The following is a 115,343-nucleotide window of genomic DNA, read 5'->3' as shown; positions in this document are numbered from 1 at the left end:
GGCAGATCGACAGGAACACCCACGGTCAGCAGCGGTGCCGCGACCATGAATATGATCAGCAACACCAACATGACGTCCACAAACGGGGTCACGTTGATCTCGGCCATGGGCTGAGCGCGCCCGCGACGCCGTCCGCGCCTGCGCCCGTTACCACCCGAAGATTGCTGAACTGCCGCGCCCATGGTCAGCTGTCCAACTGACGCGACAGAATAGTGGCGAACTCATCGGCAAAAGCCTCATACCCTCCAACGATCCGATCACTATCCGCGCTGAGCTTGTTGTAGAAAATAACCGCCGGGATCGCGGCCAATAGACCCAGACCCGTCGCCAACAGCGCTTCGGCGATACCTGGGGCGACAACGGCCAGATTGGTGTTCTGCTGCTCAGCGATCTCGATAAAGGCATTCATGATGCCCCAGACGGTACCGAACAGGCCAATAAACGGCGCGGTTGATCCCACCGTGGCCAAAATGGGCAACCCTTTCTGCAAGGTCTCCGCCTCTTTTGCGATGGCAACATCCATCGATCGGTCGATCCGCGCAGTTGCACCGGCGATCAGCCCACCATCATTTCGGTGTGACCTTCGCCATTCGATCATACCTGCGGCAAAGATCTTTTCAGAACTGCCGTCCGGTTGTGTTCCGATCTGCTCAAACAGCTCATCCAATGGGTTGCCCGACCAAAAGCTTTCGTCGAACACCTGCGCCTCACGACGCGCGGCCCGATAGTTGATCAGCTTTTGGATGATAATGCCCCAGGACCAGATCGATGCGCCGATCAGCATCAACATCACCAATTTGACGATAAAGGTCGCGCGGGCATACAGCCCCCACATGGAGAAATCGATCTCCTGCGCCAGCGCCAGCGTTTCAGCTTCCATGAACCTGCTCTTTGTTTTTGCCTGACGGCCGTTTGCTTGGCCTTGTTTTGCCAAACGCTAACGCAGTTGGGGTTGAAAAGCCAATAGAACCACCCTTCGTCCGCAAATTGTTACATCAATGCGCGAATCTCTGCCGGAAGGCGGATCGGCTTGCCATCCTTGTTGATGCACACGGCCGTGACCGAAGCGCGAAAAATCTCGGTTTCCCCCCGCCGAACCAGCTGCGCCATCGTCAGGCGCACGCCGGAAATCTCAGTCACTTCGGTTTCAACAATCAACTCGTCATCAAACTTGGCAGGCGAAAGGTAATCGGCCTCAACCCGCCGCACGACCCAAACAATACCTTCCTCACGCATTGCGTTCTGATCATTGCCCAGATTGCGCACCCAATCTGATCGGGCACGCTCAATGTACCGCAGGTAATTCGCGTGATAGACGACACCGCCCATGTCAGTGTCTTCATAGTAAACGCGAACCGGGTACACGTGTTTCATTGTGGCAGCTCCAGCCGGGCAAACAGCCTGAGCGCATGAGACGCATCCAGGGCCGCCCCGGGCAGGACCGGATCATAGGCGGCCCGGATCAATGCAGCAATGTCAGGGCGCAGGATCGTTGCCTCGCCTGCGACAGCCAGCGGTGATTGCGTGCGAAACGCAGTATCGGACCAAAGCAAGACAGTCTGCACCACCTGGCTAAGGGCAAGCGTTTCCGCCGGAACCTCGGACAACTCCTTATCCATTCGCAGAAATACAAAGGCTGCGCGAATTGTGCCGTCTTCCTCAAACCGGAATATGCGATACTGATTGGCATCCGCAGCCACCAGGCGTTCCACCAACGGCCCAAGGTCCGGGATCAGTCGATCAAGATCCGGCACTTCCAGCAATTCCTGCCAGTCCCGAAAAAAGAAGACCATGCAGTTGGCACCAAGTTCTGGATCGGTTTCTGCCATCTGATGCCCAGCCAAAGTGACAACGGCCTCAAACGCACCTTTCACCGTGGCTAGCGTCTCGTCTTCAACACCAAACACGATTGGCACAATCGGCCGCCCCCAGCGGGCAAACAGAAACTCACCGCTTTCGCGCGTGAACAGCGCCTCGATCTCTTCCGGTGTCACACCCAACCCTTCATCTTTTCAAAAATACTCTCGCCGAAGGCTTAGAATCTCTGCGCCCGGGCTTCAACCAAACAGATCGCTCTGCCGCTTAGGTGCAGCCATACCCAAATGGGTCCACGCCTTTTGCGCCAACATCCGTCCACGCGGGGTGCGTTGAATCAATCCCTGCTGCAACAGAAAGGGTTCGATAACTTCTTCCAGCGAGTCGCGGCTTTCAGACAAGGCCGCCGACATCGTCTCGATCCCAACGGGACCGCCACCATAGTTTTCAGCGATCAGCTTCAGATACCGACGGTCCGCGCCATCCAGTCCCAAATGATCCACGCCCAGCCGTGTCAAGGCTCCGTCCGCCAGTTCGCGCGTGATCCGCCCATCGCCTTCAACGATGGCAAAGTCCACAACCCGCCGCAGCAACCGCCCCGCAATCCGAGGGGTGCCACGAGACCTGCGCGCAATCTCTCGTGCGCCATCGTCATCTGCAGGCGCGCCCAGCTTCCGCGCGTTGCGCGTGACGATCTCATGCAATTCATCGACTGTGTAAAACTGCAATCGCGTCGGGATGCCGAAACGGTCGCGCAAAGGGGTTGTCAGCAAACCCATTCGCGTCGTGGCCCCCACCAGCGTGAACGGCTGCAACTCGATCCGCACGGTTCTCGCCGCAGGTCCTTCGCCGATCACCAGATCCAGCTCGAAATCCTCCATCGCGGGATACAGCACCTCTTCCACCGCCGGGTTCAAACGGTGGATTTCATCGATGAACAGCACATCGCGTGCTTCCAGATTGGTCAGGATCGCCGCCAGATCACCCGCCTTGGCCAGGACCGGGCCAGAGGTCATACGAAAGTTGACACCCAATTCACGCGCCATGATCTGCGCCAGAGTCGTCTTCCCCAATCCCGGCGGGCCATGGAACAAGGTATGATCCATCGCCTCGCCCCGTTGCTTGGCGGATTGAATAAAGATACGCAGGTTGGCCCGCGCCTCGGCCTGACCGATGAATTCGTTCAGCCCCTGTGGGCGCAAGGCGCGGTCGTTGTCCTCGGGCAGAGGGTCCGGGCGCAGGGTGGGATCAGCGTCTACCATTCACTTACCCTTTCGGAGCTAACAGTCTAAGCGCCGCGCGGATCAATTCGGCCTCGCCCGCTTCGGGCTGGCTTGCCGCTGCTTCAGCCACAGCCGCTGCTGCGTCGGAGGGACCATACCCAAGATTTGCCAAAGCCGACAACGCCCCGGCAGACGCCGCAGCAGCCCCCGATGGCGGTTTAGACGACCGCTTGGGCGCGGGCGCAGGTTCGGCCAATTCGACAACTTCAAGCGCTGGCCCATCCAGCGCCTCGGCAACCGTGCCGCCCATGGCCATGACACCCGGCGCCTTGTCTTTGAGGTCCAGCACAATCCTCTGCGCCGTTTTAGGCCCAACACCCTTGGCCGCTTTGACCGCACCCCAATCACCCAGGGCAATGGCGCGGCTTACACCATCCGGCCCCAAAGCGCTGAGGATGGCCAAAGACACCTTTGCGCCAACGCCCTGAACCGAGCACAAAAGGCGATGCCATTCCTTTTCGACCAAGGACAGAAATCCATAAAGCTGCATCAGATCTTCGCGCACGACCATGTCGGTATAGATCGAGACTGCCTCGCCCACGCCTGGCAACGCCGCCATGGTCCGGTCAGAACAATAGACGATATAGCCAACACCCCGAACATCGATCAGAACGTGATCTGCTGCGCGATAATCCAGCCGCCCTGTCAGTTTGCCAATCATGCCCGAACCTCTTTCACACCCGCCTGCTGCGTCTTTCCGTAATAAGCGTGACAGATCGCAATCGCCAGCGCATCAGCAGCATCGGCTCCTTTTGGCAGACAGCCCGGCAACTGTAGCTTGACCATGTGGAGCACCTGTTCTTTCTCGGCGTGACCCACACCCACGACGGTCTTCTTGACCCGATTGGGAGCGTATTCGCCAACTGGCAATCCAGCCTGCGCCAATGTCAGCAACGCAACGCCCCGCGCCTGACCCAGTTTGAGCGTCCCCGCCCCATCCTTGTTCACAAATGTTTGTTCGATCGCAGCCTGGTCCGGTTGATGATCGGCGATCACCTCAACAATCTGGTTGTGCAGCGACAGCAGACGCTCACCCAGATCATCCCCATCTGACTTGCACAATCCATTGGCAATATGGCTCAGACGGCTGCCATTTGATTCGATGACGCCCCACCCCAGGGTCCTAAGCCCCGGATCAATGCCCAGAATTCGCATGTTGTGCCTCGGCCTGCTCGGGTTTTGTGATCTTTTTTCAACGCCTAGCACGAAGCGTGAACATTTTCCAAGCGAATTGACCTGAAGTCTGAAAGCGACACCTGTATCTCAGTCGCGACCCCAAAGCAGATTTACGACGTCGAAAAGGTCTGAAAACGTCACCTTTGTTAACGCAAATTTACCAATAAATTAAGGGGGTTTCAGCATTTCAGAGCATTGCAAAAAATGCATAGGACACATGCAAAAACTGTACTTGTGCACACGAATTGGCAGCACTAGATGCCGCTCAGATCGCAAGATTGAAAATTGAACACAAACCAGAAGGAAACAGGATATGGCTGCACTGGACACTACCCGCATCGCCACCACTGGCTCGTTCGGCCTCGTTGGCCGTATCGGCGCATATTTCGTATCGGCCGTGAACGCCGCAATCGAATGGAATGACGCCCGCGTAACCCGCAACGCGCTGATCGTTCTGAGCGACCGCGAGCTGGAAGACATCGGCCTGTGCCGTGGCGACATTGACGCCATCGCCGAAGGCCGTCGGTGATCCCGACCACCACTTACACGCTCCTGGCTTTTTCGTCATGAGGGCAGAAAGAAACACCGCGCGCCCGGACGGCACGCGGTGTTTTTTTGATTAGAGCATAGAATTCAGAAGAGAAGCTTGTTCATTTGCTGGGACAGCGCCTGTGACACCGGATCGATCTGCATCACCCAAGCCCCTGCCTGTTCGACTTTGGTGCCTTCGCTCAGGCTGTCGATTCTGTATTGATATCCCGTCGGCCCAAGGTGAGACAAAAGAAACGCTTTGAACACAAAGAACGCAACAAGCGTGAATAGCAGGACCCGCACTGGCACGGCAGAACTGACCCGTTGCGGCTTCATGACCACCAGACCATCCTTGCGCATCGTTGCGCGATAGCCCCGGCTCATCTTCTGATGCTTCTTGTTCAGGCGATTAACGCGCTGATTGAACTCCAGTTGTTTACCCGTCATGGCAGCCTCCAAAAACCGCCCCCCTCGACTTTGATCAGAAAACGGTAATTAGAGATTGCGACAAAAGCGTGGCAAAATTCCACAAAACTCCTGCAAATGGCCTAATTCGCGCCCTGTTTGCTTAAAATTAGGGTCGTCCATTCACCAATCTCACCCCTGTGCGTAAGATTGAACTCGTTTTGAGAATAAACGGAAACCACATCATCTGCCTGCTCGTTAAGGATTCCCGACAATATCGCATACCCTCCGGGGCGCAGATTCGCGGAGATTTCAGGCGATAGCGCCACCAGCGGACCCTTCAGAATATTGGCAAAGATCAGATCATACGGGGCGTGTGCTTTGAGGTCAGGATGATCGAAGCCAGCGGCCTCGACGCATTTCACCGCACCTGACATACCGTTTGCCTTCAGGTTCGCCTCGGCCACGTCAACGGCGACTTCGTCGATATCGCTGGCGATGATGTCACCATCCCAGACCCGAGCGGCGGCCATGGCCAAAACAGCCGTACCACAGCCAATATCCGCCACTTTCGATGCAGTAAATCCTTCGTCCAACAAGCAATCCAGTGCTTTCAAGCAGCCCAATGTTGTGCCGTGATGCCCGGTGCCAAAGGCCATTGCAGCCTCGATCAGCAACGGAATGCGGCCTTCGGGCATCTTGTCGGCATCATGGCTGCCGTAGACAAAGAACCGACCTGCTTCGACGGGCGCAAGCTCGCGGCGCACATGTGCGACCCAGTCGGTTTCAGGCAGCTCAGACACGACAAAGGGCTTCGCCTCGAACGCAGCCGCAAGGACCGCCAGCGCGGTTTCGTCCGGGGCTTCAGTGAAATAACCGCCCACTTCCCACAGGCCCGAACCATCCTCGACCTCGAACACACCAACACCGGTGGGTTCCGGCTCCAAACGCTCCATGGCTTCGCCCAGACCTTCGGCGGCCTTCTTACCTGTCAGCGTAGTCAGCGCGGTGAATGTGGGCATCTGGGCCTCCTGTCTCAGTTGGCACAGCGCCTAGGACGCCGCGCCGAGAAGGTCAAGCCGCCCAGCCTATTCCGCAGGTGCCGGAGCGTATTTGGTCAGGGTTGTCTCATTGCCCGGTTCGGGATGGCGCGGGATCAACAGCGACAACAGAAGTGAAACAATCGCCATAGCCGCCGCCAAACCAAACACTGCGCCCGGCGAAACCACCCACAAAAGCCCCAGCAAAGCAGGCAGGAACACAGCGGCGATGTGGTTGATCGTGAAAGCCACGGCCGCTGTCGGAGCAATGTCCGCAGGGTCCGCGATTTTCTGAAAATAGGTTTTCAGCGCCAGCGCCAGTGCGAAGAGCACATGGTCGATCACATAAAGGATCGCCGCCAGCAGCACCCCCCAGCCGAACCAGTAGATACCGCCATAAGCCGCAAACACGATAGCCAGCCCGGCATATTCGAAGATCAGGGTCCGCCGCTCGCCAAACTTTGCCACAGCTTTCCCCAGCAAAGGCGCGGCCATCATGTTGATCATCAGGTTGATCAGGTAAAGGCTGGTCAGTTCATGCACTTTGAAACCGAACTTTTCGACCATCATGAACCCGGCAAACACAATAAAAATCTGCCGCCGTGCGCCGGCCATGAATTGTAACGCGTAGTAGAGCCAGTACCGGCGACGCAGGATCAGCTTTTTGGTCTGCGGTGTTGGGGCATCAAACTGAGGATAGGCGATCAGGCTGAACAGGGCCAACAAGACCGTCACGCCGCCTGCAGCCATGAAAACGAAGTTGTAGGACAGATCAAAGCGCTCCCAGGTCAGAACGATCAACCCGTAGACCACCGCCGTTGCTGCCGAGCCCATCGCAACCAGCCATCCCAGAATTTGCGGCGCGCGATCCTTGGGCAGCCATTGCAGCTGCAGCGACTGATTTACCGTTTCATAGTAGTGAAACCCGATCGAGCTGAACAGGGTCACAAACAACAACCCACCCAAGCTGGGGAACCAGGCTGTTACAGCGGTTGCCACCCCAAGCATCATCAGCGAAATCATCGCCAGAACCTGCTCGCGGATGAAAATGATGACGGCGATCACGCCAATCGCCAGAAAGCCCGGAATTTCACGTACCGTATGCAGCAGGCCAATATCGGCCCCATCAAAATTCGCCACCTCAATGACGAAATTGTTCAGCAAAGCACTCCACGCGTTAAACGCGATGGGCATGGTCATGGCCATCACAAACAAGAGCGTGACAGGACGACGCCAGAACGGAAGGCTCTGCGCCTCGTTGAGGGGCATGGGATTTAGCATATTGGTCCTCTACGCCCATTTCGTCGTCTTGGCGAGAGGGAAGCCGTTGGCGCACAGCCGCCCTGCGCTGATGCAGAGGTCAGTAAAAGCTCTGCGGGTCGATATCGACAGTCAGGCGGATGTCACCTTTCAGACGCAAAGGCGCGATCCAGCGGGCAATCGCGTCCTGAATAGGGGCCCCTTTTGGGGCTTTGACCAGAAGGCGCACACGGTGCCGTCCGCGAATACGCGCAATCGGCGCTGGTGCAGGGCCAAAAACTTGCCCCCCCACATCGCGCACAGGGGTATCATTGCGGGCCATCGCGTTGCCGATATCGAAGACCGGGCCGACCTCCGGCCCCGACAACACAATTCCGGCCATGCGCCCATAAGGGGGAACCCCCGCCGCCTGCCGCCCAGCGGCTTCGGCTTTCCAGAAACCTTCCTCATCACCGGACAGGATCGCCCGGATCACGGGGTGTTCTGGTTGGAACGTCTGCAACAACGCCTGCCCCGGCTTATCCGCCCTGCCAGCACGCCCGGCAACCTGCCGCATCAATTGAAACGTTCGTTCTGCTGCGCGCAGATCGGCACCGTGCAGTGACAGGTCCGCATCAATAACGCCGACCAAGGTGAGTTTGGGGAAGTTATGCCCCTTGGCGACCAACTGAGTGCCGATGATGATGTCCGCATCTCCTGCGGCAATCTCTTCGATCTTGGCTTTCAGCGCACGGGCCGAGCCGAAAAGATCGGAACTCAGCATCGCAATCTTGGCATCCGGAAAGGTCGCTTCGGCCTCTTCTGCCAGCCGCTCGATCCCCGGCCCAACCGGGGCCAGTTTGCCTTCTACGCCGCAGGACGGACAGATTTCGGGCATCGGCTTGGTCTCACCGCATTGGTGGCACATCAGGCGTTTCAGAAACCGATGTTCAACCATGCGCGCGTCACAATAGTCGCAGGCGATCTGTTCACCGCAAGCCCGGCACAGAGTTACCGGCGCATATCCACGACGGTTTATAAACAGCAGCGATTGTTCACCCTTTTCAACCCGCTGCCGCACCGCCTGCCGCAGGGACGGAGAAATCCATGTTCCGGGCTGCATCTGCTCAGCGCGCATATCAATGGGCTTCATCTCAGGCAGAACCGCCGCGCCGAAGCGCGAAGTCAGGTCGATCCGGTCATACTTTCCTGCTTCAGCGTTTGCCCAGCTTTCCAGCGACGGCGTCGCACTGGCCAGAATCACCCGCGCGCCGCAAATGGCCGAACGCAAAACTGCCATATCCCGCGCGCTGTAGTGCACGCCGTCTTCCTGTTTGTAAGAGGTGTCGTGTTCCTCATCGACCACCACAAGCCCCAAATCGCGGAACGGCAAAAACAATGCAGATCGTGCACCTACAACCAGCTGTGCATCCCCCTGCCCAACCATCCGCCAGACCCGGCGGCGTTCCGTCATTGTCGCGCCCGAGTGCCATTCGGCCGGTCGCGCACCGAACCGCGCCTCGACACGGGTCAGGAATTCAGCGGTCAGCGCAATTTCCGGCAGCAAGACCAAAGCCTGGCGTCCCATCCGCAAGGCTTCGGCGACGGCTTCCAGATACACTTCGGTCTTGCCCGAACCCGTGACACCTTTCAGGAGTGTTGTGCCATAGTCGCCTGTCTGCTGCCCGGCCCGCAATCGCGCCACAGCCGCCGCCTGATCTTCGGTCAGGTCTTTACCCGGCAGGTTCGGATCAAGATGCGGGTACGGCAGATCGCGCGGGCTGTCCTCTTCCCGGACAGCACCTTGTTTGACCAACCCTTTGACAACAGAGGAGGTTACACCTGCCTGCTCGGCCAGTTCCTTCAATGTAAAGGCGAGGCCACCATAGTCTCGCAAAACCTCCAGCACACGGGATCGCGCATCGGTCATCCTGTCCGGTTCGCCACTGCCAAGGCGATACACTTTGCGCATTGACGGAGGGTCCCCCAGCCCCGGCGCACGGGTTGCCAAACGCAGCATCGCTGGCATCGGTGTCAGCGTGTAGTCGGCGACCTTGCCCAGAAACACCTGCATCTCTTCGCGCATCGGTGCAACCTCAAGTACCCGGATCACGGACCGAGCCTTGCTCAGATCAAACCCGCCCTGCCCAGGGCCCCAGACCACGCCAAGAACCTTGCGTGGCCCCAAAGGCACTTCGACAAACGCACCTAGAAAACACCCGCCTTCGGGCGCTTTGTAATCCAACGTCCGGTCCAGCGGCTGCGTTGTCAGCACCGCAATCAGCTCTCCTTGGTCGAAAAATCCGTTAGCGCTCACAGCATATCCTTAGCAGGGGGTTCCAGCATGGCTCACTTTGAGGTAAAGCCATCCGCGACCAAGGCCAACCCATCAAAGGACTGCCCTCATGAAATTCTTCGTAGACACCGCCGAGATCGACGCCATCGCCGAACTGAACGATCTTGGCATGGTGGACGGCGTAACCACCAACCCTTCGCTGATCCTAAAGTCGGGTCGCGACATTCTGGAAGTAACCAAAGAGATCTGTGATCTGGTCGACGGTCCGGTTTCGGCCGAGGTTGTCGCCACCGAAGCTGAGGACATGATCGCCGAAGGCCGCAAGCTGGCCAAGATCGCGCCGAACATCGCAGTGAAAGTGCCGCTGACATGGGCGGGCCTGAAAACCTGCAAAACGCTCAGCGACGAAGGTCAGATGGTCAACGTGACGCTTTGTTTCTCGACCAATCAGGCCATCCTTGCTGCCAAAGCAGGTGCAACTTTCATCTCGCCTTTCATTGGTCGCCTCGACGACATCAACCTCGACGGCATGGATCTGATTGCCGACATCCGCCAAGTCTATGACAATTACGGGTTCGAGACTGAAATCCTGGCCGCCTCGATCCGCACCGTGAACCATGTGACCGACAGCGCCCGCATTGGTGCTGATGTCATCACTGCTCCGCCAGCCGTGATCAAAAAGCTCGCTGACCACCCGTTGACCGACAAAGGTCTGGAAACCTTCCTGGCCGATTGGGCCAAGACAGGTCAGAAAATCCTCTGACCTTTTGCAAGACCGCGCGGTGCTTTCAGGCACCGCGCCCGGCCCAACGACCCTTTGCTTGATCTGTGATCAGGCATGTCGGGCGAGAGCCCCTTCGCCACAGCACTCAAGGAAATCCACCTTTGCGTGCATTTTTCCCAAGGCAAAACCGGTCTGGCATGTTATAAGCCGCTCAACAAAAAAAGACCGGACGGGACATGAGCAGCAACCCCAAACTCGAGGATAACCTCCGCGCGGCGATTCTGGCCGAGCCTGACGTCGTGTTGGATGACAAGGATCTGATGCAGGCGCTGGTCAGTGCCAATGAACGCGCACGCGGCGACAATGTAATCGATTTGCGCGGCATCGCCATGCAACGGCTCGAAGCGCGGCTGGACCGGTTGGAAGACACCCATCGGTCTGTGATAGCAGCAGCCTACGAGAATCTGGCGGGCACAAACCAAGTGCATCGCGCAATTCTGCGTCTGTTGGAGCCGGTCGAATTCGAAGATTTCCTGCGCGCGCTTGGCGCGGACGTTGCCGATATTTTGCGTGTTGATCACATCACTTTGGTTCTGGAAACAACCGTGGTTCAGGACGATCCAGCAGTTGATACGTTGGGGGGCGTTCTAACCATTGCCGAACCCGGCTTTATCGACCAGTACCTGACCATTGATCGCGGCGGACCGGCCCGCGACGTCACACTGCGCGAGGTGCATCATCCCAACCGCCGCATTTTTGGCGCGCTTGCAGATCAATTGCGGTCCGAAGCCTGCCTGAAGCTTGACCTCGGCCCCGGTCGTTTGCCGGGAATGATTGTCATGGGTGCGCGGGATCCGCGGCATTTCACGCCGCAGCTTGGCACCGACCTTTTAAGCTTTTTTGCTGGCGTGTTCGAACGCTCGATGCGCCACTGGCTGTCGTGAGCCTGATCTCACCCGCCTGCCGCGATGCGCTGCAGCATTGGCTGGACAGCTTAGGTGCGCTGGCGGGTAGATCGCAGAACACGCAAACCGCCTATCGCGGGGATGTGACGGATTTTCTGTCCTTTATGACGCTGCACCACGCTGAACGGCAGGGGTTGAAAGCGCTGGAACGGATCACTGTGTCAGATATGCGTGCCTGGATGGCGGACCAACGCAGTGCAGACGTAAGCGCACGATCACTGGCGCGCAAACTCTCAGCCGTCAAAAGCTTTTACCGCTGGCTGGCCGAACGTGAAGGCTTTGAACCCACTGCTGTCTTGTCCACACGCGCACCAAAATTCACCAAGAAACTGCCCCGCCCCCTGGCCGAAGACGCCGCCCGCGCCATGATCGACACGGTCGAGTTGCAATCCAGTTCGGATTGGGTCGCCGCGCGGGATGTGGCCGTGGTCACGTTGCTCTATGGGTGCGGACTGCGCATATCCGAGGCGCTGTCATTGACTGGTGCAGACGTACCTTTACCCGCCACCTTGCGCATCGTTGGCAAGGGCGACAAAGAGAGGGTCGTACCGGTTCTTCCTGCTGCCCGTGAAGCCGTCGACCGGTACGTGCAACTCTGCCCTCACCCGAAGGCACAGGGCGCACCATTGTTCCGCGGTGTCCGCGGCGGGGCGTTGAATCCACGTGCGATACAGGGCGTTATGGCCAAAGCGCGGATGCAACTGGGCCTGCCTGCAACCGCAACACCCCACGCCATGCGGCACAGTTTCGCCACGCACCTTCTGTCGGCCGGAGGCGACTTGCGCGCCATTCAGGAGCTCCTGGGACATGCGTCGCTTTCAACCACCCAAGCCTATACTGCCGTGGACACGGCGCGGTTGATGGAGGTCTACAACCGTGCGCACCCCAAGGCCTGACACACACATCCATCAAAATCGCACGGCTTTTGGTTTGCATCTCAGGCGTGCATCAGTCATGACGCGTGCATGACACTCAGATTCAAAGCTCTTTCCGTCCATCTCTTCACTGCTACCGGCGCTGTTTTTGCCATGCTCGCCATGCTGGCCGCCGTCGAAGAGAAATGGAGCCTGATGTATCTTTGGCTGGTTGTTTCTTTTGTCGTGGACGGAATCGATGGCCCTCTGGCGCGTCATTACCACGTCAAAAAGAACGCCCCGGAATTTGATGGTGTTCTGCTGGATCTGATCATCGATTACCTGACCTATGTGTTCATACCGGCCTTTGCCCTGTTCAAGTCCGGGCTGATGGACGGCTGGACGGGATGGTTTGCGATCATCGTCATAACTTTTGCCAGCGCGATGTATTTTGCGGACACCCGGATGAAGACCAAGGACAATTCCTTTTCCGGTTTTCCGGGATGCTGGAACATGTTCGTTATCGTGATCTTCGCGCTCGAACCGAATTTCTGGATTATTCTGCTGCTGGTCACACTGCTGTCGCTGGCGATGTTCCTGCCGCTCAAGTTTGTCCATCCCGTACGTACCGAGCGTTGGCGCAGCCTGACCCTGCCTATGGCTCTGGCATGGACGTTCTTTGCCGGTTGGGCGGCCTGGGTCGATTTTCACCCTGAAAGCTGGGCGCATTGGGGGCTGGTGATCACCAGCCTATACCTGACATTTGCAGGCATCGCGCAGCAAATCATACCGCAGCGCCGCGCCTGACGCAGCGCTGCCGACAGTCGAGCTACATGACGTCCTGCACCTCGAACTCGGTGCCGTTATGGGTAAAGACATCACCCTCTTGCAGGCCCACCATGGCCAAGTAAATCGGGCTTTGTGTTGAAATGCCCATATACGTTTTTCCATCCACCTCGAACCGGGTGGTCGAGACGCAAACGACAAATCTGCGATTGTTGAATTTGATCACTGCGCCGGGTTGAACTGTGTCAGTCAGACCGAAATCGGTGTTTTCAATCACGTCGATCTTGGCGTGGTGTGCATGCACAGGGGCGTCAAACGCAGCCGCCAAGTCAGCGTTTTCGCGTGAGGCGGCAAGGTCATCCTTGTCGTGACCTTCCCGATCATCCAGTTGAGCGTCCTTCAAAAACGCATCGTAATGCGCCTGCGCCGTTGCAAGCTCTTGCGCTTCAAGTGACATCAACCTGTCAATAATGGCCTTCTTTCGGGCGGCGCGATCTTGATCCGTGGTCATGCAATGCGGTCCTTCAAATTCAACAACATATATATGGTGTGCCCGCCGCAGACGGATTGCAACCGAATTTCACAGGTCAGATCAAAAGCCCGGCGGCGCTCTCATGGCGCAACAGGGCCACTTTGGTCTCGACCCCGCCGGCGCCGGAGAAGCCACCAAGACCATTTGCTGAGAGCACCCTGTGGCAGGGAATGATCACCGGAATGGGGTTTGCACCGCAAGCCTGCCCTACGGGTTGCGCGGGCTGCCCAAGCTCTTTGGCGATATCTCCGTAAGTACGCGTTTCGCCCAGAGGAATCGCATACATCAGATCGCAGACCTGTCGCTGGAAGTCAGACCCTGCGACGCGGTAAGGAAGGTCAAACCGGTCCAGATGCCCGGCGTCATACGCTTTCAATTGCGCGGCGGCTTCACGCAACAAATCCGTCGGCTCTCCCACATCCTGGCCATCCCAGACCAGGCGCGTGAGGGCTCCGTCTGTTTCTTCGACACCCAGACATCCAAATTGGGTTTCTACGGCAATCATCGGCATAGGCGCAGCGTTTCAGATCACCAAAGCTGTTGCAAGCAGGGAAAGAAAAACCCCCAGCCGATGGGCTGGGGGTAAGTGTTAACCAAGCGCGTCGTTACAGCGGCTGCACACACCCGGATGCGTGTGGCGTCCGACGTCTGGCAAGATTTTCCAGCAGCGCTGACACTTGTCGCCTTCGGCTTTTTCAAAGACCACCGCAACGCCTTCGATTTCAGGCACGCGGAACGCCTCGGCAGGGGCAGGATCACCCGAAACCGCCAATCCGGAAGTGATGCACAGATCATCTACGTCAAAGGTTGCCAGCAGGTCACGGGTCTCCTGATCTTCGACATGCACGATCGGCGCGGCTTCGAGGCTCGATCCGATGACCTTGTCCTGACGCTGAACTTCCAGCGCAGCGGTCACCGCGCGGCGAACGCGACGCGCTTTGGCTACGGCCTCTTCCAACTCGGCGTGACGCCAGTCGGCAGGTGTGTCCGGGAAATCCACCAGATGGACCGAGCTGTCATCGCCCGGGAAGCGTTCCAGCCACACCTCTTCCATGGTGAACACCAGAACCGGAGCCAACCAGGTTGTCAGGCGGTGGAACAGAATGTCCAGAACAGTGCGCGACGCACGACGGCGCAGGCTGTCGCCATCGCAGTACAGCGCATCCTTGCGGACGTCGAAGTAGAAAGACGACAGATCAACTGTGGCGAACGTGAACACGGCGCTGAACACGCCCTGAAAGTCGAAGGACGCGTAGCCCTTGCGCACCTGCTCATCCAGTTCGGCCAGACGGCTGAGTACCCAGCGTTCCAGACGCGGCATATCCTCGGGCGCGACCCGATCCGCTTCGGTGAAATCAGCCAGTGAGCCCAGCATGAACCGCATGGTATTGCGCAGGCGACGATAGCTGTCGGCCGTGCCTTTCAGGATCTCAGGCCCGATCCGCTGGTCGGCGGTATAGTCGGTCTGCGCCACCCACAGACGCAGGATATCGGCGCCGTATTGCTTGACGACTTCTTCCGGCACAATCGTGTTGCCCAGCGATTTGGACATTTTGTTGCCTTTGGCGTCCAGCGTGAATCCGTGGGTGACAACGTTCCGATAAGGCGCGCGGCCCTTGGTGCCGCAGGCCTGCAGCATGGACGAATGGAACCACCCGCGGTGCTGGTCGGTGCCTTCCATGTAGACGTCTGCGATGCCGTCCTCGGTCCCGTCCTCGCGGTCACGCAGAACGAAGGCGTGGGTCGAGCCCGAGTCGAACCACACGTCCAGCACGTCGAACACCTGATCGTAGTCGTCCGGGTTGGCGATGCCGTCGAGGATCCTTTCTTTGAAGCCGTCGGTGTACCAGACGTCTGCACCGTCTTTCTCGAACGCAGCCTTGATGCGCGCGTTGAGGCCTGCGTTGCGCAGCAGGTAATCCGCGTCGGTGGGTAAGGCCCCCTTCTTGGTAAAGCAGGTCAGCGGTACACCCCAGGCGCGCTGGCGGGACAGAACCCAGTCCGGGCGGGCTTCGATCATCGAATAGAGGCGGTTGCGTCCGGTCTGCGGCGTCCATTTCACCAGTTCGTCGATGGATCGCAGGGCGCGTTCGCGGATCGTGTCGCCCATCTCGCCCATGCCGTCGTCCAGCTTGCGGTCGACGGATGCAAACCACTGCGGCGTGTTACGATAGATGATCGGTGCCTTCGAGCGCCATGAATGCGGATAGCTGTGCTTGATCTTGCCACGCGCCAGCAGCCCGCCGACCTCGACCAGCTTATCGATGACGGCTTTGTTCGCGTCGCCCTCGCCGCCCTTACGGGACAGGATGTATTTGCCGCCAAAGAACGGCAGATCAGCGCGGAAGCTACCGTCGTCCATCACGTTATAAGTGATGACCTGCTCGAGCATCCCCAAGTCACGATACAGCTCGAATTCTTCCATCCCGTGCGACGGCGCGCAGTGAACGAAGCCGGTCCCTTCGGTGTCGGTCACGAACTCAGCAGCGCGGAAATCGCGGATGTCGTCCCATTCGCCATTGCCGCCTTCGGCTCCGGCCAGCGGGTGGGTCAGCCCCGTGATCACACTTGGGTCAACATCCCTGACACGGGTCCATTGATCATCATTAAGTCGAGCACGACCCAAAACGTCTGCGGCAAGATTATCCGCCAGCAAAAACTTGTCGCCCACATTGGCCCAGCATTCATCCGGTGTGCCAGTAACTTCGTACAGACCGTAGGAAATGTCTTTGCCGTAAACGACAGCTTTGTTCGACGGCATGGTCCATGGAGTCGTCGTCCATATGACAACGTAAGCGCCAACCAAATCCCGATTTTCCAGCTGTTGGCCATCTCCGCCAATTGGGTCGACAACCTTGAACTTCACCCAGATGGTGAAGCTTTCCTTGTCGTGATACTCGACCTCGGCCTCGGCCAGAGCGGTTTTTTCGATGGGTGACCACATCACGGGTTTCGAGCCCTGATAAAGCGTGCCGTTCATCAGAAACTTCATGAACTCATCCGCGATCACAGCCTCGGCGTGATAGTCCATGGTGATGTAGGGATCGGGCCAGTTGCCGGTGATGCCCAGGCGCTTGAACTCTTCGCGCTGGATATCGATCCAGCCCTCGGCGAACTTGCGGCATTCCTGACGGAAATCGACGATGTTCACCTCGTCCTTGTTCTTGCCCTTCTTGCGGTATTGTTCTTCGATCTTCCATTCGATCGGCAGGCCGTGGCAGTCCCAGCCGGGCACGTAACGCGCGTCAAAACCCATCATCTGATGGCTGCGCACGATCATGTCCTTGATGGTCTTATTCAGCGCGTGGCCGATATGCAGGTGGCCGTTCGCGTAAGGAGGGCCATCGTGCAGGGTAAAGGGTGTGCGGCCTTGTTTCTCGCGCAGGCGGTCATAGACGCCGATGGTTTCCCAGCGCTCCAGCCATGCGGGTTCGCGCTTGGGCAGGCCAGCGCGCATGGGGAAGTCGGTTTTGGGCAGGTTCAGCGTGTCTTTGTAATCAGGTGTCTGGATCGTGTCGGCGCACATTGGGGGCGTCCTTTGGATGATCTGGTCGTACTAGGATCGAAGCGGTCGGTGCGAGTTCTCAAACACCTTTGCCCGGCGTCTCAGAGGGTCAGAGCGCCGGGGATATAATTCGAATAATGATGGCCAAACGGTCATGCATGGCGGGCTTATAAGACGCCCGCGCCTAATGGTCCAGAGGTTCTGCCCCATGCGGCGAATGGCGCAGTTTGGCCCAGCGGTTCAGCCATGCCAGACCAGCCAGCGCAAGGCCAAGCGCCAGCAGCGAGAAGACCCGGATCAACCCGCCCAGTCCTGCGATGTCGATCAGAAAGACCTTGGCCACAGCCAACCCGATTACCAGCAGCCCGGCCTTGCGCATCAGGTCGGACCCGCGCGCCAGCGACTGATAGAACAGCGCAGCCCCCATCAACAGCAGGGCCATGGTATAGGTATAAAGCTCGGGCTGGGTGACGCCACTGCCGACATGCATTCCTTTGGCCCCCTTCCAGAAATGACGGATCGTCAGGGCCAGCCAAAACGCGGCGAGCGCTCCGGCAAAGCCATAACAGACCAGCCGCAATTTCAAGTGCATCGACCGAATACGACGTGCGGAAAACCCGATGACCACGGCAGGCAACAAGTAGGCCACGGCAAGTGTGTTCAAAACGGGCGGGCCCAAAACCGGATCGGAGAACTGGTTTGCCAATGGGTTTTGCTCGGCCAACGACTCGACAAGCCGGAACACGCCATGTGCGGCGAAAAATGCCGCGAGCAGATAGCGAACAAAATTCAGTTTTCCGCCCAGCTCGAACCGCTGCACCTGAGCAAAGGCCAGCAGCAGCCAGATAACCGCCAACAACCCCAGCCCCCAGTGGCTGCTATAGGCACCACCTTCGCCAAACCCTTCAAGCCAGCGCAACAACAACAGGGACAGCAGTATCCCCACCGTCGCCCAGGCAGCGCTCTCCAGCAACAACGACGCCACAGGGCGCTGCAAAGGGCGCAACATCCACCAGCCGACGACAAAGCCAATCGTGGCCGCACCGTATACCAATGTCATCTCGGGCACCGGAGCCGTGTTTGCCCAGTCCAGCCCCGGATCAAGCACCAGTCGAACGGTGACGGTGAAGACACCGGCCCATATGAACCAGCTCATCGGGGGCAAAGCGAACCTGCGGTCCAGAGCCGCCGCCACCACGACGCTTGCCACCAGCGCCACCGTCAGCGCCGCCGCGCTGAGCACGATGACGCAGGCAAAGACCAGACAAGACAGCGCAGACAAAGTGGCCAGCGCAGCACGCATCCGATCCTCTCCGTCGACACGGGCAAAACGTTCCGCAAGAACCACCATAAGGACGGCCAGCGCCACAGCGTGTAATGCCCAGGGGTATGCGCCAATTACAGAAGCTGGATGCCAGCCGACCTCCAGCCCGATCGCCATTGCCGGGGCAAACAGAGCGGCCCCTCCGGCCCAGATCGCGCGAAACTGACTTGCCTGTGCAGACCGCCATGCCATCAGGATTGAGATCAAAGCTCCCAACGCGACCAACACCGTGACGACCATTGGATAGTCGGCCTCAACCGTTTCCGCATAAGTGACAGCAAAGTCACGAAGAACCGCGCCCTGATCAAGCCCATGCGACAAGACATAGAATACAAGCCCAACCGCCGGCAGGACGGTCAAATCCTGAAGCGCGGGCGCATCCTTGGCCCAAAGCAACAGGGCCAGCACAAGGACGGTCAACAAGGTGACACCCAGCCAGAACTCTGCCGCCGAATCCGCCCAATGCCAGGACAAGATCGCCGAACTGACTGCAACGGCGCCTGCCGCCAGTCTGGTTGGAAAGTCAGGCCAAGGGTGGGACTTTGGATGGCGGATCATTTGAGAGATCATGGGGCCCGCGTGATCCGGCCATATGCGACGCGCGGGAATAGCCATCACCAAAACCGCCAGTATCAAAGCAGCGACCAGATAACTCGGTTCTGTGTTCGGCGCGCCTGCCACCAGCAGCAGGTTCGCCGAATAGGCCCCAAACACGGTCAGAACAGACACCCACGCCCAACGCCGAACCGTGTCGATACCAAGCCCCAAAACGGCAACCAGCAGGAAATAGGCATAAAGCCACGAAGGATCCTCGGACGAACCACCGACCATGAAGGGGGCCGCGAATGCTCCGACCAATCCGACCGCCGCCAACAAGGGGCCATGAAACCAACCCAGTACAAGACCAATCAGAGCGACGGCAACCATCCCTGCCAGCGCCGCTTCGGCACCAATCAGGTTGTACAATTGGCGCGCGGCCAGAATTGCCCCGAAAAGGGTAACAAGCCCGGCCCCGGAAAAGACGGAAGGCAAATAGGCTGTGGACGCATCCTCATCATCTCCGAACTTCCGGCGCAGAACTTCACCCGCAACGATCAGAAGTGCCCCGAACCCAAGTGCCGCGAATACGCGGGCCGCCGGAGGCAGCAATCCGTTTTCAACACCGTATTGCACAAGGAAAATCCCGGCCAACGCCAGCGACAAGGCTGAGACCACATAGAACCAGTTTTCGCGTAACCAAGCGCCCAGCTCGGTAAACCGGTCAGAATTGAATACGACGGCAGGAGAAGGCACCTCCGCCTCTTCAACAGGAGTATCTTCTTTCTGCCGTTTCGGCGCGGCCCACGGGCCGGGTCTGCGCGCTTCTTTTGCAACGTCTGTCTGTAGATCAGGCTCCTTTACCTCGTGGGTTTCAGAACCCACGTTGTCACCTGCCGAGAGATTCGAAATCCGCGCCTCCAGCTCTGCCACTCGGCGGCGCAATCGGGTTTGTCCGACCATCAGCGCGACCAGCGTGACCGGGATTGCCAGAACAATCAGGCCGACAAGAACAAGTAGCGATTCCAAAGCAATCTCCGATCTAAGTCTCGCGGCAAGGCTATCTTGGGGCGATGGCCAATAACAGTCAGGAAAGCTGCAGACCTTCCTAAAACACAGAAATCGCCGGGCGCGCGATCATCAACCACAGGATGACCAACACCGCAAGAAAGGCAGGCACGCCACACGCGAACCAAAACCGAAACAAACGGTAATAGTCTTGCGGCAAAGACGACCCCTGCTCTGCCGCTGTTCTGGCATAATCCCGCATTCGAAGTTGCACCCAAATCACCGGCAACCAGAAAAGACCGGTCAGCACGTAAAGCACCAGGGACAATGCAATCCATCCTTCGCTTAACGACCACCCAATACGCCAAGCTAACAGAGTGCCAGTAATGGGTTGCAGGATGACTGCTGTTGTCGTGAACAAAAGGTCGGCCAGCGCGACGATACCCGCAGTATGCGCGATGATTTTCGGATCATTGCTGCGATGTGCCATGAGCATGAAAAAGGCAATCCCTGCTCCGGTCCCCAGCAGGACACAGGCGCCAATGACGTGCAACCAGCGCAGGATCAGATCAGGGTCCGTCATCGACTTGCCAACATGGGCAACGCGACAAGGGATAAGACCATCGCGGGCAGGATTTTCACCAGTGGGCCCAACGGGTCGGTCCACAATTCCGGTGAAGTGATTGTGGCGGCACCCATGTAGATAACGGCCACGCCAAACTGAGCCAAACAGGCCCGCACAGCCCATTTACGCCACAAGATGGCCAACCCCAGCACGACGTCGACCAGAGACCAGAAAACGACGGCGACCATGGCTGCAGGCGCTGACCAACCGGCTCCTGTCAGTACGCCCGAGGCTTTGGACAGGCCCGACAACCCGAACAGGCCCGACAGAACCCAAAACAGGCTGAGCGTTGCAACAACCATCGGCATCAACAGCGTCATTCGTGCAGTAAGGCGGTGTTCCCGGGCACAGGGAAGCGATGCGTAGATGTCGGGCAAAGGTGAAAACCCGCGCCCCGAGGCAGCCCTGTAAGGCGCGGGATCTCCGATCACGCCGTCCGCCATGACCGTCATCGCCGTGCTGCGTAGAGGTGATCGCCAGCCAAACCAGGCCAAACCATCGGCTAACGCCGCAACGGCTTTGGTCATAACCGGCGGTAAACTTACTGAGAAACGCGCCGCAGGAAACCCTAGCCATTGCCGGGTGTGGCGCACCACGTCCGACAGGCTGTGCGGGCTGTCCTCGACAAGGTCAAACGTGCCTTGCGGCAAATCCCCCGCAATAGCATCGACGACCGTGGCGCAAAGGTCAGGCATCCCCACGCACTGCACTGGCGTATTGGGATAGGCCAAGGGTTGAACCCAAGGCACAGCGGCCAACATGCGCAGCAGTGCTGTGCCGCCAAAATCCGTCTGTCCGATAACAAGCCCGGGCTTCAGCACCCAAAGCGGAACGCCCGACGCACGCAGAGCCTGATCTCCGGCCGCTTTGGTGCGCAGGAAATGCGTGCTTGCCGCAGGTTCCGCGCCGATGGCGGAAATCTGGACAATACTGATCTTCTGTTCCGCGCAAGCGTTGGCCAGGGCCGCGATCGCTGTGTGGTGCACGGTTTCCAGATTGTCTTCGGCATTATCCTGCAATGCACCGGCGCAATTCACGACGACATCGACGTTTTCTAACAGATCCGGCCAGTCTTGCGTGTGAAGAAGATCGCGCATGTCAGCCTGCTTGAGCGGAACACCCGGCAAGATCCGTGCCCCTTGCACAAGGTCGCGTACCGCGCCTTGAACCGAGGCACCTTCGGCTTGTAACGCACGCGTGACTGCCGCGCCAATGAAGCCGTAAGCGCCCAGAACCAATACACGTTGGTCAGACAATTTGAGACGTGGCATCGGTTTTCGCACCCGTTTTTTGCCACTCTACCCAAGCGCGGAATATTGGCCAGCCGCCACAGCCGCGCTGCGACAATTAAGGATGGAACAGAGACCCGACCAGATACGCGATCAGCGCAGCCAACCCTCCGATCAGCAGCGTTTCTATCCCTGATCGCCACCATGGGGACAGAGACCAACGACTTTTTAGCGCACCGATCGCAAAAAAGACTCCCATGGTCATCCAGGCCGACATCGCAAATGCGTTCGGAACCGAAGCCAGAAAGGGCAGCAAGGGGATCATACCTGCCACCAGGAAGGCAAAGAATGTGGCCAGCGCCGCCTTCAACGGATGCGGGTCAACACTGCCCAAGCCATACTCTCCTTCGATCATCAGGTTGATCCAGTTTTCGTGGCTCGAGGTGATCTCGGCCGTTGCTTCGGTCAAAACGTCGCCCGACAACCCCTTTTGCGCAAGGATCTCGCGCACCTCTTCCCGCTCGCCATCCGGATACAAAGCTATGTGGCGTTCCTCGACCGCACGGATGCGCCGAATGTTGTCCAGTTCCGCCTTGGTGCCCGAGTAATTGCCCGCAGCCATGGAAAACCCGTCAGCCAGCACATTCGCCAAACCCAACGCAACGATCACAAACGGGGAAAGCCCTGCCCCCGCGACCCCTGCCACGATGGCAAAGGTGGTAACAGAACCGTCGATGCCGCCATAGACAACATCGCGCAACACACCACGACCAGGCGGTGCATTGATCCGTTCGGCGATTTCCTGCGGGCTGTGACCGTGATCCGTCATGGCTGGCTCCTCCGACACTCCTAGTGTGACGAAGGGTGGGCTATGACGCTTTGCTTTGGATCAACCCTTGGAAAACAGGCCCTGCAAGGCGCGTTTGATGATACCGCGCGTTGACGGTTTGTGCCGTTCAGAGAATGGCAGCGGGCGACACACCTCCATCGCGGCCACTCCCACACGTGCGCTGAGCGCCCCGTTGACCAACCCCTCTCCGAACCGGCGAGACAGTTTGCTGAGAACGGATCCGCCCAGAACAGGCTCCAGCAGATCGTCGCCGACGGCCACCGCGCCTGTGGCGACCAGATGTACAAACACGGCACGGGTCAAACGCCAACTGCCTAGCGTACCGGCCCGACCGCCGTAGATTTCCGCGATCCGGCGGATCATCCGAAGCGACGCGGCCAGCGCTGTCACAACATCTGCCAAGGCCAATGGGACTAAGGCGGTTACGGTTGCGACCTGCCGGGCCGCAGCCTCAACTTCTCGGCTGGCCGCTTCGTCTAGCGGAGCCAGCAGCTCATCTTCGGCAAGGCTCAGCAACGCCGAGGCATCAAATTGATCCCCCATACGCTCTGCCAGTCGGTCGCGGCCCCAGCGGGTCTCTTCCCGGCCTTTGTAAAAGGTGATCAGACGATTGGTAACAACACGGGCCTGTGCCAGATCGGCATCCGCCAAGGCCGTATCCGCCGCGCGGCGCATTCCGTCGACCCGCGACAATCGCCCCAAAGCCGCCAATTCGCGGATCGCAATGATCAATCCAACCAGCACCAATGCCGACAGCAGGCCAACTACGACCCACCCCAGAACTGGCGTCCGCGCCACTAGTGAAGTTGCAAAATCCCAAGCTGCAACAGAGATTGCCGCGCCGATGACGGCCAAGGCCAGCCCCCAAAACCAACGCGCCAAGGCGGATGGTTTTCGGGCGGCGAGCCTCGCAGCGCTCTGCATCGCTTGCCCTTGAGGCTGCGCCACATCTGGCACCGGAGGGGCCTGCGCAACATCAGCGGCGGGCTCATCCGCTTCAAGATCGATCAGAACCGGGCCTTTAGCCATGGGTCATACCTTTGCTGCGCCAGACAAACCTAATGTCCGGCAGGTTTTCGTCATTTTCCGCGCCATTGCTGCGCGCTGCTTCGGCAAAGCCGTTGCGCTCGTAAAATTTACAAGCGCCTGTGTTGGCCTGAAACGCATACAAGCTAAGCCGGGTTTGGCGAGATTTCGCGTGGTCCAGCAGTTGCCGCCCGATCCCTCGCCCTCGTTCATGTGCATCCAGATAAAGCGAGTGGATTTCGGTACCGTTGAGCGCCAGAAACCCGACCACGCCCACGTCACTTTCCGCAACAGTCACCCAATCCTGATCGATCATTTTACCGCAAAAGGCGATGGTTTCAGCGCAACTGTGCAGATTTGGCATCCAGTCGTTTTCCAAGGTGAAACCGTGCAGGATTGTCCCGATGGTACCAGCATCTGTGGTACGGGCAGGGCGTAAGGTAACAGTCACAACCTGTCTCCGATCAGAAACTGAGCTGCGCGATCCAAGCGGATATGCGGCGGTCCATCGCCTGGTTTCAGGGTCAGATGCGCGGGTGCAAATGCCATGAACCCATAATCCTCATCCAACCAACTGTCCGCCCCATTTCGGGCCGGACCCAAAAGATGCGCTGGGTCTTCAGGCAATTCGCCGGGATAGAACGCAGCCTGTTTCCCGCTGTCCAACAGAGTGCCCCTCACACATGGCAATTCCACCCCATTGTGACGGCGCATCTCTTCTGTCGTAGCGCGCAACGAAGCCAACGACAGAGCTGCCGTTTGCGCCCCTGCGAAATTCGCCCGGTCTCGTGCCTCGCGTGTCAACGCTTCGATGATCGCCGTCATGCGGGGATGTTGTGTGTGGTGCAAATGGTCGGCTTTAGTCGCCGCAAACAGGATGCGTTCGACCCGCTTGCCCAACAGCAACTGGCTGAGCCACGCGTTCCTGCCCGGACGAAAAGCCGACAGGATATCGGCCATCGCGCGGCGCATATCCTCAACCGCCTGCGGGCCTTTGTGGATCGCGCCCAGCGCGTCGACCAAAACCACCTGCCGGTCGATGCGCGAAAAGTGGTCGCGAAAAAAGGGTTTCACCACTTGAGACTTATAAGCCTCAAATCGCCGCTCCATCTCACGCTGAAGAGTTTTACGGCGTGATGGTCCGGACAGAACCAAAGGCGCAAAGGTCAGCACCGGTGAGCCCGCCAGATCACCCGGCAACAAGAAACGCCCCGGGGTGCAGTCATAAAAACCAGCTTCACGCGCCTGATTGAGATAAGCCGTGAACGATGACGCCAGAGCTTGCGCTGTCGGCTCGTCATGCGCACCAGACGGGTCTGTGGCCTTGACCTGCGCCAGATACTCGGCTGCCTCGGCACGGGTCTCGATGCGAGTCAGTGTTTCTTGCGACCAATCTTCGTAAGATTTGTCCAGCAAAGCCAGATCCAGCAGCCACTCACCGGGATAGTCCACGATGTCCAAATGCACTGTTCGCGGCCCCTGCAACCCGGCAAGTAACCCTGCGGGGCGCGCCTTGAACGACAAACGCAATTCGGACACAGCGCGGGTGCTGTCGGGCCAATTTGGCGTGGGGCCGGTCAGAGCGGACAGGTGGGTTTCATAGTCGAACCGGGGCACCGTATCGTCCGGCTGCGGTTGCAAATAGGCGGCGTTGATCCGCCCTTCTTGCTGCGCGGTCAGGCCGGTCATGCGGCCCCGATCCAACAGGTTTGCCACCAGCGAGGTGATGAAAACCGTCTTGCCCGATCGCGCCAGCCCGGTGACACCCAGACGGATGACCGGCTCGAAAAACGTCTCGGACACGGTATCGCCGATGGTTTCGACGCCACGCACAAGACTGTCTGCCAGTGATGAGATGACCAAACTGTCGCCCCGCAATTATCGTTTTACCCAAGATAGGTAGAGGGTGCGGCACATACCAGCGCTTTCGCCCCCTTGCCCGTTCCGGCCTCGCGCGCTACCAGCGGCGCATGCCCAGATATGCGTTAAAAGTCGAATACCAAGGGGAACCGTTTGCCGGATGGCAGCGGCAAAAGGATCAGCCGTCCGTTCAGGGGGCCATTGAAGAGGCTCTGTCGCGTATTCAGCCGGGTGCGCATACAATCGCCGCCGCAGGTCGCACCGATGCCGGGGTTCACGCGCTTGGTCAGGTTGCCCATTGCGACATGGCCAAGGACTGGGACCCGTTTCGCCTGTCCGAGGCGCTGAACTATCACCTCAAACCGCAGCCTGTGGCGATTGTGAAGGCCGCTCGGGTCGATGAGGATTGGCATGCACGCTTTTCAGCGGTTGAACGGCAATATCTGTTCCGCATCCTGATGCGCCGCGCCCCGGCAACGCATGACCGGGGGCAGGTCTGGCAGATCAACCATCAGTTGGATGTTGATGCGATACAGGACGGGGCAAACATGCTGCTGGGACGGCATGATTTCACCACGTTCCGGTCTTCGATCTGTCAAGCGGCGAGCCCTGTTAAAACTCTGGATGAGCTGCGGGTCGAGCAGGTTCCGGGTTTTTCCGGCCCCGAGATCCATTTCCACGTGCGCGCCCGATCTTTCCTGCACAACCAGGTCCGCAGTTTCGTGGGCACTTTGGAACGTGTCGGCGCCGGTGCCTGGACGCCCGAGGATGTGCGCGACGCATTGAACGCTGCTGACCGTGCGGCTTGTGGGCCGGTCTGCCCGCCGCAGGGGCTGTATCTGGCGCGGGTCGGTTACCCTAAACCGGTTTTCGACTAAATCGCGCGCATCAGCAGACCACCGGCAATCACTGCAATGACAAGCCCCGCGACCAGTTCGATGGTTGGGGCCAGCACGGACGCAAAGCGTGTGGCCGAGGCTGAAGCCAACAACCCACCGCGCAGGCCGAAAGATGTCCAGCCGACCAGCGTTGTGACTGTAGCCGTGCCCAGCGCCATAGCAAAAGCCCCGGCGACACCAACCATTGCGATGCCCATCTGCCAGGTCAGGATCAGCACGAACAAAGCACCCGTACAGGGCCGCGCGGCAATACCAGCGATCAGGATCATAGCCTCGCGCAGTGTGCCCACATTTGCGACCTCTTCCGCCGTTGGTCCATGCCGATGGCCACAATCCGAGCAGACATCGTCATCATGGTGATGGTGATGCGCATGATCGTGGTGGTCATGATGATGGTCGTGATCGTGTTGGTGCGCGTTGGCGTGGTGATCGTGAGCATGGTCATGATCATGCGCCGGTTGGCTTTTTTGCCGCCGCGCAAAACTGCGCAAAGCACGGAACACCAGCCACAACCCGATCAAAGCAATCGCGCCATAGCTTATGGGGGCCATGACCTGCTCGGTCGCGCCGACAAGGCTTTGGCGGGACATCTGAAACACCAATACCCCGGCATAGACCAGAACGATGGCCGTTACGGCCTGTCCCAGGCTGGACAGCACGCTGATCGCTGACAGCCGCCAGAAAGCCACGCGCCGACCCAGCCCGTACCCGCCGATCAGAACCTTACCGTGACCCGGGCCGATGGCATGAAAGAAGCCATAGGCAAAACATACGGTCAGCAGCGTGGCAACGGCCTGCGGCTGCTCGGCGCGTGCGGCGCGCAGCGAGCGGGCGATCTGGTTCTGAAACTCGCGTTGCTCACCCGCCGCCCAGGCTGCAAGAGAGTCAAACCCGCCACTGCCCCAGAACCAAAGCAGCAGTCCACAGGCAAGGGCAACCGGAACTATCAGGTAGCGGGACATGAAATGCGAATCTCGGTGGCAAAGTTCTCTCCGACCAGAGGAATGTCGTTTTCCTCAAGGTCGTAATCTGCATCCAGCGTTAACAGAAACGCCTGCATCTGGGCCAATTGACCGTCAATATCCGGATCGAAACGTTCCATCTGGCAGGTAGCGGGGCCTGTGACGATGACAGGGCGTGTCACTTCGTAGGCTGTGTAATAGGTCTCATCGAACGCCTTCGCCGACAAGGCGCTGGCGGGCACTGAACCCCCTTCGACCGCGCGCAGATGCGTTGTGACGATGCGGCCATCTTCGGTTGTGGCATGAGGAGACATCGGGCCCGAAAGGTCAACTTGCACTCCTCCGGCCGTAACAACCAGATCGCCGTTATACCCTTCGATCCATTGCGCATCGAACCCGGTAAGGATCGCTTCTTCGCCTTCGGTCAGCGCGCCATCACCGTCCTGATCCAGCCGCATGTCTTCCAGTTGCAGTAAGGAAAACAGCTCATCATAGGCCCAGGTCACTCGGACATGAGTCAAGTTACCACTTTCATCCACGATGAACTCAAGCCCAGTGTCGATAAAGACGTGCGGGTGAGCCAAGGCCGGGATAGGCAGGCAACAGGTTATAGCGGCAAGCATCCAACGCATGATTGCAAGATAGGTCTGCCGATCTGCGGCGGCAACGGCTTTTACAGTCAGGATGCAAAAACCGGCCGAGTGTCAGCCGGGCGGGAACAAAACCAGTGTTTGCAATGCGGTTCCAACCGGACCTTGCGTGTCATACAACACCGACTGTGACATCCCGATACCTGACGGCTGCCAATGCGAGACAGAGTCTGAGGCCAACCAATCGGAAACCGGCTCTCGATGGATGTTCACTGTCAGGTCGGTATTCATGAATCCCATTTCCGAGGTTGGCGCGTTCCATGAGATGCCATTGCCGCAATCTGCCAACGGACACAGGGCCTGAATGGGCGATTGTACCTCACCCTGCAAAAGTCGCGGTGTCCGCATCCAAACCGTTTTGGGTCCGGCCCCCTGCCTGCCGCCTTTCGGGTACCGAATATCGCTGTAATGGGCAAAACCGGGCAACTCGTGGCGAATCTCGCCAATTGGAAACGGGCCGTCGACGGCATCCTCGATCCGAGGGGCGGTGCTTTCGACATTTGCAACCGATCCAAGATCGCGACGCACCAGATGCATGGTCGAGGCCGTTGCACATAGCGCGTCGTTCAAATCGTGAACCGTAACGCGCGTGGTCGCCAACGTCTTGGTGTGGCGCGTTGTTTCTGCCGCAACCCGCAAACCGGCCAGCGGTAAAGGGCGTAACAGGTCGACGGTCAGACGGGTCAGCATCTTTTCCGGGCCGACTTCGGTTTCCGCCGCCCGCACGATCAGACCACTCACAGGCCCCGCATGGCAGTGATCAGCAGACCACGGGCCACGTGCGGGATCGTTGCCGACAAATGCCCCGTTTTCTCGTTGACTAAAATAGGCTTTGTCGGCGAAATCGAGCGCTGCTGCCATAGGCCCCCTCAGATCTTTTCCTGCGTGTATTTCTTTAGCTCGGCCCGCGCCACCTGACGGCGATGCACCGCATCTGGCCCATCGGCCAATCGCAGGGTCCGCACATGGGTCCAGGCCGTCGCAAGTGGTGTATCCTGACTGATGCCCTGCGCACCGAACATCTGCACTGCTTCGTCGATCACCTTCAGCGCAACTTGTGGTGCGACGACCTTGATCTGGCTGATCCAAGGAGCGGCTGCCCGCGCGTCGCCCTGATCCATGTACCAAGCGGCTTTCAGGCACAGCAGCCGGGCCATTTCGATCTCCATCCGGCATTCGGCAATGATGTCGTAATTGGCCCCAAGCTGCGCCAGTTTCTTGCCAAACGCCTCGCGTTGCAGCGATCGTTTGCACATCTGCTCCAGCGCACTTTCGGCCTGCCCGATGGCGCGCATACAGTGGTGGATGCGGCCCGGCCCAAGGCGACCTTGCGCAATCTCGAACCCGCGCCCTTCGCCCAGCAGGATGTTTTCGGCCGGAACGCGAACGTTGGTGAACCGGATATGCATGTGGCCGTGAGGTGCATCATCGTGGCCATAGACCTGCATGGGGCGCAGAACTTCGATCCCTTCTGCATCCGCAGGCACCACAATCATCGACTGACGCTTGTGTTTGGGTTGTTCATCGCCGCCGGTTTTGACCATGACGATATAAACCTTGCATCGCGGGTCGCCCGCGCCCGAAGACCACCATTTTTCACCATTTAGGACATAGTCATCCCCGTCCCGAACACAGGACATCGACACATTGGTTGCGTCAGAAGAGGCCACGTCAGGTTCGGTCATCAGATAGGCAGATCGGATTTCACCTTCGAGCAGTGGTTTCAGCCATTTTTCCTTCATCTTCGCGGAACCGTAGCGCTCGAAAACTTCCATGTTGCCGGTATCCGGGGCCGAGCAGTTGAACACTTCGGCCCCAAGCGGGGTCTTGCCCATTTCTTCGGCGAAATAGGCGTATTCCACGGTGGTCAGGCCAAACCCCTTGTCGCTGTCGGTCAGCCAGAAATTCCACAGCCCCGCTGCCTTGGCCTTGGCCTTCAGCCCTTCAAGAATTTCGGCTTGGCGCTGTGTGTACTGCCAGCGGTCGCCCTTGTCGATTTCCGCGTGGTATTCTTCCTCCAGCGGCATGATCTCATCCCGGATCATTTCCGAAACACGTTCCAGAAGAACGCGGTTTTCCTCGCGCAGGGTAAATGACATGTTCACGGAAACATCCTCCTCAGGCGTCGGAACCGGGCTATACTTTTGCTGCAAGGATGGCTTAACTGCCCCGAGCCTGTCCACCACAGTGACGGGACGTCACCACACCAAATTCTACGCAGGAGCCGCGCATGGCGTTGTTGATCGAAACCGGGTTGTCCGATTGGATAGGCGATGAAGAAATTGCTGCCAAATTGAAGGCCACAGCGCCTGATGCAGATATCCGCACGCCCCAAACGCTTGGCAACCCGGAAGACATCACGATGCTGGCGCTGGTCGGCATGCAAAGCGACCACCCCGCGCGACTGCCCAACTTGAAACTGGTTCAGAAGTTGGGGGCTGGCGTGGAAACCATTGTCAGCCATCCAGACCTTCCGGCCCATGTCCGCATCGCGCGCCTGAAACCGGATGCCCCTGCACAAGGCATCGCCGAGTGGTTTGTGGCTTACATCCTGCGCCAACAACGGCATATGGCGTTCCATGAGGCCGCCCAATCCCTGGCGGAGTGGTCGCCGCGAGAGCCGATCTTTACACCAGACACAGTCGTAGGTGTTCTGGGTCTGGGCCATATCGGTGCCCGCACCGCCCTGATGCTGCGGGCCATCGGATTTCAGGTCATGGGTTGGAGCCGTACAGCCAAATCCATAGAAGGTGTGACCTGTCTGCATGGGCAAGACACCCTGCCTGACCTTTTGGGGCAATGCGACCATGTATGTGCGATTTTGCCGTCGACACCTCAAACGGTTGGTTTGTTCGACGCAAAAACACTGGCCACGATGAAACCCGGTAGCCAGTTGCTGAACGCCGGGCGCGGGGATCTGATTGACGAAGCCGCCCTGATCGAAGCGCTGGATAAAGGCACACCGGGTCATGCCGTGCTGGACGTTACATCAGTGGAACCACTGCCGCAGGACAGCCCGTTATGGGCCCATCCCGGCGTGACGATCACACCGCACGTCTCGGGCTGGCATCTGGGTGACGCGCTTTCAGATGTTGCCGAGAACTTTAAACGGCTCAACTCTGGCGCGCCCTTGCTGCATGAGGTGGATCGGGCTCAGGGCTATTGAGGCCCGTACCGCAGATCAGGGCGTGAGAATCCAGTTGCCATTGCCGTCATCGCACCGGCGGGTTCTGATCTCGCGGCTCTGATCCCCACCTTCCGGCTGAATTATGTGTTGAAGGCTGACGCAGTTGCCCTGCACATTTTGCACCCGGATCGTGCCTTTCGATCCGGTATCGTCGTTTTTCCAGGCCCGCTCCTGACCAACAGATGGCGTACCGCTGGTCAGCATCGTGTTCGCGGTTGCGTTGACCACTTCGAAATCCGCAGGCGACAAGCCCATCTCTGCAATGATTCGCGACAGTGGCTTGGCGTCTGCCAAACTGGTCATCAAAAGAAAACCACAAGCGGCGATTGCGGGCAAAAACTGGGCTTTCATAGCGGCCTCACAGAACTGAAATCATTTGTGTCCAAGGATATACCGCTGCCGCTGCCGGGCCAAGCCCCTGACGTCGACCTTCAAATTATCCCGAACAAACCTATCGCGCCGGTGGACCTATCTGCGCCCGGTCTTTGCGTTCATAGTGCCGTATAAACGACCCCGAGGCTCATGATGACCAACCCAACCTATTTTGCCCCGACCGGGGGCCATCCCGGTCAGGACCAACTGTTGACTGACCGCGCTATGTTCACGGACGCTTATGCGGTCATCCCCAAAGGCACGATGCGCGACATCGTCACCAGTTCCCTACCTTTCTGGGAAGGCACGCGCCTGTGGGTTCTGTCGCGTCCGCTTAGTGGATTCGCCGAGACATTCTCGCAATACATCATGGAGGTACAACCCGGCGGTGGCAGCGACCAGCCTGAAACCGAAGCGCAGGCCCAGGCCGTTCTCTTTGTGGTCGAGGGGGCTGTCACCTTAACCCTGAATGCCGAAAAACATGTATTGGAAACAGGGGGTTATGCCTATATTCCACCAGGAAGCGACTGGACATTGCACAACACGGGTGACGCAGTCGCCCGGTTCCATTGGGTCCGCAAAGCCTATCAGTCGGTGCCCGGGCTGCCTTTGCCCGATCCGATCATAACCAACGAGCGAGACGTGACACCAGTGGAAATGCCGGGAACACAGGGCCGCTGGTCGACCACGCGGTTTGCCGACCCTCAGGACCTGCGCCATGACATGCATGTGAACATCGTCAATTTCGAACCCGGCGGGGTCATCCCGTTTGCCGAGACCCATGTGATGGAGCACGGGCTTTATGTGCTGGAAGGCAAAGCTGTCTATCGCCTCAATCAGGACTGGGTCGAGGTCGAAGCGGGCGATTACATGTGGTTACGCGCCTTCTGCCCGCAAGCCTGTTATGCGGGTGGTCCGGGGCGGTTCCGGTATCTGCTGTATAAGGACGTCAATCGGCACATGCCCTTGTCTTTGCCCTAAGGTAAACAGGTGGCTCGCAAAGGTGTGCCGTGAATTTGTGGCTTCGGGGCTTCACACGCGCGCCGGAATTTGCTGAAATCCAAGCAAATTCTGATTTTAAGCATTGGAGATTGTTCCATGAAACTGCGCCCTGCCCTGCTGGCCATTGCCGCACTCGCCGCATCTGCGACCCTTTTCACCTCGCCCCTTTCCGCCAAGGAAGAGACCAAATCCGTACTTGTCATGAGCCGCACCTGGGCAGTGACGCAAGTCTCGGACACGCCGGTTGTGTACCGCGCCACGCGTGACAACAACAACCTCAACCCGTTTGGCCCCCCGCCACGTTTGCGCACGCTTCAGGCCATCGCCGCAATTCAGCAGGCAACCGGGTGCAAACCGATCGTGGCCAGCATGTATCAGAACATATCGGGCCAGTTCTTCTCGCAGGTCAGCTGCAACTGACAGTACGTCAGTTAAGGCATTGAGGTCGCCTGAACGGCCTGCCATAGCTTGCGCATGAAACTCGCGATTAACGGATTCGGCCGTATCGGCCGTACGATCCTGCGGCAGGTTCTGGCCCTGCCGCAGGGGTCGGATATCGAGCTGGTGCTGATCAATGACATCGCACCGCTGGAAACCTGCGCCTACCTGTTCAAATACGACAGCACGTTCGGCCCCTACCCTGGCGATGTGTCCGAAGGGGATGCCGCGCTGATTGTGGATGGGCGGACGATTCCGATGACCCACAGTGCCGATCTGACCCGCGTTGATTTGTCGGGTGTTGACGTGATGCTGGACTGCACGGGCATTGCCCGCAGCTCTGACGTTGCGCGTCGCGGTCTTACCGCGGGCGCGGGCAAGGTGCTGATATCTGGCCCTTCGCCTGCAGCGGATGTGACCATTGTTCTGGGCGCAAACGAGGATCAACTGGGCAGCGCGAGGATCGTGTCCAACGCCTCGTGCACCACCAACGGGTTGGCACCGCTGGTCAAGATGATCGACGACATCGCAGGCATTGCCTCTGGTCATATGACAACCATTCACTGCTATACCAATAGCCAACCGATGGTGGACGCGCCGCGCGGCGACCTTGCCCGTTCGCGGGCCGGTGCGCTGTCAATGGTCCCCACGACGTCAAGCGCCATGCATCTGATCGATGTGGTTCTGCCGCATCTGGCCGGACGCGTTTCCGGCGCGGCGGTTCGTGTGCCGACGGCCAGTGTTTCCGCCGTGGACCTAATCGTGACACTTGAGCGGGGCCTCAGCATAAGTGCTTTTGACCAAGCGCTGAAAGAGGCTGTTTCTGCCTCGCCCGTGCTTGGCTGGACAGATATGCCGCTGGTCTCGTCTGACCTGCGCGCCCGCCCGGAATCATTGGTCATCGCCGGGCCGGAAACCCGCATGGTTGGGGAAAATCAGGTTCGGATTTTTGGCTGGTACGACAATGAATGGGGCTTTTCAGCCCGGATGCTGGACGTCGCCCGCCTTATGGCGACGGAGTAGCCGGATCGCGGCCCTGACGGATGGCACGTGATCCGGCGGGGAACAGGTTACTTATGTCCAGGCAAGCTGCCTGCACCATGCCCGGACATTCCACCCGATACTTCTTCGGTGGCTTCGTCAGTCAATTCTTCCGGCAGGATGAGGTTGAGCACGATCGCAATAACTGCTGCTGGCAGAAGTCCACTTTTCATCAGGATACCCAGCGTGTCCGGCAAGTGCTGAACCGCGTCTGGTTCAAGCTGTAAACCGAATCCGATGGAAAGCGAGATCGCAAAAATCACCATGTTGCGCCTGTTCCAGTCTACATCTGACAGCATCGAAATACCCGCAGCCACAACCATCCCGAACATGACGATGACGCCCCCGCCCAACACCTCAATTGGAATGGTCCGGATGATTGCACCGACCTTGGGAACCAACCCGCACAGGATCAGGAACAAGGCACCAATGGTTACGACATGGCGGCTCATCACGCCTGTCATCGCGATCAAACCGACATTCTGACTGAAGGATGTGTTGGGCAAGCCACCAAAGACACCGGCCAGTGCCGAACCGAAACCGTCAGCATAGGTCGCACCGGCTATCTCTTCATCCGTTGCCTCACGTCCTGCACCACCCTTGGTCACACCCGAAACGTCGCCTACGGTTTCGATGGCCGAGACAAAGGCCATGAGGCAGAAACCGATCACGGCGGCAAATGAGAATTCAAACCCGTATTTGAACGGAACAGGCAGTGCAAACGCCGAAGCGCGACCCCAGCTTGTACCAATCGCTTCAAAGGTCACCATCCCGACCATCAATGCATAAAGGTATCCAACCGCCAGACCAATCAGGACAGCTGAAACTGAAAGCATGCCCCTGGCGAAGAATTTCAACGCAAGCGTTACAACAACAACGACCATCGCTGCTGACCAGTTCAGCATTGACCCGTATTCTGGCGTACCGATTGCCGGAACTCCTCCGGCAGCGTACTGGATACCAACTTTGACCAACGCCAGACCGATCATCGTGACTACAAGACCGGTCACAAGTGGTGGCAAAGCGAAACGTATCTTCCCGATGACAGCCCCCAGACAGGCATGGAACACACCACCGATGATCACACCCCCGAACAAAGCTGCCAACCCGTCGACCCCTTTACCCGCCACAAGTGGGATCATAATTGGCAGAAAGGCGAAACTTGTCCCCTGAACAATCGGCAACGCAGCCCCAACCGGACCCAGAGTGACCGTCTGCAACAACGTTGCCACGCCAGCGAACAGCATCGACATCTGGATCAAGTACAAAAGCTCTGGGAAATCGGGCGAGTTCGAACCAAACCCAAACCCAGCCGCACCTGCGACAATGATTGCAGGTGTCACGTTTGAGACGAACATCGCCAGAACGTGCTGAATACCCAGTGGAATCGCCTTGTGCAGCGCGGGTGTGAAATTCGGATCCCGAAGTTGTTCGGGTGTTCCAATTGAAGTTTCGGCCATGGGCACTGTCCTCTCAGTCAGAGTTCACGGGGGTATTGCCGCTTATCCCGCGGCTTCATTGGGTTTCGGCACCACCTCATAGGGTGTGTCGAACCAGTGTTCTTCCAGATTTGAGCCGGTGCCGATCCTGTCCACCACCGCAAACAGACCCGGGCCACGCAGAGGTGTCAGAACGCCATGCCACGTTCCGCGGTGGTAATTCACCATCTGGCCCGGCTTGGTTATGAACGCGCGCGGGACGCCCGGTTCCCCGACATTGTCGGTCGCGACGATCACCAGAAAAGGCTGATGCGTCATGGGAATGAAAGCCTGACTGCCGTCAGGATGGCGCTCGACCATCTCAAGCGTGTAGGGCAGTGAACGGGGGTTGGCATTGAACAGGCTCAGCCCAGCCCGGCCATCAGAAAAATCCAACTGCGCGCGGTCATGAAACCGCCCGCATTGTTCCTGGTTGATGATCTTGTCGGGCGGCCCAGACGCCTCGATCAAATCTCCAAATGGGGCAAATGCGTCTGCCGAGATTATTTCTGTCACGATCTGCCGGGTCATGCGGGCAATACATCCCGCAACCGGAACTCGGCGATCCGTTCAACCTGACGGCAGGCTTCGGCAAATTCCGTCGTGCGATCCTGTTCAATACGTCGCTGGAAGGCTTCGAGGATCGACGCTTTGTTATGGTCCCGTACCGCAATTATGAAGGGGAACCCGAAGGTCTGCGTGTAGCGCTGGTTCAGATCAGTAAACGTCTCGCGCTCGGCATCGGTCAGCGCGTCCAACCCGGCCGAGGCTTGCTCTGACGTGCTTTCCTGTGTCAGCCGTTTGGCCTGCGCCAGCTTACCCGCCAAATCCGGATGTGCGGTCAGAACGCCCAAACGCTCGTCTTCTGAAGCCGAACGGAACATGCGCGTCAACGCGTTGTGCAGCCCACCAGCAGTGTCATGTGCCGGGCCCAGCTCCAGATCAAAGGCGCGTTCAGCAATCCAGGCCGAATGCTCAAAAATACCGCCAAATGCCTCGACAAACGCGGTGCGGTCCATCTGTGACGGACGCACGCGATGCACCGGCGGATGGGTGGTTGCCCAGTGTTGCGCGATTTGCAATCGCGTTGTGAACCAGACATCGGCAAATCCCCGTGCATAGTCCAAGAACCGTTTCAGCGCCATCACACGCCCCGGTCGGCCAATCAGGCGGCAATGCAAACCGATCGAGAGCATCTTGGGAACGCCCGCCTCACCCTCAGCGTACAGTGCGTCAAAACTGTCTTTCAGGTACGCGAAGAACTGATCACCCGAATTGAACCCCTGCGGGGTGGCAAAACGCATGTCGTTGCAATCCAGCGTGTAAGGCACGATCAACTGATCCCGCCCTCCGGTCTGCATCCAATAGGGAAGGTCGTCCGCATAGGTGTCTGCAACATAGGCAAACCCGCCCTCTTCCGCGACCAGACGCACTGTGTTTTCGGAACAGCGCCCCGTGTACCAGCCGCGCGGGCGTTCACCGACAACTTCTGTGTGCAGACGTATGGCCTCGGCTATTTGTGCACGTTCTTCGTCTGGGGTCATATCTTTGTGTTCGACCCATTTGAGGCCGTGGCTGGCAATTTCCCAACCAGCGGATTTCATCGCCGCCACTTGATCGGGCGAACGCGCCAGAGATGTGGCCACGCCATAAACCGTGATCGGAAGATCCTTCATCAGCCGATGCAAACGCCAGAAACCGGCGCGCGCGCCGTATTCATAGATCGATTCCATATTCCAATGCCGCTGACCCGGCCATTGCGCGGCCCCCACGATCTCGGACAAAAACGCCTCGGACGCGTCATCGCCGTGCAGCACGCAGTTTTCGCCGCCTTCCTCATAATTCAGCACGATCTGCACAGCCAACTTGGCCCCGCCCGGCCACTTCGCCTGCGGAGGGTGTGCTCCGTATCCGATCATGTCCCGGGGGTAACGCGGCGGCTGCATGGTATGGTCCATTTCTATTTCTGTTTCCAACAGACTTACCCCAGAACACAGCCTTTGATTATCAAATCAATCCGAACGCTGTTTCCGGTTCTTTCGGCATTTCAACTGTTTCGAACTTTGCGCCAGACTGTCAAAAATCAAAAGGCACATGATAGGAGAGACCGGTGGCAGGCTATTTGACAACCCATGTTCTGGATACCGCACGTGGCTGCCCTGCTGAGGGGCTGAAAATCGCGCTTTACCGCGTTTCCGGCAACTCTCATCGCAAACTAGTTGAGATGGTAACCAACGCGGATGGCCGAACCGACAGCCCAATATTGCCGCAGGACGCGTTTAAAACAGGCACTTACGAACTGATTTTCTTTGCAGGCGACTACCTGCGTGCAACAGGTCAGGACGGAGACGATCCCTTGTTTCTGGATCAGGTACCCATCCGGTTCGGCATGTCCGATGCAGAGGCGCATTACCATGTCCCGCTTCTGCTTTCGCCCTACGGCTATTCGACCTATCGCGGAAGCTGACTGAGAGCCGGGGGGCTTAAGCGGGTAGCTCGGCACTGCGGACGATTTTTCCGATCCGTTCGATCATGAAATCCATGAACAAACGCGCCTTCGGGTCTTGATGTCGCCGGTGCGTGTAAAGACATGCCATCTGCACGGGAACCGGTGGTGTTGCGGTTGCAACCGGAACAAGACGCCCGGATTTGAGGTGTTCGGCGACCTCAAAAACGGGTTTCATTGCAATCCCTTGCCCTGACAAAGCCCAATCCGTCAACACGTCTCCGTCATCACATTCAAACCGACCCGACACCGCAAAACGTTTCGGTCCCTCGGGGGTTTCCAGCATCCATTGAAACTCAGCCGCCCCCGGAAAGCGCAGGTTCAGGCATTCATGTTTGTCGGCGACCAGATCAGCCCCGCTTGATGGCATTCCGCGCCGCAACACATAGTCGGGGGCGGCACAAAGCACCCGCTGACAGTCTGCGATCTTACGGATGCGCAGGGTGCTGTCTTCGGGTTGGCCGATAAAGAACGCCAGATCCAGCCCTTCGGTTGTCAGGTCGACAGACCGGTCCGTCAGGCGCAAGCGCACGTCTACTTCTGGGTACGCAGCCAGAAAATCAGGAACATGCGGTGCCAGCAGACGGCGACCCACCCCCAGCGGCGCCGCCGCAAACAATGATCCACGTGGGGCTTCGGTCAGATGGGTCACCTTAGCCTCGGCATCATCCACCGCATCCAGAACCGCGACAGCTCCGGGATAAAACGCTTTGCCTTGCTCGGTCGGAGACAGATTGCGGGTCGTGCGCTGAAAAAGGCGTACGCCTAAGTGATCCTCAAGCTGAGAAATCCGCGCTGAAGTCACAGCCGGAGAAATTCGCAGGTCTCGCCCCGCGGCGGACATGCTGCCCAGATCGTAGACCCTGACAAAGGTGCGGATGTTATCGAGATAGGACATCTTTTCGTTTTTTTTGATACAGTTTGACAATATACGGGAATACCGAAGAAAAGCCTGTTTGCCTAGTGTGGTGGCAACCAATCGGAGACCTCTGAAATGTACGACTTTGCCGTGTTCTGGGACTGGATGGCGTTTGCCGTGCGCTGGTTGCACGTTATCACCGCCATGGCCTGGATCGGATCCTCATTTTACTTCATCGCGCTCGACCTGGGTCTGAACCGCAACATTCCGGGTCCGGCGGATGGCGAGGAATGGCAGGTGCATGGCGGCGGCTTCTACCATATCCAAAAGTATCTGGTGGCCCCCGAACGGATGCCGGATCACCTGACCTGGTTCAAATGGGAAAGTTATTCGACATGGCTCAGCGGTGCCGCGCTGCTGATGATCGTTTATTGGGTCGGTGGAGAGCTGTATCTGATCGATGTGGAAAAGGCTGATCTGGCCCTTTGGCAAGGCATTCTGATCTCGGCCGCCTCGCTGACGGTTGGATGGCTTGTCTATGATTTTCTGTGCAAATCAGGGCTTGGGGAACGCCCCACTTTGCTGATGGTTTTGCTGTTCGTTTTGTTAGTGGCCATGGGTTGGGGGTACAACCAGATCTTCACCGGGCGTGCGATGATGCTTCATCTGGGCGCGTTCACTGCCACGATCATGACGGCAAACGTGTTCTTCATCATCATGCCCAATCAACGCATTGTGGTGGATGATCTGAAAAACGGGCGCACACCGGATCCGAAATACGGCAAGATCGCCAAGCTGCGCTCAACCCACAACAACTACCTGACATTGCCCGTCCTGTTCCTGATGCTGTCCAACCATTACCCGCTGGCTTTTGCGACGGAATACAACTGGATCATCGCAGCGCTGGTTTTCCTGATGGGCGTGACCATCCGGCACTATTTCAACACCCGCCATGCCCGCGCCGGTAATCCCACCTGGACGTGGCTGGCCACCGCACTGCTGTTCATTGCCATCATGTGGCTATCGACAGCCCCCATGTACCAGCCGCTGGAAGAGGCAGAGGCACAGCCGCTAACACCTTATGAACAGAAATTTGCTGATGCGGACGGGTTCGAAGACGCCCATGACATTGTTCTTGGGCGTTGTTCAATGTGTCACGCGCGCGAGCCGGTCTGGGAGGGCATTCTTTGGGCCCCGAAAGGTGTGCTATTGGAAACCGAGGCCGATATTGCCCGAAACGCGCAGCAAATCTATCTGCAGGCTGGTGTGACGCATGCGATGCCTCCGGCAAACGTAACCTATATGGAACCTGAAGACCGCCAAGCCATCATCAGATGGGTGCGCAACGCCGGACTGTAGCACAAACGCAATTTACCCTAAATTTTCGCGTCAGGCGCATAATCTCTTTCCCAGATCGCATTCAGATGCTCTAACCTGAATGCAAAGGACCGTGGCAAACGCGGTGTATGATATTTGGAACTGGGACATTTGGGGCAATTCATGCAAGGGAGCAAGCCGCAAGGCCGTCTGAGGCGCTGGCTGAGTGTCGCTGTTGTGGCGTTGGCTCCAAACGTGTCACTGGCATTGGAAACCTCTCTGACCGCACCGGGTGCGTCCAAAGAACTGGTGGAGCGCCTGAAAGAGACGTCATCCGTCACCACCGCCGAAGAGCGCGGCCTGGATACCCCGCTTGAAATCCTGTCCGCCGCATTGTCGGATTACCGCACGATTGTGCAGATCCTGTATGACGAGGGGTATTTCAGCCCGGTAGTCAGCATCAAACTGGACGGCCAGGAAGCCGCGGAAATGAGTTCGCTGACCGTTCCGGCAAAGATCGACCGGGCGGTGATTAACGTTGAAACCGGGCCCAGCTTTAAATTCGGCACCGCCACTGTACAGCCGTTGGCGCCTGACACCGTTCTGCCGGAAGAGTTCGCAACCGGCAAACTGGCAACAACCGGCGCTATTCAACAGGCCACTTCAGCTGGCGTGCAAGGGTGGCGGGATGCAGGCCATGCCAAGGCTGGGGTCGCGGGGCAGAAAGTCATCGCACGGCATTCTCAGGCGCAGTTGGACGCTCAGGTCACGCTGGAACCGGGGCGCAGGCTGACATTCGGTAAAATGTTCATCCAGGGCGACACGGATGTGCGCCACAGATCCATCGAAAAGATCGCTGGGTTTCCAAGTGGAGAGGTGTATTCGCCTGAAAAGATTCAAAAGGTCGGAACACGTCTGCGCCGCACCGGCACGTTCAACGTCGTTTCACTGCAAGAGCGTGAGACACCAAATCCAGATGGCACGTTAGACTTTGATGCAACTTTCGAAGACCTGCCCAAACGTCGCATAACCTTTGGTGTTGAGCTTGCCTCGCGCGATGGTGTTGACGTGACAGCGACCTGGGCCCATCGCAATATGTTCAAACGTGCCGAGCGCTTACGCTTTGAAGCCGCGATACGCAACATCGGCGGGGCCGAGAACATCGACGGCCGGATCGGCTTGCGCCTGGATCAACCGGATCGCCTCGGCCCGGACGACAACACATTCTGGAGCGCGCTACTGGAACGGCGCAACACTGAAAACTACAACGTGTCGGTTGCGTCGCTGGCCTACGGTGCGCGTCGCACCTTCTCGGACAACCTCTATGCCGAAGCCTCTGCCGGTTTTCAGTGGTCGGATGCTGATGATGCGTATGGAAGCGGTCGCAAGTTCAGGTATTTCATCGTGCCGTTCCGCTCGGAATGGGACGAACGCGACAGTAAAGTCAGCGCCACACGGGGCTTTTATCTTGATTCACAAGTCATGCCCTTTGTTGGTATTTCCGGTACCGACACGGGCATCCGCCTGTTTTTTGATGGTCGGGCTTATACCAGCTTGGGGACAGGGGGTCGGATCGTTTTGGCCGGGCGCGCGCAGCTGGGTTCCGTAATTGGTCCCCCTGCCGATGGCGTCACGCCTGACTTCCTTTTCTTCTCGGGCGGTGCGGGAACCGTTCGCGGGCAACCCTATGAAAGCCTTGGCATTCCGGTTGGAACCGGCATCGCAGGCGGCAAGTCGTTTATCGGCTTGTCAGGTGAAATTCGCGGCAAGGTCACCGATAGCCTGTCACTGGTCGGGTTTTATGACTACGGTGTTGTCGATACGTCTTCGTTCATTGGCAGTGGTGCGGAAGATCACGCTGGAGCTGGGATTGGTGTAAGATACGATCTGGGCGGATTTGGACCTTTACGATTTGATCTCGCCTATCCGGTGAGTGGTCCCACCGGCGACGGCCTGCAGTTTTACATCGGGATCGGACAGGCGTTTTGAGACGGTTTCTTTCATACCCTCTGCTGATCGGCACTCTGCTGCTTGCTCCAACGGCTGGGCAAGCGCAGGAGGACGAAGGCGGCAGCATGATCGAGCGGTTCCTGCAGGATACGCTGTCAGGTGACGATCAGAACGTGACCGTTACGGGCCTTCAAGGCGCGCTGAGCTCACGGGCCACCATCGCCGAGATTACGGTTGCCGACGATGAAGGGATCTGGCTGACCATTAAGGATGCAGTGCTGGACTGGAACCGCCTGGCGCTGATCCGTGGCCGGTTTTCTGTCAACGCCCTGACCGCACAGGAAATTGACATCGCCCGCACCCCGGGCACCACCACCAAAGATACGCCGCCCCCCGCAGCTGAAACGCAAGCCTTTCAACTGCCCGAACTTCCTGTTTCCATCGAAATCGGTGAAATCAGCATCAGCGAACTGTCTTTGGGCGAGCCACTGATCGGCGTTGCGGCAGAGTTGGCAGTGAACGGAAACCTGTCACTGGCGGATGGCACGCTGGATACAAATCTCGACATCACACGCCTGGACCGCGCCGGGGATGAAATCAAGCTGAGCGCTGGGTTTCAGAACTCTGACAGTCAAATCGATCTTGATCTTCAGGTGACCGAGGCGGCGGGCGGCCTGATATCAACGGCTCTTAAAATCCCGGATAGCCCACCCATTGGGCTGACCGCAAAAGGGTCCGGGCCGGTGAGCGATTTCACGGCGGATATTGGCCTCAGCAGTGATGGCCAACCACGCGTGACCGGGCAGGTGCGCCTGCGTTCGGCCCCGACCGCAGCGGCAAGCGCCGACGAGGGCATCGCCTTTACAGCCGATCTCGGTGGGGATCTGACGCCCTTTGTAGCCGAAAACATGGATACGTTCTTTGGCACCAAGACACAGTTGTTTGTGGACGGGCGAACCGAAGCAGATGGCGCGCTGACCATCAGTGATCTTGAGCTGACCTCTCAAGCGCTGAACCTCAAGGGTGAGCTGCAACTGGCCGCCGGTGGGCAACTGCAACTGGCCGCCTTGCAAGGGCGGATCACACCGCCGGACGGGCAAAACGTGGTATTGCCGGTTTCGGGCGGCGACACGTCCATCGAAGCGGCACAGATTTCGGCTTTGTTTGACGAGAAAAACGGCAATCTGTGGGACCTGAGCCTCACCGCCAACGGAATAAAGACGCCACAGATCGATTTGCAACGTGCGCAAATCTCGGGGCAGGGAACGCTGGAACAAGGGACGGCCCTGCAACTGGATGGCGATCTTCAGGCTGCTCTGGACGGGATCGACCTGGCTGACGATGCGCTGAACGCAGCCGTGGGCGAGCGCGTCACGCTGGATGGTGTGTTCGCCTATGGCAGTGATCAAACGGTCAATCTGTCCGGCGTGGAGCTGGTTGGTTCTGATTACGAACTGGGGCTGGACGCGGTGATCAGCGGCCTGTCCACAGGTCTGGCCGTAGATGGCACGGCCACGTTGCAGGCGACGGACTTGTCGCGGTTTTCGGATCTGGCAAAGATGGATCTTGGGGGCCAGGTGTCTGCACGGCTTGTGGGGCAAGGCTCTCCGCTGGAAGGCAGCTTTGACGGCAAGCTAGAGGTCGAAGGAAATGACCTGTCCACCGGACGCGACGACATCGACCCGGTCATTCGCGGCAACACCACAATCACTGTAGACGTCAAGCGGGGTGCAGATGGCGTAACGATCCGGGATTTCACACTGATCGGGGACACCCTGCGTGCACAGGCTGACGGCACAGTTACCACGCCCGGTGGCAATCTGACCATCGACGGGCAGGCCACGGTCAATGCTCAGGACCTCTCTATCTTCTCGGGCCTTGCAAATCGCGAGCTTGGCGGTGCCTTACAAGCACAGCTCAACGGTAAGGGCGCGGTTCAGACGCTGGAATTCGATGGGACCGCCAGCGTGACGAGCCGGGACATCAAAACCGGCATGTCTGAAATCGACCCCCTGGTTTCGGGTCGGACCGAGATCACCTTTGACGGTGCGCTCAGCCAGGATCAAATCGTGATCCGCGACGCCAAGGTGAACGGAACCGCCGTTACGGCACAAGCGGCAGCCACAATCGACGATCCGACAAGTGCGCTGGCTGTGGATGGCGAAGCCAGCCTGAACATCCCCGATCTGTCTCTGTTCTCGGGCCTTGCCAAACGCGACCTTGCCGGGTCAATCAAAACCGATGTTTCGGGCAAAGGTGCGTTAGGAAGCAAAAGCTTTGATGTGAAAGGCAAACTGGATGCGAACGACATCCAGACTGGAATCGACGCTGTCGACAAACTGATCCAAGGGCGCACCACCCTGACCGTGGACGCGCAAAATGGCGATGAAGGGCTTGATATCCGCGGTTTCCGGTTGAAGGGAACCGCCCTGTCGGCTGAGGCGTCTGGGAAACTCGATCGGGATGCCGGGGGGTTGAGCTTTACTGCTGCGCTGGACGACTTGGGCCGACTGTCTGACACTCTGACAGGGCCATTGAAACTGGATGGAAACGTCGCGCCCACAAGCACAGGCTTTGAAGGCACAGCCAATCTGCAAGGACCGGACAGCTCTTATGCCAAAGTCGCGGGCTCAGTGGATACGAACGGCTCAGCCGACTTGGACTTCGACGCAAAATTCAACCGCATTGAGCGGTTCGTCCCTGATTTCCCGGGCACCATCGCAGCGACGGGCAATGCAAAGCGGGACAATGGGCTTTGGACCATCGACGCCAAAGCAGAAGGGCCTGCCGACATCACCAGCACTGTTGCAGGAACCTTCGATGAAACCAGCACTGAAGCCGATCTTAAGGCGCAAGGCGGCGTCAACCTTGGGATAGCAAATATCTTTATTACACCCAACAAGATCGACGGGTCGGCACGTTTCAATCTGGCCCTGAAAGGGGCACCTGCACTGGCGTCGCTCAGCGGATCTGTCACGACCTCTGGCACATCTCTTGCCATTCCCGGTGCAGGCCAAACGATCACCGGTATCAGCGGCCAGATCGATCTGGCGCAAAGTCGTGCAACCATCAACCTCAGTGGTGGAGTGCGCGCCGGCGGCGGCTTTACCGTTACCGGACCTGTTGACCTTACACCGCCTTTCAACGCACAGATTACGACAGCGTTGAACAGCCTCGTGCTGACGGATCAGCTGCTCTATGAGACTACCTTGAATGGCCAGATCGCAATGACCGGGGCGCTGGCCGGAGACAGTTCGATTGCCGGGCAAATCACATTCGATGAAACCAATATCAATCTCGCGGCCGCTTCCGGCGCGGTCGGGGCGGCACCGATCCCCGAGATTGAACATGTCAATGAAAGCCGCCCGGCCTTTGTCACCCGAGAACGCGCGGGGCTGGTTGTTACAGAAGAGGCCAGCCAAAGCAATTCCAGAATTGCGCTGGACATCAGCCTGCTGGCCCCCAAGGCCGTGTTCGTCCGAGGACGGGGCGTAAACGCAGAGTTGGGTGGCCGGATCTTCATCGGCGGCACCACCACTGCCGTTGTTCCGTCCGGCCAGATCGAACTAATCCGAGGCAATTTCGACATTCTGGGCCGCCGGTTGGCCCTGACGAAAGGCATCGTTACCCTCCAAGGCGACCTGACGCCTTATATCGAGTTTGAGTCTTCGGCCAGTACGTCGGACGGAACTGCCACAATCGAAATTGCGGGGCCTTTGGATTCGCCCGAGGTCAACGTGTTCTCTGACCCCGAACGCCCGGCCGAAGAAGCGCTTGCGATGCTGCTGTTCGGGAATCGGTTCTCGGAGATTTCACCATTCCTGATTGCGCAGATGGCCGCCTCGCTGGCCCAACTCAGCGGCGCGGGTGGTGATGTCACCAAGGGGCTGCGGGAATCCACCGGCGTGGATACAATCGACGTCGGCGCTTCGGAAAGTGGCGCGGGCCGGTTGGGGGCTGGCGCCTATCTGGGTGAAAACCTGTACACCGACTTCACGGTCAATACGGAAGGCGATACCGAGGTGAACCTGAACCTGGATGTGACAGACAATTTCACGGTCAAGGGCACGGTTGATGGCCGCGGCGAAACTGGCATCGGGGTGTTTTTCGAACGCGACTATTAAAGCGTCATTTGCGGCGAATACCAATCGGCTGCCCAATCTGGGGCGTGGGTGGCAAAGACGCGTGATCCGACACCATCCGTGCCAACCGAGTGACCGCCCAATCCGGATAGGGTTCGGACCGACCTGTTCTGTGGCTGACATTCATGAACAGCACTTCTTGCGTGGCGCATACAGTCTGGTCGGGGGCCGAGATCATTTGACCGAAATAGTGCCCCCGTTTGTGATCTGCATCCAACAATCGAAACTGGAAATAGATCGTCATGTCGTCGGTCACTTCGCGCAGAAACTGCATGTGGGATTGCAGGACGTACGGCCCCTGCCCCAACGCCTGGACCTGAGGCTCGCCAAGGCCAAGATGATCGACAAGCAACCGTTCAAAAGCCATATCGAACGCGACGCCGTAATAGCCCACGTTCATATGCCCGTTGTAGTCGATCCAGTCTGGATGCAGCGCAAACTCGTGAATTTCAACAGGCGCATCGTACGGACCATCATGGCCACCTAAGGGCTGTGTTTCCTGTAGCATGGCAATAGTCCTCACTCGTCCGGATCTTCAAAGATCGCAACGGCGCGGATGAACCCGGCCGACGCACCTTTGATCTTGAAGGGAAAACAGGAAATCTCAAACCCTGTCGGTGGAAGCGTTTCCAGATTGGTCAGCTTTTCCATGTGGCAATACCCGATCTCCATCGAGGCACGGTGCCCTTCCCAGATGATCGAGGGGTCTTTGGTCTCCGCATATTCCTGCGCGGTCAGCGGAAAGGGCGCATCCCAACTCCAGGCATCTGTTCCGGTCACCCGCACCCCGCGTTCTGTCAGGTACAAAGTCGCCTCACGGCCCATACCGCACCCCTTCATCAGATAGTCGGGTTGACCGTACTGCGTCCCTGCCGAGGTGTTGACCACCACGATATCCAACGGGTTCAGCGTATGACCGATCCGCTTCAGCTCGGCTTCTACGTCTGCTGCGGTGACCACATAGCCATCCTCGAAATGACGGAAATCCAGTTTAACACCGGGGTTCATGCACCATTCCAAAGGAACCTCATCAATGGTGATAGCCCGCTCGCCTTTGTTCATTGTGGAATGGTGGTGGTAGGGCGCGTCCAGGTGGGTGCCGTTGTGGGTCGCGATTTGCAAACGTTCCAGCGCCCAGCCCTCGCCACCCGGCAGGTCTTCTTTGGCAAGACCGGGAAAAAAGGACATGACCTGCTCGGCAGTTTGGTCATGGGTCAGGTATTCGATCTCGGGCAGCATGATCGGCGGGTCCGATACAATGCCGGTTTCCAGCGGGACGGACAGGTCCACAAAACGCCGCGCCATAGCATTCTCCGTTTGTGATCGTTGGCACAGGGTTGGCCGCGCGTAAGCTGCTGTCAAGACGCGAAAAAGGCGGTCCATTAAGACCGCCAATTCGAAAGAGTGACTGGCGCAGAGGTTATTCCGCTGCGATGGCGTCTTCGATCTTTTCGACCTTTATCGCCGAGAACTTGAACTCGGGGATCTTGCCATAGGGGTCGATGGCCGAATTGGTCAGCATGTTCGCAGCCGCCTCGACATAGGCAAACGGGATGAACACCATGTCTTCGGCGATCGCCCGGTCGGCACGCACCATGATCTCGATGGAACCGCGACGGGTGGTCAAGCGGATCATCTCGCCCGGTTCGATCCCCATCAGCTTGAGCGTGCGCGGGTTCATCGAGCAGTTCGCTTCCGGCTCTACGGCATCCAGAACAGTGGCGCGGCGGGTCATTGAACCTGTGTGCCAATGCTCCAACTGGCGACCTGTTGTGGCGATCATCGGGTACTCTTCATCCGGGGCCTCATCCGGTGGGATGATGCTGGCCGGAGTAAACTTGGCCTTGCCGTCGGCCCGCGGGAAGCCGTCGCCGAACACGATGGACTGGCCCGGGTCGGTCTCGCTGAGCGACGGGTAAGTGATCGTCTCGGTTTCCAGACGTTCCCACGTGATGTTGTCCAGCGACTCCATGGTCAGCTTCATCTCGGCAAAGACCTGAGATACATCGGTGTACTCCCAGTTCAGACCGATGCGCTGCGCCAACTCAACCGTAATTGCCCAATCCTCGCGCGCCTCACCCGGAGGTGCCACGGCCGGGCGTACACGCTGTACCTGGCGGTTGGTGTTCGACACCGTGCCGTTCTTTTCATAGAGCGCCGAGGCAGGCAGGATGATGTCGGCATAGTTCGCCGTTTCAGTCAGGAAAATGTCCTGCACGATCATCAGATCCAGCTTGGCCAAAGCATCACGGGCGTGGTTTACATCCGGGTCGGACATGGCCGGGTTTTCGCCCAGAATGTACATACCCTTGATGTTGCGCGCATAGATCTGATCAATGATCTCGGTAACGGTCAGGCCCTTCTCGTTCGAGAAATCGTCCGAACCCCAGACATCGGTGAACTGAGCCCGGATGTTTTCATCCGTGACGGTCTTGTAGTCCGGCAGGAACATCGGGATCAGACCCGCATCCGAGGCACCTTGAACGTTGTTCTGGCCACGCAGAGGGTGCAGACCCGCGCCGGGTTTACCGACGTTTCCTGTCATCAGCGCCAGGCTGATCAGGCAGCGCGAGTTGTCGGTGCCGTGGATATGCTGGCTGACGCCCATGCCCCAGAAGATCAGACCGGCCTTGGCCTGCGCAAATGTGCGGGCCACGCGGCGCAACTGATCTGGTTCGATGCCACAGATCGGTGCCATCGCCTCGGGCGTGAACTGGCGCAGATGTTCTTTCTCGGCCTCCCAGTTCTCGGTCCAGCGGTGGATGTACTGGCTGTCGTAGAGTTCCTCTTCGACAATCACGTTCATGATCGCGTTGAGCATCGAGACATCAGCACCCGGGCGGAATTGCAGCATCTCATCCGCGAATTTGCGCATCCCGACGCCGCGCGGATCCATCACAATCAGTTTGCCGCCGCGTTTGGTGAATTGCTTGAAGTAGGTCGCAGCAACGGGGTGGTTTTCAATCGGGTTGGCCCCGATGATGATTGCCACATCCGCGTTTTCGATCTCGTTGAAGGTCGCGGTCACAGCGCCCGATCCCACGTTCTCGATCAACGCTGCAACGGACGACGCGTGGCACAAACGGGTGCAGTGGTCGACGTTGTTGTGCTTGAATCCCTGACGGATGAACTTCTGGAACAGATAGGCTTCTTCGTTGGTACACTTGGCCGAGCCAAAACCCGCAACGCTGCGCGGGTCTTCGTCGCGCAAGGCTTTTAGCTTGGTGGCGGCCAGATCCATCGCCTCTTCCCACGTTGCTTCGCGGAAATGAGTCGACAGGTCCGAAGGATCGACGTTCAGACCCTTTTCAGGGGCATCTTCGCGCCGGATCAACGGCTTGGTCAGGCGGTGCGGGTGGTGGATGTAGTCAAAGCCAAAGCGGCCTTTGACACACAGACGGCCTTCGTTAGCGGGGCCGTTGATGCCCTCGACATATTTGACCTTGCCGTCTTTGACCTTCAGCGAGACTTTACAGCCCACACCGCAGAACGGGCAGACGCTTTCGGTCTCGGAATCGTAGTCCTTGCTGTCGCCCAGTTGCTGATCATCCAGCACGGTGGCGGGCATCAGCGCACCGGTCGGGCAAGCCTGAACACATTCACCACAGGCCACGCAAGTTGATGCGCCCATTGGGTCGTTCTGGTCGAACACCACCTGCGCGGTGTGGCCGCGACCAGCCATGCCGATCACGTCATTCACCTGCACGTCACGGCAGGCACGGACGCAAAGGTTGCAGTTGATGCAGGCGTCCAGATTGACACGCATCGCAACGTGGCTGTCATCCAGCAGAGGGATTTTCTCGGCCTCTTTTGCAGGAAATCGGCTGTCGCTGACATCGTTCAGCTTGGCCATGTCCCAGAAATGGCTTGAGGCATCATGCGGTTGCTCGGGCTGGTCGGCCACCAGCAGTTCCAGGACCATGGCACGAGATTTCTCGGCGCGGTCGGTGTCGGTCTTAACGACCATCCCTTCGGCCGCCGGACGAATGCATGAGGCGACCAGAGTGCGCTCGCCTTCGACTTCGACCATGCACGCGCGGCAGTTGCCGTCTGGTTTGTAGCCGGGTGCCGGTTTGTGGCACAGGTGGGGGATCACCAGTCCACGGCCATTGGCCGCTTCCCAGATCGTGGTGCCCTCGGGCACAGTGACGTCATCGCCGTTCAGGTTGAAGGTGACGGTCTTGGTTGGGCTTGCGTCAAGCATGGCTCTGTCTCCCTCAGATTTCGTCAGCGAAATGTTTCATGACCAGGCGGATCGGGTTTGGGGCCGCCTGCCCCAGACCGCAGATCGAGGCATCACCCATGACCTGACACAGATCTTCCAACAGTTCGGTATCCCATTTATCGGCCTGCATCAGCTTCACCGCTTTTTCGCAGCCTGCGCGGCAAGGCGTACACTGACCGCAGCTTTCATCTTCGAAGAACCGCAGCATGTTCAGCGCAGCGTCGCGAGCGGTGTCCTGATTTGACAGAACCACAACCGCAGCGGAGCCGATGAAGGTGCCCAGTGGTTGCAAAGTGTCAAAGTCGAGCGGGACGTCGTCGATGCTGGAAGGGAGAAGACCTGACGACGGCCCGCCCGGTTGATACGCCTTGAACACATGGCCTTCGGCCATGCCGCCGGCGGCATCAATCACATCAAGAATGGTCGATCCTGCGGGCAGCAGGTACACACCAGGCTTTGCCACCCGGCCCGAGACCGAATAGCTTCGTAGGCCGGTGCGGCCATTCTTTTCGGTGCTGTTTAGGCATTCCGGCCCTTCACGGCACACTTTGGTGACCCAATACAGTGTTTCGACATTGTGCACCAAGGTCGGGCGGTTAAAGACACCAACTTGCGCCACGAACGGAGGACGGTGACGCGGCAGGCCCTTCTTGCCTTCAATCGACTCGATCATCGCGGATTCCTCACCGCAGATGTAAGCACCAGCACCCCGGCGCAGGTCGATGTAACCTTTGTCGACAATACCCGCCTGTTCCAAGGCAGCAATTTCACGGCGCAGAATCTCCAGCACTGCCGGATATTCATCGCGCATGTAGATAAAGCAGGTTTCAGCCTCCACCGCCCATGCGGCGATCAACATGCCCTCAAGGAAGACATGCGGAGTGCGTTCCAGATAGTAACGGTCCTTGAACGTGCCCGGCTCGCCCTCATCTCCGTTTACGGCCAGATAGCGTGGACCTTCGTTCATGCGAACAAAGCCCCATTTCTTACCCGACGGGAAACCGGCGCCACCCAGACCACGCAGGCCCGAGGACAGCACGTCTTCTTGCACCTTTTCCCAATCACCGCCGTCGCGCAGCTCTTTTAGCTTGGCGTAACCGCCATTGGCTTCATAGGCGGCGAAGGCTTCATAATCGGGCAGATGGGCGTGGGTGTCGCCCGCTGCAATCGCAGCCTGTACCTTTTCGGGTGTCGCATGATCGATATGGTTGTGACCGATCTCCAACACCGGAGCGGTATCACAACGGCCCATGCACGGCGCACGAACAACGCGGACCTCAGCCGGATCCAAGCCGTCTTCCAGAGCTTTCTGCAGCTGCTGGGCACCAGCCATTTCACAAGACAGGGAATCACAGACCCGGATCGTCAGCGCGGGCGGAGGCGTCTCGTCCTCTTTCACCACATCGAAATGAGCATAGAAGGTGGCGGTCTCATAGATCTCAGCCTGTCCGACACGCATCTCAACAGCCAGCGCAGCGATGTGATCGGCGCTGATATGGCCGTGTGCGTCCTGAATCAAATGCAGAAATTCGATCAACAGGTCACGGCGGCGCGGGCGGTCACCCAACAGGCGATGAATTTCAGCCTGCGCCTCATCCGTGAATTGACGGCCTTTAGGCGTGTGCCGCCCCTTGCCTTTACCTGACTTCCAGACGCCCTTGGGTGCGCCTGATGGCTTGGTATCTAATGGTGCCATGATGCCCTCCGATTGAGGCTCCGTGTCTCATCAGAATAGCATATCGTCAAATCTCTTGTCGCTATCGCACGATAACGACAGCTTATCACCGCAAAGACGTCACCACAGCACGTAAAGCCTGAACCGTCGGCAGTTCCGGATCACGGTTGAGGGTCGCCAGACAAATCGGTTTGCTGACAATGGGATCGACCAAGGGCAGCACCTTGGTCCCCCTCAAATCGCCCAGCGCGCGCACCAGAACGCGGGGGACAACGGTGGCCGCCAGCCCCTCACGCGCCATCACCATCGAGGCCGTGAACCCGCTGGTTTCGGCCACAACGTCTGGATGAAGTCCCTGTTCGGCGAATATCCGGTCCAGAATTCTCCGGTTCTGCATCTGCGGCTCCAGCAGGCTGAGCGGGAATTCTGCCACCTGCGCCCAAGGGATCGGGCCGGTCTCGTCGGTCATATGTGACGGAATCAGCAGGACATAGGTTTCTTCGTACAGAGGCTGCACCTGCCGCAGATCGGTGCCGATACTGTCGCCATAGGTGATGCCTGCATCCAGACTGCCCTCGTCCAGGCGGTGCTGAATTGCCGTAGCGGACATGGTCTCGATCCGCGTTACGATGCGAGGATGCGCGTCGCGCAGCCGTTTGATCAGGCGACCGGTGAAGGCGATCGCGGTGGGGATCACGCCAAGGATCAGCGTACCGGTGATCTCACCTTTGGCGGCCAGCACCTGCTGTTCCAGCGCTTTGGTATCATCAAGAATACGCCGCGCCCGCTGGACGATCATCTCGCCCTCTTCGGTTAGGCCCTGAAACCGGTTGGCGCGACGGACGATTGAGACGCCCAGCCGGTCCTCAAGGTTGCGGATACGCATCGAGAAGGCAGGCTGCGAAATCCCGCATTCCTCGGCCGCTTTGGCAAAGTGGCGATGCCGCGCCAAGGCGCTGAGGAGTTGGAGGTCGCGGATTTCGATCATTTAGGATATTCTCGAACGGCATGCTAAGAAATTACTCTAGCGAGGTTTTCAATGCGTAGAAACGCGTGATCTGACTAGAATCTCTGCCCAATACGAGTACGCAAGCAAAACACGAGCAGGCAAACTCCCCGAGATGGTATCTGAATGTCAGAGAAGCGGGACAAAACCGACATTCAGGCGTCGTGAAGAATCCAAGCTAGGCGACCTAATTCAAGTAGCGTCATTAAACGACGTGAAGAGGGTTGGTCTCACAAATGAAAAAATACGAAGGAAGCTGCCACTGCGGAGCTATTGCATTCGCCTTCGTGTGCCCTGAGGTGAAACGCATCATGCGATGCGACTGCTCTTTGTGCGCACGCAAAGGGATCGCGATGACAACAACTACAATTGCGCCCAACGATATTGAGATTTGTGATCCAGAAGGTGTCCTCGCGACTTACCAGTTTGGCACAATGACAGCGCGACATCACTTTTGCAGCCGTTGTGGCATCCACGCATTTGTCGAGACACGACTGAACCCTGGGCACTATCGCGTAAACCTCGGTTGCGTCGATGAACTTGATGCCATGAGATTGCCTGAGGAACTGTACGACGGGAATTCGCTCTGAGCCGAAAGAGCGCATGCTATGTGGCTTAGGGCTCAAAGCGGTCATGGCTCGGGTGCTCGCGCAATGACATCCCAGAATTGAAGCAAAGAAGGTGCCGCGGCTTAAGTGTTAAACAAAAAATGCATCACATCGCCATCCTTGACGATGTAGCCCTTGCCCTCGGCCCGCATCTTTCCCGCTTCTTTGGCACCTTGCTCACCATTGGCGGCGATGTAGTCGTCAAAGGCGATGGTCTCGGCGCGGATGAAACCCTTTTCGAAATCACCATGGATGACACCAGCCGCTTGTGGCGCGGCGGTGCCGGTGCGGATGGTCCAAGCGCGGGCCTCTTTCGGGCCGACGGTGAAATAGGTTTCCAGCTTCAGCAGGTCGTAGCCCGCGCGGATCAGGCGGTCGAGGCCGGGTTCTTCCAACCCCATTTCCTCAAGGAACATCTGGGCTTCGTCTTCTTCCAACAGGCTGATCTCTTCTTCGATCTTGGCGCTGATGATGACGTGAGAATTACCCTGCGCGGCAGCCATCTCGGCCACTTTCGCTGAATACTCGTTGCCCTCAGCCGCCTCTTCCTCGGATACATTGCAGACATAAAGCACCGGTTTGGTGGTCAGCAGTTGCAGCATCTTCCATGCCTTGGCGTCTTCGTCGCTCACTTCGACCAATCGCGCAGGCTTGCCGTTTTCCAGCATAGCCTGTGCCTCGGCCAACAGGCGATCCTGCTGCTGTGCTTCTTTGTCATTGCCCTTCAGCTTGCGCACCAGATTGGCGCGGCGCTTTTCGATGCTTTCCAGATCGGCCAGCATCAGCTCTGTCTCGATGGTGTCGGCGTCCGCAACGGGATCGACGCGGCCATCCACGTGGGTCACGTCGCCGTCTTCGAAACAGCGCAGCACATGTGCAATGGCGTCGGTTTCACGAATGTTGGCCAGAAACTGGTTACCCAGACCCTCACCCTTTGAGGCACCTTTGACCAGGCCGGCAATATCCACGAACGTCATCCGCGTTGGAATAATCTGTTTCGACGCAGCAATCGCGGCCAGCTTGTCCAGACGGTCATCCGGCACGGCCACGTCGCCCACGTTTGGCTCGATGGTGCAAAACGGGAAGTTCGCCGCCTGCGCGGCTGCGGTTTTGGTCAACGCGTTGAACAGGGTCGATTTGCCCACATTCGGCAGACCCACGATTCCCATTTTAAAGCCCATCACGGCCTCCTGCATAGAATACGAACGCAGCTTCTATGCAGGTCAGCCTCAATGCGCAAGCCATTGCTGGACTTGCCACGGCTGAGTCCAAATCGTCACATCACAAAAACGTTCCAAAAACGTGTTCTTGGCTGAATTGAAAAAATGCCCCTACGATAACCAACTAGCATTGAACGACGAGAATTCACTGGCAAAATAAAATGAAACAGCTTTTACTTGCGACCGCGTTGACAGTTTCCACATATGCGACAGCCCAAGCCCAACAAGTCATATTTGGCGCTGGATATGCAGACTTCTCTGACAATGCATCCGAGGACCAAGCGCTTTTCTCCCTTGAATACCACCATAAGCCGTTTCACGAGGCGACCCGGTTCAGCGTGGGTTGGGGAACGGCATTGTCTCTACATGAGAATGGCGATTTTCACATCGGCCTGGGGGTGGTCGGACTGTATGCGCTGAACGAACGCTGGTTTGTGGAAGGCAGCGTCATGCCAGGGTATTTTAACCCAAGTATTGATCTGAACGACTTGGGGGGTGACTTTCAGATCCGCAGTCTCCTTGGCCTGGGCTATGCACTGGACAACGGAAACAGTGTGTCGTTCGCGATCACACATAAATCCAACGCCAGCACAAACGACGATAACCCTGGCGTAAACGCGGTGCTGCTGCGCTATCATCTTGGCTTCTGATCTATTCCTGCCATGGCGGGATTGATTTTCGGGCAAACTTTCTGCACACGGGTCCAAACCCGAGTGCAAGGACATCCGATGACCCGTATCGACGCAAAGTTTGCCGCCCTGAAAGCCGAAGGAAAGAAGGCTTTTGTTGCCTATGTCATGGCCGGAGACCCCGACTATGATACTTCACTTGAAGTGGTCAAAGGTCTGCCGGGCGCAGGCGTTGACGTCATCGAACTGGGCCTGCCGTTTACCGACCCGATGGCCGATGGGCCGACAATTCAGGCAGCGGGTCAACGCGCTTTGGATGGCGGCATGACGTTGCAACGCACATTGGATCTGGCCCGCACATTCCGGGAAATGGACGATACGACTCCGATTGTCCTGATGGGGTATTACAACCCAATTTACAGCCGGGGTGTAGACGCATTTCTGGCCGATGCAAAAGAAGCCGGGATTGACGGTTTGATCGTTGTGGACCTGCCGCCGGAAGAAGACGAAGAACTGTGCCTGCCCGCTCAGGCGGCGGGTCTGAATTTCATCCGTCTGGCAACTCCGACCACTGACGACAAGCGTCTGCCGCGCGTTCTGCAGAACACATCCGGTTTCGTGTATTACGTCTCGATCACCGGGATCACCGGCGCGGCCGAAGCTCAGGCAACGGATGTTGGCCCCGAAGTCGCTCGCATCAAAGCCGCGACAGATTTGCCGGTGATCGTGGGTTTTGGCATCAACACGCCCGAGAAGTCCCGCAATATCGCATCAGTGTCCGACGGTGCCGTTGTCGGATCGGCGATCGTGAGCCAGATCGGCGCAGGCAAACCGGTAGCCGAAGTGCTGGATTTTGTTAAATCTCTGTCAGATGGGGCGCATAGCGTCTGATTTAAAGAGCGCATTACAACAACCAAAAAACCGCCGTAGAAAGCTCTGCGGCGGTTTTTTTGACGGCCGGTCACGTGGTCAATCCATTGCAGGCTTTGGAAGGGATTGGTAAGGAAAATTAACCAGAAAAGCCGGAGGTCCTCAGCCATGCCCGTGATTACCAATATCGAAGACCTCAGGCGCATATATGAACGTCGTGTACCACGGATGTTCTATGACTACGCCGAAAGCGGCAGTTGGACGGAACAGACGTTTCGCGAAAACAGCAGCGATTTTGAAGAAATCCGTCTGCGCCAACGGGTAGCGGTTGATATGTCCGGGCGTTCGACAGCCTCGCAGATGATTGGCGAGGATGTTTCGATGCCGGTCGCACTGGCTCCGGTCGGGCTGACAGGGATGCAACACGCGGATGGCGAAATGAAAGCGGCCAAAGCGGCCGAGGAATTCGGCGTACCTTTCACCCTGTCCACCATGTCGATCAACTCGATCGAGGACGTGGCAGAACACACCAACAAGCCATTCTGGTTCCAGCTTTATACGATGAAGGATACGGATTACGTCAATCGACTGATCCAGCGCGCCAAAGACGCCAAATGTTCAGCGCTGGTAATCACTCTGGATCTGCAAATTCTTGGGCAACGCCACAAGGACCTGAAAAATGGCCTTTCTGCCCCTCCGAAACTGACGGCAAAAACCATCGCCAACCTGATGACCAAATGGACTTGGGGTGTCCAAATGCTGCGCGCGCAAAGACGCGAATTCGGCAACATCGTAGGGCATGTAGAAGGCATCTCAGACGCTTCGTCGTTAGGTGCCTGGACCGCCGAGCAGTTCGATCCCAGCCTGGATTGGGCCAAAGTCGAAAAACTGATGGAACAATGGGGCGGCAAGGTCATCCTGAAAGGGATACTGGATGCCGAAGACGCCAAGATCGCTGCCAAGCTAGGCGCAGACGCCATTGTTGTGTCCAACCACGGGGGGCGTCAACTGGACGGTGCCCTGAGTTCGATCCGCATGCTACCTGAAATCATGGATGCTGTCGGTGGAGATATCGAAGTGCATTTGGACAGCGGCATCAGATCCGGGCAGGACGTTTTAAAGGCATTGGCCTTGGGCGCGAAAGGCACCTACATTGGGCGCGCTTTTGTGTATGGTCTTGGGGCCATGGGGCAAAAGGGCGTAACCACAGCGCTGGAAGTAATCCAAAAAGAACTGGACACCACAATGGCACTTTGCGGTGAGCGTAAAGTGACCGATCTTGGCCGCCATAACCTTCTTGTGCCCGAAGATTTTGGCGGTCGCTGGCAAGACTGAACCGGTTGTTAATGGGGGGCTCTGCCCCCGGTCGCCCGATGGGCGCCTCCCCCGAGATATTAATAGCTAGATGAACAGAGGATCCTTGCTTCATCTGGCTATAAATACCTCGGAGCGCGAGGCAGAGCCTCGCAAAAAGGAAAACGGCTAAAAACCTCTTTCCAAACTCAATGAATCAAGCTAAGGACGCGGCTTCACGCGGGCATACAGCCTTGGAGGATGCCCGCCCTAACATTGGAGAATTATCATGGCTGGAGAGATTCCTGATCTCGTAGCTCTGGAACGGATGGGGACAGGCAAGGGCGCCGCTCGTCAGGCACGCCGCGAAGGCATGGTTCCGGGCATTGTTTTTGGTGGCGATAAAGAGCCGCTGCCGATTCAGATTCCGTTCAACGAGTTGTTCAAGCGCCTGAAAGCGGGCCGCTTCAAATCGACACTGTGGAACCTGAAAGTTGACGGCCACGAAGACGTCCGCGTCATCTGCCGCGATGTCCAGCGTGACATCGTCAAAGACCTGCCGACCCACCTGGACCTGATGCGCCTGCGTCGGACCACCAAGATCGCGCTGTTTATCCCCGTTGAGTTCATCAACGAAGACGAAGCGCCCGGCATCAAGAAGGGCGGCGTTCTGACAGTTGTCCGTCCGGAAGTCGAACTGGTCTGCACCGCAGGTGATATCCCTGAGAAGATCACCGTTGATGTGACCGGTCTGAACATCAACGACGTTGTCACCATTTCGTCGGTTGACCTGCCCGCAGGCACCAAACCTACCATCGACCGTGACTTCGTGATTGCTAACATTTCGGCACCAACAGGTCTGTCCACAAGCGACGACGAAGAAGGTGAAGAAGTGGCAGCTGACGAGGTTGAAATCGTCGGTCAGGATGCGGAAGAAGAATAAGCTCGAACTTAAAGAGTTCGGATTTTGGAAACGGGGCCCTGTCGGGCCCCGTTTTCTTTTGCCGCTCGGGCTGGAAACAGGTGGCATTCCGTGCCATCAACCACCTGCTTCGCACAAGGATGAGATTATGAAACTGTTTGTCGGATTGGGGAACCCGGGGTCGAAATACGCCCGCAACCGGCACAATATTGGCTTCATGGCCGTGGAACGGATCGCCGAGGATCACGGCTTTGGCCCATGGAAATCCAAATTCCAGGCCGAAATCGCCGAGGGGCGCTTGGGCGATGAAAAAGTTCTGCTGATCAAACCGCAGACCTTCATGAACCGGTCGGGTCAGTCGGTAGGAGAAGCGATGCGGTTCTACAAACTGGGTTCAACCGATGTGACCATCTTTCACGACGAGCTGGACCTCGCCCCCGGCAAAGTCCGCGTGAAAGCGGGTGGCGGCCATGCCGGGCATAATGGCCTGCGCTCGATCCATGATCATATCAGCCCGGCTTATGACCGCGTGCGGTTGGGGATCGGGCATCCGGGGCGGAAAGAGATGGTCTCGCCCTATGTTCTGGGCGATTTTTCCAAGGCAGATGCCGACTGGCTGGATGATGTTCTGCGCGGGGTTTCAGATGGCGCGGCATATTTGGTAAACGGAGATGGTGGCAAATTCATGAATGCGGTCGCGCTGCGCACTGCTCCACCGCGATCTTCAAAGACCCCTGCCCCGAAGAGCCAGGCAAAGCCTGATACACCACTAGAACCAGTGGTTGATGACCGCTCTGCCATGCAGAAGCTGTTGGACAAATTCAAATAGCAGGTCCAAAACCTTCCGTTACGTAGCCATTGCAGAATGAAAGCGGCCGCGATCCAATACCGTGGACCAAGGGAGGCTAAGGGATGAGAACCTTCTTGAAATGGGTGCTGCGCATCGGTGTAGCGCTGACTTTGGCAGCTGTTGCCGTAGGGTTGTGGAAACGTGAAGAGCTGCAGCGCCTGATGGCTGTGAACTCGCTGTTTTCCGAAGAAAAGATCGTTCACAATTTTTCGCATATGGACGCGGCTTTTTTAACTGTTGATCTGCCCAGTGGCGACGCTCCGGCATGGGAGCTGCCTTATGGCGACGGGTTTGATTTGCCGGACGGCACCGACGCCTGGATCGATGAACGCTCTGTCACCTCGTTGCTGGTGATGCAGGACGGCGATATCCGGTTCGAGGAATACTATCTGGGCACCGGACCGGATGACCGCAGGATCTCGTGGTCGGTGGCCAAGAGTTATTTGTCAGCTCTGTTTGGGATTTTACTGGATGAGGGCGCAATCGAGTCGCTTGATGACCCGGTGATAAAATACGCGCCAAAACTCAAGGGCAGCGCGTATGAAGGCGCGACAATCCGCAATGTGTTGAACATGGCCAGCGGGGTCACCTTTGACGAGGATTATCTGGACCCGAATTCCGACATCAACAGGATGGGGCGCGTCATAGCCTTAGGTGGTGAGCTGGACGATTTCGCGGCATCCTTGCAGGACAGCTTCGCGACGCCGGGCGAAACCTGGCAATACGTCTCAATCGACACACACGTCCTGGGTATGGTGATACGCGGCGCGACCGGGCAGAGCGTTGCAGATCTGCTGACTGAAAAAATCATTCAACCCTTGGGCCTGGAACGCGACGGATACTACGTTACCGACGGTACCGGTGTTGCTTTTGTTTTGGGCGGCCTGAACTTCACCACGCGTGACTTTGCACGGTTCGGGCAAATGATCCTGCAAGACGGCGAAGTGAATGGGCAGCAACTGGTCCCCGCCGAATGGATATTCGAGGCCACGCAACCCAGCGCCCCGACGGCACAGGGCAAAATCGGGTATGGCTATCAATGGTGGATACCCCGCGGCGCACATGAGGGAGAGTTTCTGGCCCGTGGCGTTTACGGTCAGTATATCTATTTCAATCAGCCCCGCGGTGTTCTTATCGTCTCAACCGGTGCAGACCGTCTGTTCCGTGAACCCGGCGTAAATGATCAGAATATCGAAATGTTCCGAAAGATCGCAGAAAGCCTGTAAGGTAGCCTCATGCAAAAGCAAGACAGTATCAATGTGCTGGGTGGTGTCCTCGCCCCCTGCTCAAGAGATCCCCTAACCGGCTTTTTCCGGGACGGCGCTTGTAACACCTGCCCTGAAGATCAGGGCAGCCATACCGTTTGCGCGGTGATGACAGCCGAGTTTCTGGCCTTCTCGAAATATGTCGGAAATGATCTGAGCACTGCGCGGCCCGAATTCGACTTTCCCGGTCTCAAGCCCGGTGACAGCTGGTGCCTTTGCGCCAGTCGCTTTCTACAAGCCCATGACGAAGGATGTGCGCCTCAGGTCCATCTTGAGGCCACGCATCAACGCGCGTTAGAGATCGTGCCCCTTGAAGTTTTGCGACAGCACAAAGCGGAAAAGTGAAAGCCTCAGAAGAGCCATGTCTGATCCACTCAGAATGGTTCAGAAGGACATTTGCCAGAGCAGGTTAACGCTGTAGTTCTCGAACCCGCTTTCACCAATGCCGTCATAAAACACGTTAGCCGCAAGCAAACTGTTATTCTCTAGTCGGTAGTCAAAGCCCAAATCCGCACGGGCACGGGCCGTATCGCCAATCGGTGTCACGCCGGGGACAGTGCCGGTGCCCGAGGTTGTACTCCAGATCCCTGACAATCCACCGGTTAGCTCCATGGCACCACGCGACACCTGGATAGGGTGACTGAAATCCATACCCAACCGCGCCGTAGTGAGGCTGAAGTCCTGCTGTGGAATGAGGTTCCCCAAACTGTCAGTGTACGCCTTCTGATCATCGCTGGCATAGCTGACATCCAGCAATGGCATCAAAGTCAGGGCTCCTCGCTTGATTTCGCCAGTGACGCGCGATTGCACCAACCAGCGATCGCTGTCGAAACTATCAGTATAGGTCCCAAGTGGAGAGATGTCGTTGTCAGCCTGTCCATACAGAGCGCGCCCTTCAAAAAACACCGGCTGGCTGGGCAACTTGGCGACCACGTAAGGGCCAATCAGCCACCCCGTGCCGTCAACGCTGGCCGGACCGTTTTCTGTTTCGGCATAGTCGAGTTGCAGCATAGCGCCGATCAGAAGGTTCGAATTGACCTGACGATGCGCGCCCAGAACAGCCAACGCATAAGAGCTGTCGAAATTGTCCTGTGAACTCCAGTTGCCGGTCAGATTGAACCAGACAGGGTTGGATGGATCTGAGGCAAAGTTCAGATAACCCGAACCTTGCGTCACCGAGGTGTCCAACACGCCAGAACCCGAACGCTGCAAGAACCGGGTCAATCCCGGTTGGTTGGTCGCAAGGCTAGTGGCCCGCGCATTCTGAAAAGCCTGTATCAGACGCTGCGTATTTGTCACCGCCTGTACAGTCGTCACAGTGTTGGAGGCCAGGTTCAGATTGCCCGCCGCATCAGTAAATACACCGGCCGGAATGAACAGCTCGATAGTACCGTTGTTCTGCGGTGTCAGCGTTGCAACATAGTTGGTGCCGGACCCAGTTAGAGTGGCTGTAGCGTTTGTCACCGACAGGTCACCCACCGTGAAATCAGTACTGGGTTCGCTGAGTGTGATCGTCGCTTGAAACGTACCATTTCCTGTGGCCGTCAATGCTCCGATTGTGGCCGTTGGCTGGGTTGTATCCACCAGTGTTCGCGTGTTGATAACTTGAGTGGTCGTGACGCCAGATAATGCGATCTCATAGCGATACAGTGGGCCGCCAACGGTTTCCTGAGCTGTGAAAACCACGCCAAGAAACCCATCCGCCGCATAGGTGGAATCTGCACCATTCTGACTGATGATGGTTGCGTTAAGGTATCCCAACGCCGCCAATCCGCCGGGTGTGACCGCGCTTGCAGGCAATGTTCCAGAATTGAAATAAAAAGATCCTCCCGGAACTTCCCCGGAACCACTCAAAGACATAAACGCCGTTTCGCTCGCTTGGAGGTTGCTAAAAAAAATCTGCCCACCATTCGGGGTCGTTACGGTCTGGGATGGAAAGGAAGGGCCCCCAAATGCAAGACCTTCTTTAGCGTTTGCAGCAATAAGCGCCGAAACCAGGAAAACCAGGCTCAACAACCTTACTATCGCGACCCTTACCATACTACCTCCTACAACACCGCATGGGCGCCGAACACAGGGGCGCTCAGGTTCGACAAGCAACCCACGCGTGTTGTCACTGGTCCAAACATCGCAGAGACATCCCCTAAAACCGGCCCCCATAAACCAGTTTACAAAACGTTAAATCAATTCTGAGAAGTTGTATAGAATGCGAGATTGCTCAACTGAGCGCCAACAACGGCGGATTTGTCTTGCGTTTTTTGCGGTTTGGTTATGCTACACTAAGGAACCACTAGCTTTTCAAGGTTTTTAGCGCAGAACTGGCGCGCAAAAGCAGATGGCAGAGCAGGTGATTTGAAGAAACGGAACCCGCGCAAAATCAACAAAAATGCAACAGTTCACGCGACTGCTTGAGACTGTTGTTAGCCAAGAAACACAATGCTTCTTGGCCAAAGAGTAAGCCTAAAGCTCTGCGATTCATCGGCTCTGACCACTCAACTGATTGGCGAGTACTTGAAAATACAAGCTTCAAAGTGAAAACCGGGGCACAGCGCCCAGGTTTTACTTCAATCGGCCGTTCGACCTTCGGTGTCTGACATGTCGAAATTCAGATATTTCGCCACGGTCTGAACGTCTTTGTCGCCGCGCCCGCACATGTTCATGCAGATCAGGTGATCCTTGGGTAGATCCGGCGCAATCTTCATCACATGAGCCAGCGCGTGAGACGGCTCCAGCGCGGGGATGATGCCTTCGGTCGCACAACACAGTTGGAACGCCTCAAGCGCCTCTTTATCGGTGATCGAGACATAGTTGGCGCGGCCAATGTCGTTCAGCCAGGAATGCTCGGGCCCAATGCCCGGGTAATCCAGACCAGCCGAGATCGAATAGCCCTCAAGAATCTGACCGTCATCATCCTGCAACAGATAAGTACGGTTGCCGTGCAGAACGCCCGGACGGCCTCCGGTCAGTGAGGCGCAATGCTCCATCTTCTCATTCACGCCTTTGCCACCGGCCTCGACGCCGATGATGTTGACGTCTTTGTCGTCGAGGAACGGGTAGAACAAGCCCATCGCATTCGACCCACCGCCGATGGCAGCGATGATCGTATCGGGCAGACGGCCTTCGGCATTCATCATTTGCTCTTTCGCTTCCTTGCCGATGATCGACTGGAAGTCACGCACCATCGCCGGGTACGGGTGCGGACCGGCCACGGTGCCGATGCAGTAGAACGTGTCGCGCACATTGGTCACCCAATCGCGCAGCGCGTCGTTCATCGCGTCTTTCAGCGTCCCACGGCCAGACGTGACCGGGATCACTTCGGCACCCAACAGGCGCATGCGGAATACGTTCGGGGCCTGACGCTGAACGTCATGCGCACCCATGTAGACGATGCATTTCAGGCCGAACTTGGCGCAGACGGTGGCGGTGGCCACGCCATGCTGCCCTGCCCCGGTTTCAGCAATGATCCGGGTCTTGCCCATACGCCGCGCCAGAATGATCTGGCCCAGCACGTTGTTGATCTTGTGCGCGCCGGTATGGTTCAGTTCATCACGTTTCAGGTAAATCTTTGCACCGCCCAAATGCTCGGTCAGGCGTTCAGCGAAATACAGCGGTGAGGGGCGGCCCACATAGTTGGCCCATAGATCGTCCATCTCAGCCCAGAAGGTGGGGTCATCCTTGGCTTTGTTATATTCCTCTTCCAGCGACAGGATCAGCGGCATCAGCGTCTCACTGACAAACCGTCCACCGAAAATGCCAAAACGCCCCTGCTCGTCAGGGCCGGACATGAAAGAGTTGAAAAGATCGTTGGCCATGGGTGTCTCCACTCGTCGTACCCGTTGTTCATAGGAGGTGGCGGCGGGATTTGCCATGGGCAAAACGCATCATTCCGCAACCTGCGTGTTTTGGCGCCAGACTTGAATTGCCTGATCCGAGGTTGGGACACCGATGCAGGTAAAATGATAAAACCGGTTCACGTTTGCCAATCGATCAGCCGCCATCATGACGCGACGATGAGGGCCGGATTGCGCGAAGGTCAGCATAGCCTCGATATCGTGCCAAACGCTAAGTGAGAAATAGAGACCGTCCTGCCGAAAAACTGCCGCATGAAGGCACAAGGGATCACCTTTCGCTTGATGATATGCCTGCCGCGCGCGCCAGAAAAACTCGGGCGCGTTGTACCAGTGTTTTAACGAGATTCCGCCGATTGCTGCTAACATTTTCCATCCCTCCGTATCGGGGGATACGCAGCGAATTCGAAATCAGATCACACCAGAGCAGCAGCAAACGCGCGGATCAGCGTGTCATCCTTTTGGCCCGGCGCGCTTTCGACACCGGAAGAAACATCAACCTGCCGCGCGCCGGTCATCCTGGCGGCTTCAGCAACGTTTTGCGGAGTCAGGCCGCCAGCCAGCATCCATGGGCGTCGCCAGTATTTCCGACCCGCCAGCAAGCGCCAATCGAATGCTAACCCATTTCCACCGGGCAATTCCGATTCCCTCGGCGGCTTTGCATCAATGAGCAATTGGTCTGCCACCTCGGAGTACAGATCTATTGCAGTCAGATCCTCAGCTTCGGCCACACCGATTGCCTTCATCACCGGCAATCCGAAACGGTCACGAACCTCAGTCACCCTATGGGGGGATTCCTTGCCGTGCAATTGAAGCATGTCCAGCGGAACTGCGGACACGATACTGTCCAGTTCTTCGTCAGTCGCATTTACGACCAATGCCACCTTCGCCACGCCCGGCGGTACCAATTGCGTCAATGCCGCAGCTTGCGCGGTCTCCAGATGGCGCGGCGACTTCGGAAAGAAAACAAAACCCACATACCCTGCTCCGGCGTCAACAGCCGCGCGCACGTGGTCAGGTGCGGTCAGGCCGCAGATTTTGAACCTAACATCTGACATGGGGTGGGCTCAGCTTGCCTCATCCAAAAGGGCCAGAACATCATCTTTGCCCTCGTTTTGCTTGTTCTTGAGCTTCTTGACCTCTCGCTCAAGCTTGCGCACTTCGCTTTTCTTCGCCGTTGCGTCACGGCGATGCTTGTGTTCACGCATCCATTCCCAAATGAATCCGATGATCAGACCGGCTACAACACCGCCCAGAACCACAAGGAACAAGGGAAGCGAAGCGGTCAGGTTGAACCCCAGCAATTCAGCCAATGGATCTGGCATCAGTTTAAGTTCAACCGACTCAACATTAGCCAAGGACACCGAAATCAGGATGATCCCAAGAGTCCCAAGAAAAGCGTATCGAATATAGCGCATCATAGGGTCAGGCTTTACCGTTCAATCGGTCCCTTAGCAACTTGCCAGTTTTGAAAAACGGTACACATTTTTCCTCGACCTGAACCGTCTCACCCGTGCGAGGGTTCCGGCCCACACGTGCATCGCGCTTTTTGACCGAAAACGCGCCGAAACCACGCAATTCGACACGGTCGCCTCGTGACATGGCATCGGTGACTTCTTCGAACACGGTATTCACGATCCGCTCAACATCACGCTGATAGAGATGCGGGTTTTCGTCAGCGATTTTCTGAATCAATTCTGAACGGATCATGCGTGATACCCTCCCAGGCAGCCGGTGTGTCAGGTCTACTGATTTGACAGTATAGGAAAAAATCCGGTTTGGGGGAACGCATACTCTGCGCGCTGAGGCTTTATTTTGCCATATTCTCACGCGAATTTTTGCCGGACAGCGGATTTTGCACACTTAAAGCGCGAACAATACCGCGAATAAGCAAGCCATTTGGAACATATTGATTCGCAACAAAAACGGCCCCGCGCTGATGCGCGAGGCCGAAATTCTTTCTTGGGATGCGCCCGGGGCTTAGTCGCCCGACTTCAGCGCTGCACCCAGGATATCGCCCAGCGACGCGCCCGAGTCGGAAGAACCGTACTGTTCCACGGCCTCTTTCTCTTCGGCGATCTCGCGTGCCTTGATCGACAGGCCCAGACGGCGGGTCTTGCTGTCGACGTTGGTGACGCGGACGTCGACCTTGTCACCGACCGAGAAACGCTCGGGGCGCTGTTCGGAACGGTCACGCGACAGGTCCGAACGACGGATGAACGACTTCATGCCTTCGTATTCGACCTCGATGCCGCCATCTTCGATAGCGGTCACTTCAACGGTGATGACCGAGCCACGCTTCACGCCGCCCACGGCTTCGGCGAACTTGTCACCGCCCAGGGCTTTGATCGACAGCGAGATACGCTCTTTTTCAACGTCAACTTCCGAGACAACGGCCGAAACCATGTCGCCTTTGCGGTAGTTCTGGATCGCATCCTCGCCACGCTCGTCCCAGGACAGGTCGGACAGGTGAACCATGCCGTCGATGTCGCCTTCGAGGCCAATGAACAGACCGAATTCGGTGATGTTCTTGACTTCGCCTTCGACCTCGGTGCCCTCGGGGTGTGTTTCTGCAAACACTTCCCATGGGTTGCGCTGAGTCTGCTTCAGGCCAAGAGACACGCGACGCTTGGCGCCGTCGATTTCCAGAACCATGACGTCGACTTCCTGGCTGGTCGAAACGATCTTGCCGGGGTGGACGTTTTTCTTGGTCCAGGACATCTCGGACACGTGCACCAGACCTTCGACACCGGCTTCCAGCTCGACGAACGCGCCGTAATCAGTGATGTTGGTGACGCGACCCTGATGGACCGAGCCCAGCGGGTATTTCGCAGCAACCAGATCCCACGGATCTTCTTGCAGCTGCTTCATGCCCAGGCTGATGCGGTGGGTTTCTTTGTTGATCTTGATGACCTGAACCTTGATGGTTTCGCCGATCGTCAGGATCTCGGACGGGTGGTTCACACGACGCCATGCCATGTCGGTGACGTGCAGCAGGCCGTCAACGCCGCCCAGGTCAACGAATGCACCGTATTCGGTGATGTTCTTGACAACACCCTCGACGGTCTGACCTTCGGACAGGTTGCCGATAACTTCGGCACGCTGTTCGGCACGCGATTCTTCCAGAATGGCGCGGCGCGACACAACGATGTTGCCACGGCGGCGGTCCATTTTCAGGATCTGGAACGGCTGCTTCAGACCCATCAGCGGGCCAGCGTCGCGCACGGGGCGGACGTCAACCTGCGAACCGGGCAGGAACGCAACTGCGCCACCCAGATCGACGGTGAAGCCACCTTTGACGCGACCAAAGATAGCACCTTCGACGCGCTGGTCGTCGGCATATGCTTTTTCCAGACGGTCCCATGCCTCTTCACGACGGGCCATCTCGCGCGAGATAACGGCTTCGCCGCGGGCGTTTTCTGCGGCGCGCAGGTAAACTTCTACCTCGTCACCAACAGCGATTTCAGGGGCTTCGCCGGGATTTGCGAATTCTTTCAGATCAACGCGGCCTTCCATTTTGTAGCCTACGTCGATGATGGCTTGGCCGGCTTCGATCGCCAGAACCTTGCCTTTGACAACAGAACCCTCTTCGGGCGTGTCCATTTCGAAGCTTTCGTTAAGGAGGGCTTCGAATTCCTCCATGGATGCGTTAGCCATGTGGCGTTGTTTTCCTTTACAGTACGTTTTTGCTGGCCGAGCGGTTGTCTCCGCCGGTCTTGTTTCATGATGCCGTCTGGCGTGACCCGGTGCGCCCCTAAGCAAACAAACACAAAGGGCCGAGGTAACCCGGCCCTGCTCAGAAACGTCATCCGGACGTTGACCGCCCTTGTATCGACAGCGCGCGTATAGGCGGATTCCCTGATATGTGCAAGGGCAAAGCCCATGTTTTCAAGGTTCGGCAGGTCCTTGCTGCTGCAATTCGCTTATCTGTTCGCGCCCCACACTTGAGCGTCGCGTTGCAACATGGCCCGTTCTACCGTCTCCAGACGACCAATTGCGACCAACGGGTCGTGACCACCCCCGGCCTTGTTCCATATCTTCAAAGCCGAGCTTGGGCTCCAAGGCAGACAGGCTTGCGCCAACCATTGCCGCAACTCCTGAGGTAGCGCGTCATAAGCCTGCATCGGTGGGACGTTCCGCCTGCGGCGCTTGAGGGTACTGCGCAGGTTGCGATTGGATTCGCCCATTGGGAAAGCCCGTTGCTGGGTTCTGCTCAAGTTCATGCTCTTTGCGGTCCAATTTTTGTGATGATATTACATCTCAAAGAGCCAAGTGCAAGATGACCAGAGCCATAAGGAACCCACCTAATGCCGGATCACTCACATTCCGTTGATAACGCTGCGGGTTTGTTGAATCACCGCTTGCAACAAGGCACCAGTGGGGCTGCTCAGAGACGCACCGGAGATGTCAGATCATGGAAGAGTTCAACCTCATCGTCGCCCAACAGCCTCAGTGGATTCAGATTTGGTTAAACGTCCTGAGCTTTGGGGCCTTCCTCCTCCCGATCTCTCTTTTGATCTGGAAACAAACGCGCCTGACAGCGATCATCACCGTCGTTGGCAGTGTGCTCGCTGCGGTCGGGGTTTTGCTGATCTTCAACCAGCTTGGCTATGTCCGGCTAATGGGGCTGGGCCATGTCGTGTTCTGGACGCCAGTTGCCTGGTATCTGTGGAGGCAACAGGCAAGTGAAGACATGCCCGTTATCCCCGGATGGATCATCCGCGCGGTCTTATTGACCATCGCGATTTCATTGGTCTTCGACTATGTGGACGTGATCCGGTACCTGATGGGAGATCGAACGCCGGTTCCAGTACCGGCGTAAGGCGCACCCCCATCAAGACATCTGCACAATCGGCAGCCGTTCTTTAGAACAGTTGCAAGTCCTTGGCACCGCTTTGGATTTCGGCAAAGTTGGGCATGTTCTGGATCCTGACCGGAGCCGGAGCAGTGCCCGGCATCGCTACAGTTGGCTGCGCAACCTTCGCCTTGCCAAAGGCCGGACGCTCTAGCTCGCCACGGATATCGCGCAGCAGCGTTTTGTGATCGGGCATTGTTCTAATGATCTGCGCAAGATCCTCTTTCGCGCGCTGCATACCCTGATACCAGATCACCTTCTTCAATGGTCTCACCTGATCCCGGATACCCGGCCCATAGCCTGTGTCATAGACCTGTTTGCCCAACAGAACTGTCTGATACACGCGATGATCAAACAGCGTTGCGAACTCGACATCGTGATCCATTGGCAGGCGGTGCTGCCACAGCTCCAGGTTCTCGGCCAACCGGTCCGGCACCTTCATCTGTGTCCGCGCATCGATCCAATAGGGATCATCCGTGCGATTGCCCAAGCGATAGTGCAGGCAGATAAACTCCAGCACCTCGTTGTACATCTTGTCCATCTGCCGGTTGTATCTTGCCCGCAGCGATGGCTCGATGGCGCGCGTTGGCAAATGTTCGGCGAACCAGCGCACCGCATGATCAATCATGTGGATCGCGGTACTTTCCAGCGGTTCGATGAATCCGCCGGACAGACCAATGGCGACACAGTTTTTGACCCAGGCATTGCGCACGCGCCCGACGCGCATTGGAATAACGCGCGGTGTCAAACCCTTGCCGCTGTCCCCCAGCCATTCAAGATACTCATCTGCCGCCTGATCATCCGTGCGATGCGCCGATGAGAACACATATCCCGTGCCCACGCGGTTGTAGAGTGGCACCCGCCACGTCCAGCCTGCGCCAAGTGCAGTGGATCGTGTCAGGCTCTCGATTTTCTTCGGATTGGGATGCTCGACTTGCAACGCCATGGCGCGATCGTTGGGCAGGTAGTCAGAATAGTCCAGAAACGGCTCGCCCAGCGCTTTGTTGATGATCAACCCACGGAAGCCGGTGCAATCAACTACCATCTCGATGTCATAGCGACCCCTGCGTTCCAGCATCAAATGGCTGACGTTACCCTGTTCATCCAGTTCAACCGATTGAACCTCATCCCGAATATGCTCCACACCGTTTTGGGTGCAGACCTTGGTCAGCATTCCAGCAAACTTCACTGCATCCAGGTGGTAAGCATAGCCAAAGCGCTGTTCGAATTCGGGTTGCCCCAGTTGCCGCGCGCCTTTGCAAAGACGGCCCAGATCGTCATGAGGCGAGATAGACTGCGTAAAATCCCGATCCCCGTTGCCAAAGCGTAGGAAGTACTCGGCGGCATCCAAGCCTTCCAACATCTGCCCATGGGCAAAAGGGTTCACATAATCGATGCGTTTTCCCTTGCTGTCCTTGTTCCAGTTGCAAAACTTTACACCCAGCTTGAACGACGCGTTGGTCTCGCGGAAAAAATCTCGCTCGGAAATGCCTGCCTGGCGCAGCGTGACCGGCATACGGGGCACCGTGGCCTCACCCACACCCACGGTCGAGATATTGGGACTTTCAATCAGACAGATGCGCGGGCGATCCTTTTGCGAGGACGTCCTGGAAAACACCATGTCCAGGATCAACGCGGTCATCCACCCCGCCGTGCCGCCGCCCACGATGGTGATTTGGTTCAAACGATTATTCATATGGTTTTGTCCCTGTTGGCTTTGGGGATATTACGGCTGCCTCCCTTTTTTTCGGGTTATGTGGCAGCTCTCCCTTTTCGCTTGGGGGAAACTATAACAGCTTTCCTGCGTCCATCTAGGGCTTTAACCGCAATTTACGCACACATATGGGCTGGTCAGATTTCTTCGCCCTTTTTCAAAAGTTCTTCAATCAAAGCACGCTGAAGATCGGTGCTGTCACCCCCACCAAACTCTGCAGCCCCACCGGTGTACAACGTGCCATACGTCTTTGCGATATTCACAGTCTGGGCCAGCCCCGAAATCAACTGATCTTTTTCCAGCAAAGACAGCGGGTGAATGAACGCAGCCCACAGGATACCATTGGCAATTGCGTAACGCGCATCCAGCGTACTGTCGAAATTTGCCTGCATCACGCGGATCAAATCCTCTTCCGAAAGGTCTGCGGCATTGCCGATGGCGATCATGGCGCGCATTCGGTCCGCATTAACGTCGGTGATCACCAAAACCTGCTGGTCAGCCACGGTCATCTGGAAGCCGGGACCAAACGGCTCGGCCTTGGGATCCAACGCAAAGAGGATGTTACCCAGCCGCTCATATGTCATCGGCGGCTCAGCCTCCGGGACCTTCGGCTCAACTTCCTGAGCGGCAAGGTTTCCAGAGATGAAAATCAGAATGAGGGCTAAGCGAAACATGTGGTCACTCCTGCAGACACCCTTTGACCATACGAACCGCGATACGAACTGGCCAAACAAAGCTTAGTGATCTGGGGCACCATATCATTCAGCGGATTGTACGATCTGCAAAATTAAGTGTCTCTTCTGCGATTACACGTTCAAGCGCCGCGCCTTAACTGTGTGTCATCGGCCAGCACAGTGCTTGGCCCGAAACCGAAACCAAAAGGAAACACACGATGAAATACATTGTTCTGACTGCCTTGACGACGGCTATTGCCCTGTCCACTCCGGCCTTTGCGGCTGACGAGATCAACGTATCAAACGGCATTTCTGCCGCAGGGGCACCGCTGGCCGCACATGGGGTGGATCTGGTTGCGTTGGTCAACGACGGCAATCCGGTCGAAGGCTTTGCCACACACTCGGCAACCTATGACGGCGCCTCCTACTACTTCACGACCGCTGCGAACCGCGAAGCCTTTGAGGCAAACCCCGCTGCGTATTTGCCGCAGCATGGCGGGTTCTGTTCGTTCGGCGTGTCAGTTGGCAAGAAGTTCGATGGTGATCCCGATCAGTATCTGGTTGCCGACGGCAAACTGTACCTGTTCCTTAACGCTGAAACCCGAGCGGCCTTTCTTAAGGACGTTGCCGGCACAGCAAAAACAGCTGACGATCAGTGGGCAAACATTAAAAGCGTCGCCGTGGACGAGCTTTAAATCCCTACCCTTTGCCTGCGGCGCTAGCGTGTCGCGGGCAATTTTGCGTTGATGACCTCAAGCGCTTTTGCCAATGCGGCCTCGATGCTCAGATCGGTTGTGTCCAACTGAACCGCATCCTCAGCAGGTTTCATCGGCGCTGTACTACGCTCTGCATCCCGCGCGTCGCGCTCTTTGACATCTGCCAGAACCTGATCGCGTGTCACATTGGCGCCTTTGGCGCTAAGCTCAAGATACCGGCGTTCGGCGCGCACTTCGGCGCTTGCCGTGACGAACAGTTTCACCTCTGCATGCGGGCAAATCACTGTCCCGATGTCGCGTCCGTCCAGAACGGCCCCCCCGGCCCTGCGGGCAAAGGCGCGTTGGAAATCCACCAACGCGGCACGAACCTCGGGGATGACCGCCACTTTGGACGCGGCCTGTGCGATATCGGCGGTACGCAGGTCGCCTTGCTCCAACTCCTCGGCGGTCAATGCCTTTGCTGCGTCGATCGGATCGGCGCCCTTCAAAACACTTCGACCCACCGCACGGTAGAGCAGACCTGTGTCCAGATGGGCAAACCCAAAATGCGTCGCAACGGCTTTTGAGATCGTGCCTTTACCCGCTGCCGCAGGCCCGTCAATCGCGACTGTGAAGCTCACGAGCGTTCGACCTTAGCACCCAGCGATGCCATCAACGGTTCAAAAATCGGGAACGACGTTGCAATCGGGCCGCCATCGTCAACTCTTACTGGCTTCTGCGCGCCCATGCCCATCACCATGAACGACATGGCAATGCGGTGATCCAGAAAGCTCTCGCAGGTGCCGGCCCCGGGAACGTTGCCGATACCCAGCCCTTCAACCGACCACCAATCGTCACCTTCGTTTACCGTCACACCGTTTGCGCGCAGGCCACGCGCCATGGCGTCGATACGGTCGCTTTCCTTGACGCGCAGCTCTTTCACACCGCCCATCATCATGGTGCCGGTGGCGTTGGCCGCAACCACGGACAGCACAGGATATTCATCGATCATCGAAGCCGCGCGTTCCGGCGGCACGGTGATCCCCTTCATGTTCGGCGAATATTTTGCACGCAGATCGGCAACAGGCTCGCCACCCTCCTCGCGCTCATTCTCGTAAGTCAGGTCTGCACCCATCTCACGCAGTGTGGTGAACAGGCCAGCGCGGGTCGGGTTCAGGCCAATGCCGGGCACCAGCACATCCGAGCCGGGTGTGATCAGCGCAGCGCACACCGGGAAGGCCGCGCTGGACGGATCCCGCGGCACGGCGATGACCTGCGGCTTCAATTCAGGGCGTCCTGTCAGGGTAATAACGCGGCCTTCTTCGGTATCTTCAACCGTAATCTCAGCGCCGAACCCGGCCAGCATCCGCTCGGAATGGTCGCGTGTCGCTTCTTTTTCGATCACAACGGTTTTGCCGGGGGCATTCAATCCCGCCAGCAAGACGGCTGATTTGACCTGAGCCGAGGGTACGGGCACTTCATACCGCACAGGGGTCGGGTCCGCTGCACCCACGATGGTCATTGGCAAACGCCCACCGGACCGACCAACTGATTGCGTGCCAAACAGGGCCAGAGGGTCAGTCACCCGCGCCATCGGACGTTTGTTCAGGCTTGCATCTCCGGTAAACGTCGCCGTGATCGGAGAGGTTGCCATAGCGCCCATGATCAATCGCACACCGGTGCCTGAGTTGCCGCAATCGATCACCTGATCCGGTTCGGCAAACCCACCAACGCCCACGCCATGCACGGTCCATTCCCCGCCACCGTGATCCGTGACCTCAGCCCCAAAGGCCCGCATTGCCTTGGCGGTATCCAGAACGTCTTCGCCCTCCAGTAGGCCCGAGATCCTGGTCTCACCTACAGCCATCGCCCCAAGGATCAGCGACCGGTGCGAGATCGACTTGTCACCCGGCACCTCGACCGTGCCGGTCAGCGGGCCGCAGGGATGCGAAGTCATCGGGATGGGCGTGCCGTGTCCGGACATGGGGGCTCCTTTTGCGCTATCAGTTCAAGGCGGATTAGCGAATTGGAGCGGGTTGGTCCAGCGGCAATGAGCGCAAAGCGACCTCTCAGGCTTCCCCCAGCCATTTCGCCGGGTTTTCTTCAGCGATCTGCCGGAAAATCTCCTCACCCAAGATGTTGCGCAACCGAAAACAGACCGCCTTTTCTGACAGCGCTTCTTGCCGGGTCATGTAGTAATCTGATCCAAACAGGACACGCGACCTAAGGCGCTCACCTTCTTCATCCTCGCCGGTTAGAAAAATGCGCAAGAAGGGGGCGTAATCTTCGAACTGGAACAATGTGTAAGAGATATCCGTCCAGAGGCCGGGGTAGTTTCCACTGCCGATCATGCGCCGGATTGCCACCTGCCAGTTCCTGTAGAAGGCGTCGTCCAGCGGGTTCTTTCGATCCGGATTGACATAGGCATCCCAGTCGCGCTGCCCGCCAAAATGCGCCAGGCAAATCCGTAGCTTGGGATGAGCACGCATTACGGGAACAAACGCCTCGGGCTCGGTATAGCGGTCGGCCCAATAGTCCGAAAGATAGCGCCCCTGAACGCCGCCGCGTGAGCAATGGGACATGACCGGCAGGTTCAACTCTTCTAACCGCGGGTAAACATGCTGCATAAGAACTGGATCGTCCGGCGCGAACCCCAGACGCGGATAGAGCTTCAGGCCCCGAAACTTCAGACCATCTATGGCCCGCCAGAGTTCCGTCGCCTGAGGATCGGCACGCGGGTCAATCGTTGCAAAGGGTATTACGGACCTGCCGACATCCGGGTCGCCAGACAACTTTGCCAGTTCGTCATGTTGCGCGCTCAGCGGAACCTCCGGCGCGCCGAACCCAAAGGCTGACATCTCCATTGGCAACACAACAAAACGGGTATCACTGGGATAGTGTCGCCGCATGTTGTCCAGAATATCGCACTGGCTGCCCGCGTCCGTTTCCTGCTGAAAGCGGTAAAGCCTGTCCAGTTTTTCAGCGGCGGAATGCTGACCAATCAGGCGCGCACCAAAGGCCAGAGCCTTGATCAGCCAAGGCATCTTTTTGAACGGTTTGAGTGCCGGATAGGGGTAATCCTCTGGCACATGGCGCGCGTGAAACAGGTGCGTGTGGCAGTTCGTGATCCGAATATTAGACATGGCAATCCCGGACAAAAGGCTGTGCTAAAATAAGGGTGTCACGCACATTCTAGCATAGCGTTCAGGATTGCAGAAATCTGGCGGTGATCAGGATTCCGTCCTGCGGAAGGTCAAATAATGCGGCACCCGCCCTTCGCGCAGGGCCTTTTGCTCATAGCGGGTGGAAATCCAGTCGTCCCAAGGCTCACGCCAGTCGGCAGGGCGTTCCGCCAGCCATTCAAAACCGGCGCGAGGAACTTCTTCCAGCGTCTGGCGCACATAGTCGGGAATGTCGGTGGCGACGCGAAAGATCGACCCGGGTTTCAGAACTTTCGCCAACGGCTCCAGATGCTCCGGCGTCACAAAACGGCGGCGATGATGACGGGTCTTGGGCCATGGGTCCGGATAGAGCAGAAACGCGCGCGAGATACTGGCTTCGGGCAGGACATCGAACAAATCACGCGCATCGCCGGGATGCACGGCAAGATTTTCGGCCCCCGCTTGCCGGATTTTTCCCAACAACATGGCAACGCCATTGATGTAGGGCTCTGCCCCGATGATGCCGATATCCGGGTTGCTTTGCGCCTGATGCACCAGATGTTCCCCGCCGCCAAAGCCCACCTCAAGCCAAACCGGTTTGCCGCCAAACAGACCATTCAGGTCTAAGGGCTTGCGTTCGGGGTTCGTCTCCCAATCCACTGCACCCGGCGACAGCGCGGCAAGATCTTCGTTCAGATAGGTCTTTTGGCTGGGCTTCAGGGTCTTACCTTTGAAGCGGCCATAAAAATTTCTGCGCGGGCGTTGTGGGGTCTCGGTGCTCATGGCGGTGGCCATACTGCGCTGGCCTTAGTGTTGCAAGTGCGCACCGCACCGGTAAAGAAAAAGCGCGCCCAACAGGCGCGCTTTCTTTCTGTTTGGATCAGACTGCCGCTTTCAGAGCATCAACCAGATCGGTGCGTTCCCAGCTAAAGCCGCCGTCTGCATCGGGTTCGCGCCCGAAATGGCCATAAGCAGCGGTGCGCTGATAGATCGGCTTATTCATCTGCAGGTGCTCACGAATGCCACGCGGGGTCAGATCCATGACCTGCCCAACGGCTTTTTCGATCTCGGCGTCGGCAATCTGGCCTGTCCCATGCGTATCGGCATAGATGGACAGCGGTTTGGAAACGCCAATCGCATAGCTCAGCTGGATCGTGCAACGTTCTGCCATACCAGCAGCGACAACGTTCTTAGCCAGGTAACGCGCGGCATACGCAGCGGAACGGTCCACCTTGGTCGGGTCTTTGCCCGAGAACGCGCCGCCGCCATGTGGGGCCGCGCCACCATAGGTGTCCACGATGATCTTGCGACCGGTCAAACCTGCGTCACCATCCGGGCCGCCAATCACGAATTTGCCCGTTGGGTTTACGTGCCATTCGGTGTCAGCAGACAACCAGCCTTCGGGCAGAGTTTCGCGAATATAGGGTTCGACGATTTCGCGGATGTCATCTGATGTCAGCGCTTCATCCAGGTGCTGCGTGGACAAAACGACCGAGCTGACGCCAACCGGTTTGCCATCACGATAGATGACGGACAATTGCGACTTGGCATCAGGACCCAGCGCAGGTTCGGCACCGCTTTTGCGCACTTCGGCCAGACGACGCAGGATAGCGTGCGAGTACTGGATTGGTGCGGGCATAAGCGCGGGGGTTTCTGTCGTGGCGTAGCCGAACATGATGCCCTGGTCGCCTGCCCCTTCGTCTTTGTTGTCAGCCGCATCAACGCCCTGCGCGATGTGAGCAGATTGTTCGTGCAACAGGTTGGTCACCTCGACAGTTTCGTGGTGAAACTTGTCCTGCTCGTAGCCGATGTCTTTGATACAATCGCGGGCAATCTTCTCGATACGCCCCATGTAGTCATGCAGCTTTTCTTGATCCGACAGACCAACTTCACCGCCAATAACGACGCGGTTGGTTGTGGCAAAGGTTTCGCAAGCCACGCGTGCTTCGGGTTCTTCATTCAGAAATGCGTCAAGGACGGCATCCGAAATGCGGTCACAGACCTTGTCTGGGTGCCCTTCGGAAACGGACTCCGAAGTAAATGTATAGTTCTGTCGGGACATAAATGTGCTCCATTAGGGTTTCTCTGCCACGCCAGGAAGCCGTTGTAACAGGTCAGAGACGCATACGCCCACCCGAAGATGGGGTCAATCGCTAATAGTTCGCGCGCCAGCGGGCACTAAAGCGGATAATGGCGCCGAGAAACAAAAGGGTCAAAAAAATGACACTGTCGCCTGTTCGCGAATAGATCGTCGGCTGTAGCGGCAGTGGCAGAATGGCATCGACATATCCAGCCTCGCCCAAAGGCAAAGAGGCCGTGACACGGCCCAGAGGGTCGATCATAGCCGATATGCCGGTATTTGCTGCACGGATCATCGGCAGGCCCTGCTCAATCGCCCTCATCCGAGCTTGAACCATGTGCTGATACGGGCCTGATCGGGTTCCGAACCAAGCGTCATTGGTGATCTGCAACAGGAAATCCGCCCGCCCCGGTGCACCATTCACATCCTGCGAGAACACGGCCTCGTAGCAGATCAACGGCAAGGCTTGCCCCAAGCGCCCCAGATCCATCAACTGCGGGCCCGGTCCCGCGCTGAACCCGTGGCCCGTTGTGGACGCTAATCCGTGAATGCCAAATCGCCCCATCAAATCGCCGAAGGGAACGTACTCTCCGAAAGGCGCGAGATGGTGCTTGTCGTACAGACCAGCCTGGTTCCCGCTTTCGTCCAGGTAGACCATCGAATTGAAAATCCTCGGGCCATCTCCGCGCTGAATACCCAGGATCACCGGAGTGCCCTGCGCTGCATCCGCTATTTTGGCCAAAATCGGTTGCGCACTGCCGAGCCAGGCGGGCACTGCAGTTTCGGGCCATACGATCAGATCAGGTCGCGGCTGGGCAGCTGTGTAGTCAATCTGGCGCGAAAAGAACAAAGGGGCGTAGGCCGGATCCCATTTTTGATTCTGAGGTGCATTTGGTTGTACAACCCGCACGACATGAGGACCATCGTGAACTGTTGGCCGCATCGCGGCATAGCTCAACGCGACAATGGCCAATCCGGATGTAAATACCGTTGATTGCACCAGCCCTCGAAAAGGTCTGGGGTGCATCGATGCCGAACCGATTGGGAATGTCGCTGCGAACGTTAGGGCGTTTAACCCAAATGGCCCGAACAAAGACAACATTTGCGCCACCGGGGTATCGATCCAAATCTGCGAAACCCCCGCCCAAGGGAAACCGGTTAGCACATAGCCTCGGGCCAGCTCAGCCAAGGACAGGGTAACGATCAAGAGCAGGCATTGGCGAAAAGAAGACGCGCCCGGGCGGCGAGACATCCAAAAGGCAACGGCCCAAAACAGCGCGAGGCCACCTGCCATAAACACCAGCGCAAACGGCGCCATCCAGGCGTGGCGTTCGGCGTCCACCTGAAACGGTTCGACAAGCCAGCTGAGAGCGTGCACAAAGTAACCGGTGGCAAAAACCCATCCAATCCAACCAGCCCGCGCGCGGGTTTCGCTGGACAGGAACAGCGGCACGATCAGGACCAGAGACAGGATCGTCAGCGCCCAATAGCCATAAGGCGCAAAACCAAACCCTGCGACTCCGCCCAGTATGGCGGCGGCCAGTAGTCTCAGCGGGAAAGGCAAGCCCCGCAGGGGGGTCATGCAGCGATTTCCGGCAGCATGACGCGAAGCCTTTTTATGCGACGCGGATCGGCGTCGAGGACTTCAAATTCAGGACCTTCAGGGTGGATCACAACTTCTCCTCGTGCAGGCACACGACCCGACAGCATGAACACCAAGCCGCCCAAAGTATCGATTTCCTCTTCATCCACGTCTTCATGGCTGGTCAACGAGCGGCCAATCTCGGCTTCGAAATCCTCAAGCGGGACACGGGCTTGCACGACATAACAGCCGGGTTTCTCCTGCACCCACAACTGATCTTCATCAGCGTCGTGCTCATCAGCGATTTCACCAACGACTTGTTCGATCAGGTCTTCGATGGTCAGCAAGCCATCAACACCGCCATATTCATCAATCACCAACGCCATGTGGCGCCGCTCTGTCTGCATCTTAGTCAGCAATATTCCGATTGGCATTGACGGCGGTACAAACAACAGCGTGCGCAGCATCGAGACAAGATCGAAGCTACTGCCCCCGCCGTTGAACCCATGGGTCAACGCAAAGTCTTTGAGATGGACAAAACCCAAAGGCGTATCCAGGGTGCCTTCATAAACCGGTATTCTGGACAGGCCACTCTCACGGAATACATCCGCAAGCTCGTCTTTGGTGATCGTAGAAGGCACCGATACGATTTCGGCAGTCGGGATAGCGACGTCTTCAACACGCATCCGCCGCAGGTTAATCATCCCACGGGACTGAGACGCCGTTGCATCCTGTCCGTTCGCCACCGGCTGCGGTTGAGCCTCATCGCCCGAAAACGCATCAAAAATTCGAGAAAAAAATCCGCTTTTCTCTTCGGTCGTATTGCTGCTGTCCTGTGGTTGCGCGCTGTGCGCCGCCCTAGAACTGCCGTCTGTCTCGCCCATTATCCTGTTCCAATTGATCGGGTCATCTGACCCCTTCATACCTTATATGGGTCATCGATACCTAATTTGCCAAGTATCTCGACCTCAATCCTTTCCATCAGGGTGGCATCGGGATCACGAATGTGATCATACCCGAGCAAATGCAACGTTCCGTGAACAAGCAAATGGATCACGTGATCGTCCATGGCTTTACCCGCGTCAGTTGCCTCACGTGCGCAGGTGTCGAAAGAAATCGCGATATCACCTAAGGGGATTTCACCTGTAAAGTCCGGCTCTGGCGAAACCGGCACCTGCCCTGGTTCTTCCGGGGCCAGATCCTCGGCTGGCCAACTCAGAACATTGGTGGCACTTGGCTTGCCGCGAAACTCTGTATTCAGGTCTGCAATCCGTGCGTCATCGCAGCCCAAAACGCTGACTTCACAAACCTCAGAATCCAGTTCGACAAACGCCAAAACAGCAGAAATCGCCTTTTGCGACAAGGCCTCGAGACCTTGCCACCGATTGTCTTCGACAGTGAGTTCCAGGTTCATCTTACCGCACATCAGCCCTTGCATAGGGCCTTGCACTTAACTGGTATCGCGGCCCGCATCGGCCTCATACGCCTCGATGATGGCGGCGACAAGCGGGTGACGAACGACGTCTTTTGACGTGAAATAGTTGAAGCTGATATTTGGTATCGTTTTCAATAACCTTTCAGCATCCGCCAGGCCGGATTGCACCCCGCGCGGCAGGTCCACCTGAGACCTGTCGCCGGTGATGACCATTCGGCTGCCTTCACCCAGACGGGTCAGGAACATCTTCATCTGCATGGTCGTCGCGTTCTGGGCTTCGTCCAGAACAACGAAGGCATTAGCCAGAGTTCGACCGCGCATAAATGCCAGCGGGGCGATTTCGATTCGTTTTTCCTCGATCAGCTTGGCCAGTTGCTTACCCGGCAGAAAATCGTTCAGCGCGTCATAAAGCGGCTGCATATACGGATCGACCTTGTCCTTCATGTCACCAGGCAAATAGCCCAGCTTTTCACCCGCCTCGACCGCCGGGCGGCTCAGGATGATTCGATCCACATGGCCGCCAATAAACATCGAAACACCAACGGCAACCGCCAGATAGGTTTTACCTGTTCCCGCAGGGCCAATGCCAAAGGCCAATTCGTTCTGAAACAACGACTGAACATAGGCTTTCTGAGCATCTGTACGCGGTTCGACCAGTTTCTTGCGGGTCTTGATCTCGACCGAGCCACCCTTGAACATCTCAAGCTGATCGCCGTCGCGCGTGCCCGTACCTTGTTCCGAAGCACCCATTCGCAACTCGCGATCCACATCTGCGGCTTCGACCTCGCGCCCCCCTTCCAGGCGGGTATAAAGCGATTGCAGCACTTCTACGGCTTGTTTCTGAGCATCTTCGTCGCCCATGACAACCAGCTGGTTGCCACGGCGTACAATCTGGACCGAAAGCTTGCTTTCTATATCGGTCAGATTGCGGTCGTACTCGCCGCATAGGTCAATCAACAATCGGTTGTCGGGAAATTCTACAAACGCCTCACGCTGGGGCATTTCATCTTGCGGTGGGGTCAGGGCACCGATGGCCAATCCGTTCTCCTGTCTTGGCTGTTCACCCTGAGCGTAGACAACAAAACTCGGTGGGCGCAAGCCACAGATTCAAAATTTAGTGCGGGGATGACAAAACAGCCGAAAAATGCCGTTCCAGTTGGCATCAGAACGTATAGTTCAGCCCAAATCTGAGACCGCCGTATTTTGGCGTCGACTTTGTAGAAAAACCTGAACTGAACTGGACGGTCTTCGAGTCGAACTGGACGTATTCATATTCACCGGTAATCGACCAATTGTCGGTAAGTTTATGTTCAGCCCCAATGCTGGCAGAGTATCCGTTCCGCCGATCAGTAACCGCGAAATTCTGCGTCGAACCGCCAGATGTGATGCTGTTGGTCGTTTCAATATCACCCCACAAATAGCCGACACTAACGAAATACAGGATTCGGCCGCTGCGGTTGGTCAGACCATTTTTAAACCGGATCGCCAGTACATCGGACACCTCGGTGCCACCTTGAACATCGACGCCGCCAATCTGGGTGCCAACGCTGTCATCAAAGGATCCGAACTGGTACCCGATTTCCAAACCATAAACGTAGTCACGGCCACCTCTGGCAGGCAAGATACCACGCCAGCCGCCACGAATCTCACCGTAAGAACCAGACAGATCCTGTTCGCCGACATCGAACAACCCGGCGGGTGTTCTTAGACCGAAGCGATCATCGCCCCCCGAGCCATAACCGCCGGCCAATCCCAGATAAAAGGCGCTGACATCGCTGCCGAAACTAGTCGGGCTGATCACTTCAGGCTCGTTCACTGTGCCCTTCAGATCACCTGCAATTGTTGTACTAGCCAGAAGAGTAGCAAGTGACGCTGCGGGAAGTGTTCTGCCAAGTATTGAAATCCTGAAGTTCTTAAGGGTCGTCACTCGTGCCTCCATCACTCCGGTCGCAACACCGGCCAAAAACCGTCTTTTAACGCATAACTTCACGCCCGGAAAAACTTGGCTCTTCTCCGAACATAGTTCCAAGCAATAAATCAAGGGTAAATTTTGGAAACAAACACCAACTATGGTGGCTGACCGGTGGATACTTGCCGATCTACAGCAGCTCTCCGGCCAGCGAGTTGGCGCCCGACTCGGTGATCCGAACCTCTTTCAAATCTCCAGTCTCGATCTCGGGGCCTTTGACGTGGACCGAATGAAGATACTCAGACTTTCCGACCATTTGACCCGTCAAGCGTCCCGGCTTTTCGAACAGAACACGCACGGTTCGGCCCACCATGCTATCCTGTATTTCCCGCTGATGCTGGGTGATCAGAGCCTGAAGTCTTTGTAACCGTTCATCCGCCGCCGCAGGGTCAACCTGTGCCCTCTCGGCTGCGGGCGTTCCGGGGCGGGTGGAGTATTTGAAGGAATACGCGTAGCCGTATTTGACCTCTTCGACCAAATCCATCGTTGCCTGGAAATCCTCTTCGGTTTCCTCGGGGAACCCGACAATGAAATCGCCAGACATCACAATATCCGGGCGCGCCGCGCGGATTTTTTCGATCAGGCGCAGATAGCTTTCGGCTGTATGGCTGCGGTTCATCCGTTTGAGAATGCGGTCCGAACCCGACTGCACCGGCAGGTGAAGATAAGGCATCAGCTTGTCGCAAGTGCCATGCGCCTCGATCAGGTCATCGGCCATGTCATTGGGGTGCGACGTGGTAAAGCGAATCCGCTCCAGACCGTCGACCTTGTTCAGCTCCCAGATCAGACCTGCCAGAGTCGTGTCCCCGTTAGGGCCCGCGCCATGATAGGCATTCACATTCTGCCCCAGCAAAGTGATCTCGCGCACCCCGCGTTCGACCAGATCATGCGCTTCACGAATAATGCGGTCGGCCGGGCGGCTGACTTCGGCACCACGAGTATAGGGCACAACGCAGAAGGCGCAGAACTTGTCACAGCCTTCCTGAACAGTCAGAAACGCCGTCGGGCCACGCTTGGCCTTGGGGCGGTTTTTTAGCTTCTCGAACTTGTCCTCTTCAGGAAAATCCGTATCCAGCGCCTTTTCACCAGCGCGGGTCTTGGCTTCCATCTCGGGTAAGCGATGATAGCTTTGCGGGCCAACAACCAAGTCGACCAGAGGCTGGCGGCGCATGATCTCTTCGCCTTCAGCCTGAGCGACACAGCCTGCAACTCCGATTTTCAGATCCGGTTTCTCGGCCTTCAGACCCTTGAACCGGCCCAGTTCAGAATACACCTTTTCCGCGGCCTTTTCGCGAATATGACAGGTGTTCAGCAGGATCATATCCGCATCATCAGGTGTCTTGGTTTCGACATAGCCCTGCCCGCCCAGTGCCTCGGACATGCGCTCGCTGTCATAGACATTCATCTGACAGCCATAGGTCTTGATAAACAGCTTCTTCGGTTCGGACATGGATCGGGCCTTTGCATTCGCGGGACCGGCGTCATCTATATGCTTCGAACGCCGCTTGCAATGCGGGCGCAATTACCCGAATTTGGCGGGACTTTCCAGCAAGGCAAAACCGAAAACACGCGATGAAGTACGAATCCCCGGACCATTTTCTGAAATCGGGTCAGACTGCATTGGCCAAAGGGCCCATCGCATTGATTTTTGCCGAAGACGAGGTCGAGCTGGACAGCACCGTGCGGCATCACCTGCAGTTGGGGTTCAAGTCGGTGCTTGTGTTCATGCCTCAGGACCTCGCTCTCGACCCGGAACTGGCCGATCACGTGCATCGGATCACACTGAAATGCACGCCCCGAACCATGGTGTTTGACACCATAAACAGGATTATCCAGGCCGCGCCGGGCGTTTGGATGTATTACTGTTACAACGCCGAATACCTGTTCTTTCCTTTCTGCGAAACGCGCAGCGTTGGTGAAATGCTGGCCTTTCACAGCGAAGAAAGGCGCAATGCCATGCTCAGCTATGTCATTGACCTTTATGCCGATGATCTAAGCACCAACCCCAACGGAGTCGCGCCCGATCACGCCCTCTTCGACAGCACGGGCTACTATGCTCATACCCGCCACGACCCAAGCGGTCAGCCTTTAGATCGGCAGTTGGATATTTCGGGTGGTTTACGCTGGCGGTTTGAAGAACACGTTCCATACGAACGCCGCCGCATTGACCGCATCGCCCTGTTCAAATCGGAAAAAGGGCTGGTCTTGCAGCCCGACCACACATTCAATGAACCGGAATACAACACCTATTCCTGTCCATGGCATCACAACATGACTGCGGCCGTATGCTCATTTCGGGCGGCAAAAGCCCTGAAGGCAAATGCAGGGTCTACTTTTGACATCCCCAGCTTTCGCTGGCGGAACTCAGTGCCGTTTAAATGGCAGTCCCGCCAGTTGCTAGATCTGGGTCTGATCGAATCAGGTCAGTGGTTCTGAGTCGCCTCAGCGCTGCAACAGCATAGGAAACCAGTCCTCGCGCAGGCGCTGACCCGGTGTCATGTCGTGACCGGGAAACGGGGGCGAGGTGCGGCCCGGGCGTTCAACATAGCGTGCATCATCCCCAACCAGGCGCAGCGAGAACGCGCGGCGACGGCTGTCCGACTGGTTGCCTCGTGCTCCATGCAAAGTGCGATAGTTGAACGCCACGGCGTCACCCGGCTCCATTTCGAACTCAACAACCCGCATCCCTTCGGCATCCGGGTCCGGAACTTGAATGTACTGACCTTCATCCGGGAAGAAGCCTTCCTCTGACACCCAACGGGTCGGCAGAACCTCTTTCTCCCACCGATGCGATCCGGCGACACAGCGCAGCGTTGCCTGGCGGACTGGATCCAGCGGAGACCAGAAGCTGATGGTTTGCTGTCCCTCCACGAAGTAATACGGCCCGTCCTGATGCCAGGGGGTGGCCATCGATGTGCCCGGCTCTTTGACCAGCACGTGATCGTGGAACATCTGAACACTTTGCGATTGCATCAGATCGGCGGCCACCTCGGCAGCCGGTGAGTTTTCGATAACCTCGCGGAACTGAGGAATTCGGGTCCAGTTGCAATAGTCGTCGAAAAACCGCCCGGTTTCGCCCGACTTTTTGTTTTCCGAGGCAAAGGGGCCGGGCTCAGCCATATTTGCTGCCACGCCCTCGCGTAGCTGTTCCACGTGATCCGCGAACAGTCCCTTGATAAGAACAACACCATCTTGCTGATAAGTGTCGATCATCGCTTGTGATACGAGTGGGTGTGGCATCCGGGTCTCCTTTGGCTTTGCCCCGTTTTGCTTTGAATATGTATTCTGTTCAAATCATATCTTTCGAAGCTATAAATAACTTCATGTTATATATTTCCCTTCGCCAATACGAATATGTCTGCGCGGTTGGACGCCATGGGAGCTTGTCCGCAGCAGCGCAGTATTTGAATGTATCGCAACCGGCCCTGTCCACCGCGCTGACACGGGTTGAAGAACATCTTGGGCACCCACTGTTCATTCGCCGCCGGGGTGCGGCCATGGCCCTGACCCCTCAGGGTCGGAGGTTTATTGAACAGGCCGAGGCTTTGCTGAACGCCGCTGCGCGAATCGAAACCTCAGAATCACCCATGCCGGGAATGACGCAATTCACATTGGGCTGCTTCACAGACCTTGCCCCGTTCCTATTGGCCCCTGCCCTGCATCATTTGCGCGTCGCTTTCCCAAATGTCGCGATTTCCTATGTCGCCGCGTCTTTCGAAGGGCTTCTTAACGGCTTGATCGACGGCCAGATCGACATTGCGATCACCTACGATTTGACCATGGACGCCGGGTTTACCCGAACAAAGTTGTTTGACAGCAGGCCAAAGGCGTTGATGCCGCCAGATCATCCGCTTGCGTCAACGGATGGCGTTGCCCTGACCGACATCGCAGCGCACCCTCTGATCCTGTCGACCGAAGGGCTTTCGGCGCAGCACATCCTGGGTCTGTTTCGCCGCATGGGTCTGCGCCCTACAGTCGCGCACCGGGCAGCGTCGCTGGAAATTCAACGCAGTCTTGCCGCGCATGGCGAGGGAATCGGAATCAGTTACGCCAGCCCGCCCAGCCCTGTAAGTTATGACAACCGGCGATTGGTCGGCGTTCCGATCACCGACCCGGACGCCGCCGAATCCGTGGTTATGGCACGACACGGCACAGGCCCGGCTGACCCAACAGTTAATCAGGCCGAACGCGTTTTAAAGGAAGGATTGAAACAGGTTTGACGCCCTATTTCTTGCGCAGCCGGATAACAACGTCGACCGACGCAATCTCAACGCCCTCGGGCGCTTCAGGCAAGCGCTGAATCACAAGCTGATCCGACGGAGCATCACTCAGGCGCGCTTCGTCTTCCCAATAAAAATGGGGGTGATCGTGGGTATTGGTGTCGAAATAGCTTTTTGAACCGTCCACTGTGATTTCCTGCAGAACACCCGCGTCACAAAAGGCGCGAAGGGTGTTGTAAACCGTAGCCAAAGACACAGCGTCCCCGTTTGCCTTGGCAGACTCAAACAGGCTTTCTGCGGTGACATGGCGATGGCGGCCGTCGCCCACAAGAAGCTCAGCCAGCGCCACACGCTGACGCGTAGGTCGCAAGCCGGCGTTTACCAGCCAACCCGTCGCTATTTCATGGCTCTGAGGTGTCATCGATCCGATACCCATTGTTGCTGGTTTATATATAGGGGCGCATAGTTGGCAATTTCAAATGAAATTCATTCGCAAAGTTAGGTGCGTACACAACATGATGTGGGCCACCACTCTTGCAGGACCTTGCAAACGGGTGATAGACGAGGCCAGATGTAAAGACAGACCCCCGGCAGGAAAGGCGGCAGAATGGCCCAGTTCCCTAGCAGTTTTGACAAAGATGATCTGCTCAAATGCGCCCGCGGCGAATTATTCGGTCCCGGCAACGCGCAGTTGCCTGCCCCGCCGATGCTGATGATGGACCGGATCACCGATATCTCAGGCGATGGCGGTGCGCATGGGAAAGGCCATGTTGTGGCCGAGTTCGACATCACGCCTGACCTTTGGTTCTTTGATTGCCATTTCCCGGGCAACCCGATCATGCCCGGTTGTTTAGGCCTTGACGGCCTTTGGCAGTTGACCGGCTTCAATCTGGGCTGGCGCGGCTGGCAGGGACGCGGCTATGCGCTGGGCGTGGGCGAAGTCAAACTGACCGGAATGGTCCGCCCGGATCGCAAGATGCTGACATATTATGTCGACTTCACCAAAGCCGTTCAAACCCGCCGCCTGACCATGGGTGTGGCGGATGGCCGGGTCGAAGCCGACGGCGAAGTAATTTATCAGGTAAAAGATATGAAGGTTGCACTGTCGGAAAGCTAACCCCAGCTATCGGACACGTCACTGAAAACGAAATACAGGAGTACGCTTATGCGTCGCGTCGTCGTCACCGGTCTGGGGGTCGTCTCCTCCATCGGGAACAATGCCGAAGAGGTTCTGGCCTCGCTCAAAGCAGGCAAATCCGGGATCGAGGCCAACGAGCAGATGGTCGAACATGGTTTTCGCAGCCAGATTGCCGGAACGCTCAAGATCGACGTGACCCAGCATGTGGACAAGCGTACTTTGCGCTTTATGGGCCCGGGCGCCGCTTATGCCCACATCGCCATGAGCCAGGCGATTGCAGACGCTGGCCTGACCGAAGAACAGGTTGTGAACCCACGCACCGGTCTGGTCGCTGGTTCGGGCGGCCCGTCGACCAGTGCGATGCTGACGGCACATCAAACCGTTCTGAAAACTGGTGCAACCAAGCGGATTGGGCCGTTTGCAGTGCCGAAATGCATGTGCTCGACGATTTCGGCAAACCTGGCTACGGCGTTCAAGATCAAGGGCATCAACTATTCGATCACTTCGGCCTGCTCGACGTCTCTGCATTGCATCGGCAATGCGGCGGAACAGATCATGTTGGGCAAGCAGGACGTGATGTTTGCTGGCGGCGGCGAAGAACTGGACTGGACACTCTCGTGCCTGTTTGACGCGATGGGCGCGATGTCCTCGAAATACAACGACACTCCGGACAAAGCCTCGCGCGCGTTTGATGAAAACCGCGATGGGTTTGTGATTTCAGGCGGCGGCGGCATCGTCGTGCTGGAGGATCTAGAGCACGCGCTGGCGCGTGGCGCAAAGATCTACGCCGAGGTCACCGGATACGCGGCAACTTCGGACGGCCATGACATGGTGGCCCCGTCCGGTGAAGGCGGTGAGCGTGCAATGCGTCTGGCGCTTGGCACTCTGCCCGAAGGCCGCAAAGTGGACTACATCAATGCCCACGGCACCTCGACCCCTGTCGGCGACGTGGGTGAGGTTGAAGCCGTGCGCCGCATCTTTGGCGAAGGTAGCGTGCCACCTATTTCGTCAACAAAGTCGATGACTGGCCACGCGCAAGGGGCGGCGGGCGCGCTCGAAGCGATCTTCTGCCTGCTGATGTTGGATCATGATTTCATTACGCCGTCGATCAATGTCGACACGCTTGCCGAGGGCATCCAGCCCGGTGAAATTGCGACCGAAGTGGTTGAAAACGCAGGACTGGACAGTGTCATGACCAACAGCTTCGGCTTTGGCGGCACCAACGGGTCCATGATTCTGTCAAAGTATAACGGGTGAAAGTGATGTCGGATCTTCTTAAGGGTAAACGCGGCCTGATCATGGGCGTGGCCAATGACCGCTCAATCGCGTGGGGCATTGCCAAGGCCATGCACGAGGCGGGCGCAGAACTGGCATTCACCTACCAGGGCGAGGCATTCGGTAAACGGCTCGAGCCTTTGGCCCAAAGCCTTGGCAGCGACTTCATGGTCGACGCAGATGTTACCGATGACGATTCGCTGGATCGTGCATTCGGCGAGCTGGCCCAGCGCTGGCCCACCATCGATTTCGTTGTCCATGCCATCGCATATTCGGACAAGTCCGAGCTGACCGGCCGGTTTCTGAATACCACACGGGCGAATTTTAAACATTCAATGGACGTCTCGGCATATTCTTTCATCGAAGTGGCGCGCCGCGCCTATCCGATGATGAAGGACAATGGCGGCTCGCTGCTGACCCTGACCTATCAAGGATCAAACCGCGTTGTACCTAATTACAACGTCATGGGGGTTGCCAAGGCGGCTCTGGAATCGGCAACGCGCTATCTGGCCAACGACCTTGGCCCTGACGGGATCCGTGTGAACGCTATTTCTCCGGGACCAATGAGAACTCTTGCCGGAGCAGCCATCGGCGGTGCGCGCAAGACCTACAAATTTTGCGACCAGAACGCTCCAATGCGTTCTAATGCGACGTTGGAGGCCGTGGGCGGAACTGCGGTTTACCTCACATCTGATGCGGGCGCTTGCACGTCGGGTGAAATCATCCGCGTCGATGGTGGTTTCCACGTTCTTGGGATGCCTCAGCCCGAATCCATGTGACCATATCTTTCCCTGCCGCTGCCAAGATTTCACCATCTTTGGGCGGCAGGAATTCGATATGAGCAAGCTAGATCAAATCATTGCGAATAACGCACGTGCGACGCAAACCCGGAAGAAAACCGGTTTTCTCAGCCAACGTGCCAGAGTTCTGCTGCTGACGCTGACATGTCTTTTGGTCGCGTTCATATTTTTCACACAACCGCAGGTGCGCACAGCACTTGAAGCACTGATCGGGTAAGGGCCGAGCCGGCATACCGGCCCGAACCGTGCGTCAGTTGATCGACATGACCTCGATATCAAAAATCAAATCCTGACCAGCCAACGGGTGATTGGCGTCCAGAGTTACAGTCGCTTCATTCGCACCGACCACAGTGACTGGTACGGCTTGACCATCCGGTGACTGCATTTGCAATTGCGTTCCAGGCTCAAGCGGGATGTCATCGGGAATGCCTTCGCGAGGAATTTCCTGACGCATCGCCGGATTAATGGGGCCATAGGCATCCACACAGGCAATCTCGACCCGCTTTTTGTCCCCCACGGACAGGCCGGGCATAGCACTGTCTAAGCCAGGAATAATCTGGCCAGACCCGACCACAAACTCCAAAGGATCGCGCCCCTCTGAGCTGTCAAAGGTTTGGCCGTCCAGCAGCGTCCCGGTGTAGTGGATGCGAACCGTGTCGCCTTGTTTGATTTCGGTCATCGTGGCCTCCGGCCGTTTTACAGGATTGAGCGGCCAACCCTAGAGCCTGACACAATGTTGTAAACCCTTGGCTCTTTCACCCCCCTCGTTGTTGTGCCAAACTCCGCGCGATCAGAGGAGGATCACATGCCGATCACCACCTGTGTCTTCGATGCTTACGGAACACTTTTTGACGTTGCAGCCGCTGCCCGCCAGGCTGCCGACGAACCGGGATTTGAAGCCCTCAAGGACAAATGGCCAACAGTCGCGGGGCATTGGCGCCTGAAGCAATTGCAATACACCTGGCTGCGCGCAGTGGCGGATGCCCATACCGATTTTTGGGATGTCACTCAGGACGGGCTGGATTGGGCGCTGGACGCCGCTGGACTGCAAGGCGACCAGAAACTACGCCAACGTCTGCTTGATCTTTATTGGGAGTTGCAAGCCTACCCCGAAGTTCCCGACATGTTGAAAGCGCTCAAAGAAGGCGGGTTGCAAACGGCGATCCTGTCCAACGGTTCGCCCCCCATGCTGGACGGCGCTGTGCAGTCTGCGGGAATCGGCGATGTGCTGGACGATGTTCTGTCGGTTGAGAGTGTAGGTGTCTTCAAACCCCATGCCCGCGTGTATGATCTGGTCCAGAAACGGTTTGACTGCGCCCGTGACGAGGTTCTGTTCGTCAGCTCAAACGGTTGGGATGCGGCAGGTGCCAGCGGGTACGGTTTCGTCACTGCGTGGGTCAACCGGATCGGTGAACCGATGGACCGCCTGCCCTGGACACCAGCCCATGTGCTGTCCGATTTAACCACAATCCCAAAACTCGCAGGGCTTTGATGTCAAACTTCACAACCACGGACGGCAAGCGCATCTACTTTGAGGAAACGGGCACGGGCACGCCGCTTTTGTGTCTGGCCGGGCTGACCCGAAACAGCCGCGACTTTTCGTTTTTTGCCCCTCATGCCGCTGACCTGCGCATGATTGCGACGGATTACAGAGGGCGTGGCCGGTCGGACTATGATCCCGATTTCATGAACTACAACATCCTTCGTGAATCGCATGACGCGATCGAACTGCTGGATGTACTGGGGATCGAGAAGACATTCGTTCTGGGCACCTCGCGGGGTGGTCTGATCGCCATGGCCCTGGCCGCAAGCCATCCCGAGCGGCTGGCCGGGGTGATCCTGAACGATGTTGGACCTGTCATCGAAACATCCGGTATTGCCAAGATCATGGCCTATGTGGGCACGCAACCGACTGCGCAAACCTATGATGAGGCCGCTTTGACACTGAAACAGGTAATGGAGCCTCAATTCCCCGGCGTTTCCCTGGAAACCTGGCGGATGCAGGCCGAAATTCAGTACGAAAAACACGAGGATGGGTTGGCGCTACGCTACGATCCGGCACTGCGAAAGGCACTGATCGAACAGGCCGCAAGCGGGGCGACACCTGATCTTTGGATGTTCTTTGAAGCCCTGCGCGACATTCCGACGGGCGTTATCCGAGGGGCGAACTCGGACGTTCTGAGCACCGAAACGGTAGCTGAAATGCACGACCGCCATCCGGGCTTGATCTCAACCGAAGTTCCCGATCGTGGGCATGTTCCGTTTCTGAACGAACCCCAATCTTTGGATCTCATACAAAAGGTATTGAAGAACGCCGCATGAGCACAATCGAGATGATCGAAGCCGCAGCAGAACGGCTGAACGGACACATCCGAAAGACACCGATCTTGTCTTCTCCATTTCTCGACAATCTCGCCGGACGTCGGATTTTGGTCAAACCGGAATGTCTGCAACATACCGGCAGCTTCAAGTTTCGCGGGGCCTGGTCCGCGATTTCGGCACTGGAACAAGCCGAACGTCAGCGCGGTGTGATTGCGTATTCCTCGGGCAACCACGCACAAGGCGTTGCAATGGCGGCATCAAAGCACGGCATTTCTTCGGTTATCGTTATGCCGTCGGACGCCCCTCAGTTGAAGATCGAAAACACCCGCGCGCTTGGGGCCGAAGTTGTTCTGTATGACCGTGCGAATGAAAAGCGCGAAGAAATTGGCGAAGCCATCGCGGCGGAGCGCGGACTGACCCTGATCCGACCTTTTGACGAACCTCTGGTTATTGCAGGCCAAGGCACCACCGGCCTTGAAATCGCCGGTCAGGCAGCGTATCTGGGCGTCACTCAGGCAGACGTGCTGGTCTGTTGCGGCGGGGGCGGCCTGACCTCGGGCATCGCTCTGGCCCTGGAAAAACATGCGCCGAACCTGCGCGCGCGCCCTTGTGAGCCAGAGGGGTTCGATGACGTCAAACGCTCGCTGGCCTCAGGGCAGATTGAAAACAACAACGCAGCTTCAGGCAACATCTGCGACGCCATTCTGACACCGCAACCCGGAAACATCACGTTTCCGATTCTCAACCGCCTGTGCGGTCCAGGCTTGTCTGTCACCGAAGAAGAAGCCTTGCGCGCCATGGCGCTTGCCTTCCTGCGTCTCAAGATCGTACTGGAACCCGGCGGCGCGGTGGCCCTGGCCTCGGCCCTGTTCCGGGGCGACCAGATCGAAGGCGATGACGTGATCGTTGTTGCATCTGGCGGCAATGTCGATCCGGCAGTATTTTCCAGGGCGTTGGAATTCCTGACCTGACAGGGCTGCACTAGATGTGCATGTTGCACCCCAAAAGGTCATGGCGACAAGGAAGCCAGTCATGAAGATCGTTGATCTGGGCGACGTGAAACTGAATTACCGCATCGACGGCCCAACAGACGGTGCGCCCTTGGTCTTTGCCAATTCTTTGGGTACCAACCTGCACTTGTGGGACGCGGTGTTGCCGCTTTTGCCACAAGGGCTGCGCATCATCCGATACGACAAACGTGGTCACGGGCAATCATCGGTGCCGCCCGCGCCGTATTCGATGGGCGCATTGATACGCGATGCAGAGGCGTTGTTGGATAACCTGCAAGTCCGCGACTGTGTTTTCGTGGGCCTGTCCATCGGTGGGATGATTGCTCAGGGTCTTGCCGTGAAACGCATGGACCAGATCCGTGGTCTGGTTCTTTCGAACACGGCGGCCAAAATCGCCACTCCTTCGGTCTGGCAGGATCGGATTGAGGCCGTGCGCAAAGGCGGGATCGAAGCATTGGCCGACGCAACGATGGAGCGTTGGTTTTCGCGTGATTTCCGCGCCGCACAAAACCACCTGCCTTGGCGCGACATGATGGTGGGCCAGCCGGCTGAAGGGTATCTGGGCTGCTGCTCGGCCATTGTAGGCACCGATTTCTATACCCCAACGAGTGGGCTGCGCCTCCCGACCTTGGGCATTGCAGGCAGCGAAGACGGATCAACACCCCCCGATCTAGTGCGAGAGACCGTCGATCTGATCCCGGGGTCCCGGTTCCAGCTGATGCGCCGGGCCGGGCATTTGCCCTGCGTTGAAAAACCAGCGGAATATGCAGAAATCCTGACTGGTTTTCTGAACGAAATCGGACATATCTGAAGGAGAACGGCAATGGCGTCTTTCCTGTTGGTCCACGGCTCTTGCCACGGCGCATGGTGCTGGCGCGACCTGATCCCCGCGCTTGAAGCTCTGGGGCATTCTGCCAAAGCAATCGACATGCCCAGCCATGGTGCTGACCCCACGCCCGTAGCCGAGGTCACGCTGGACAGTTGCCGCGACGCCGTGCTGCATGCCAGCACATCAGATACAATCATCGTTGGCCATTCTTGGGGCGGCTACCCGATCAGCGCCGCCGCCGAGGCGCAACCTGATGCAATGCGCGCGCTGATCTATCTGTGCGCCTATGTGCCCAAAGACGGTCTTTCCATGGCCGAGATGCGCAGGCTTGGCCCAAGGCAGACTATTGCACACGCGGTTGAGAAATCCCCGGTTGGGCTGTCATACACTGTGTCTGCCGAGGCTATTCCCCAGCTATTCTACCATGAATGCCCCGACAACATCCTGCCTTATGCCTACGCGCGCCTGTGCCCCCAGGCCATTCGACCACAAGAAACGCCCCTTCCAACGGGTGCGAATTTCGACAATGTGCCCAAGGCGTATATCCGCACCACGGACGATCACACGGTACCAACCGAATACCAGGCCGAGATGAGCGCCCTTATCCCCGAAGATATGCGCCGCACCATCGACAGTTCGCATTCCCCGTTCTTCTCGCATCCGCGCGAGCTTGCGCAAATCCTGTCAGAACTGGCAGACAAACTGCCCTGACCTGTCGCAACGGCAGTTCGACCCGCAATCAACTCTCGCTTTTCTCGGTTACCATCTGTGCTTAGGGTGCGTTGAACTGATCACTTGCCGGGTCCTATGCGTCTGCCGTTTTTCTTTATCCTCTGCATCGTCATGATCGACGCCATGGGCATCGGTCTGGTGATGCCGATCATGCCGGAGCTGATCGTCGAGGTTCAGGGCGGCTCGCTTGCCAATGCAGCGATCTGGGGCGGTGTCCTAAGCACCGCCTTCGCCGCGATGCAGTTTATCTTTGGGCCCATACTTGGAAACCTGTCAGACGCGTACGGACGCAGAACCGTCCTGTTGGTGTCCCTATTTGTAATGGCGCTGGATTATGTTGTCATGGCTGTTGCGGGCAGCATTTGGTTGTTGCTGATCGGCCGGATCGTCGGCGGCATAACCGCAGCCACCCACGCCACCGCTGCGGCGTTTATGGCGGATGTGTCCGAGCCCAAGGATAAGGTTGCAAACTTTGGCCTGCTGGGCGCCGCCTTTGGCATGGGCTTCGTCCTTGGTCCTGTCATCGGTGGATTGCTCAGTGAATATGGCACGCGCGCACCGTTCTGGGCTGCCGCCGGGTTGGCCGCACTGACCTTTTGCATCGGCTATTTCGTGATGCCCGAGACCGTGACCGACAAGAACCGCCGCGCCTTTAGCCTGAAACGCGCAAATCCTCTCAATTCGCTGAACGCCATCGCATCTTTGCCCGGTATCCGGCCGCTGCTTTGGGTGTATTTCCTGTATTCAGTGTCCATCTACGTCTACCCCGCTATCTGGTCTTATTTCACGACCGAGCGATTCGGATGGTCCCCACAGATGATTGGCCTATCCCTGGGTGTCTACGGTATAGGCATGGCCATTGTGCAGGGTGGTTTGATCCGACCTGCTATCCGGTTTCTGGGCGAGAGGGGTACAATCATCTATGGAATGGGTTTTGAGATCATCAGCTTCGCATTTCTGGCCTTCCTCACCAACGGCCTCATCGCGCTGCTTCTCATTCCAATAACGGCCATCGGGGCGGTCATCACACCTGCTCTTCAGGCCATGATGTCCAAGGCCACGCCAGATTCGCAGCAAGGCGAATTGCAAGGCGTTCTGACCGCACTACACGCGTTGTCGATGGTGATCTCACCTTTGCTGATGACATCGATTTTTGCGCAGTTCATTCGGCCCGACACGCCGCTCTACCTGCCCGGCGCTCCCTTCCTGCTGGCACTTGCGCTCATGCTGGCGGGCTTCCTTTTGTTCCGCAGATCCAGCCCTGTCGTGGCGTAACAACGACATGCAAATGGCGGTTTCTGCCTTGCGAGTTGCCGTTTCCCGGGCCACCGTGAACGCAACGGGAGAGAGAGAAAACATGCAAACAATCAAAGCCGCAGTCTGCCGGGCATTTGGCGAACCTTTGGTGATCGAAGAGGTTCAACTCGCAGCCCCCGGCACGGGCGAGGTCGAGGTAACACTGGACGCCGTGGCCATCTGCCATTCGGATATATCCTACGCCGAAGGCGCGTGGGGCGGATTCCTGCCCGCAGTATACGGTCACGAGGCCGCAGGCGTGATCAGCGCTGTTGGCGATGCTGCAGGGGGGTTCAAAGTTGGCGACCCTGTGGTTGTAACACTGATCCGTGCCTGTGGAACGTGCCCCAGCTGTGCGGGCGGAAAACCAACAATCTGCGAAACACCATACGATACGGTCAAAGGTCCGTTGAAGACCGGTGATGGAGGTCCACTCGAACAGGCCATGGCGTGCGGAGCCTTTGCTGAAAAAGTTGTGGTGAGCCACCGCCAGATCGTCAAAATTCCAGAAACCCTGCCCAAGGATCTGGCCAGCCTGCTTTCATGCGGCGTGATCACCGGAGTCGGTGCTGCGGTCAATGCCGCTGGTCTACGGCCTGGTCAAGACGTTGTGGTCATTGGTGCGGGCGGCGTTGGCCTGAACGCCGTTCAAGGCGCGCGGATTGCAGGCGCGCGGCGGATCGTGGCCGTGGATATGACCGAAGAAAAGCTTGAGATCGCCAAGGAATTCGGCGCAACCCACGGCGTGTTGGCCAGTTTGGACCAGCCCTGGAAAGCCGCTTACAAGGCGTTAGGCGGGCGTGGTGCGGATGCGGTTCTGATCACGGTTGGCGCGATCCCTGCTTATGATCAGGCGCCGCGCTATCTTGGCCTTGGCGGCAAGGCGATCATGATCGGGATGCCGCATTCGGGTGACATGGCCAGTTATGAGCCCGTTGTTCTGGCAGCCCTGGGCCAGGGCGTTGTTGGGTCGAAGATGGGAGATGTGGTGATTCAGCGGGACATTCCGTGGATGGTGGACCTTTATCAACAAGGGCGGCTGAAGCTGGATGAGTTGATCTCGGGCCGCTGGTCCCTTGATCAGATCAACGAGGCTATTGCTGACACCAAAACCGGATCGGCCAAGCGCAACGTGATCCTGTTCAACAGGACCTGACCCACCGAAAGGATTTGGGATGAAACTGCAGGATCTCGACATTATCGTAACCGCCCCGCCTGCGCCGGGCTGGGGTGGGCGCTATTGGATACTGGTCAAGGTGACGACAGACACCGGTATCACCGGCTGGGGCGAATGCTATGCCTCCTCTGTCGGACCAGAGGCGATGCGCCATGTCATTCAGGACGTGTTCGAGCGGCACATGCAGGGTGAAAACCCAGAAAACATCGAACTGATGTTCCGCCGCGCCTATTCCAGCGGCTTCACCCAGCGACCGGACCTGACCGTGATGGGCGCGTTTTCAGGGTTGGAGATCGCCTGCTGGGACATTCTGGGCAAGGATCGCGACCGCCCGGTATATGCTTTGCTGGGCGGAAAGATGAACAACCAGATCAGGGCCTATACGTATCTTTACCCCCTGCCCCAGCATAATCTGACTGATTTCTGGACATCTGCTGAGCAAGCTGGCGAAACGGCGGCTGAAATGGTGCGGCGTGGTTATACTGCCGTCAAATTCGACCCCGCAGGCCCCTACACGATCCGGGGCGGCCACATGCCCGCCATGAGCGACATTTCCATGTCAGTTGCCTTCTGCAAGGCAATCCGCGAAGCGGTGGGCGACAAGGCCGATTTGCTGTTCGGCACACATGGTCAATTCAATACCGCCGGGGCCATCCGGCTGGGGCAAGCGTTGGAGCCTTATCAACCGCTTTGGTTCGAAGAACCCACGCCGCCAGACATGATCGAAGACATGGCCCGCGTCGCCCGCAATGTCCGTATCCCCGTCGCCACCGGCGAACGCATGACAACCAAGGCCGAATTCGGCGCCGTTTTGCGCGCCGGGGCCGCGGAAATCCTGCAACCGGCGTTGGGACGCGCGGGCGGGATCTGGGAGATGAAGAAAGTTGCCGCAATGGCTGAGGTCTTTAACGCACAGATGGCACCGCATCTCTATGCAGGGCCGGTGGAATGGGCCGCCAATGTCCATCTGGCCGCGTCGATCCCTAATTTGCTGTTGCTGGAAAGCATCGAAACACCGTTCCATGACCAACTGATCAAAGGGTCTATTCGGGTCGAGGACGGGTTCGTAACCGCGTCAAAAGCGCCGGGCCTAGGTATCGATGTCGACGAAGCCCTGGCCCGCGCGCATCCTTATGAGGGCCGCGACCTACATCTGCAAATGCAGGAAGAGCCCTGTGATTACGTCAATGGCAACGCTTTTCAAGGCGGCGCACCGGCAACCGAGGGGTGACAACACCAGCGTGTTTGAGGCATATTGTTCCGATAATAATCGGAACAACGGTCAAAACGTGGCACTCAAACAAACCGATCCTCAGGCGCGCAGCACAGACACTCTGCCGGATATGAAAGACAATGCTGCCCGCGCGGCTGCGTACCTTAAAACATTGGCCCATGAAGGGCGGTTGATGATCTTGTGCCACCTTGGTGACGGTGAAAAATCCGTGGGTGAACTTGAGAATTTGCTTGAGTTGCGACAGGCCGCTGTCAGCCAGATGTTGGCCCGCCTGCGCGAAGAAGGGCTTGTTTCGACCCGCCGGGAAGGCAAGGCGATCTACTATTCCTTGCGGGATGGGAACACGGAACAGGTGATTGGTCTGCTCTACAAACTGTTCTGCGCAGAAGACAGCTGATCGCTTAACTGGAGACGTAGCCTGCGATCACCTGAAGCAGCTTGAAGGCGGTTGCAGCGTCGTTCTCGACAACGGCAAGGAATTCCTCTTCACCGATGCGCAGGCAGGAAAGCTGAGTTTCTGCCACCATGCTCAACGCGCGCGGCTCTTTGCGGATCAATCCCAGCTCTCCGACCAAAGCACCCGGCCCTACTGTGGTAATCAGCTGATCCGGTCCTTGGTCCTGTGGCAGGTACAGACCGGCCTCACCTTCAAGCACAACATAGGCGCCATCGGTTGGTTGATCGTCTTTCAGGAATACCACCTGCCCCGGCTCGGCTTCGAACCAGCGTGCACCAAAGGCCAGCAGACGCAACTGCCGCCGGTCCAGACCCGAAAACAAGGGGGTCTGTTCCAAGGCTCGCAATTTTCGCGCCAGGTCTGCTGATGCTGCGCTGTCTTCCTCCACGTCGACCGGTCCTCCGTCCGAGACCACACGACCTTGCCGGATTTCCACGTACATGTCGAATACATCGGGATTTTCGAACTGATCGTTCAGGTAGATGACAGTTGTTTCAGGCAGCAACTCTCGGAGTTTCTTGTAGACGGCCACCTGCGTTTTCATGTCATAGCTGGCCAAAGCGCTTTCCAGGATCAGGATGTCCGGTTTTTTGATCGTGGCCCGGGTAAACGCCAATGGCTCGGCAAACACTGCGGGCAGGTTCTGACCACCCAAGGCCACCGGCACGTCATAAATCAGTTCCGTCACCAATGGCCGCGCACCGTTTTCGGCCAGCACATCAACAATCAGCTTACGCGCCTCATCGGAACGGGCACCGCCAATCTGACTGACTTTTCCGAACAGCGCATTTTCCATGACTGTCAGCCCCGGCGCGTAAACTTCGGGGTCCAAAGGAACAAAGACATCCTTCAAACGCTCCATCAGCTTCTCAGAGTGGCTGTGCCGCAGTTCGAGGATACGGTTCTTCAGTTCATCAGTGAACGCAGGCCCGATCTGTTCGGCCGAAATTACAAACGGTACCGCCAGCATATTGGCCAGCTGTTCATCATCCAGCCCCGCCGAGCCTTCCTTGCGCGTGTGTTCCACCAAATCCACGGCGGCTTCATAAGTCTGTGCATCCAACCCAAGCTTGCGGAACAATGGGTGATCCGTTCCGTCAAGGCCAAAGATCTGGCGCAACATCTCGATCACGTCGCGGGTCAATGCGATCAGTGTTTCATCCAGGCCCAACTCTCGCAATTGGCCCAGAAAGACCTTCTGTTCCACCAGTAAGGCGTGGTTCACCGGCACACAGGGCGTGGCAAACAGCAGGTTCTCGGCCACAGGCAGGGCCGGGTTGTACAGGTTACGATCAAAAATCAACGCTTGTTGTTCAAGCCCCGCATCCTGAACAGCCTGACGCACAGTCGGTCGCAGCTGGACCAGTTTCTGAGCCAGTTCACAATGCTCGGCTGCGTTGAAGGTTTGTTCAGCACCGCGTTGAAACAGGGCCGCGCCCGAGCCCATGCCGTCGATCAGTTGCAACCACCAATCGCGCAGAGCTGCCGCGTCCTGAAGTCCGGCCAAAGACGGATCAAGCCAATCCGCCTTGAACGGATCGGAACTGTTCCCCGCCCGCAAGGTTTCTGCGAAATCGGGATCATCTGTACTATTTGCCAAAGGACGGAACCGCATCGGCATCATCACATTGTCACCCAGTGTGCCCTGAAACATGACGGGGCGTGAGGTGGCATACCCGATACGTGCGGCTACGACGCCTTGATGCAATTCGGCCAGATTGACCTCGCCAATCCGAACCTTGCCGCCAGTTGGCAAGATTTCACGCGTCAACAGTTCCGCAATCGCCCGTCTGTCTTCTTCGCTGGGTGCCGAAATGCCGACTGTCTTCCCGCCGGGAAAGCTGAGGTTCAGATCGTCCAACACCTGATTGCCGTCCATGTCCCGAACCGAAACATGATCCAGCACTATGTCGCCGTTCAGATGAGGGCGTGCGTCAGCTTCGCCCTCAAACAGGGCTTCGTCCTGCATCCCACCTGGCGCAAAGCGGTCAATCACCACGTCCCAACGCAAAGACATATCCTGCGTCTGGTTGTAGTAAGTCAAAAGCTCTTTCCAAGGTGAGCTCAGGTCCTTGTAGGCTGCAAGCGCTGCAACCAGCGCTCCCAACGAAACCGAGCCTTGCAGCACCAGCAGACCACCGATCAGGTAGAACATGAATGGCGTCAGTTGAGAGATGAAGTTGTTTATGAATTTCATAAAAAACTTCTTCTGGTAGATCTCGAACCGGATGCCGAACAACCGCCCCAATTGGTCGGAGATCATCGCACGGCGATACCGCCAGCCGCCATTTGTGCGAAGCGTCGACGCCCCTGCAGCGTTTTCACCGATTTGGGCCGCAAGCACCCGCACTTCCTGAATACGCTTTTTGTTCAGCAGGTTGATCTGGCGTTGCAGCTTAGGGATCAGCCACGCTTGCACCGGGATCAACGCCACAGCGGCCAAACCAAACCAAAAACTCTGCAAAAACAGAAAGGTCAGGATCGTGATCATCTGACCGGCCTGCAAAACAGGCTGGCTGATCGCGTCCCCCATCAACCCGCCCATCGGCTCGCTTTCAGCGGTGATCATCGACACCATCTCACCCTGGCTGACTCGCTCGAAATAGGGTTGCGGAAAGCGCAATGCGCGGCTGATCAACTGATAGCGAAAGCGTCGCAGCATCCGCTCGCTCAGCACACCTTTCATGGTGTTGATGCGCATTTTCATCAGGCCATGCCCCAACACGGCCGCTAAAAACGCAAAGCACAGAATGACCAGAAAATTCGTCTGCGACATCGTATAGCCCAAGATGGTCACTTCCGGGTTGGGTGCACCAATCGCGTCGTTGATAATGCGCTTTGGCAGTTCCAGCGTCAGGTACAGCAGCGGGAACAAGGTTGCTGTCACGGCCAGCAAGATCAGCTGGTCGCGTTTGGAGTACTTCCAGATAAAGCGGAAAATCGTGCGTTCTATGGAACCTGCCCCTGCTGCTGACCGACGACGCGGTTCAGATGTTATCCACGCAAATTCAACAGCATGACTCTACTGCCATCCAGACACAATTAGCAATTTTTTTCCCGATTACGCGAATTCTTAAGCTTATGTGAACTAGTTCATTTACGTATGCCCATCTAATTGCCTAGAGTGGTCAGCAGGACGATATCGGGAGGGTTCTTTTGACTGCCAGTTTTGGCGCAGTGTTCCTTATGCTTTGCTTGCTGCTTGTAAAGCATATGTTCGCTGACTTTTACCTCCAGACACCGAAGATGCTTGCTGGACGTGGTGAGTATTTTCACTTGGGACGCGCGCAACATGCTGCTGTGCATGTCGCGGGCTCTGTCATTGTGTTTGCTGTGTTTGGTGCGCCCCTGACCTTCATTTTAATCGTCGCCGCGCTGGAATGGATCATCCACTTCAATATCGATTTCGTTAAAGCCAGTTATTCCGACAAGAATCGCCTGGAACCTTCCCAAGCCGCATTTTGGCGCGCAGCCGGGTTGGATCAATTGATGCACAACCTGACATATGTGGCGATGGTCTGGGCCTGGGTAACTTTCGCGGCGACCTGAGTCAGACTACGCCGCGTTTTCTAACGCGCCCGCCCGATAGGCCTGCAACCACATTCTGTCCAGCGCATCGATCTTTACCGGGTCGAACTTGTGTTCAACCTCCCAATACCGGCCCGACTCGACAGAATAACCCAAGTCTTGCTCGGCCTGCTGAGCTGCACGCATTCCGATTGTATCGACAAGGGGCAACGCAGAAAGGTTCGATAGACCGGTTGAGGGGAATACCAAACGGCTAGGCCCACTGGACAGCCTTACAGTTCTGCACCCTTGTGCAGCGGCGAACAGCCCAAGGCGTGCGGATTTGGCTTCAAGCGAACGCAGTGTCACATCATCTCGCAGCGGGTCTGCGGCTCCGGTTCCGTAGAAATGGGTCTGTCCTGAACCCGAATACACCATATCACATCCAAAGAATGCCATTACAGCCGGGTTCAAAGCCGACAACGCCCAATACCCAGCGGTAAAGGCCATGGTTCCACCTGCATAAACGAATCCACCATATTCATTCTGTCGTGGGACGTAATCCTCCGCCGTGACGATGCGTTGAGTGGGGCCGATATCCGTTGGGCGTCTTTCAATTGGAAAGTCTTCGGGATGGATCAGGAAGTCCCAATCCTTGCGAATGCGCCAAGCGTTATTGATTGCGACGACATGCGTGAAAGGCTTGCGAGACCAAGCCCGTGCCTCTAACGCAGAAGGGGCACTTCCCAGGATCAAAACTTTGGTCTGTTTGTCGGTCATAGCGGGGCCACCTTCGTTGCCAGCCCCGCATGACGTAGAGCATTTGTGGCCCGCGACTAGCCCAGCACCGAGAAACTGCTTTCTTCGTTGATCGGGCGTTTGCGGGAATAGAAGCCCACATCAATGTTCCGCTTGATATAGGGCAGCTCGAACTGCAGCGGCTCTGCGTCGTGGTCGGCACCACCTTCACAATACGAGATCAGAGCCGTCATCATCTTACCCGCAATCGGCGCGTTCTTATACTGGTTCCCGCTGGAACCGCACGCCATGTAGAACCCCGGAAGACTGGATTTGTCATAGATCGGAATCCAGTCGGTGGACGCATCATACAGGTCAACAACTCCCCGCGTTTTCGATGGGATGCCAAGACTGGGGACGCGTTGCGCATAGCGCATCGCCTGCGTAGTCCATTGGTCAGTGAACTCATGGTTATAGTTCACATCGTCCTCGCACCACTGATGCGGATCACATTCCGGGTCTTCTGATCCGACAAGGATATGGTTTCCATGTTCCGGGCGACAATAACAGGCAATGTCGCTGTCCGAGACGATGGTTCCGTCATTTTCAAAGTCGAACCCTTCTGGTGCCGGAACATGTACCACCTCTTGCCGCAAGGGACGGGTTTTGATGGTCATGTCGTTCAGAACACCGGCCATCTCGTTGATGATCGCCGAACCCGGCCCCGCTACGTTGACCACGACCTTGGCGTGGATTTCCTCGCCCGACGCCAGTTTGACACCGGAAACGCGCCCGCCCTCGGTCAGTATTTCGGTGACTTCAGCTCCAGTGCGCACTTCGGCCCCATGCTGTTTCGCGGCATCCATCAGGTTCTGCGCAGACAAGGCCGGGTCGGTGACGTATCCCGCTTGCGGCCAATACACACCCCCGGTCATCTTCCGCCCGTTGGACTGGCCGAATTCCGGATCATCCATACGACGCGCCGGGGCAAAGCTATCCAACGAATAAACCGGCAGACGCTCGACGACTTTCTCAGCCGACCATTCCTCAAAGGGGCAGTCCAAATCCGACGAATTGCGCATGTGCTTTTCCAACATGCCGTTTGCGTCGGTCTTCATGACCAGACATCCCGTTTCACGGAACTGGGCCAGATTGGCATCTTCGGGCAGATCCAAGTAGTCGGCCCAGTCCCGCCAATAATGGTAGCCTTCCCACGCAAATGCGGTCCCGTCGAAGGTCGAGTAGTGCATCCGGATAATGGCGCAGGACCCTGCGGTAGATCCGTGACCGACCTGAGTGTTACGGTCCAGTGACAACGTTTTCCAACCTGCTTTGGACATCTCGAACGCGATTGCTGCGCCGATCACCCCGGTGCCGATAATGATAGCGTCTGGTTGACTCATGTCAGTTCTCCTTTCCAATAGCGCATTGAATACACGCTGAATTCTTCGACTTCTTCAGGTTTCGGCTTAACGCCCGTGAAGGCATAGAGGTAATGCGGAACCATAGAAACTCGCGTCTCTATGGGTTCGTTCAACTGCGCCAGATCGTAACCAATCTGCATGTAATACAACACGCGTGCGCGCGTCTCAGATTCGATGTCGGAATAGCCATAGCGGGCAAACATAGCGTGCAGCGCCTCAAGCCTCCGTGCATCGGATTGGTCCAGCGCCCGCCGCACCTTGCCGGATTTGCGCGCCCAGTCACGAACGGCAAAGTCCAGCGCAGTATCGAACAGTTCTGTATTCACCACACATCGATGCACATTGCAAACGGCTGCCGTGATCGTCTCGGCCGAGGCTTCGGCTTGTGCGACCAATGCTGCGGTGTTGGTCGCCTGCCAACGGGCCAGGAGTGCATCCAACAACTCCTGCCGGGACTTGAAATACCAATAGAAAGATGATCGCGATACAGCCATCCGCTCGGCCAGGTTCAGAACCTTGATCTGGTCCACGCCGTCCGAAATCAGCACATCCATCGCCACGTTCAGCCAGTCGTCACGCGTGACCTTGATGTTGCCGACCAGAGGTTCGGCTTCGGGGTCGTCGCGATGCAGGATGGGTTTGGAATTCATTCAACTCTCCGGCGGTGCACCGCCTTCGGCGGTTCGGCGATTGATGAAATCGTGCAAGGCACCCAATTTGTCACCATCAACTGTTGGAGCTTTGAAGTCATTCAGAATGCCCTTCCAAACGCCAGCCGCCCGATGGTTGGCATCTACTGCACCTCGCTCGGTCCAGGTGCCAAAGTTTGCATAATCGTGCAGATGCGGTTGATAGAACTCGGTGTTATAGCGTTCCATGGTCTGGCTTGAGGCAAAGAAGTGACCGCTGGGTTCTACTTCACGCAAGGCAGTATCAAATCCGATCTCGACCGCGCCCGCTTGCGCGCCCGCGCAAAGTTCGGCCACCATGTTCAGGACCTCAGCATCGCAGACCAGTTTTTCGAAAGATACGGTCAGACCACCTTCCAGCCAGCCAGCAGAGTGGATGATCACGGTCGCCCCGGCCATCAAGCACCCCCACAAACCAAACTGGTTCTCGTTCGCGGCCTGCACATCGTTGATGTTTGACGCTGATCCTGCAGCAGACCGCCAGGGCAGCCCAAGATGCCGCGCCAGTTGCCCCGCCGCCAGGGACGCTTGGAAATGTGACGGAGTACCGAATGCAGGCGCACCGGATTTCATGTCTACATTGCTTGTGAACGTTCCATAACAGACCGGAGCACCGGGCTTGGCCAACTGCGTCAGGGTCAAAGCTGCAAGCGCCTCGGCATGGGACAAAGTGATCGCCCCCGCCACCGTAATCGGTGCCATCGCCCCCATCAGGGTAAACGGTGTGATGATCGACATCTGACCATGACGTGCAAAGTCGATCAGACCTTGCGCCATCGGAATGTCCAACGTGCGCGGGCTGTTGGTGTTGATGATTGTGTAGCAATGCGCATTGCCCCGGAATTCATCATCCGCAAGGCCACGGGCTGTGGACAGCATCTCAAAGCAATCCATCACCTGCGGCGTGCCACGCGAGAAAAAGAACGGGAACTTGTCCGTTAGTTCCATCTGTGCCTGTGTCGTAAAATAGTGGCGCAAATGGGTTGGAACGTCCTGCGGCTCGACCTGAGGCGAAATCATCTGGAACACATCGAAATGATGCGTAAGCTTCAGAAACTCCAGATAATCCTGCCCTGTCGCGGGGCGACGACCGCGTTCAAGATCGGTTGCGTTCGGCGCGCCCGCGCCTGGTTGAAACACCAGCGAACCCAGTTCAAGCGTGAAGTCCCTCCGCCGCGCGCCGGCTCGGCAATCAATAGAATTGGGGGCCGAGGCCACCGCGGCCTCGATCATTTCGCGCCCAATGAAGACCATTTCACTGTCTTCGTCTACGCGCGCGCCACCTTGTTTGAAAAGCTTGCGCGCCTCGGGCAGCAGTACCTTTACGCCCAATTCTTCCAACGTACGCAACGCGGTTTCATGCATGTCCGCAATTTGCTCCGCCGGAAACACCTCCATTTGCGGGAAAGGGTTCTTGAGCTGGCGATAGTTCACGTCGCGGCTGGGTGGCGGGGCGGCCTCAGCCCCCCGTCCGCGCCGCCTGCGTCCTCGGTCCTGAGCGCTCATGATCAGCCTCGCATCGCTTTGCCTTGCGGGTCATAAGGCGACGGCGCAACCACGCGTGCCGACCGTTCCACGCCAACAACGTGGACGGACAATTCCGTGCCCGGTTCAGCTTTGTCGCGGTCGATCAGCGCCATTGCCAGCGATTTGCCGGTGTAATGCCCATAGCCACCCGAGGTCACAAAACCAACGCGTTCACCATTGGCCCAGATCGGCTCGTACCCGCTGGCATCCGCATCAACCGCATCGATTTCCAGCGTCGCCTGCACCTGTGCCGGACCATTGCCATCACGTTCGGCCAGCGCGGCCTCTTTACCGACAAACTCTTTTTCCCAATCGATCCAGCGATCCATGCCGGTCATGCCGGGTGTATAGGCTTGCGTGAACTCCGCTGACCAAATGCCAAAGCTCTTTTCCAACCGGGTCGACCCCATGGCGTTGAAACCAACCTCGCGAATGCCTTCTTCGGCACCGGCCTCCAACAAGATACGGCGCAGCTTGATGTGGTCACCATAGCGGCAGTTGATCTCGTACCCTTTTTCGCCGGTCACCGACATACGCGCCACGCGAGCCCGAACAAGGCCGATGTCAAAATCGCCGCAGCCCATGAACTTGAGGCCAGAGATGTCCTGTTCCGCCAGCTTCTCGACCACGGCCTGCGATTTCGGCCCAACCACGGCAAAGCCGCAATATTCCTCACCTAGATCACGCAGCTCGACACCTTCAATCATGTGATCGTCGAACCAGCGCATGTGCCAGGCGCGCAGATAATAGCTGCCCATGATCCACCAGGTACCGTCGCCCCAGTTCAACACGGTCAGGTCACCCTTGAGCCGCCCGTCCTCACCCAGCATTGGGGCCAGTTTCGCGCGCCCCGGGGCAGGCAGTTTCGAGGCCATCACCCTGTCGAGCCACGCTTGGGCATTCGGGCCGGTGACTTCAAACCGCGAGAAGCCCGAAATATCCATCAGGCCCACACCTTCGCGGATGGCCTTGCACTCTTCAGCCACGATGTCATGTGCGTTGGACCTTTTGAGCGTCGGCGTTTCTTCGAACCCTTTCTCTGCGAAATACAGCGGCACTTCCAGATCCCAACTGACGCCCCATTTGCAGCCTGCTTCTGTCATTGCGTCATGTGCCGGGGCCATCTTGAGTGGACGGCCTGCGGGCAGCTGTTCGTTCGGATAGGTCATCACAAAACGACGGGAATAGAATTGCCCAGTGGTTTCGCGGATATAGCGTTTGTTCTGTGCATAATCGCCATAACGGGCCACATCCATGGACCAGGCGTCGGCCTCGGGCTCACCATGGATCATCCATTCGGCCAGCGTCTTGCCAACGCCACCCCCTTGAAGGAAGCCCGCCATCACAGCGCAAGCCGACCAATAGCCACGCTTGCCGGGGACAGGCCCGACCAAAGGATTACCATCAGGTGAGAACGTAAAGGCCCCATTCACCCATGTCTTGATGCCAACATTTTGGATTGAGGGGTAACGCTCAAAGCCCAGGGTCAATTCGTTCTCGATCCGGTCGAGCTGTTCCTGGAACAATTCTTCACCGTAGTTCCAGGGCGCGCCATCCATGGCCCAGTGCTCGTGATCGACCTCGTAAATGCCGACCAGAACACCTTTCTGGTCCTGCCGCATATAGGTGAACCCTTCAAGATCCACGGTCATCGGCATCTCAAAATCGGCGGAAGCAACTTCTGGCACCGTGTCGGTGATCAGATAGTGGTGCTTAAGCGGCGACACCGGCAGCTCGACACCAGCCATGCGCCCGACCTGCTTGGCCCAAAGACCCGCAGCGTTCACAACGTGTTCGCAAGTGATCGTGCCTTTGTCGGTCACAACCTGCCAGCCATCATCGGTCTGGATCAGTTCTTCGACCTTGGTTTCCTCGTAATACTCAGCGCCACGTTTCTTGGCTGCTGTTGCATAAGCCTGCACGGTGCCGGTTGTGTCGATATACCCTTCACGATCCGCCCACATGGCCCCGATAACGCCATCCGTCGACATGATCGGGCAGCGTTTCTGTGCCTCTTGCGGGGTCAGCAATTCACAATCATCGATGCCGATGGACTGGAAAATACGGTAATTGGCCTGCAACCACTCCCACCGTTCAGGCGTTCCGGCAAGGGTCAAACCACCTGTCATGTGCAGACCGATATTCTGGCCCGACTCCTTTTCGATCTCGCTGAGAAGGTCGATGGTATAGGCCTGCAATGTCGCCATGTTCGGGTCAGCGTTCAGTGCATGGATGCCACCCGCCGCGTGCCAAGAAGACCCGGACGCCAATCGCCGCCGTTCGAGCATAACAACATCGGACCAGCCGAACTTGGCAAGGTGATACAGAACCGAGGCGCCGACAACTCCGCCCCCGATGACCACAACGCGATACTGAGATTTCATCCGAACCTCTCCCAAAACAGAATCTGCGGAGACGCTAGTGACACTGTTCACTTCTGTCTAGACATTTCTGTACAGTCTGGGTCAGCAGGAAACCGCACCCAAAAATCCGTTTACTACAGGCTGGCGCTGGGGCGGGATTTTATGTTTTCAAACCATGCAGTTGTGGCGACGTTACCCTCGGGAATTCGCATTTTGATCACCCGCGCAAAATCCACAAACACAAAGGCCGAAATATCGGCGAGCGTAAATTCATCCCCTGCAAGGAACCGGCTTTCCGTCAATCGCGCTTCCAAAAGATCGTAAAACCGCGCCACACGATCTTTTCCCCGCTGCGCCAGTTCCGGGATCTGAGCATAGTTGGACGGGCCAGGAATGGCGCGGTCTTTGAAAGCCGGATGACTGTTGCGAAGTGTTTCGGCGATGGGCAAACCACCCTGCTGCTCGACGATCGCATTCCACATCAGAACCAAACCTTTTTCATCCGGGTTTCGCCCCATCAAAGGTGGTTCGGGGCAACGCGCTTCAAGATATCCGGCAATTCCCATGTTTTCGGTCAGAACTGTGCCTTCATCGGTGACCAGTACAGGCACAGTGGCGCGCGGATTGATGGCGCGAAACGCCGCGCTCAATTGCTCGCCCTTGGCGATCGAGACTTCGCGGGTCTCGATCTCAAGCCCTTTTTCCGCAATGAACATGCGGGCACGCCTGGGGTTTGGGGCTGTTGAGCAGTCGTAGAAAATCATGCTGGCGTCCCTTTTTGGTCAGCGACGGTAAATGAAACAGCGCCCCTCGACAGCGCCTGCGGGCAGCGGCATCTCCGTCAGCCCTTCGAAATACATACGGTCACTTGACACCATCAGGCCACCCGGGGCCAGTAATGGCTCGATCAGCGGCGACACGAAACGTGCAAATTTATCGTTCTTTTCGCGGTTGTGCCCGCCCAAATCCGCATGGATCAAGCTTGCGGTCGCACCAAAACGGTCAACCGATGACGGCAACGTCTCGCGCACATCGCCCAGAATTACTCGATCCTCGGGTGGGGTCGAATCTGGGTGCGAGGCGACCGCGCGTTCGAAAACGTAAACTGGACGCTCATCCATATGCTGCACCAGATGGTGATAAGTGCGCCCATTGCCCAGACCCAGTTCGAACACCGGACCGGCCATGCCGCGGGTATGCGCAATGGCAAAATCCAGACAGGCACGCTGCGACATCATGCGGTCGATGAACAGATCCAGACGGCTTTGATTCTCGGACACCGGTAAATATCTCCTTGATACCAATCGAAAGCATAGATGCGTCCGATGCGGCCCTAGATGACAAATTCTCAAGACTTTGTGTAGCGATGAAGCCCAAAGTTTCACATTTCCGCGACATTTCAGCATAAGAACGGGTTTGACTAGACGGGCGGAACCGCGCGACACTGATGAAAAAATCACGGGGAGTTGAAACAACCGATGTTACCTATTGGCCAAACGGGTAGAAAACCCGCATGAGCGCGTTGTTGTCCGTCAGAAACCTGAGCATTGGCTTTGGTACGGGCAATTCCGTGGTCACGGATGTGAACTTCGACGTCGAGGCCGGCCAGACGCTTGCACTGGTGGGTGAATCCGGATCGGGCAAAACAATCACATGCCGGGCCGCTTTACGTATTCTACCCCGCTCTGCACAAATCCGCAGCGGCACAATAACTCTGAACGATTCCAAAGGGATGTCGGAACTGACATCGATCTCTGAACGCGAGATGCGCAACATTCGCGGTAATCGGGTTTCGATGATCTTTCAGGAACCCATGCGCTCGCTCTCGCCTTTGCACAAGATCGGCAATCAGGTCAGCGAAGTCCTTTGGCTGCATCGCGGGTTGTCCGAGGCTGAAGCCCGGAAACAGGTTATGACCCAGTTTGACCGCGTGGGCTTTCCAGATCCGCAGCGTGCCTATGACTCGTACCCGTTCGAGCTGTCAGGTGGCATGCGTCAGCGCGCCATGATCGCCATGGCAATGGTATCCAAGCCCGAACTTCTGATTGCGGACGAGCCGACCACTGCGCTTGACGTAACGACACAGGCACAGGTGCTTGGCCTAATTAAAGAGTTGCAACGCGAGACCGGCATGGCGCTGATCCTTGTCACCCATGACCTCGGCGTGGTTGCCAATATGGCCGAGCAGGTGGTGGTCATGCACAAGGGCCGCATTATGGAATCTGGCCCCGCCGCACCGATCCTGACCGCTCCAGCGCATCCCTATACTAAACAGTTGTTCGACGCCGCTCCCGCAATACCGGATCAGGATGCCGTAGGGATTCCCATGCCTGACGAAGATCTGATCCTTCAAATGAAGGGTGTGTCCAAGACCTATACGATGAGGTCCAGCAAGGGGTGGCAGGCCGACAAGGCAATTTATGCCTGCCGCGGCGTGGACCTTAATCTGTCGCGCGGAAAAACGCTTGCCATTGTTGGGGAAAGCGGATCAGGCAAGACAACGGCCGCCCGCATTGCTCTGGGGGCAGAACTTCCGGACCCCGGCGGCGAAGTTCTTTTCCGCACCGCGCCTGACGCTGACCCAATCACGGTACACAGCATGACGCGTGCCCAGCGCACGGCGTTTCAGCGAAAAGCGCAGATGGTGTTTCAGGACCCTTACAGCTCGCTGAGCCCCCGCATGCGTATCCAAGACGCAATGACCGAGCCGCTTGAGATCCACAAGATCGGCACCGTGGCTGAACAGCGCGAGAAGGCGGCCGAGATGCTGCAACGCGTTGGCCTGACAGAAGACATGCTGAAACGCTATCCCCACGCTTTCTCCGGCGGGCAGCGGCAGCGCCTTTCAGTGGCCCGCGCCATGATGCTGGACCCGCAGCTGATTGTTTGTGACGAACCTACGTCGGCTCTGGACGTCTCGGTTCAGGAGCAAATCCTGACCTTGTTGGAACACCTGCAAGACAGTCTGAACCTGTCTTATCTGTTTATCTCGCACGATCTGGCCGTTGTCGCCCGGATCGCTGATGAAGTTGCCGTCATGCGGCGCGGCCTGATTGTCGAACAGGCCCCGCCCGAAACGCTTTTCTACAATCCGCGTCACCCTTACACCAAGGCGCTGATTGCCGCTCAACCCGAACCCGACATCAACCGTCCGATTGACCTGCAAATGGTCTCTCTGGGCGCCGGCGCGCCGGACAGTTGGGAAGAAGCCTTCCGTTTCTCGGACACCGTGATACCTTCATTGGTGGAATTGGAACCGGGCCATAAGGTACGTTGCCATGTTTAAGACCACTCGCCCCCTGATCCTGGCCGCAATGCTGGCCCTTTCGGGGATGCTGCCCGCGACGGCAGAAACCCTTCCTGCTCCTCAGGAAAGCACCTTCTGGAGCTCTGAGGTTGAGGCCGGCAATCTTCCGCCTGTTGAAGAACGTCTTCCCAAGGAACCGCTGGTTGTTGATCTGGCCGCCAAAGGTCGCGAATTCGGAACGCAAGGTGGCACCCTACGCACGATGGTGACGCGGTCGAAAGATATCCGCCAAATGGTCGTCTATGGCTATGCTCGCCTTGTCGGGTTTAACCAGGACTATGAAATTGTGCCCGACCTGCTGGCCTCGTTCGAGAACGAAGACAATCGCAAGTTCACGCTGAAACTGCGGGAAGGGCATAAATGGTCGGATGGCTCACCCTTTACGTCAGAAGACTTCCGCTATTGGTGGGAAGAGGTCGCCAATAACGAACTGCTCAGCCCCTCGGGCCCGCTTGAGTTTCTGATCGTCGAAGGAAAGTCACCCACTGTCACCTTCCCTGATGAAACCACGGTGATCTTCGAATGGGAGGATCCAAACCCGGACTTCCTGCAAACGCTGGCGAATGCCCGGCCGCCCTTTATCTACCGACCGTCCGCCTTCCTCAAACAGTATCACGAGAAATACGCCGATCCCGAGGAATTGGCGTTTCTGGTTGAGGACGCAAGGGTCAAAAGCTGGGCCGCGTTGCACAACAAGCTGGACAACCTTTACAAGTTCGACAACCACGAACTGCCGACATTGCAACCTTGGCTGAACGCAAGCTCGGGTAAAAAGATCCGCCACAACTTCGTGCGCAACCCCTATTATCACCGTATCGACAGCAACGGGGTGCAACTGCCTTATATCGATGTGGTCGAGATGGAGATTGTGGCCCCCGGCCTAGTTGCCGCCAAGACCAACGCAGGTGAAAGCGATCTGCAAGGTCGCGGGTTGGCCTTCCGGGACGCGTCGATCCTTAAAAAAGGCGAAGCTCAAGGCGGCTACAAAACACTGCTCTGGAAAACCGGCGTAGCGTCCCAAGTCGCGATCTATCCGAACCTCAACTTTGCAGATGACGTCTGGCGCGACGTGTTGCGTGACGTTCGCGTGCGACGCGCTTTGTCGCTGGCCATAGACCGCAACACAATCAATCAGGCTCTGTATTTCAAACTGGCGCGTCCCGCGGCGATGTCCGTGCTGCCCGCATCGCCTTTCTACAGTGAAGAGAACGCCGCAGCCTGGGCGCAATACGATATTGATCAGGCCAATGCCCTGCTGGACGAAGCCGGTCTGACTCAGCGCGACAAGAATGGCATCCGCCTGTTACCCGATGGCCGCCCGATGGAGTTGATCATCGAAACCGCCGGTGAACGACAAGAGGTCGAGAACGCGCTGCAAATCGTCACCGACAACTGGCGCGAGATCGGGGTCAAACTGGTGATGCGTCCGCTGGACCGCGACATTCTGCGCAACCGCGTGTTTGCGGGCAACTCGATGGCGTCAGTTTGGTTTGGATGGGATGATGGCATCCCGCAGGCACATACGTCCCCTGCCTATCTGGCGCCCACCGATCAGGTGTTTCTGGCCTGGCCCAAATGGGGTCAATATTACCAGACAAAAGGCGAAGCTGGCGAAGCCCCCGACATGCCCGAAGCTGAACGCCTGATGGAGCTGGCCCATGATTGGGAAATCGCCACAAGCGATGAAGAACGCATGGCTGCCTGGACGGAAATGCTGAAAATTCATGCGGACCAACTATATGCGATTGGTATCCTGAACGGCGCGCCCCAGCCTGTCGTTGTGTCAAACCGTCTGCGCAACGTACCGGAACAGGCTATGTGGGCATGGGAGCCCGGCGCGCATTTCGGTATCCATCGCCCGGACGAGTTCTTTTTCGCCGACTAAGCAGGAGCAGCAAAATGGTCATGCTGCGCTATGCGGTGTATCGATTCTTCACGATGCTGCTGACGCTGTTGGTGGTCTCTGTTCTGATTTTCACAATCATCAACCTGCCGCCCGGTGACTACCTGAGCAACCAGATTGCCGAGCTTCAGGCCTCGGGCCAATCTGCCGGTGTCGCCAAAGCCGAGTTTCTTCGCACGGAATACGCTCTGGATCGTCCCATCTGGGAGCAATACCTGATCTGGATGGGGTTCTGGCCCGGACCGCACGGCTTTTCTGGATTGATTCAAGGGAACTATGGCTGGTCATTTGAATTTGACCGACCTGTTTCAGAAATTGTTGGCGATACGCTTTGGCTGACGGTCGTCGTCAATCTGGCCGCAATTCTGTTCGTCTATGCAGTTGCGCTTCCATTGGGCGTTATAGC

111 protein-coding genes and 1 riboswitch (2 of these 112 only partly in view) are annotated in these 115,343 nt (G+C 57.4%); of the genes, 43 read left to right on the top strand and 68 right to left on the bottom strand.

All coding sequences use genetic code 11. The features are described from left to right. From tolR to ruvC, 7 genes are all read right to left on the bottom strand, one after another. Positions 1-182 carry the 5' end (the start) of a protein TolR gene (gene tolR, locus GS646_RS04195; RefSeq protein WP_152457226.1) on the bottom strand. The gene continues 295 nt to the left of window position 1, outside the view, so 182 of the gene's 477 nt are visible here — the first part of the coding sequence; its start codon is at positions 180-182; the stop codon falls past the left edge of the window. A 2-nt stretch (positions 183-184) separates the two neighbouring features. After that, positions 185-880: a protein TolQ gene (tolQ, locus tag GS646_RS04190; protein ID WP_171186917.1), complete on the bottom strand. Its 696-nt coding sequence runs from the start codon at positions 878-880 to the stop codon at positions 185-187. A gap of 110 nt (positions 881-990) precedes the next feature. Further along, positions 991-1,374 (bottom strand): tol-pal system-associated acyl-CoA thioesterase, encoded by a 384-nt coding sequence (gene ybgC, locus GS646_RS04185; RefSeq protein ID WP_171094210.1) that lies wholly within the window; start codon positions 1,372-1,374, stop codon positions 991-993. Next, positions 1,371-1,994 (bottom strand): hypothetical protein, encoded by a 624-nt coding sequence (locus GS646_RS04180; RefSeq protein ID WP_171186919.1) that lies wholly within the window; start codon positions 1,992-1,994, stop codon positions 1,371-1,373. The genes ybgC and GS646_RS04180 overlap by 4 nt, the downstream gene beginning before the upstream one ends. A 63-nt stretch (positions 1,995-2,057) precedes the next feature. Beyond that, on the bottom strand, positions 2,058-3,077 hold the full coding sequence (gene ruvB / locus GS646_RS04175; RefSeq protein ID WP_171094214.1) for a Holliday junction branch migration DNA helicase RuvB: 1,020 nt from the start codon (positions 3,075-3,077) through the stop codon (positions 2,058-2,060). Positions 3,078-3,081: 4 nt separating this feature from the next. Beyond that, a complete protein-coding gene (gene ruvA, locus GS646_RS04170) occupies positions 3,082-3,759 on the bottom strand; it encodes a Holliday junction branch migration protein RuvA (RefSeq protein ID WP_171094216.1) in 678 nt (225 codons plus the stop codon). Then, positions 3,756-4,253, bottom strand: a complete 498-nt coding sequence (gene ruvC, locus GS646_RS04165; RefSeq protein WP_171186921.1) for a crossover junction endodeoxyribonuclease RuvC — start codon at positions 4,251-4,253, stop codon at positions 3,756-3,758. The genes ruvA and ruvC overlap by 4 nt, the downstream gene beginning before the upstream one ends. 334 nt (positions 4,254-4,587) lie before the next feature. Here ruvC and GS646_RS04160 point away from each other — a divergent pair, with 334 nt between their 5' ends. Continuing rightward, positions 4,588-4,803 (top strand): DUF1127 domain-containing protein, encoded by a 216-nt coding sequence (locus tag GS646_RS04160; protein WP_171186923.1) that lies wholly within the window; start codon positions 4,588-4,590, stop codon positions 4,801-4,803. Positions 4,804-4,907: 104 nt separating this feature from the next. Here GS646_RS04160 and GS646_RS04155 read toward each other — a convergent pair whose 3' ends face one another. From GS646_RS04155 to GS646_RS04140, 4 genes are all read right to left on the bottom strand, one after another. Continuing rightward, on the bottom strand, positions 4,908-5,252 hold the full coding sequence (locus GS646_RS04155) for a hypothetical protein (protein WP_171186925.1): 345 nt from the start codon (positions 5,250-5,252) through the stop codon (positions 4,908-4,910). Between the two features lie 101 nt (positions 5,253-5,353). Beyond that, positions 5,354-6,232, bottom strand: a complete 879-nt coding sequence (locus GS646_RS04150; RefSeq protein ID WP_171186927.1) for a 50S ribosomal protein L11 methyltransferase — start codon at positions 6,230-6,232, stop codon at positions 5,354-5,356. Between the two features lie 66 nt (positions 6,233-6,298). Continuing rightward, positions 6,299-7,531 (bottom strand): MFS transporter, encoded by a 1,233-nt coding sequence (locus GS646_RS04145; RefSeq protein WP_171186929.1) that lies wholly within the window; start codon positions 7,529-7,531, stop codon positions 6,299-6,301. Positions 7,532-7,610: 79 nt separating this feature from the next. Beyond that, complete coding sequence (locus GS646_RS04140; protein ID WP_171186931.1) at positions 7,611-9,806, bottom strand: primosomal protein N'; 2,196 nt, start codon at positions 9,804-9,806, stop codon at positions 7,611-7,613. Between the two features lie 88 nt (positions 9,807-9,894). Here GS646_RS04140 and fsa point away from each other — a divergent pair, with 88 nt between their 5' ends. From fsa to GS646_RS04120, 4 genes are all read left to right on the top strand, one after another. Continuing rightward, complete coding sequence (fsa, locus tag GS646_RS04135; protein ID WP_170520531.1) at positions 9,895-10,548, top strand: fructose-6-phosphate aldolase; 654 nt, start codon at positions 9,895-9,897, stop codon at positions 10,546-10,548. A 197-nt stretch (positions 10,549-10,745) separates the two neighbouring features. After that, positions 10,746-11,453: a DUF484 family protein gene (locus GS646_RS04130; protein WP_171186932.1), complete on the top strand. Its 708-nt coding sequence runs from the start codon at positions 10,746-10,748 to the stop codon at positions 11,451-11,453. Beyond that, positions 11,450-12,370: a tyrosine recombinase XerC gene (locus GS646_RS04125; RefSeq protein ID WP_171186934.1), complete on the top strand. Its 921-nt coding sequence runs from the start codon at positions 11,450-11,452 to the stop codon at positions 12,368-12,370. Before GS646_RS04130 ends, GS646_RS04125 begins: the two co-directional genes overlap by 4 nt. A 69-nt stretch (positions 12,371-12,439) precedes the next feature. Continuing rightward, the gene (locus GS646_RS04120) at positions 12,440-13,135 is read left to right on the top strand and encodes a phosphatidylcholine/phosphatidylserine synthase (protein WP_171094233.1); all 696 of its coding nucleotides are present in this window, start codon (positions 12,440-12,442) and stop codon (positions 13,133-13,135) included. A 22-nt stretch (positions 13,136-13,157) separates the two neighbouring features. Here GS646_RS04120 and GS646_RS04115 read toward each other — a convergent pair whose 3' ends face one another. The 10 genes from GS646_RS04115 to GS646_RS04070 all read right to left on the bottom strand — a co-directional run bounded on the left by GS646_RS04115 (position 13,158) and on the right by GS646_RS04070 (position 25,613). Beyond that, a complete protein-coding gene (locus tag GS646_RS04115) occupies positions 13,158-13,625 on the bottom strand; it encodes a hypothetical protein (protein WP_171094234.1) in 468 nt (155 codons plus the stop codon). A gap of 76 nt (positions 13,626-13,701) precedes the next feature. Next, positions 13,702-14,157, bottom strand: coding sequence for a methylated-DNA--[protein]-cysteine S-methyltransferase (locus GS646_RS04110; protein ID WP_171186936.1), 456 nt, complete (start codon positions 14,155-14,157; stop codon positions 13,702-13,704). A gap of 78 nt (positions 14,158-14,235) precedes the next feature. Next, entirely contained in the window at positions 14,236-17,172 is a 2,937-nt protein-coding gene (gene ileS, locus GS646_RS04105; RefSeq protein WP_171647559.1) for an isoleucine--tRNA ligase, read from the bottom strand. Positions 17,173-17,335: 163 nt separating this feature from the next. Next, a complete protein-coding gene (locus GS646_RS04100) occupies positions 17,336-20,041 on the bottom strand; it encodes a DUF2339 domain-containing protein (RefSeq protein ID WP_171186940.1) in 2,706 nt (901 codons plus the stop codon). Positions 20,042-20,120: 79 nt separating this feature from the next. Beyond that, on the bottom strand, positions 20,121-20,603 hold the full coding sequence (locus tag GS646_RS04095) for a DUF2269 domain-containing protein (RefSeq protein WP_171647561.1): 483 nt from the start codon (positions 20,601-20,603) through the stop codon (positions 20,121-20,123). Continuing rightward, on the bottom strand, positions 20,600-21,916 hold the full coding sequence (locus GS646_RS04090) for an SDR family oxidoreductase (protein WP_171186944.1): 1,317 nt from the start codon (positions 21,914-21,916) through the stop codon (positions 20,600-20,602). Before GS646_RS04090 ends, GS646_RS04095 begins: the two co-directional genes overlap by 4 nt. A gap of 76 nt (positions 21,917-21,992) precedes the next feature. Beyond that, a complete protein-coding gene (locus tag GS646_RS04085; RefSeq protein WP_171094246.1) occupies positions 21,993-22,703 on the bottom strand; it encodes a VIT1/CCC1 transporter family protein in 711 nt (236 codons plus the stop codon). Positions 22,704-22,763: 60 nt separating this feature from the next. Further along, complete coding sequence (locus GS646_RS04080) at positions 22,764-23,753, bottom strand: YcjF family protein (protein ID WP_171186947.1); 990 nt, start codon at positions 23,751-23,753, stop codon at positions 22,764-22,766. After that, positions 23,746-24,201: a GNAT family N-acetyltransferase gene (locus GS646_RS04075; RefSeq protein WP_171186949.1), complete on the bottom strand. Its 456-nt coding sequence runs from the start codon at positions 24,199-24,201 to the stop codon at positions 23,746-23,748. The genes GS646_RS04080 and GS646_RS04075 overlap by 8 nt, the downstream gene beginning before the upstream one ends. Continuing rightward, positions 24,198-25,613 (bottom strand): YcjX family protein, encoded by a 1,416-nt coding sequence (locus tag GS646_RS04070; RefSeq protein WP_171186951.1) that lies wholly within the window; start codon positions 25,611-25,613, stop codon positions 24,198-24,200. Before GS646_RS04070 ends, GS646_RS04075 begins: the two co-directional genes overlap by 4 nt. 107 nt (positions 25,614-25,720) lie before the next feature. Here GS646_RS04070 and truA point away from each other — a divergent pair, with 107 nt between their 5' ends. Next, positions 25,721-26,488 (top strand): tRNA pseudouridine(38-40) synthase TruA, encoded by a 768-nt coding sequence (gene truA / locus GS646_RS04065; RefSeq protein WP_171186953.1) that lies wholly within the window; start codon positions 25,721-25,723, stop codon positions 26,486-26,488. On the opposite strand, the gene GS646_RS04060 is transcribed toward truA, so the two are convergent. The 4 genes from GS646_RS04060 to GS646_RS04045 form a co-directional block, all read right to left on the bottom strand. Beyond that, positions 26,485-27,471, bottom strand: coding sequence for a nickel/cobalt transporter (locus tag GS646_RS04060; protein WP_171186955.1), 987 nt, complete (start codon positions 27,469-27,471; stop codon positions 26,485-26,487). The two genes, truA and GS646_RS04060, sit on opposite strands and share 4 nt — an antisense overlap. Then, complete coding sequence (locus GS646_RS04055) at positions 27,456-28,103, bottom strand: DUF1007 family protein (protein ID WP_171186956.1); 648 nt, start codon at positions 28,101-28,103, stop codon at positions 27,456-27,458. The genes GS646_RS04060 and GS646_RS04055 overlap by 16 nt, the downstream gene beginning before the upstream one ends. Positions 28,104-28,175: 72 nt before the next feature. Further along, positions 28,176-28,982, bottom strand: a complete 807-nt coding sequence (locus GS646_RS04050; RefSeq protein WP_171186959.1) for a thioesterase family protein — start codon at positions 28,980-28,982, stop codon at positions 28,176-28,178. 8 nt (positions 28,983-28,990) lie between these two features. Then, the gene (locus GS646_RS04045) at positions 28,991-30,220 is read right to left on the bottom strand and encodes an acyl-CoA dehydrogenase family protein (protein ID WP_174839927.1); all 1,230 of its coding nucleotides are present in this window, start codon (positions 30,218-30,220) and stop codon (positions 28,991-28,993) included. Positions 30,221-30,351: 131 nt separating this feature from the next. Here GS646_RS04045 and GS646_RS04040 point away from each other — a divergent pair, with 131 nt between their 5' ends. Then, complete coding sequence (locus tag GS646_RS04040; protein WP_171186962.1) at positions 30,352-31,287, top strand: glyoxylate/hydroxypyruvate reductase A; 936 nt, start codon at positions 30,352-30,354, stop codon at positions 31,285-31,287. 15 nt (positions 31,288-31,302) lie between these two features. Here GS646_RS04040 and GS646_RS04035 read toward each other — a convergent pair whose 3' ends face one another. Further along, on the bottom strand, positions 31,303-31,659 hold the full coding sequence (locus tag GS646_RS04035) for a hypothetical protein (protein ID WP_171186964.1): 357 nt from the start codon (positions 31,657-31,659) through the stop codon (positions 31,303-31,305). 174 nt (positions 31,660-31,833) lie between these two features. Here GS646_RS04035 and GS646_RS04030 point away from each other — a divergent pair, with 174 nt between their 5' ends. The 3 genes from GS646_RS04030 to GS646_RS04020 all read left to right on the top strand — a co-directional run bounded on the left by GS646_RS04030 (position 31,834) and on the right by GS646_RS04020 (position 34,143). Then, complete coding sequence (locus tag GS646_RS04030; RefSeq protein WP_171186966.1) at positions 31,834-32,661, top strand: bifunctional allantoicase/(S)-ureidoglycine aminohydrolase; 828 nt, start codon at positions 31,834-31,836, stop codon at positions 32,659-32,661. A 117-nt stretch (positions 32,662-32,778) separates the two neighbouring features. Next, positions 32,779-33,102, top strand: a complete 324-nt coding sequence (locus GS646_RS04025) for a hypothetical protein (RefSeq protein WP_171186968.1) — start codon at positions 32,779-32,781, stop codon at positions 33,100-33,102. Positions 33,103-33,156: 54 nt separating this feature from the next. Then, complete coding sequence (locus GS646_RS04020; RefSeq protein ID WP_171186970.1) at positions 33,157-34,143, top strand: type I glyceraldehyde-3-phosphate dehydrogenase; 987 nt, start codon at positions 33,157-33,159, stop codon at positions 34,141-34,143. A gap of 47 nt (positions 34,144-34,190) precedes the next feature. On the opposite strand, the gene GS646_RS04015 is transcribed toward GS646_RS04020, so the two are convergent. From GS646_RS04015 to puuE, 3 genes are read right to left on the bottom strand one after another with little or no spacing between them, the layout of a single operon-like run. Then, positions 34,191-35,621, bottom strand: coding sequence for a uracil-xanthine permease family protein (locus GS646_RS04015; RefSeq protein WP_171094274.1), 1,431 nt, complete (start codon positions 35,619-35,621; stop codon positions 34,191-34,193). 42 nt (positions 35,622-35,663) lie between these two features. Continuing rightward, complete coding sequence (locus tag GS646_RS04010; RefSeq protein ID WP_171186972.1) at positions 35,664-36,170, bottom strand: ureidoglycolate lyase; 507 nt, start codon at positions 36,168-36,170, stop codon at positions 35,664-35,666. After that, the gene (gene puuE, locus GS646_RS04005; protein WP_171187143.1) at positions 36,167-37,585 is read right to left on the bottom strand and encodes an allantoinase PuuE; all 1,419 of its coding nucleotides are present in this window, start codon (positions 37,583-37,585) and stop codon (positions 36,167-36,169) included. The genes GS646_RS04010 and puuE overlap by 4 nt, the downstream gene beginning before the upstream one ends. Before the next feature lie 164 nt (positions 37,586-37,749). Between puuE and uraH the strand changes: the two genes are divergently transcribed. Next, positions 37,750-38,106, top strand: coding sequence for a hydroxyisourate hydrolase (gene uraH / locus GS646_RS04000; protein ID WP_171186974.1), 357 nt, complete (start codon positions 37,750-37,752; stop codon positions 38,104-38,106). Between the two features lie 16 nt (positions 38,107-38,122). Here the strand turns inward: uraH and GS646_RS03995 are convergent, their stop codons facing one another. Then, positions 38,123-39,043, bottom strand: coding sequence for a LysR family transcriptional regulator (locus GS646_RS03995; protein ID WP_171186976.1), 921 nt, complete (start codon positions 39,041-39,043; stop codon positions 38,123-38,125). Positions 39,044-39,139: 96 nt separating this feature from the next. Between GS646_RS03995 and GS646_RS03990 the strand changes: the two genes are divergently transcribed. The 3 genes from GS646_RS03990 to GS646_RS03980 all read left to right on the top strand — a co-directional run bounded on the left by GS646_RS03990 (position 39,140) and on the right by GS646_RS03980 (position 46,395). Then, positions 39,140-40,363 carry a urate hydroxylase PuuD gene (locus tag GS646_RS03990; RefSeq protein WP_171647563.1) on the top strand — a complete coding sequence of 408 codons (1,224 nt, stop codon included), beginning with the start codon at positions 39,140-39,142 and terminating at the stop codon, positions 40,361-40,363. A gap of 141 nt (positions 40,364-40,504) precedes the next feature. Continuing rightward, on the top strand, positions 40,505-42,310 hold the full coding sequence (locus GS646_RS03985) for an autotransporter assembly complex family protein (protein WP_171647565.1): 1,806 nt from the start codon (positions 40,505-40,507) through the stop codon (positions 42,308-42,310). Next, positions 42,307-46,395, top strand: coding sequence for a translocation/assembly module TamB domain-containing protein (locus GS646_RS03980; RefSeq protein WP_253746550.1), 4,089 nt, complete (start codon positions 42,307-42,309; stop codon positions 46,393-46,395). Before GS646_RS03985 ends, GS646_RS03980 begins: the two co-directional genes overlap by 4 nt. A 4-nt stretch (positions 46,396-46,399) precedes the next feature. On the opposite strand, the gene GS646_RS03975 is transcribed toward GS646_RS03980, so the two are convergent. The 5 genes from GS646_RS03975 to GS646_RS03955 form a co-directional block, all read right to left on the bottom strand. Next, on the bottom strand, positions 46,400-46,921 hold the full coding sequence (locus GS646_RS03975; protein ID WP_171647567.1) for a thioesterase family protein: 522 nt from the start codon (positions 46,919-46,921) through the stop codon (positions 46,400-46,402). Positions 46,922-46,932: 11 nt separating this feature from the next. Continuing rightward, entirely contained in the window at positions 46,933-47,718 is a 786-nt protein-coding gene (locus tag GS646_RS03970) for a cyclase family protein (RefSeq protein WP_171186984.1), read from the bottom strand. Between the two features lie 115 nt (positions 47,719-47,833). Beyond that, positions 47,834-50,617: a formate dehydrogenase subunit alpha gene (fdhF, locus tag GS646_RS03965; protein WP_171647569.1), complete on the bottom strand. Its 2,784-nt coding sequence runs from the start codon at positions 50,615-50,617 to the stop codon at positions 47,834-47,836. 13 nt (positions 50,618-50,630) lie between these two features. Next, entirely contained in the window at positions 50,631-52,334 is a 1,704-nt protein-coding gene (locus GS646_RS03960) for an NAD(P)H-dependent oxidoreductase subunit E (protein ID WP_171186988.1), read from the bottom strand. Between the two features lie 85 nt (positions 52,335-52,419). Then, positions 52,420-53,301 (bottom strand): LysR family transcriptional regulator, encoded by an 882-nt coding sequence (locus GS646_RS03955; RefSeq protein ID WP_171186990.1) that lies wholly within the window; start codon positions 53,299-53,301, stop codon positions 52,420-52,422. Between the two features lie 254 nt (positions 53,302-53,555). On the opposite strand from GS646_RS03955, the gene GS646_RS03950 reads away from it, so the two are divergent. After that, on the top strand, positions 53,556-53,909 hold the full coding sequence (locus GS646_RS03950) for a GFA family protein (RefSeq protein WP_171186991.1): 354 nt from the start codon (positions 53,556-53,558) through the stop codon (positions 53,907-53,909). Positions 53,910-54,010: 101 nt separating this feature from the next. On the opposite strand, the gene ychF is transcribed toward GS646_RS03950, so the two are convergent. After that, the gene (gene ychF, locus GS646_RS03945; protein WP_171186993.1) at positions 54,011-55,108 is read right to left on the bottom strand and encodes a redox-regulated ATPase YchF; all 1,098 of its coding nucleotides are present in this window, start codon (positions 55,106-55,108) and stop codon (positions 54,011-54,013) included. A gap of 200 nt (positions 55,109-55,308) precedes the next feature. On the opposite strand from ychF, the gene GS646_RS03940 reads away from it, so the two are divergent. From GS646_RS03940 to GS646_RS03910, 7 genes are all read left to right on the top strand, one after another. Continuing rightward, positions 55,309-55,797 carry an acyloxyacyl hydrolase gene (locus tag GS646_RS03940; RefSeq protein WP_171186995.1) on the top strand — a complete coding sequence of 163 codons (489 nt, stop codon included), beginning with the start codon at positions 55,309-55,311 and terminating at the stop codon, positions 55,795-55,797. Between the two features lie 78 nt (positions 55,798-55,875). After that, a complete protein-coding gene (gene trpA, locus GS646_RS03935) occupies positions 55,876-56,667 on the top strand; it encodes a tryptophan synthase subunit alpha (protein WP_171186997.1) in 792 nt (263 codons plus the stop codon). A gap of 147 nt (positions 56,668-56,814) precedes the next feature. Continuing rightward, positions 56,815-57,981, top strand: a complete 1,167-nt coding sequence (locus GS646_RS03930) for an alpha-hydroxy acid oxidase (protein WP_171187000.1) — start codon at positions 56,815-56,817, stop codon at positions 57,979-57,981. Between the two features lie 247 nt (positions 57,982-58,228). Then, on the top strand, positions 58,229-58,882 hold the full coding sequence (locus GS646_RS03925) for a 50S ribosomal protein L25/general stress protein Ctc (protein ID WP_171187002.1): 654 nt from the start codon (positions 58,229-58,231) through the stop codon (positions 58,880-58,882). A gap of 127 nt (positions 58,883-59,009) precedes the next feature. After that, positions 59,010-59,690, top strand: a complete 681-nt coding sequence (pth, locus tag GS646_RS03920) for an aminoacyl-tRNA hydrolase (RefSeq protein WP_171187004.1) — start codon at positions 59,010-59,012, stop codon at positions 59,688-59,690. An 83-nt stretch (positions 59,691-59,773) separates the two neighbouring features. After that, entirely contained in the window at positions 59,774-60,937 is a 1,164-nt protein-coding gene (locus tag GS646_RS03915) for a serine hydrolase (protein WP_171187006.1), read from the top strand. A gap of 9 nt (positions 60,938-60,946) precedes the next feature. Then, positions 60,947-61,321, top strand: coding sequence for a DUF2237 family protein (locus GS646_RS03910; RefSeq protein WP_171187008.1), 375 nt, complete (start codon positions 60,947-60,949; stop codon positions 61,319-61,321). Between the two features lie 39 nt (positions 61,322-61,360). On the opposite strand, the gene GS646_RS03905 is transcribed toward GS646_RS03910, so the two are convergent. The 8 genes from GS646_RS03905 to GS646_RS03870 form a co-directional block, all read right to left on the bottom strand. After that, positions 61,361-62,737 (bottom strand): Ig-like domain-containing protein, encoded by a 1,377-nt coding sequence (locus tag GS646_RS03905; RefSeq protein WP_216602070.1) that lies wholly within the window; start codon positions 62,735-62,737, stop codon positions 61,361-61,363. An 803-nt stretch (positions 62,738-63,540) separates the two neighbouring features. Next, positions 63,541-64,788 carry a tryptophan synthase subunit beta gene (gene trpB / locus GS646_RS03900; protein ID WP_171187012.1) on the bottom strand — a complete coding sequence of 416 codons (1,248 nt, stop codon included), beginning with the start codon at positions 64,786-64,788 and terminating at the stop codon, positions 63,541-63,543. A 69-nt stretch (positions 64,789-64,857) separates the two neighbouring features. Beyond that, positions 64,858-65,193: a DUF3291 domain-containing protein gene (locus tag GS646_RS03895; protein WP_171187013.1), complete on the bottom strand. Its 336-nt coding sequence runs from the start codon at positions 65,191-65,193 to the stop codon at positions 64,858-64,860. Between the two features lie 47 nt (positions 65,194-65,240). Then, on the bottom strand, positions 65,241-65,882 hold the full coding sequence (locus tag GS646_RS03890) for a phosphoribosylanthranilate isomerase (RefSeq protein WP_171187015.1): 642 nt from the start codon (positions 65,880-65,882) through the stop codon (positions 65,241-65,243). A gap of 9 nt (positions 65,883-65,891) precedes the next feature. Beyond that, positions 65,892-66,242 carry a lipopolysaccharide assembly protein LapA domain-containing protein gene (locus tag GS646_RS03885; RefSeq protein WP_171094325.1) on the bottom strand — a complete coding sequence of 117 codons (351 nt, stop codon included), beginning with the start codon at positions 66,240-66,242 and terminating at the stop codon, positions 65,892-65,894. Between the two features lie 7 nt (positions 66,243-66,249). Further along, positions 66,250-66,534, bottom strand: coding sequence for an integration host factor subunit beta (ihfB, locus tag GS646_RS03880; protein ID WP_008758048.1), 285 nt, complete (start codon positions 66,532-66,534; stop codon positions 66,250-66,252). A 270-nt stretch (positions 66,535-66,804) separates the two neighbouring features. Next, entirely contained in the window at positions 66,805-68,481 is a 1,677-nt protein-coding gene (gene rpsA / locus GS646_RS03875; RefSeq protein WP_171094327.1) for a 30S ribosomal protein S1, read from the bottom strand. A 266-nt stretch (positions 68,482-68,747) separates the two neighbouring features. Further along, entirely contained in the window at positions 68,748-69,041 is a 294-nt protein-coding gene (locus GS646_RS03870) for a DUF6525 family protein (protein WP_371732019.1), read from the bottom strand. A gap of 197 nt (positions 69,042-69,238) precedes the next feature. Here GS646_RS03870 and GS646_RS03865 point away from each other — a divergent pair, with 197 nt between their 5' ends. After that, positions 69,239-69,646 carry a hypothetical protein gene (locus tag GS646_RS03865; protein WP_171187017.1) on the top strand — a complete coding sequence of 136 codons (408 nt, stop codon included), beginning with the start codon at positions 69,239-69,241 and terminating at the stop codon, positions 69,644-69,646. Positions 69,647-69,689: 43 nt separating this feature from the next. Here GS646_RS03865 and GS646_RS03860 read toward each other — a convergent pair whose 3' ends face one another. Next, entirely contained in the window at positions 69,690-71,375 is a 1,686-nt protein-coding gene (locus GS646_RS03860) for a tryptophan halogenase family protein (RefSeq protein WP_171187019.1), read from the bottom strand. A gap of 155 nt (positions 71,376-71,530) precedes the next feature. After that, positions 71,531-72,067 (bottom strand): hypothetical protein, encoded by a 537-nt coding sequence (locus tag GS646_RS03855; protein WP_171647573.1) that lies wholly within the window; start codon positions 72,065-72,067, stop codon positions 71,531-71,533. A 218-nt stretch (positions 72,068-72,285) separates the two neighbouring features. Between GS646_RS03855 and GS646_RS03850 the strand changes: the two genes are divergently transcribed. Beyond that, entirely contained in the window at positions 72,286-72,762 is a 477-nt protein-coding gene (locus GS646_RS03850) for a YHS domain-containing (seleno)protein (protein ID WP_171187023.1), read from the top strand. Positions 72,763-72,785: 23 nt separating this feature from the next. On the opposite strand, the gene cmk is transcribed toward GS646_RS03850, so the two are convergent. The 11 genes from cmk to miaB all read right to left on the bottom strand — a co-directional run bounded on the left by cmk (position 72,786) and on the right by miaB (position 84,439). Beyond that, entirely contained in the window at positions 72,786-73,403 is a 618-nt protein-coding gene (gene cmk / locus GS646_RS03845; RefSeq protein ID WP_171187025.1) for a (d)CMP kinase, read from the bottom strand. Then, a complete protein-coding gene (aroA, locus tag GS646_RS03840) occupies positions 73,400-74,746 on the bottom strand; it encodes a 3-phosphoshikimate 1-carboxyvinyltransferase (RefSeq protein ID WP_171187027.1) in 1,347 nt (448 codons plus the stop codon). The genes cmk and aroA overlap by 4 nt, the downstream gene beginning before the upstream one ends. Positions 74,747-74,831: 85 nt before the next feature. Beyond that, positions 74,832-75,905, bottom strand: coding sequence for an amidohydrolase family protein (locus tag GS646_RS03835; protein WP_171647575.1), 1,074 nt, complete (start codon positions 75,903-75,905; stop codon positions 74,832-74,834). Between the two features lie 87 nt (positions 75,906-75,992). After that, positions 75,993-76,706 (bottom strand): tRNA (guanosine(46)-N7)-methyltransferase TrmB, encoded by a 714-nt coding sequence (gene trmB / locus GS646_RS03830; protein ID WP_171094343.1) that lies wholly within the window; start codon positions 76,704-76,706, stop codon positions 75,993-75,995. Between the two features lie 97 nt (positions 76,707-76,803). Next, positions 76,804-77,985, bottom strand: coding sequence for a methionine adenosyltransferase (gene metK / locus GS646_RS03825; protein WP_171094344.1), 1,182 nt, complete (start codon positions 77,983-77,985; stop codon positions 76,804-76,806). Between the two features lie 5 nt (positions 77,986-77,990). Continuing rightward, positions 77,991-78,039: riboswitch (SAM-SAH riboswitch) on the bottom strand. Positions 78,040-78,076: 37 nt separating this feature from the next. Further along, complete coding sequence (gene lnt, locus GS646_RS03820; protein ID WP_171647577.1) at positions 78,077-79,585, bottom strand: apolipoprotein N-acyltransferase; 1,509 nt, start codon at positions 79,583-79,585, stop codon at positions 78,077-78,079. Beyond that, complete coding sequence (locus GS646_RS03815; protein ID WP_171094349.1) at positions 79,582-80,469, bottom strand: hemolysin family protein; 888 nt, start codon at positions 80,467-80,469, stop codon at positions 79,582-79,584. The genes lnt and GS646_RS03815 overlap by 4 nt, the downstream gene beginning before the upstream one ends. A gap of 35 nt (positions 80,470-80,504) precedes the next feature. Continuing rightward, on the bottom strand, positions 80,505-80,999 hold the full coding sequence (gene ybeY, locus GS646_RS03810) for an rRNA maturation RNase YbeY (RefSeq protein WP_171094351.1): 495 nt from the start codon (positions 80,997-80,999) through the stop codon (positions 80,505-80,507). 36 nt (positions 81,000-81,035) lie between these two features. Beyond that, on the bottom strand, positions 81,036-82,058 hold the full coding sequence (locus GS646_RS03805) for a PhoH family protein (RefSeq protein WP_171094353.1): 1,023 nt from the start codon (positions 82,056-82,058) through the stop codon (positions 81,036-81,038). 124 nt (positions 82,059-82,182) lie between these two features. Then, positions 82,183-82,947 (bottom strand): outer membrane beta-barrel protein, encoded by a 765-nt coding sequence (locus GS646_RS03800; protein ID WP_256367900.1) that lies wholly within the window; start codon positions 82,945-82,947, stop codon positions 82,183-82,185. A gap of 172 nt (positions 82,948-83,119) precedes the next feature. Next, on the bottom strand, positions 83,120-84,439 hold the full coding sequence (miaB, locus tag GS646_RS03795; RefSeq protein WP_171187034.1) for a tRNA (N6-isopentenyl adenosine(37)-C2)-methylthiotransferase MiaB: 1,320 nt from the start codon (positions 84,437-84,439) through the stop codon (positions 83,120-83,122). A 122-nt stretch (positions 84,440-84,561) separates the two neighbouring features. On the opposite strand from miaB, the gene GS646_RS03790 reads away from it, so the two are divergent. Next, positions 84,562-85,425, top strand: a complete 864-nt coding sequence (locus tag GS646_RS03790; RefSeq protein ID WP_171187035.1) for a glycosyltransferase family 2 protein — start codon at positions 84,562-84,564, stop codon at positions 85,423-85,425. Between the two features lie 6 nt (positions 85,426-85,431). Here the strand turns inward: GS646_RS03790 and GS646_RS03785 are convergent, their stop codons facing one another. Continuing rightward, the gene (locus GS646_RS03785; RefSeq protein ID WP_171187036.1) at positions 85,432-86,229 is read right to left on the bottom strand and encodes a phytanoyl-CoA dioxygenase family protein; all 798 of its coding nucleotides are present in this window, start codon (positions 86,227-86,229) and stop codon (positions 85,432-85,434) included. Between the two features lie 83 nt (positions 86,230-86,312). On the opposite strand from GS646_RS03785, the gene GS646_RS03780 reads away from it, so the two are divergent. Then, positions 86,313-87,209, top strand: coding sequence for a LysR family transcriptional regulator (locus GS646_RS03780; protein ID WP_171647579.1), 897 nt, complete (start codon positions 86,313-86,315; stop codon positions 87,207-87,209). A gap of 4 nt (positions 87,210-87,213) precedes the next feature. On the opposite strand, the gene irrA is transcribed toward GS646_RS03780, so the two are convergent. Beyond that, the gene (gene irrA, locus GS646_RS03775; protein ID WP_171187038.1) at positions 87,214-87,630 is read right to left on the bottom strand and encodes an iron response transcriptional regulator IrrA; all 417 of its coding nucleotides are present in this window, start codon (positions 87,628-87,630) and stop codon (positions 87,214-87,216) included. A 186-nt stretch (positions 87,631-87,816) separates the two neighbouring features. Here irrA and fabA point away from each other — a divergent pair, with 186 nt between their 5' ends. From fabA to GS646_RS03755, 4 genes are read left to right on the top strand one after another with little or no spacing between them, the layout of a single operon-like run. After that, positions 87,817-88,326 carry a bifunctional 3-hydroxydecanoyl-ACP dehydratase/trans-2-decenoyl-ACP isomerase gene (fabA, locus tag GS646_RS03770; RefSeq protein ID WP_093964585.1) on the top strand — a complete coding sequence of 170 codons (510 nt, stop codon included), beginning with the start codon at positions 87,817-87,819 and terminating at the stop codon, positions 88,324-88,326. 48 nt (positions 88,327-88,374) lie between these two features. Then, on the top strand, positions 88,375-89,604 hold the full coding sequence (gene fabB / locus GS646_RS03765; protein WP_171187040.1) for a beta-ketoacyl-ACP synthase I: 1,230 nt from the start codon (positions 88,375-88,377) through the stop codon (positions 89,602-89,604). 5 nt (positions 89,605-89,609) lie between these two features. Then, positions 89,610-90,401 (top strand): enoyl-ACP reductase, encoded by a 792-nt coding sequence (locus GS646_RS03760; protein WP_171094364.1) that lies wholly within the window; start codon positions 89,610-89,612, stop codon positions 90,399-90,401. Between the two features lie 58 nt (positions 90,402-90,459). Further along, the gene (locus GS646_RS03755; RefSeq protein ID WP_171187042.1) at positions 90,460-90,639 is read left to right on the top strand and encodes a hypothetical protein; all 180 of its coding nucleotides are present in this window, start codon (positions 90,460-90,462) and stop codon (positions 90,637-90,639) included. Positions 90,640-90,672: 33 nt separating this feature from the next. Here the strand turns inward: GS646_RS03755 and GS646_RS03750 are convergent, their stop codons facing one another. Beyond that, positions 90,673-91,101: a peptidylprolyl isomerase gene (locus GS646_RS03750; RefSeq protein ID WP_171094369.1), complete on the bottom strand. Its 429-nt coding sequence runs from the start codon at positions 91,099-91,101 to the stop codon at positions 90,673-90,675. A gap of 126 nt (positions 91,102-91,227) precedes the next feature. On the opposite strand from GS646_RS03750, the gene GS646_RS03745 reads away from it, so the two are divergent. The 9 genes from GS646_RS03745 to GS646_RS03705 all read left to right on the top strand — a co-directional run bounded on the left by GS646_RS03745 (position 91,228) and on the right by GS646_RS03705 (position 99,419). Continuing rightward, positions 91,228-91,914: a haloacid dehalogenase type II gene (locus GS646_RS03745; RefSeq protein ID WP_171187044.1), complete on the top strand. Its 687-nt coding sequence runs from the start codon at positions 91,228-91,230 to the stop codon at positions 91,912-91,914. Then, the gene (locus GS646_RS03740) at positions 91,914-92,744 is read left to right on the top strand and encodes an alpha/beta fold hydrolase (RefSeq protein ID WP_171187046.1); all 831 of its coding nucleotides are present in this window, start codon (positions 91,914-91,916) and stop codon (positions 92,742-92,744) included. The genes GS646_RS03745 and GS646_RS03740 overlap by 1 nt, the downstream gene beginning before the upstream one ends. Further along, entirely contained in the window at positions 92,741-93,715 is a 975-nt protein-coding gene (locus GS646_RS03735) for a threonine/serine dehydratase (RefSeq protein ID WP_171647581.1), read from the top strand. The genes GS646_RS03740 and GS646_RS03735 overlap by 4 nt, the downstream gene beginning before the upstream one ends. Before the next feature lie 61 nt (positions 93,716-93,776). Next, on the top strand, positions 93,777-94,565 hold the full coding sequence (gene pcaD, locus GS646_RS03730; protein ID WP_171647583.1) for a 3-oxoadipate enol-lactonase: 789 nt from the start codon (positions 93,777-93,779) through the stop codon (positions 94,563-94,565). 12 nt (positions 94,566-94,577) lie between these two features. After that, positions 94,578-95,294 carry an alpha/beta fold hydrolase gene (locus tag GS646_RS03725; protein WP_171647585.1) on the top strand — a complete coding sequence of 239 codons (717 nt, stop codon included), beginning with the start codon at positions 94,578-94,580 and terminating at the stop codon, positions 95,292-95,294. 96 nt (positions 95,295-95,390) lie between these two features. Beyond that, a complete protein-coding gene (locus GS646_RS03720; RefSeq protein WP_171187054.1) occupies positions 95,391-96,590 on the top strand; it encodes a TCR/Tet family MFS transporter in 1,200 nt (399 codons plus the stop codon). A gap of 82 nt (positions 96,591-96,672) precedes the next feature. Beyond that, positions 96,673-97,767 (top strand): Zn-dependent alcohol dehydrogenase, encoded by a 1,095-nt coding sequence (locus tag GS646_RS03715; RefSeq protein ID WP_171187056.1) that lies wholly within the window; start codon positions 96,673-96,675, stop codon positions 97,765-97,767. 19 nt (positions 97,768-97,786) lie between these two features. Continuing rightward, positions 97,787-99,019, top strand: coding sequence for a mandelate racemase/muconate lactonizing enzyme family protein (locus tag GS646_RS03710; RefSeq protein WP_171647586.1), 1,233 nt, complete (start codon positions 97,787-97,789; stop codon positions 99,017-99,019). 112 nt (positions 99,020-99,131) lie between these two features. Next, positions 99,132-99,419, top strand: a complete 288-nt coding sequence (locus GS646_RS03705; protein ID WP_171187149.1) for a helix-turn-helix transcriptional regulator — start codon at positions 99,132-99,134, stop codon at positions 99,417-99,419. 4 nt (positions 99,420-99,423) lie between these two features. Here the strand turns inward: GS646_RS03705 and GS646_RS03700 are convergent, their stop codons facing one another. Next, positions 99,424-102,420 carry a cyclic nucleotide-binding domain-containing protein gene (locus GS646_RS03700; protein WP_171187151.1) on the bottom strand — a complete coding sequence of 999 codons (2,997 nt, stop codon included), beginning with the start codon at positions 102,418-102,420 and terminating at the stop codon, positions 99,424-99,426. Between the two features lie 245 nt (positions 102,421-102,665). Between GS646_RS03700 and GS646_RS03695 the strand changes: the two genes are divergently transcribed. Continuing rightward, positions 102,666-103,028 (top strand): DUF3307 domain-containing protein, encoded by a 363-nt coding sequence (locus tag GS646_RS03695; protein ID WP_171094491.1) that lies wholly within the window; start codon positions 102,666-102,668, stop codon positions 103,026-103,028. A 6-nt stretch (positions 103,029-103,034) separates the two neighbouring features. On the opposite strand, the gene GS646_RS03690 is transcribed toward GS646_RS03695, so the two are convergent. From GS646_RS03690 to GS646_RS03660, 7 genes are all read right to left on the bottom strand, one after another. Then, a complete protein-coding gene (locus GS646_RS03690; protein WP_171187060.1) occupies positions 103,035-103,766 on the bottom strand; it encodes a hypothetical protein in 732 nt (243 codons plus the stop codon). 56 nt (positions 103,767-103,822) lie between these two features. Then, a complete protein-coding gene (locus GS646_RS03685; protein WP_171647588.1) occupies positions 103,823-105,127 on the bottom strand; it encodes an FAD-binding oxidoreductase in 1,305 nt (434 codons plus the stop codon). Next, positions 105,124-105,798 (bottom strand): TetR/AcrR family transcriptional regulator, encoded by a 675-nt coding sequence (locus GS646_RS03680; protein WP_171187063.1) that lies wholly within the window; start codon positions 105,796-105,798, stop codon positions 105,124-105,126. The genes GS646_RS03685 and GS646_RS03680 overlap by 4 nt, the downstream gene beginning before the upstream one ends. Continuing rightward, on the bottom strand, positions 105,799-107,343 hold the full coding sequence (locus GS646_RS03675; protein WP_171647590.1) for a trimethylamine methyltransferase family protein: 1,545 nt from the start codon (positions 107,341-107,343) through the stop codon (positions 105,799-105,801). Between the two features lie 2 nt (positions 107,344-107,345). Beyond that, positions 107,346-109,748 (bottom strand): FAD-dependent oxidoreductase, encoded by a 2,403-nt coding sequence (locus GS646_RS03670; RefSeq protein WP_171187067.1) that lies wholly within the window; start codon positions 109,746-109,748, stop codon positions 107,346-107,348. A 113-nt stretch (positions 109,749-109,861) separates the two neighbouring features. Continuing rightward, positions 109,862-110,491 (bottom strand): glutathione S-transferase family protein, encoded by a 630-nt coding sequence (locus tag GS646_RS03665; protein WP_171647592.1) that lies wholly within the window; start codon positions 110,489-110,491, stop codon positions 109,862-109,864. A gap of 18 nt (positions 110,492-110,509) precedes the next feature. Further along, positions 110,510-111,007, bottom strand: a complete 498-nt coding sequence (locus GS646_RS03660; RefSeq protein WP_371732018.1) for a class I SAM-dependent methyltransferase — start codon at positions 111,005-111,007, stop codon at positions 110,510-110,512. A 233-nt stretch (positions 111,008-111,240) separates the two neighbouring features. Here GS646_RS03660 and GS646_RS03655 point away from each other — a divergent pair, with 233 nt between their 5' ends. The 3 genes in view from GS646_RS03655 to GS646_RS03645 are tightly spaced (at most 14 nt apart) and all read left to right on the top strand, a layout consistent with a single transcriptional unit that may run on beyond the window. Continuing rightward, positions 111,241-113,013, top strand: a complete 1,773-nt coding sequence (locus GS646_RS03655) for an ABC transporter ATP-binding protein (RefSeq protein WP_171187070.1) — start codon at positions 111,241-111,243, stop codon at positions 113,011-113,013. Further along, on the top strand, positions 113,006-114,919 hold the full coding sequence (locus GS646_RS03650) for an ABC transporter substrate-binding protein (protein ID WP_171187072.1): 1,914 nt from the start codon (positions 113,006-113,008) through the stop codon (positions 114,917-114,919). Before GS646_RS03655 ends, GS646_RS03650 begins: the two co-directional genes overlap by 8 nt. 14 nt (positions 114,920-114,933) lie before the next feature. Further along, positions 114,934-115,343: the 5' portion of an ABC transporter permease gene (locus tag GS646_RS03645; RefSeq protein WP_171187074.1), read on the top strand. The gene runs 619 nt beyond the window's last position; only the first 410 of its 1,029 coding nucleotides appear in the window; the start codon lies at positions 114,934-114,936; its stop codon lies beyond the right edge, outside the window.

The organism is Ruegeria sp. HKCCD4315, from assembly GCF_013112245.1.
Lineage (GTDB): Bacteria > Pseudomonadota > Alphaproteobacteria > Rhodobacterales > Rhodobacteraceae > Ruegeria.
This window is presented reverse-complemented; position numbering and strand designations above follow the sequence as displayed.

What these genes read in the sequence shown, in the direction of transcription:
- tolQ (WP_171186917.1), bottom strand. Translation starts at nt 880, where the DNA reads ATGGAAGCTGAAACGCTGGCGCTGGCGCAGGAGATCGATTTCTCCATG.
- ybgC (WP_171094210.1), bottom strand. Translation starts at nt 1,374, where the DNA reads ATGAAACACGTGTACCCGGTTCGCGTTTACTATGAAGACACTGACATG.
- ruvB (WP_171094214.1), bottom strand. Translation starts at nt 3,077, where the DNA reads ATGGTAGACGCTGATCCCACCCTGCGCCCGGACCCTCTGCCCGAGGAC.
- ruvA (WP_171094216.1), bottom strand. Translation starts at nt 3,759, where the DNA reads ATGATTGGCAAACTGACAGGGCGGCTGGATTATCGCGCAGCAGATCAC.
- ruvC (WP_171186921.1), bottom strand. Translation starts at nt 4,253, where the DNA reads ATGCGAATTCTGGGCATTGATCCGGGGCTTAGGACCCTGGGGTGGGGC.
- GS646_RS04160 (WP_171186923.1), top strand. Translation starts at nt 4,588, where the DNA reads ATGGCTGCACTGGACACTACCCGCATCGCCACCACTGGCTCGTTCGGC.
- GS646_RS04155 (WP_171186925.1), bottom strand. Translation starts at nt 5,252, where the DNA reads ATGACGGGTAAACAACTGGAGTTCAATCAGCGCGTTAATCGCCTGAAC.
- GS646_RS04150 (WP_171186927.1), bottom strand. Translation starts at nt 6,232, where the DNA reads ATGCCCACATTCACCGCGCTGACTACGCTGACAGGTAAGAAGGCCGCC.
- GS646_RS04145 (WP_171186929.1), bottom strand. Translation starts at nt 7,531, where the DNA reads ATGCTAAATCCCATGCCCCTCAACGAGGCGCAGAGCCTTCCGTTCTGG.
- fsa (WP_170520531.1), top strand. Translation starts at nt 9,895, where the DNA reads ATGAAATTCTTCGTAGACACCGCCGAGATCGACGCCATCGCCGAACTG.
- GS646_RS04130 (WP_171186932.1), top strand. Translation starts at nt 10,746, where the DNA reads ATGAGCAGCAACCCCAAACTCGAGGATAACCTCCGCGCGGCGATTCTG.
- GS646_RS04120 (WP_171094233.1), top strand. Translation starts at nt 12,440, where the DNA reads ATGACACTCAGATTCAAAGCTCTTTCCGTCCATCTCTTCACTGCTACC.
- GS646_RS04115 (WP_171094234.1), bottom strand. Translation starts at nt 13,625, where the DNA reads ATGACCACGGATCAAGATCGCGCCGCCCGAAAGAAGGCCATTATTGAC.
- GS646_RS04110 (WP_171186936.1), bottom strand. Translation starts at nt 14,157, where the DNA reads ATGCCGATGATTGCCGTAGAAACCCAATTTGGATGTCTGGGTGTCGAA.
- ileS (WP_171647559.1), bottom strand. Translation starts at nt 17,172, where the DNA reads ATGTGCGCCGACACGATCCAGACACCTGATTACAAAGACACGCTGAAC.
- GS646_RS04095 (WP_171647561.1), bottom strand. Translation starts at nt 20,603, where the DNA reads ATGACGGACCCTGATCTGATCCTGCGCTGGTTGCACGTCATTGGCGCC.
- GS646_RS04090 (WP_171186944.1), bottom strand. Translation starts at nt 21,916, where the DNA reads ATGCCACGTCTCAAATTGTCTGACCAACGTGTATTGGTTCTGGGCGCT.
- GS646_RS04085 (WP_171094246.1), bottom strand. Translation starts at nt 22,703, where the DNA reads ATGACGGATCACGGTCACAGCCCGCAGGAAATCGCCGAACGGATCAAT.
- GS646_RS04080 (WP_171186947.1), bottom strand. Translation starts at nt 23,753, where the DNA reads ATGGCTAAAGGCCCGGTTCTGATCGATCTTGAAGCGGATGAGCCCGCC.
- truA (WP_171186953.1), top strand. Translation starts at nt 25,721, where the DNA reads ATGCCCAGATATGCGTTAAAAGTCGAATACCAAGGGGAACCGTTTGCC.
- GS646_RS04060 (WP_171186955.1), bottom strand. Translation starts at nt 27,471, where the DNA reads ATGTCCCGCTACCTGATAGTTCCGGTTGCCCTTGCCTGTGGACTGCTG.
- GS646_RS04055 (WP_171186956.1), bottom strand. Translation starts at nt 28,103, where the DNA reads ATGCGTTGGATGCTTGCCGCTATAACCTGTTGCCTGCCTATCCCGGCC.
- GS646_RS04050 (WP_171186959.1), bottom strand. Translation starts at nt 28,982, where the DNA reads ATGGCAGCAGCGCTCGATTTCGCCGACAAAGCCTATTTTAGTCAACGA.
- GS646_RS04045 (WP_174839927.1), bottom strand. Translation starts at nt 30,220, where the DNA reads ATGTCATTTACCCTGCGCGAGGAAAACCGCGTTCTTCTGGAACGTGTT.
- GS646_RS04040 (WP_171186962.1), top strand. Translation starts at nt 30,352, where the DNA reads ATGGCGTTGTTGATCGAAACCGGGTTGTCCGATTGGATAGGCGATGAA.
- GS646_RS04035 (WP_171186964.1), bottom strand. Translation starts at nt 31,659, where the DNA reads ATGAAAGCCCAGTTTTTGCCCGCAATCGCCGCTTGTGGTTTTCTTTTG.
- GS646_RS04030 (WP_171186966.1), top strand. Translation starts at nt 31,834, where the DNA reads ATGACCAACCCAACCTATTTTGCCCCGACCGGGGGCCATCCCGGTCAG.
- GS646_RS04025 (WP_171186968.1), top strand. Translation starts at nt 32,779, where the DNA reads ATGAAACTGCGCCCTGCCCTGCTGGCCATTGCCGCACTCGCCGCATCT.
- GS646_RS04020 (WP_171186970.1), top strand. Translation starts at nt 33,157, where the DNA reads ATGAAACTCGCGATTAACGGATTCGGCCGTATCGGCCGTACGATCCTG.
- GS646_RS04015 (WP_171094274.1), bottom strand. Translation starts at nt 35,621, where the DNA reads ATGGCCGAAACTTCAATTGGAACACCCGAACAACTTCGGGATCCGAAT.
- GS646_RS04010 (WP_171186972.1), bottom strand. Translation starts at nt 36,170, where the DNA reads ATGACCCGGCAGATCGTGACAGAAATAATCTCGGCAGACGCATTTGCC.
- puuE (WP_171187143.1), bottom strand. Translation starts at nt 37,585, where the DNA reads ATGCAGCCGCCGCGTTACCCCCGGGACATGATCGGATACGGAGCACAC.
- GS646_RS03995 (WP_171186976.1), bottom strand. Translation starts at nt 39,043, where the DNA reads ATGTCCTATCTCGATAACATCCGCACCTTTGTCAGGGTCTACGATCTG.
- GS646_RS03990 (WP_171647563.1), top strand. Translation starts at nt 39,140, where the DNA reads ATGTACGACTTTGCCGTGTTCTGGGACTGGATGGCGTTTGCCGTGCGC.
- GS646_RS03985 (WP_171647565.1), top strand. Translation starts at nt 40,505, where the DNA reads ATGCAAGGGAGCAAGCCGCAAGGCCGTCTGAGGCGCTGGCTGAGTGTC.
- GS646_RS03975 (WP_171647567.1), bottom strand. Translation starts at nt 46,921, where the DNA reads ATGCTACAGGAAACACAGCCCTTAGGTGGCCATGATGGTCCGTACGAT.
- GS646_RS03970 (WP_171186984.1), bottom strand. Translation starts at nt 47,718, where the DNA reads ATGGCGCGGCGTTTTGTGGACCTGTCCGTCCCGCTGGAAACCGGCATT.
- fdhF (WP_171647569.1), bottom strand. Translation starts at nt 50,617, where the DNA reads ATGCTTGACGCAAGCCCAACCAAGACCGTCACCTTCAACCTGAACGGC.
- GS646_RS03960 (WP_171186988.1), bottom strand. Translation starts at nt 52,334, where the DNA reads ATGGCACCATTAGATACCAAGCCATCAGGCGCACCCAAGGGCGTCTGG.
- GS646_RS03955 (WP_171186990.1), bottom strand. Translation starts at nt 53,301, where the DNA reads ATGATCGAAATCCGCGACCTCCAACTCCTCAGCGCCTTGGCGCGGCAT.
- GS646_RS03950 (WP_171186991.1), top strand. Translation starts at nt 53,556, where the DNA reads ATGAAAAAATACGAAGGAAGCTGCCACTGCGGAGCTATTGCATTCGCC.
- ychF (WP_171186993.1), bottom strand. Translation starts at nt 55,108, where the DNA reads ATGGGCTTTAAAATGGGAATCGTGGGTCTGCCGAATGTGGGCAAATCG.
- GS646_RS03940 (WP_171186995.1), top strand. Translation starts at nt 55,309, where the DNA reads ATGAAACAGCTTTTACTTGCGACCGCGTTGACAGTTTCCACATATGCG.
- trpA (WP_171186997.1), top strand. Translation starts at nt 55,876, where the DNA reads ATGACCCGTATCGACGCAAAGTTTGCCGCCCTGAAAGCCGAAGGAAAG.
- GS646_RS03930 (WP_171187000.1), top strand. Translation starts at nt 56,815, where the DNA reads ATGCCCGTGATTACCAATATCGAAGACCTCAGGCGCATATATGAACGT.
- GS646_RS03925 (WP_171187002.1), top strand. Translation starts at nt 58,229, where the DNA reads ATGGCTGGAGAGATTCCTGATCTCGTAGCTCTGGAACGGATGGGGACA.
- pth (WP_171187004.1), top strand. Translation starts at nt 59,010, where the DNA reads ATGAAACTGTTTGTCGGATTGGGGAACCCGGGGTCGAAATACGCCCGC.
- GS646_RS03915 (WP_171187006.1), top strand. Translation starts at nt 59,774, where the DNA reads ATGAGAACCTTCTTGAAATGGGTGCTGCGCATCGGTGTAGCGCTGACT.
- GS646_RS03910 (WP_171187008.1), top strand. Translation starts at nt 60,947, where the DNA reads ATGCAAAAGCAAGACAGTATCAATGTGCTGGGTGGTGTCCTCGCCCCC.
- trpB (WP_171187012.1), bottom strand. Translation starts at nt 64,788, where the DNA reads ATGGCCAACGATCTTTTCAACTCTTTCATGTCCGGCCCTGACGAGCAG.
- GS646_RS03895 (WP_171187013.1), bottom strand. Translation starts at nt 65,193, where the DNA reads ATGTTAGCAGCAATCGGCGGAATCTCGTTAAAACACTGGTACAACGCG.
- GS646_RS03890 (WP_171187015.1), bottom strand. Translation starts at nt 65,882, where the DNA reads ATGTCAGATGTTAGGTTCAAAATCTGCGGCCTGACCGCACCTGACCAC.
- GS646_RS03885 (WP_171094325.1), bottom strand. Translation starts at nt 66,242, where the DNA reads ATGCGCTATATTCGATACGCTTTTCTTGGGACTCTTGGGATCATCCTG.
- ihfB (WP_008758048.1), bottom strand. Translation starts at nt 66,534, where the DNA reads ATGATCCGTTCAGAATTGATTCAGAAAATCGCTGACGAAAACCCGCAT.
- rpsA (WP_171094327.1), bottom strand. Translation starts at nt 68,481, where the DNA reads ATGGCTAACGCATCCATGGAGGAATTCGAAGCCCTCCTTAACGAAAGC.
- GS646_RS03865 (WP_171187017.1), top strand. Translation starts at nt 69,239, where the DNA reads ATGGAAGAGTTCAACCTCATCGTCGCCCAACAGCCTCAGTGGATTCAG.
- GS646_RS03860 (WP_171187019.1), bottom strand. Translation starts at nt 71,375, where the DNA reads ATGAATAATCGTTTGAACCAAATCACCATCGTGGGCGGCGGCACGGCG.
- GS646_RS03855 (WP_171647573.1), bottom strand. Translation starts at nt 72,067, where the DNA reads ATGTTTCGCTTAGCCCTCATTCTGATTTTCATCTCTGGAAACCTTGCC.
- GS646_RS03850 (WP_171187023.1), top strand. Translation starts at nt 72,286, where the DNA reads ATGAAATACATTGTTCTGACTGCCTTGACGACGGCTATTGCCCTGTCC.
- aroA (WP_171187027.1), bottom strand. Translation starts at nt 74,746, where the DNA reads ATGTCCGGACACGGCACGCCCATCCCGATGACTTCGCATCCCTGCGGC.
- GS646_RS03835 (WP_171647575.1), bottom strand. Translation starts at nt 75,905, where the DNA reads ATGTCTAATATTCGGATCACGAACTGCCACACGCACCTGTTTCACGCG.
- trmB (WP_171094343.1), bottom strand. Translation starts at nt 76,706, where the DNA reads ATGAGCACCGAGACCCCACAACGCCCGCGCAGAAATTTTTATGGCCGC.
- metK (WP_171094344.1), bottom strand. Translation starts at nt 77,985, where the DNA reads ATGTCCCGACAGAACTATACATTTACTTCGGAGTCCGTTTCCGAAGGG.
- lnt (WP_171647577.1), bottom strand. Translation starts at nt 79,585, where the DNA reads ATGACCCCCCTGCGGGGCTTGCCTTTCCCGCTGAGACTACTGGCCGCC.
- GS646_RS03815 (WP_171094349.1), bottom strand. Translation starts at nt 80,469, where the DNA reads ATGGGCGAGACAGACGGCAGTTCTAGGGCGGCGCACAGCGCGCAACCA.
- ybeY (WP_171094351.1), bottom strand. Translation starts at nt 80,999, where the DNA reads ATGAACCTGGAACTCACTGTCGAAGACAATCGGTGGCAAGGTCTCGAG.
- miaB (WP_171187034.1), bottom strand. Translation starts at nt 84,439, where the DNA reads ATGTCCGAACCGAAGAAGCTGTTTATCAAGACCTATGGCTGTCAGATG.
- GS646_RS03790 (WP_171187035.1), top strand. Translation starts at nt 84,562, where the DNA reads ATGAAGTACGAATCCCCGGACCATTTTCTGAAATCGGGTCAGACTGCA.
- GS646_RS03785 (WP_171187036.1), bottom strand. Translation starts at nt 86,229, where the DNA reads ATGCCACACCCACTCGTATCACAAGCGATGATCGACACTTATCAGCAA.
- GS646_RS03780 (WP_171647579.1), top strand. Translation starts at nt 86,313, where the DNA reads ATGTTATATATTTCCCTTCGCCAATACGAATATGTCTGCGCGGTTGGA.
- irrA (WP_171187038.1), bottom strand. Translation starts at nt 87,630, where the DNA reads ATGACACCTCAGAGCCATGAAATAGCGACGGGTTGGCTGGTAAACGCC.
- fabA (WP_093964585.1), top strand. Translation starts at nt 87,817, where the DNA reads ATGGCCCAGTTCCCTAGCAGTTTTGACAAAGATGATCTGCTCAAATGC.
- fabB (WP_171187040.1), top strand. Translation starts at nt 88,375, where the DNA reads ATGCGTCGCGTCGTCGTCACCGGTCTGGGGGTCGTCTCCTCCATCGGG.
- GS646_RS03760 (WP_171094364.1), top strand. Translation starts at nt 89,610, where the DNA reads ATGTCGGATCTTCTTAAGGGTAAACGCGGCCTGATCATGGGCGTGGCC.
- GS646_RS03755 (WP_171187042.1), top strand. Translation starts at nt 90,460, where the DNA reads ATGAGCAAGCTAGATCAAATCATTGCGAATAACGCACGTGCGACGCAA.
- GS646_RS03750 (WP_171094369.1), bottom strand. Translation starts at nt 91,101, where the DNA reads ATGACCGAAATCAAACAAGGCGACACGGTTCGCATCCACTACACCGGG.
- GS646_RS03745 (WP_171187044.1), top strand. Translation starts at nt 91,228, where the DNA reads ATGCCGATCACCACCTGTGTCTTCGATGCTTACGGAACACTTTTTGAC.
- GS646_RS03740 (WP_171187046.1), top strand. Translation starts at nt 91,914, where the DNA reads ATGTCAAACTTCACAACCACGGACGGCAAGCGCATCTACTTTGAGGAA.
- GS646_RS03735 (WP_171647581.1), top strand. Translation starts at nt 92,741, where the DNA reads ATGAGCACAATCGAGATGATCGAAGCCGCAGCAGAACGGCTGAACGGA.
- pcaD (WP_171647583.1), top strand. Translation starts at nt 93,777, where the DNA reads ATGAAGATCGTTGATCTGGGCGACGTGAAACTGAATTACCGCATCGAC.
- GS646_RS03725 (WP_171647585.1), top strand. Translation starts at nt 94,578, where the DNA reads ATGGCGTCTTTCCTGTTGGTCCACGGCTCTTGCCACGGCGCATGGTGC.
- GS646_RS03720 (WP_171187054.1), top strand. Translation starts at nt 95,391, where the DNA reads ATGCGTCTGCCGTTTTTCTTTATCCTCTGCATCGTCATGATCGACGCC.
- GS646_RS03715 (WP_171187056.1), top strand. Translation starts at nt 96,673, where the DNA reads ATGCAAACAATCAAAGCCGCAGTCTGCCGGGCATTTGGCGAACCTTTG.
- GS646_RS03710 (WP_171647586.1), top strand. Translation starts at nt 97,787, where the DNA reads ATGAAACTGCAGGATCTCGACATTATCGTAACCGCCCCGCCTGCGCCG.
- GS646_RS03705 (WP_171187149.1), top strand. Translation starts at nt 99,132, where the DNA reads ATGAAAGACAATGCTGCCCGCGCGGCTGCGTACCTTAAAACATTGGCC.
- GS646_RS03695 (WP_171094491.1), top strand. Translation starts at nt 102,666, where the DNA reads ATGCTTTGCTTGCTGCTTGTAAAGCATATGTTCGCTGACTTTTACCTC.
- GS646_RS03690 (WP_171187060.1), bottom strand. Translation starts at nt 103,766, where the DNA reads ATGACCGACAAACAGACCAAAGTTTTGATCCTGGGAAGTGCCCCTTCT.
- GS646_RS03685 (WP_171647588.1), bottom strand. Translation starts at nt 105,127, where the DNA reads ATGAGTCAACCAGACGCTATCATTATCGGCACCGGGGTGATCGGCGCA.
- GS646_RS03680 (WP_171187063.1), bottom strand. Translation starts at nt 105,798, where the DNA reads ATGAATTCCAAACCCATCCTGCATCGCGACGACCCCGAAGCCGAACCT.
- GS646_RS03675 (WP_171647590.1), bottom strand. Translation starts at nt 107,343, where the DNA reads ATGAGCGCTCAGGACCGAGGACGCAGGCGGCGCGGACGGGGGGCTGAG.
- GS646_RS03670 (WP_171187067.1), bottom strand. Translation starts at nt 109,748, where the DNA reads ATGAAATCTCAGTATCGCGTTGTGGTCATCGGGGGCGGAGTTGTCGGC.
- GS646_RS03665 (WP_171647592.1), bottom strand. Translation starts at nt 110,491, where the DNA reads ATGATTTTCTACGACTGCTCAACAGCCCCAAACCCCAGGCGTGCCCGC.
- GS646_RS03655 (WP_171187070.1), top strand. Translation starts at nt 111,241, where the DNA reads ATGAGCGCGTTGTTGTCCGTCAGAAACCTGAGCATTGGCTTTGGTACG.
- GS646_RS03650 (WP_171187072.1), top strand. Translation starts at nt 113,006, where the DNA reads ATGTTTAAGACCACTCGCCCCCTGATCCTGGCCGCAATGCTGGCCCTT.